The organism is [Mycobacterium] manitobense (genome assembly GCF_025821665.1).
Taxonomy (GTDB): Bacteria; Actinomycetota; Actinomycetes; order Mycobacteriales; family Mycobacteriaceae; genus Mycobacterium; species Mycobacterium arseniciresistens.
In genome coordinates, this window is sequence record NZ_JACKSJ010000062.1 from 227086 (window position 1) to 342428 (window position 115343).

Here is a 115343-nt window from a genome sequence, read left to right on the forward strand (position 1 = left end):
GCCCGGTCGGCCACGCGAAGCACAGCCGCATCAACGCAAAGGCGGTGATGACAAAGGTCGCGGCGCTGATACTCACCCCGAAGTGGCGGGCGTAGGCCGGCAGCACCGGTGCGACGACGCCGTAACCCAGTGCGATCACCGCGTTCGACACGATCAGCACCCAGACTTCGCCGGGCAACTTCTCCTTGGCGACGGCTTGCGAACAGTCGCCCTCCGCAGAGGCACTCACGAGATGACTGTATTCACCACCTCGCGCGCGGCCTCCTGCACCTCCGCCAGATGCTCGGGCCCCTTGAACGACTCGGCGTAGATCTTGTAGACGTCCTCGGTGCCCGACGGCCGCGCGGCGAACCAGGCGTTCTCCGTGGTCACCTTGAGGCCACCGAGCGCGGCGCCGTTCCCGGGAGCAGACGTCAGCTTCGCGGTGATCGGCTCCCCCGCCAGTTCGGTGGCGGTCACCTGTTCGGCCGACAACTTCGCCAGCCGGGCCTTCTGCTCGCGGTCGGCGGGCGCGTCGATGCGGGCATACGTCGGGGCGCCGTACTTCTCGGCCAGCGCCTGGTAGCGCTGCGACGGTGAAGATCCGGTCTTGGCGAGGATCTCCGATGCCAGCAGCGCCAGGATGATGCCGTCCTTATCGGTGGACCACACCGTGCCGTCGTGCCGCAGGAAGGACGCACCGGCGCTCTCCTCGCCGCCGAAACCAATTGTCCCGCCGAGCAAGCCGTCGACGAACCACTTGAACCCGACCGGGACCTCGAGCAGCTCGCGACCCAGCCCGGCCACCACCCGGTCGATGATCGACGAGCTGACAGCGGTCTTGCCGACGGCCGTCGAACCGGGCCAGTCCGGGCGGTTGGTGTAGAGGTACTCGATGGCCACCGCGAGGTAGTGGTTCGGGTTGAGGAGGCCGCCGTCGGGGGTGACGACGCCGTGCCGGTCGGAGTCGGCGTCGTTGCCGGTGGCGATCTGGTAGTCGCCGATCTTGGAGATGAGCGACGCCATCGCGTTGGGCGAGCTGCAGTCCATCCGGATCTTGCCGTCGGTGTCGAGCGTCATGAACCGCCACGTCGCGTCGACGAGTGGATTGACCACCGTCAGGTTCAGGTCGTGACGTTCGGCGATCGCCGCCCAGTAGTCGACGCTGGCGCCGCCGAGCGGGTCGGCGCCGATCCGGATGCCCTCGGCGCGGATGGCGTGCAGGTCGACGACGTTCGGCAGGTCGCTGACGTAGGCGTCGAGGTAGTCGTGTCGCTGCGCGGTCTGCAGTGCCCGGGTCAACGGGATCCTCTTCACCGCCCGCAGGCCGTCGCGCAGGATCTCGTTCGCGCGCTTGGCGATCGCTCCGGTGGCGTCGGTGTCGGCGGGGCCGCCGTTGGGCGGGTTGTACTTGAAGCCGCCGTCGCGCGGCGGGTTGTGCGACGGCGTGACGACGATCCCGTCAGCGAGGTCGGCGTCCCGGCCGCGGTTGAACGCCAGGATCGCGTGGCTGACCGCAGGGGTCGGGGTGTAGCGGTCGGCCGAGTCGATCATCGCGACGACCTCGTTGGCGGCGAGGACCTCGATCGCCGACGCCCACGCCGGTTCGGAGAGTGCGTGGGTGTCACGGCCGATGAACAGCGGTCCGGTGGTGCCCTGGGCCGCCCGGTACTCGACGATGGCCTGCGTGGTGGCCAGGATGTGCGCCTCGTTGAAGGCCGTGTCCAGGCTCGAACCGCGGTGCCCGGAGGTGCCGAACACCACCTGCTGGGCCACGTCGTCGGGATCGGGTTGCTTCGTGTAGTACGCCGTGACCACCTGGGCCACGTCGATGAGATCTTCGGGTTGCGCCGGTTGACCGGCACGAGGGTTGGCCGCCATGGGTCGATTCTGCTCCCGGTGCGCGCGGCGTTGACGGGCGGCCGGGTGAACAGCCGCGATACTTTGCATCGTGCCCGGATTCGACCGTCGCGAACTGGTCGCCGTCTTCGTCGGCGGCGCGCTGGGCACGCTGGCCCGCGCGGGGCTGGAGACCCTCGCGCCCGCCGATCCGGGCCGGTGGCCGTGGCCGACGTTCACCGTCAACATCGTCGGCGCGTTCCTGCTCGGCTACTTCACCACCCGGCTCCTTGAACGCCTTCCGGTCTCGGCCTACCGTCGCCCACTGCTGGGCACCGGCCTGTGCGGCGGCCTGACGACGTTCTCGACCATGCAGCTCGAGACGTTGCGGATGCTCGAACACGGTCATTTCGTCCTGGCCGCCGGCTACCTGGCCGTCAGCATCGCCGCTGGGCTGGTGGCGGTGTACGTCGCCACAGCGCTGGTCCGCCGGGCGCGGCTGCGGTGACGACCGTCGCGCTGTGGGCGGGCGTGATGCTGCTGGGCGGCATGGGCGCGGTGCTGCGCTTCACGGTGGACCGCACGGTCTCGGCCCGGGTCGGACGCCCGTTCCCGTACGGCACCCTGGCGGTCAACCTGACCGGCGCCTTCCTGCTGGGCCTTCTCGGCGGGCTGGCGCTGGCCCCCCATCACGCCCTGCTCGCGGGCACCGCGTTCGTCGGCTCGTACACCACGTTCTCCACGTGGATGCTCGAGACGCAGCGACTCGGCGAGGAACGGCGGGCGTGGCCCGCGGTCGCCAACATCGTCGTCAGTCTGGTGCTGGGCCTCGCCGCGGTGTGGTCCGGGCACTGGCTCGGGGGGCGTCTGTGACCGAATTGCACAGGCTGACCGCCTACTTCGGCGAACGCGCCCGCCACCACGGCCGGTTCGTCGCCGACGCCCTGCTCGAGCCCGGCGACGCAGAAGCCGTGGTCGTCCTGCGCGGCGCGGCTGGATTCGGTCCGCGCCACGACATCCGGACCGATCTGACCCTGAGCCAGTCCGAGGATCTGCCCATCGCGCTCGTGGCCGTTGACACCGCCGAACGCATCGCCGCTTTCGCCGCACGGGCGACCGAGGCGCTGTCTCGGGGCACCCTCGCCGTGGAGCGGGTGCGGCACGGCGATGACACCGTGACGGCGGAACATGTGGAGCTGAGAGTGCTCACCGGGCGCGCGGACCGCCTGAACGGGCGACCCGCCCACGTTGCGATGTGCGACACGCTGTACCGACTCAAATTCGATTCGGCGGCAACATTTCTCGGTGTCGACGGCATCACCGCGGGCCAGCGTCACCGCGCCGCCTTCTTCGGCCGCAACATCGCCGTTCCGGTGATGACGGTCGCCGTCGGAAGCGCACCGGCCGCCGAAGAGGCGATCCGGCTGCTCCGGCCGCTGCTGCCGTCCGCCCTGATGACGGTTGCGCCGATCCAGCTGCGCAAGGGGCGCGGTGTGCCGGTGAACCGTCCGGCGCCTGTGCCGCCGACCGACGACCGGGGACCGGCGCACTGGCTGAAGGTGACGGTGCACACCTGCGAGGCGGATCTGCACCGCGGCCTTCCCGTGCACCGGACTCTCGTGCGCCGTCTGCGGGAATCGCCCACGACGGCCGGGGTGACCGTCCTTCGTGGCGTGTGGGGGTTCGCGGGTGACGCAGAGCCCAGCGGGGACAGGATGTTTCAGATCGGTCGCCATGTGCCGGTGACGACGGAGTACATCGACACACCGGACCGGATAGCTGCCTGCTTCGATCTCGTCGACGAGGTCACCGAAGGACATGGCGTGGTGACCTGTGCGGCGATTCCCGCGGTCGTTTCGATCGACGGCGGCAGACGCCGCGGCAGCATCCCACCGGCCTCCGCGCCCGAGATGTAAGCCTAGCCTAAGTTTAGTAGGCCGTGTACCGTCCCACGTCATGCAGTCGACTACCCCTGACGCGGTGAGCGCCGCTCTGACCGAGATCCTGCGTGACGACATGAACGTCGACATCCGTCGTGTCACCCGCGATTCACGCCTCATCGACGACGTCGGTCTCGATTCCGTGGCGTTCGCGGTCGGGATGGTGGCGATCGAGGACAAGCTCGGGGTCGCGCTGACCGAAGAAGACCTGCTGAGCTGCGACACCGTGGGTGACCTGGAAGCCGCGATCCTGGCGAAAGTCCCGGCGGCACAGAGCAACCAGTGAACTCTCTGGCGGCGGCCCTCTCCGAAGTCCTGACCTCCGCCGGGCATCGACTGGTCGTCTTCGACCATCCCAGCCAGACCTGGAGCCCGCATCCGTGGGCCGAGGTCCATGCCCGCGCGGAGAACATCGCAACCCGCATCGTCGACGACGACGCCGCGGCCGTCGGCCTCGTCGGTGACCCCACCGTCGAGCTCGTCGCCGCCATCTTCGGCGGGGTGATCTCCGGCGCCGCCGTGTCCCTTCTGCCGGGCCCGGTCCGTGGCGCCGACACCGCGCAGTGGGCGCGGGCCACGCTGCGACGGTTCACCGCCATCGGCGTGAGCACGGTGTTCAGCCATGGCGAACAGCTGCAACTGCTGCGCGCGGTGGACAGTACGGTCACCGTTCACGACGTTGCCGCCGTCGGCCACGCCCGTCGTTCCGTCACGTTCGTCGCACCGGGCGGCCGCGGCGAGGTGGCGGTGCTGCAGGGGACGGCCGGATCGACCGGTTCGCCGCGGACGGCACAACTGTCGCCGCAGGCGGTGCTGGCCAACCTGAGCGGCCTGGTCACCCGTGTCGGCGTCACCCGTGCCGACGTCGGCTGCTCCTGGCTGCCGCTCTACCACGACATGGGACTGACGTTCCTGTTCACGATGGCTCTCGGCGGTGGCGATCTCTGGCAGGCGCCGACCACCTCGTTCTCGGCGTCGCCTTTCAGCTGGGTGCAGTGGCTCAGCGAGAGCCGTTCGTCGATGACCGCGGCGCCCAACATGGCCTTCAACCTCGTCGGCAAGTACGCCCGGCTGATCGACGACGTCGACCTGGGGACACTGCGGTTCGCGCTCAACGGCGGTGAACCCGTCGACTGCGACGGCACGCGGCGGTTCGCCGACGAGATGGCCCGCTTCGGCTTCGACAGCGCGGCGCTGTGCCCCTCGTACGGCCTGGCCGAATCCAACTGTGCTGTCTCGGTTCCGGTGCCCGGGACGGGGCTGCTCGTCGACGAGATCCACGTCCGGACCGAGGACAACACGGTCGTGCGTAAGCAGGCCGTGCTCGGTGAGGCCATCCCGGGCGTGCAGATCCGGATCGCCCCGCGCGAGCAGCGCAGCGACGGCATCGAGGGCCGCGAGGTCGGCGAGGTCGAGGTCCGCGGATCGTCGATGATGGACGGCTACCTTGGTGAAACGCCTCTGGCGGCCGACAGCTGGTTCCCCACCGGTGATCTCGGCTACTTCGTCGACGGTGGCCTCGTGGTGTGCGGTCGCGCCAAGGAGCTCATCACCGTCGCCGGGCGCAACATCTTCCCCACCGAGATCGAGCGGGTGGCCGCCCAGGTCGACGGCGTACGCGAAGGTGCCGTCGTGGCGGTGGGCACCGACGAGAAGTCCGTCCGGCCCGGTCTGGTCATCGCGGCGGAGTACAAGGGAACCGACGAAGCGGACGCCCGCAGCGCCCTCGTGCAGCGGGTGGCCACCGAGTGCGGCGTCGTGCCGTCCGACGTCGTGTTCATGGCGCCGGGTTCGCTGCCGAGGACCTCGTCGGGCAAGCTGCGCCGTCTGGAAGTCAAACGGAATCTGGAAGCGGTGACACCATGACCCTGTCCCTGACGACCGTCGAGGACTACCGCACGCTGCTCGACCGCGTCTTCGACGACCAGGTCACGGCGTGGACCGCCGAGGCGGAGGAGACCGAGCGCTTCCCGCGTCAGCTCATCGAGCACCTGGGCCGTTCCGGAGTGTTCGCCGAGAAGTGGGGCGACGCAGCGCAACCCGACGTCGCCAAGCTGGTCGCACTGGCGACCGCACTCGGTGGGCTCGGCTCTGCCGGTATCGGCGTGGGGGTCAGCCTGCACGACTCGGCCATCGCGCTGCTGCGCCGGTTCGGCCGTTCGGACTATCTGCGTGCCATCTGCGAGCAGGCCATCCGCGGCGAAGCGGTGCTCTGCATCGGCGCGTCAGAGGAGTCCGGCGGTTCCGACCTGCAGATCGTGCAGACCGAAGTGCGTTCCGCCCGGGATGGTTTCGAGGTCCGCGGCGTCAAGAAGTTCGTGTCGCTGTCCCCCATCGCCGACCACATCATGGTGGTGGCGCGAAGCATGGATCAGGATCCGACCAGCAGGCACGGCAACGTCGTGGTGATCGCCGTACCCACCAGCCAGGTCGAGGTGCAGACGCCCTACCGCAAGGTCGGTGCCGGCCCGCTGGACACCGCCGCCGTGCACATCGACACCTGGGTGCCCACCGATGCGCTGGTGGCCAGGGCAGGCACCGGACTGGCGGCCATCTCCTGGGGACTGGCGCACGAGCGGTTGTCGATCGCCGGCCAGGTCGCCGCCGGATGCCAGCGCATCATCGGGATCACGCTGGCCCGCATGATGAAACGGCGCCAGTTCGGGCAGACGCTCTACCAGCACCAGGCACTGCGGATGCGGATCGCCGACCTGCAGGCCCGCGTCGACATGCTGCGCTACTCGCTCGCCGGGATCGCCGCGGAAGGACGACTCGACCTGCGCGCTGCCGCCGCGATCAAGGTGAGCGCCGCCCGCCTCGGCGAAGAGGTGTTCTCCGAGTGCATGCACATCTTCGGCGGCGCAGGCTATCTCGTCGACGAGACGCCGCTGGGGCGGTGGTGGCGGGACATGAAGCTGGCCCGGGTCGGCGGCGGCACCGACGAGGTGCTGTGGGAGCTCGTCGCCGCCGCGATGAAGCCCGACTACGACGGCTACGCCGAGCTGATCAACTCGCCCGACTGGGACTACTGACCCGGCGCGTCTTCGGGCGTGCGGGGCAGGGCGTAGAGCGCCATCCGGCGGTTCGACATCTGGTGCTCACCGAGGAAGGCGCAGCCGGCGTATTCGCACAGCCGCCGGGCGCCGGAGTTGCGGTGGTCCGGGTCGAACATGATGCGCCGGCACCGGGGTTCGATCTCGAAGATGCTGGCGACCAGGCGCGGCAGCAGGATCGGGGCGAAACCGCGGTTGACGAAGCGCAGGTCGGCGATCGCCGCATGCAGTCCGAGGTCGTAGGGATCGGCGGCGTACCGCGGCGCGATGGAGTCCTTCGCCGCGCGGTACACCTCGACGTAGGCGAGTTCGGTGCCACGGAAGCTGCCGATCAGCGGTCGGGAGTATTCACCGTCCAGCTGCGCTTGCAGGTAACGCCGCCACCGCTCGGGCGGCCACGGGTACTCCCAGGCCTCGACCAGATGCGGCCGGTTCATCCACTCCGAGATCATTTCGGCGTCCTGGTCGGCGTCCACGAGGCGGATGGAATACGGCTCGGCGAGCGTCGGCATCGGTGGCGCGGGCACCGCGCGGACCTCGTCGGCGATCGACGTCAGCTCGCGGGGCAGGACGGGCTTGATCGCCTCATCGGTGTCGGTCATCGAGCGACGAGCCTACCGCAGCAGATGAGGGTAGGTTTACCTACCTAACCCGTCCGGCGGAATTCACGCCAGCAGTGTCACGCCCGCGGTGAGCAGCGCCGCGACCTTGCCGATCTCCAGGCCGATGTAGAACCAGTGCGCCTGAGAACGCGGTCCGTCCCGGCCCGCCAGCACGGCGTCGGAGCGCCGGGTCAGCGCCGGCCGGACCACCCGCACCTGCGCCAGCAGTGCCACCACCGCCAGCGCGACCGCGAACGCCGGGACGATCGGCGGGCGGTCGAACGCGAACGACGCGGTGACGACCGTGGCGAGCGCGAGTTCGCACACGTTGAGCGCCCGGAACACCAGCCGGCCGATGCCCAGCCCGACCTGCAGTGTGACGCCGGGCGCGCGGAACTTCAGCGGCGCCTCGAGGAACGAGATCGCCAGCACCATGCCGAGCCACACGAAGACCGCGGCCGCCGCGACCGCTTGCGCTGCACCCACGACAGCACACTATGACAGCGTGTCATCGTGGAGAGATGGCCCGCACATCCGACGACCGTGACCGCGTCGCAGAACTCCAGCGGTGGCAGGAGTCCGGCGCGGTCTGGCGGGTCGACTCCCGAACCCCGGACGCGGTGACGATCGCGTTGTTGCGGTGCGACGGTGGCGAAGAGGTCGAGCGGTTCCGGTCCGACGACCCGATGCTCCTCGCGTTCATCGGAAACCGCCGCAGCAGCGACGAGGAGACCTGACCGTCAGTCGAACAGGTCGTCGAGCGCGTTGCGCTCCAACTCCTGCCACCGGCCGACATGACGGCGTACCGCGACGACCTCGTCATCGTCGAGATGGTGGGCGCCGTCGGGGGTGATACGGCACAGGTCCATCGGGCCGCCCACGCTGGGAGAGGACAGGTCGAGCGCGTCGAGTACGCGCAACGCGGCCACCACCCCGTAGTCCACGCCGCGTTCGGTCATCCGGAAGTTGGCCAGCAGCGCGTAGGCCTGCTGGGCCATCGGTGCGCCGCTGCCGACCGCCTGGAATCCGATGTCCTCGTAGTGGCCGACGAGCCCGTGCGGGTCGACGTCGACGATGAACGGCACCTCACCGGCATACCCCGCCGCCAGGACATAGGTCGCCGGGGTCGCGCCGGGTTTGGCCTCGGGGACGTCGGAGATGAAGTTGGCGTAGTGGTGCTTGAAGATCGGCAGCACCCGTTCCTGCACGGCCCGGCCGACGTCCTGCGCCTCGACGACCGCGTCGGGTTCGGCGTCGAACAGCCGCTGGATGTCGTGCAGCACCGCGCGCGAGCCGCTGCCGCCCCAGGCGGCATGCGAACCGAGCGGGTGGAGTTTCTGTGCCGGGTAGGACAGTCCGCGGCCGGGATCGGTGATCTGGGAGTCGGAAGCGAGCACCAGCCCGTCGGCGCAGCGCAGGGCGAGGACGACGGTCATCGCACCACGATAGAGACTCAGCCGAGCCGTACGGGCTCGTCGCGGCGATCTCCGCTGGGGCCGGTGAAGAGATCGCCGCTGACCAGCGCCATCAGGGCGTCGGTCTGCGCGCGGCGGCGACCGTCGGCGACGGCACCGCCGCGGAATGCCATGCCGCTCAGCACCGCGTGCAGCGCGTCGACCACCGACGGGAGGTCGACGCCGGCGTGTAGTTCGCCGGTCTCCCGCGCGGCGGCCACTGACGTGCGCAGGAAATCACGCAGCGCCGAGGCGACGTCCCAACCGTCCGCCCGCAGTTCGGGGTGCCGCTGGCAGTCCAGTTCGGCGACCGTGAGGAACCCGGTGGCGGCGCGCACCTCGGGGTCGGTGTCGGCGGCGAGCATGAGCGCCCGCAGCCGGTCGCGCAGGGTCACCTGGTCGGCTGCCGCGCCGATGGCCTGGGCGAGTATCGCGAGGTTGGCTTCCACGACGGTGCGGAACAGCTCCCGCTTGCTGGTGAAGTGGTAGTTGATCGCGGGGCGGGTGAGGCCCGCGTGCGTCGCGATCTTCATGTTCGTGGTGCCCTCGTAGCCCAGCTCGCGGAAGACCTCGCGTGCGGAACGCAGGATGCCCGCGCGGGTGTCGGTGTTCTCCGAGGCCCGGGGCCGGCCGCGGAGACGTGGCGGTCTTGCTTCGGTGTACACATCAGTTCTTCGTCACCGGATGCCTGATGGACGTTGTGATCTGGCTCACATACCGACGACCGACCGTGCGGCGTGTCGGCGTCGTGACAGTAGATGTTCGACGCCTTCGCCCACGCTCGGCGTCAGCGTCAGCGGCCGTCCGCCCCGGCCCTCTCGTCATGTCGCAGCGGTCCGCATCGGACGTCGAAGCGTTCGCGGATGGTGTCGAGGGTCCGCCGCTGATGCTCGCGCGCCCGGCGGTGGGTCATGACGAACTTGGCCATCGCGAACGTGCGGCGCGGAAGCGGATACCACCGATCGAAGTCGAGCCCGCACTGGGTGAACACCTTCGTCGGCAGCGCGTCGTACATCAGGCTGAGGTTGTACTGCGCGACGGTGAGCAGCGCGTAGGGGAAGGCGCCCCGCGACGCGCGGAACATCTCCTGGAGGTCGATCTCGTAGAGCGGCGTGTCCCGGAGTTTTCCGAGCATCAGCATGTGGGTCATGAAGTAACCCATGAACGTACTCAGATGCAGTGTGGCCGAACGTGTCTGGATCGACAGCACCTTCCCGCCCGCAGAGAGGTACGGCTCGTAGGGAACGTCGTCCTTGCCGACGTAGCCCGTGCAGTTCACGATCCAGCTCCCGGACGGGATCGTCGTGGTGTCGCCGCTGCGGAACTGCAGGTCCACGGCGCCGTGCCGGTCGACCGCGTCGACCAGATAGTCCATCACCACCGAATGCAGGCCGCGCTTGATCGTGCGGACCTCATCGTCCGACAGCACACCCAGCAGGAAATTGGCGGTCCGTGGGGTGACCGCGGTGCCGACCGCTTCGCATTGCCACTCCCGCACGGCCGCCTCGTTGGTACCGTCGAACCTGCGCGCCGCCTCGGCGCCGAACGAACTGGTCACCATCCCCGAATACCACCGGCGCAGTCCGGCGGGGAATGCCCGGTCGCGGCGCGAGAACAGGGTGCCCGCTCCGGCCACCATGTTGACCTCACGCCCGGGACAGCCGGTGATCAGCGCGTGGGCGGTGTCCATCGCCGTCTTGCCGCCACCGATGATCCACACCGGCCGGTCGTCGGCCGCGATGTCCCCCGTCCGTACGTCGCAGGAGTCCGGCGACACGGAGTGCGCCTGGCTGCTCGACAACAGGAGCGGATCGTTCGGCGTGATGCGGAACCCATAGGCCTTGATCACGGTGTCGGCGTCGATGGTGAGGAGTTCACCGGTCGCCGATCGGCACGTCACGCGGCACCGCTCGGAACCTTCGTCGACCGCTTCCAGGGTGTGGCCGAAGAAGGTGTCGACGCGGACCGATCGGCGGATCTCTTCGAGGCAGTGCTGGAGGTGGTCGAGCACCTCGTCCTTGGACGCCAGATATGAACGCTCGCGGCCGAGTGTCCATGAGATGTCGCCTGCGGTGAACAACCCGTGCGGCTGGTGCAATCGGACGTAGGGATAGGTGTCGACCCACATGCCGCCGGCCCGTTCGCGCCGGTCGACGAGGATGATCCGCTGGTCGCGGGACATGTGCCGGCTGGCCGCGAACGCGGCGTTGAGTCCGGCGACCCCCGCTCCGACGATGCAGACGTCGCAGCGCTGCATCGATGCCGCGTCCGCCGGTCCGGTCACTTCTGAAGCGGTCATGCGCATCCCCCTCGTGCCCTCCCATTATCGGCCGGGGCTCGACCAAGATCACGCTTTTTCGCGCTACGCCGCGACCGGCGGTTGCAGCCGCAAGAATCCGGCCGGCGAGTTCAGCGTGGCGGCGCCGTCGTGCCGCGGACGACCAGCCGTGGCGGACACACGTCGTCGGTGACATCCGGTTGCTCGGCGTCCAGTCGCCCGATCAGTCGGGTCACCGCGAGGTCCGCAAGCCGGACCGTGTCCTGACCGACCGTGGTCAGATCGACGTGCGCGAGACCGGCCAGCGGGCTGTCGTCGAATCCGACGACCGACACGTCCGCGGGCACCGCGACGCCCGCCCGGATGAGCACATCGAGCACCCCCAGCGCGCAGCGGTCGTTGAACGCGAAGACCGCTGTGGGCAGGGTTCCCGAGGCCAGGAGCGCCGAAGCGGCCGCCGCGCCCTCGCGCTCGGTCAGCCCACCCGGCTGGACGGTCGCCGACATGTTCCGACGCCGCGCGGCCCTGCCGAATCCCCTCCGCCGCTCGGCAGCTCCCGGCGCCCGGCCGCCGTCGACATGGACGGCGCCCGTGTGCCCGAGATCGGCGAGATGGTGCACGGCGATCCGGGCTCCCCCGGCGTCGTCGCTGCGGACCGAGGCGACGCCGCGCACCCGGCGAGCCACCGCCACCACCGGGGTGTCGAGTGCGGTGAGCGCAGCTGCTGTCATCCCGGTGCCGATGAGCAACAGACCCTCACAGCGGTCGTCGAGCAGCGTCTGCACCGCCCGCGCCTCGTCGCGGTGCGGCGTCACACAGCTGAGCACCACGTCGTACCCGTGCTGCTCGGCGGCCCGGTACACACCGTCGACGAGGCCGGCGTGGAACTCCTGACCGACGGTGAAGACGACGCCGAGCAGCCTGGTGCGCTGCGAACGCAGCAGCCGCGCGCGGGAATCCGGCCGGTAGCCGATGTCTTCGGCCGCCCTGCGTACTCGCGCCCGCGTGGCCTCACTCGCACCCGGCACGTCGCGCATGACGATCGAGACGAGCGCCCGTGACACCCCGGCACGGTCGGCGACGTCCTGCAGGGTCGTTCTGCGCTGCATGCCGGACAGCCTAGAACGTTCTAGCCCTGCTCTTGACCGGCGCGCGGGCGAGGCGCTTTACTGGTGCCGTCTAGAACGTTCTAGTGAGGAGCCGGATGACCAGCCCGCCGCTGTTCGACCTCGCCGTCTGCGCGGAGATGGTCTTCGATGACCTCGACATCGCCGACCGTGCCCGCCGCATCGACGAGCTGGGCTTCGCCGTCGAGATCTGGAGCTTCCACGACAAGGACCTCGACGCGCTGGCGGCCACGGGCGCGCGGTTCTCCTCGATGACGGGTTATCTGGCCGGCGACCTGTGGGATGGCGACGGGGCGGCAGAGGTGGTGCGCACGGCCGAGCAGGCCGTGAAAGCCGCAGCGGTGCTGGGTGTCCCGCGCCTGGTGGTCCACCCCGGCCAGCTCGTCGACGGTCGGGCCGCCCGTCCGCGGTACCGCGCCGACGGCACCATGTGGACGTCTGCGCTGCGCGGCCTCGAGGGCCTTGGCGAACTCGGTGCCGCCGCCGGTGTGACCTTCTGCCTGGAGAACCTGAACACGATCGTCGACCACCCCGGAGTGCCGCTGGCACGCGCGAAGGACACCTTGGCCCTGGTCGAGGCCGTCGGCCATCCGAACGTGAAGATGATGCTCGACCTCTACCATGCGCAGATCGGCGAGGGGAATCTCATCGAACTGGTGCGCCGGTGCGGCGATGCCATCGGCGAGATCCAGGTGGCCGACGTGCCCGGTCGCTGCGAACCCGGAACCGGTGAGATCAACTATCGTGCAGTCGCGAACGCGTTGCGCGACAACGGGTATCACGGAACCATCGGCATGGAGGCGTACGCCGCAGGCGACAGTGTCACCGCCCTCGAGTCGTTCCGCTCGGCGTTCACGATCGACTAGGCGCCGGACTCTCCTGTCAGACGCCGGAGGTCTGCCGCCGCATCGCCTCGAGCCGTCGCCTCGACGCGGGCGTCTGCACCAGTTGGGGCCACCAGAACCACCGGCCGAGCAGGGCGGCGATGGACGGCGTCATGAACGACCGCACGATCAGCGTGTCGAACAGCAGTCCGAGCGCGATGGTGCTGCCGACCTGCGCGATGCTGAGCAGGTCTCCGAACACGAACGACGCCATGGTGGCGGCGAAGACCAACCCCGCCGACGTCACCACCGATCCGGAACCTGCCATCGCCCGGATGATCGCTACGTTGAATCCGTGGTGCAACTCTTCCTTGAAACGGGAGACGAGTAACAGGTTGTAGTCAGAACCCACCGCCAGCAACAGGATCACCGACATCACCAGCACGATCCAGTGCAGGTGGATACCGAGGATGTGCTGCCACACCAGGACGGACAGCCCGAACGAGGTGCCGAGCGAGAGCAGCACCGTGCCCACGATGACGGCCGACGCGACCACGCTGCGGGTGATGATCAGCATGATGATGAAGATCAGGGCGACAGCAGACAATCCGGCGATGAGCAGGTCGTAGTTCGAGCCGTCGCGCATGTCTTTGTAGGTGGCCGCGGTGCCGCCGAGGTAGACCCGGGAACCCTCCAGCGGGGTGCCCTTGATGGCCTCCTTGGCCGCCAGCTTGATGGCATCGATGTGCGCGATGCCCTCCGGCGTGGCCGGATCGCCCTCGTGCTCGATGGTGAAGCGCACCGACTTCCCGTCGGGGGAGATGAAGTTCTCCATCCCCTTCTTGAAGTCGGCGTTCTCGAAAACCTCTGGCGGCAGGTAGAAGGAGTCGTCGTTGCGCGACTTGTCGAACGCATCGCCCATCGCGTTCGACTTGTCCTGCATCGCCGACTGCTGGTCCTGCTGACCTTTCTGCGACGCATGCATCGTCAGCATCATGGTCTTCATCGACTTCATGGTCTCGATCTGCTGGGGCATCAGCGAGATGAGCTGAGGCATCAGCGAATCGAGCCGCTCCAGTTCGGGCACCAGCTCACCGATGTCGTCGGTCAGCGTGTCGATGCCGTCGAGGGTGTCGAAGATCGACCGCATCGACCAGCACAGCGGGATGTCGTAGCAGTGCGGTTCCCAGTACAGGTAATTGCGCAGCGGCCGGAAGAAGTCGTCGAAATCGGCGATGTGGTCGCGGAGTTCGGCGACGTCGACGGCCATGTTCTTGGTCTTGGCCACCATCGAGTGGGTGACCTCGGACATCTGACCCATCAGAGCCGACATCCGCTCCATGGTGTCGATCGTGCTCTGCATCTCGTCGGCCTGCACCAGCATGTCGGACATCCGGTCCTGCATGTACTTCTCGTTCATCTGCTGGTTCGTGCCCTGCATGCTGAGCAGGAACGGAATCGTCGAGTGCTCGATCGGCTTCCCGTCGGGGCGGGTGATGGCCTGCACCCGGGCAACGCCCGGCACGCGGAAGATGCCCTTGGCGATCTTGTCGATGACGAGGAAGTCGGCGGAGTTCCGCAGATCGTGGTCGGTCTCGACCATCAGCAGTTCCGGATTCATCCGGGCTGCGTCGAAATGCCGGTCGGCGACGTCGTAGCCGATGTTGGCGGGCGTGTCGGCCGGCAGGAAATGGCGTCCGTCGTAGTCGACCTTGTAGCCGCCCAGTGCCAGAAGTCCGATCAGCGACAGGGCGATCGTCGCGGCCAGAACCGGTTTCGGCCAGCGCACCACCACGACGCCCACCCGGCGCCAGCCGCGGGAGTTGATCGCGCGTTTCGGTTCGAACAGTCCGAACCGGCTGCCCACCACGATCACCGCGGGCCCCAGCGTCAGCGCGGCGATGACGGCCACCATGATGCCGACCGCGCACGGCACCGCCATCGTCTGGAACCACGGCAGTCGGGTGAACCTCAGGCACAGCAGGGCACCGGCAATGGTGAGACCCGAGCCGAGCACCACGTGGGCGGTGCCGTGGAACATCGTGTAGTACGCGGTCTCCCGGTCTTCGCCGTCTCCCCGGGCCTCCTGATAGCGGCCGATCAGGAAGATCGCATAGTCCGTGCCCGCGGCGATGGCGATCAGCGTCAGCAGGCTGGTGGCGAACGTCGACAGGCCGATGACCCCGGTGTTGCCGAGGAAGGCGACGATCCCGCGGGAGGCGCCGAGTTCGACGAACACCATGAACAGGATCAGCACCATGGTGGCGATCGACCGGTAGACGATGAGCAGCATCACGGCGATGACCACGAGCGTGACCACCGTCGCCTTCATCGCACCCTTGTCGCCCGCGACGCGCTGGTCGGCGTTGAGCGCCGCCCCACCTGTGGCGTAGGCCTTCACACCGGGCGGAGCGGGTGTCTCGGCGATGATGTCGCGCACGGCGGTGACCGATTCGTTGGACAGCGTCTCGCCCATGTTGCCGCGCAGGTAGAGCTGGACGTACGCGGATTTGCCGTCGGCGCTCTGCGCGCCCGAGGCGGTCAGCGGATCGCTCCAGAAGTCCGCGACGTGTTCGATGTGCGCGGGGTCGGACCGGAACTTCTCGACCAGTTCGTCGTAGTAGTGATGCGCGTCGGCGCCGAGGGGCTGCTCGCCCTCGAGGATCACCATCGCGTTGCTGTCGGAGTCGAACTCCTCGAAGTTCGCCCCGACCCGCTGCATGGCGATGAACGCCGGTGCATCGTGGGCGTTCATCGAGACGGTGTGGGCCTCACCCACCTTCTCCAGCGACGGCACGAAGACGTTGGTGACGACGGTGAGCGCGATCCAGCCCAGCAGGATCGGCACCGCAAGGACCCGGATCGCGTGGGCGATCTTGGATCGTCGCTGCATCCCGCCCCCTCGACCCAGGCCACACTCGGCCCGCCTTCGCGTGACACAGACCGTCACCCGTGTCATATATCTAGCCCGTCAAACTGATCGCTGTCAATCTGAGAGTTTCCAGCGTATGCACAGGTAGATGCCCGCGAGGATTCTCAGGAACCGAAGTCGACGATGTTCTGGTCGAGGATCAGCTGATCGGTGTGCTCGGCGCGATCCACGCCCGGCACGGTGACCAGGGGAACGCCCTCGCCTTCGGAGGCGTCGAAGTCGGCTGTGCTGGCCACCTGCCCGGTCAGGGTGAACCGGTCGTAGAGATAGGGCAGACCCTGCGCCGCGAGCGGCGACGGCCCGTCCATGACGTGCAGATGCAGGTGTGGCGCGACCGAGTTGCCGGTGTTCCCGACGAGCCCGATGACGTCGCCGCGGGTCACCCTGTCCCCGACCTTCGGCCGGACGCTGCCCGGTTGCATGTGCGCGTAGTTCACGAAGAAGCCCTCGCCGATGTCGAGCACCACGAAGTTGCCGTCGGCCTCGTCGATCGGGATGCCGGCCGGATACACGCCGGGCGTCTGTTCCGGCAGGTCGCTGCGGGCGCCGACCACTGTGCCGTCCGCGACAGCCAGCACCTCTTCGCCGTAGATCTGGTAGCCGGTGGCATCGCGTGGGTTCCCCGTGAAGATCCGGTTCTGCGCGTCGGCCTGCTCGAAGTCGATGGCGTAACGCTGCGCGAGGAACGGCCGCCCGTTGACGGGCAGGACTGCACGGGTGTGCCGGGCCGCGTCGCAGCAGGCGTCGGCGGCGATGTAGCGCTCGCCGCGCAACGGCGCGGACACCACCGGCAGCGTCCGCTCGTCTACCTTCGTCGTCGCGATCCGCTCGGTGAGCCGGTTCCGCTCGGTCGGAATCGCGGCGCCGGTGACCGCCACCTCGTGCACGAGGGTGGTGTGGTCGGCGGCGCCATCGAGGATCAGGTGGATGAAGATGGTCGCGGCCTGACCGGGTTCGAGCTGCTCGGCGCCCTCGCGGCTGCCCGCCGGTTGCAACCGGTCCCGCAGTGCCGCGGCGTCGAGTTCGCCCAGCACCGCGCTCGTGCTGTCGTCGAGCACCTTCAGCTCGTCCACCGTCAGCGGCGCGCCGGTGAAGTTCGTGACGGCCAGCTCGTAGACCATGTGTGTCCTGCCATCCGACCCGGCGAAGGGAACGGGCGCGAAGGGTACCGATCCCACCAACGGCGTGATCGCATCGGGACGCTGTGCCGCAGCCGTGGTCTCCTGTGGGCTCTGGGACTCGGCGGCCGGGGTATCACCATCGGCACACCCGGCGGCGGCCACGATCAGGACGGCGCCCACCGCAGGCGCCAGCGACCGGCGGAAGAGACTGCGCACGCTGTCCATGCAGACACCCTTGCAGACGCCGGCCGGACGTGATGCGGAACGCGCGGGGCATCAGGCGATTTCGTCAGCCGTCACAGCGAGAAGTGGTCCTCGATGACGCCGAGCCACACCTGGGCCGCGTCGATCGCCACCTTCTCGCTGATGAAGGCGTGCTGCGTGCCGGTGTAGATGTCGCGGAACCCGCGTTCCAGCCGGCTGCCCTCCCGGATCGAGGTGGTGCCCGCGGCAAGGTGCGCCCACTCCGCGGCGGCCCTGGCCACGCCGGTGGCGTACACCGCCGCCACCCGCATGTCCGCGCGATGCGTCGGTGTCAACTCCCCGCCCGCGTCGACGGCGGCCTCCGCCGCGCCGAAGGTGTCGAGCACGAGAAGGCGGGCCGCCCGCCACGCCGCGACGTGGTGGGCGAGGTCCTTCTGGAAGGTGGGGCGGCTGGCCAGCGACGCCATGTCCGACATCCGGAACTTGGTGGCCGCCAGCGACTCGACGTCGTCTAGCGTGCTCTTCGCGACACCGAGCGCCCACGCCGCATGGCCGGCCGCCGTCACCGGCATCATCCCCATCCGGCCTGCGGCGTAACCGCCCCGCAACGGTTCCCGGGTGAACAGCCGGAATGTCCTCCACGACGGCACGAACAGGTCGGTCACGTTGTAGTCGTAGGAGCCGGTGCCCTTGAGGCCCTGCACGTGCCAGCCGTCGGTGAAGGTCACCTCGTCGCGGGGCACGACGGCCACCATGAGTTCGGGCTCGCCCTCGCGGATCCACCGCATCTCGCCGTCCTCCATCGGGATGAAGCCAGCGGCGATGTAGGCGGAATGCCCGGTGCCGGAACCGAAGTTCCACGATCCGGTCAGCCGGTAGCCTCCTTCGGTGACGATGCCCTGGCCGTTGGGCGCGAACTGCCCGCCCATCGTGACGCGGTTGGCGTTCGCCGTGAAGACCTCGGCGAAGCCCTCGTCGGGCAGATAGGCCGCGGCGGCGAACGACGACGGCAGGTTGGCGATCCCGATCCAGCCGAATGACCCGTCCTGCCAGGCCATCTCGATCCAGGTCTCGATCATCTCGGCGATTGACGGCTCGGCGCCGCCCGCGGCCGCCGGATTGAACGCCGTCATCAACCCGCTGTCCCACATCGCCTCGACGACGGGGGGTGAGAGCGTGCGTCCCCGCTCGGAGGCGGCGGCTTCCCCGGCGACGAGGTCTCTCATGCCCCTGGCCAGATCCACGGGGCTGACCCGCACAGGTGTGGTCGTCATCGGAACTCCTCTACCTCGTCAGCGATCGCGAGCGCACGGTTGTCGTACGCGTCCGTCGGGAAACTGCGCGAACAAGCGTGCGCTCGCCGCTATGTTGGCCGTTGTGAACAGATTCGAGTCCAAGGGTGTCCTCGTCACCGGCGCAGCATCGGGCATCGGGAGGGCGACCGTCGAACGACTGCTCGCCGAGGGCGCCACCGTCGTCGGTGTCGACGTCGCCGAGCGGACCGATGTCGCGAACGACCGGTACGCCTACCGGCAGGCCGATGTGCGTGACGGCGATGCGATCGGTGCGGCGGTGAGCGCGGTGGTGGACGCGGCCGGCCGCCTCGACGGTGTGGTGCACGCGGCGGGCGTGGCCGGAGGCGGCCCTGTCCATCTGCTGCCCGACGAGGAGTGGGACCGGGTGGTCGACGTCAACCTCAAGGGCACGTTCGTCGTCACCCGCGCCGCGCTGCTGCAGATGATCGAGCAGGACCGGGTCGGCGGCGAACGCGGTGCACTCGTGCACCTGTCCAGCGTGGAGGGGCTCGAGGGCACCGCGGGTGGCAGCTCGTACAACGCCGCCAAGGGTGGAGTCGTGCTGCTCACCAAGAACGTCGCCATCGACTACGGGCCCAGCGGGATCCGGGCCAACGCCATCTGCCCCGGGTTCATCGAGACGCCGCTGTTCGACTCGGTGGTGGGGATGCCCGGCATGGAGCAGGCCCGCGACGGGCTTCGCCATGAGCACAAGCTGCGCCGATTCGGGCAGCCAGGCGAAATCGCATCGGTGGCAGCGTTTCTGCTGTCGCCCGATGCGAGTTTCGTGAGCGGACAGGCGATCGCCGTGGACGGCGGCTACACCGCGGGGCGTGACCACGGCGTCACCGACCTGATGGGGCTGGGAGAGCATTAGCGCGCGACGTGCCTCACCTGATCCACTCGGGCTGCGGCTCGGTCTCCACCGTCGAGAAGTCCTTGTGGCCCAGGCCCGCGATGCATCCTCCGTCGACGACGAATTCCGAGCCGGTCGAGTAACTCGACTCGTCGCTGGCGAGATAGACGACGAGGTTGGACACCTCCACGGGCTCCGCGGCGCGCCCCAGTGCCGTCTGGAAGATGTCGTCGGGCACCCAGTCGGTCATCGGCGTCTTGATCAGGCCGGGGTGGATCGAGTTCACCCGGATCCCGCTGGGCCCCAGTTCCAGTGCGCACGACTTGGTCAGCCCACGGACCGCGAACTTCGTGGCGGTGTACCCATGGCAGGCGCTGGTGCCCGCCATCCCCTCGATGGAGGAGATGTTGATGATCGAGCCCCGGCCCGCACGCTTCATCGCCGGGGTGACGGCGCGGATCCCGAGGAACACGCCGGTCAGGTTCACGTCGATGATCCGCTGCCATTCCGACAGCGGATAGTCCTCGATGAGTCCGATGTTCAGGATGCCCGCGTTGTTGACCAGAATGTCGACCGAGCCGAAGCGCTCGACCGCGGCGGCCACGACGGCGTCCCAGTCCTCGGGCCGGGTGACGTCGAGGTGGACGTAGCGGGCGTCGTCGCCGACATCGCGGGCGACCAGTTCGCCTTCGTCGTCCAGGATGTCGCCGAACACCACCTTGGCGCCCTCGGCCACCAGTGCCCGCACGTGCGAGGCGCCCATCCCGCGGGCTCCCCCGCTGACCACCGCCACCTTGCCGGCCAGACGTCCTGCCATCGATTCCTCCTGTTTCTCCAGTGGTTCTCAGCGAGCTCCGCGTACCAGCCGGCCCGGGCGGGCGCCGGTGTCGACACCATCCCGGCGGGTCACCACGCCACTGACGACGGTGGCGCGGTAACCGGACGCGCCCTGCACGAGTCGGTGCCCACCGGCGGGCAGGTCGTAGGCCATCCGCGGCGCGTGCAGCGTGAGCGCGTCCATGTCGATCACGTTCAGGTCGGCTTTCTTGCCCACCTCGATGACGCCGCGGTCGGTGAGCCCGAAAAGCGCTGCGGTGTCGTGTGACTGCTTGCGCACGACGTACTCCAGCGGCAGCTTGTCCCCGCGGTGCCGATCGCGCGCCCAGTGGGTCAGCAGGAAGGTCGGATACGACGCGTCGCAGATCATGCTGCAGTGCGCCCCGCCGTCGGACAGTCCCAGGACACCCGCCGGGTGGGTCATCATCTCGCGGATCGCGTCGTGGTTGCCGTCGGAGTAGTTGAACATCGGCAGCATCAGCATCGTGGCGGCGTCACCGTCGAGCATCAGGTCGTACATCGTCGTCAGGACGTCCTCACCGCGCTGGCGGGCGATCGCGGCGACCGTCCGGTCGGCGGTGGGCTCGTAGTCGGGTGGCTCGCCGATGGCGTACAGCCGGTCCGCCGAGTACTGCGCCAGGGCGAACATGCCGTCGAACAACACGTCCGGGTTGATCGGCAGGTCCTCCTCGGCCAGGATCGCCGCCCGCACAGCGGGTTCGGCCAGCCGGGCCGCCAACTCCTCGCGTGTGCACCGAGCCTTGAGCCGCCGGTAGGTAGGCCGGTGGGTGAAGGCGTGGTGGCCGGGGAAGCCGAGCAGCATGCCGAACGGCCGGGCGGCGACCTGGGGGTGCAGCCTGCTGCCCGCCTCGTGCGCGGCCGCCGACATGTCGAGTTGCTCGCGCCACAGGTTGGGGTCGGCGTCGACCTGGATGAGCGCGAAGCTCAGCGCGCAGTCGATCTCGCCGCCGAGGCGCCGCATCCACTCGAGTTCCTTCTTCGGTGCGACGATGTCCTCGCCCGCCGCCCCCTGCGGCGCAAGCTCGAACACCGCCCCGCCGCCTGCGGCCATCGCCCGGCCGAGCGCGAAGAGTTCGTCTTCGGCCGCGAACGTGCCGGGCACCGGTTCACCGTCCATCGCGCGGTGCGCCAGCGTCCGCGACGACGAGAAGCCGAGCGCGCCCGCCTCGGCCGCCTCGCGCACCAACCGGCTCATCGCCTCGATGTCCTCGGGGGTGGCGGCCTCGTTGCGGGCGCCGCGCTCGCCCATCGCGTAGGCACGCACGGTGCCGTGCGCGACCTGGCTGCCCACATCGACGGCCAGTTCGCGCATGCCGATGACGTCGAGGTACTCGGCGTAGCTCTCCCAGCCCCAGGTGATGCCCTCGGTGAGCGCGGTGCCCGGGATGTCCTCGACGCCCTCCATCAGTTCGATGAGCCACTGCTCCTGGCCGGGGCGCACCGGTGCGAACCCGACGCCGCAGTTGCCGGTGACCACCGTGGTCACACCGTGATTGCTCGACGGCTCCAGCAGGCTGTCCCAGCTGACCTGGCCGTCGTAGTGGGTGTGGATGTCCACGAACCCGGGGGCGACGACGGTGCCCGTGGCGTCGATGGTCTCGGCCGCCTCGCCCGCCAGCGTCGGGTCGTTGGGCCCGCGGCGGCGGACCTCGACGATCCTGCCGTCGCGGACGGCCACATCGGCCAGATAGCGGTCGGCGCCCGTGCCGTCCACGACGGTTCCACCGGTGATCTTGAGGTCGAACACGAATCACTCCCTCACGAGGCTGCCAGCCGTTACCGTGGCGAATGTAACACCGTTACAGAGAGCGGAGAGGCGAATCGTGGCGGACGGAAAACGGGAATCGGTCACCGCCGACACGATCCTCGACGCCGCCGCGCACCTCATCGAATTACACGGCGTCGGGGCGTTCACGATGCGCAGCCTCGCCGAGGCGCTCGGGGTCGCGGTCACGTCGATCTACTGGCACGTCGGCGGCCGGGACAAGGTGTTCGACAGCCTGGTCGAGGGACTGCTCGGCCAGATGGCGAACCTGCCCACCGAGGGCCGGGGTCCGGTCGATCGCATTGCCTCCCTTGCCCGTTCCCAACGCAGGGTGCTCATCGAGCGCCAGCACCTGCTCAGCATCGCCCACGAGCGCGACCGCACGCCCGCACTGTTCCTGCCGGTACAGCAGACGCTCGCGGCGCAGTTGGCCGAACTGGGCGTGACCGGCGATGAGGCCGCCCTGGTGCTGCGTGCCATACAGGTCCACGTCATCTCCTCGGCGGTCATGCAGTTCTCCGCGGTGCGCGGGGAGAAGCACGACGAGGAGGACCCTTCGCTGTGGACCGACGACTGGCCGGACCGGGCGCTCGTCGAGGCGCTGCAGTCGCCGACCGACTACGACGCGGTGTTCGAGTACGGGCTCGATGCGCTGCTGGCACCACTGCGCGCCGGCGCCGCGGCCACCGGTCGGTGAGCCGGCTCAGTTCGGGATCAGCGGTCCGACGGGTTGCGTGTCAGTGGCCGCCACCAGGAGTTGCGCCAGGTCGCCGGGCCTGCTGAGGAACGGCGAGTGCGACGCGTCGACGGTCAGCGGTTCGACGCCGAGGCGCTGCGCGACGGTGTCGGCCAGCCACCGTGGCATCGCCCGGTCCTGTTCGCAGCGAATGAAACTGCGGGGCAGATCCGCCGCCCAGAAGCCGGGCACCGACACCGGGGCGACCGTCGTCTCACCGAACCGCTCGGGGCCCAGCCGGTCGAAGGCCCAGCGCGCCGTCGGCTCTTCGCAGTCGTGGTAGAAGTACTTCCAGGCACCCTCGAAGTCCGCGAACGTCATCGCGCCGTCCTCGTCGAAGTGCAGATAGCTCAACATCTCTCCGACGTCGCCGTCGAGATCGCCGTCCTCGGCGTTGGTCATCGTCATGGCCTCGGTGTAACTGCGGCCCTCGCGCGGCAGGGCCGCAGCGAGATAGATGACATGGCTGACCATGTCAGGCACCGAGTCGACACCCAACGTGGCGTCGAATCCTCCGCCGGAGTGGCCGACCACGACGTCGCCGCTCTCGATGACCGTCGCGACCGCCTCGCGGCGATTCGCCAGGGTGGACTCCTCGTCGACGCGCGAGCCGTGGCCGGGCAGATCCACGGCCACCGCGTCATGGCCGAGGGCGCGGAGTTCGTCGATCGTGTGGGTCCAGCACCACGCGGCGTGAAATCCCCCGTGTACGAGTACGAAACGCACGTCGTCCTCCTTGCGTGCAGTGCGGCGGGGCCGAAGGTACGCGACGACGCCGGCCGGTGCTGAGCTTTCGGGTCAGGTCGCGACACGGTCACGGATACGCAACCATTGCCGCACGGACGACGGCAGTAGTCACTCCAGTCACTATCGTCACAGCTGTCTACTGCTGACGTCACCGCGGCGTCCCGCCCCTCCGAGAGGTGTGACATGTCGCTGCGTCGTCGATTGTCCACGGTGTCAACCGCTTCCATGGCCTCGGCGGTCGTCGTCGGGATGACGCTGGCGACGGGCATCGCACCGGTGGCGTCCGCCGAACCCTGCACCGGCGCGGCGGCGGCAGCCAAACCCCCTCCGACCCCGAGCGGCGCCGCGGCGCCCGCACTGCCCGGCACCGACATTCCGCCCCGTGGACACCGGCCCGCAGGCACGAACGAGAACGCCCCGCTGCCCAGGATGGGCCAGATGTCCAGGGCGATGCTCGACGCGCTGTCCCCACGACCCGCCCGACTGGAGCAGCAGGCGAGGGCGGTGCCCGCCCCGGCGCCCACGCCGGGCACAGCCAACCCGCCGTCGGCCCAGACAGACACACCGGCCCAGGCAGCTGCTCCCCAGACACCACCACCGACGCCGCCCGGGACGTCACTCGTGGGGTGGGTGACCGGACCGGACAGCCCGAACCAGACGATCAACAGGTTCGCCATCACCGGCACCGACCTCGGCATCATGTGGGACAACGGCGATTCCTCGAACCGCCAGGTGTTGATGGCGTTCGGCGACACCTACGGGTACTGCAGCGTCCGCGGTCAACAGTGGCGGTACAACACCCTGTTCCGCAGCCAGGACGGCGCATTGTCGAAGACGGTCGCCGTGCCCAACGCCGGCCTGTCCAACCGGTATTCGGGCGCACCGATCTGGCCGTCGGGCATGGCCAAGCAGGTCGTCAACAGCCCGAAGTGGGCGGCCACCGAGCGCGGCATCATCCCCACCGCCGGCGTCGCGATAGGCAACACCCAGGTGATGAACCTCATGTCGATCCGGAGCTGGGACAGCGACGGCCGCTGGACCACGAACTTCTCGGCGATCGCGGCGTCCTCGGACAACGGTGAGAACTGGACGGTGCACCCCGCGACGGTGAGAGCGGCGCGAGCCGACGGCGTGCCCGGCGCCCGATTCGCGCCGGGCAACGAGAACTTCCAGCAGGGCGCATTCCTCAAGCCCGGGCCCGGTGACCCGTACCTCTACTCCTTCGGCACCCCGGCCGGCCGGGGTGGCGCGGCATACATCTCCAGGGTGGGCCAGAACCAGGTGCTCGACCTCGCCAAGTACGAGTACTTCAACGCGGGGCAGAACGCCTGGGTGCCGGGCAATCCGGCGGCCGCCACGCCGGTGATCCCCGGCCCGGTCTCGGAGATGTCGGCGCAGTACAACACCTACCTCAAGCAGTACCTGGTGCTGTACGGCAACGGCGCCAACGACATCGTGGCGCGCACGGCGCCGGCACCGCAGGGCCCCTGGGGACCCGAACAGCTGCTCGTCCGGTCCGCCGACATCCCCGGGGGCATCTACGCCCCCTATCTGCATCCGTGGTCGGTCGGCAAGGAGTTGTACTTCACCCTGTCGCTGTGGTCGGCGTACAACGTGATGTTGATGCGCACCGTCCTGCCGTAACCGCGTCTCGAGGTCGCCAGCAATTTCCGCGACCTTCCGCCCACCGCGCGCTTATGCAGCTACAGTCGTTCCAAACGATGAGCTGCACCGGGCTGAGCAACGTCGCCGGAGGGTACGAGTGTCACGACTGAGGACGTGGTGGACCCAACCTGACCCGTTCGACTGGATCACCAACTTCCTCCGGCAGCGCAGACTCCTGCGATCGGCGCAGCTCATCATGGGCGTCGTCACGACGTCCTCGGCGCTGGTGCCGCTCAGCGTGCTCGTCAGCGGGCAGCGAACAATCAACGAGTCGCTGCTGTGGGGTGCCGTCACCGCGGTGTTCACCGCTGGGGTCACGGCGTTGTGGTTGACGCGCTGGCCGACCCGTAGGCAATCCGAGATCGTCTCGATCGTGGGCGCCCTGTCGACGGCCGGGTGGAGCCTGACGCAACCGAACCCCACCCTGACCGCTCTGGGCGGGGCAGGCATGGCCGTGATCGCCGGCTACATCGCGTTCTTCCACACCACGAAGCTGTTGCTGTTCAACTTCGCGCTGGCACTCGCGATCGCCGTCGCCGCAGCGCTGCGGCTGGGCCGGGACGCCGGCCTCGTCACCGCATTGGGAGCGTTCTGGCTGATCTGGTTCCTCAACGTCTCGGTGTCGATCGGCGTGTGGGCGATGTCGCGGGCGCTCGTCCGGTACGCGGCCCGCTCCGACGAAGACCCCCTGACCGGACTGCTGAACAGGCGCGGGTTCATCGACACCCTCGACCGCCAGCTCGCCACGACGCAGGTCACCGGCAACCATCTGTCGCTGCTGATGATCGACCTCGACGACTTCAAGCGGATCAACGACACCGACGGCCATGCAGCAGGCGACACCGTGCTGATCGCCGTCTCCGACCTGCTGCGCTCGCATGCTCCGCCCGGCGCCGCGATCTGCCGGGCCGGTGGCGAGGAATTCCTGATCGCCGACATCTCCAGCCGCAACGATGTCTGGAAGCTGGCCGGCGACCTGTGCGCGGCCATCGCCGCGCTGCCGCAACGGATCACCGCCAGCATCGGGGCCGCCACCGCTGAGATCACCGACGCGGACGCCTCGACGCGACACATCGAGCATCTCATCGCCGTGGCGGACGCGGCGATGTACGCCGCCAAACGCGACGGTGGGAACCGGCCGAGGCACACCTACGCGACCATCGGCTGACCGGCGGACAACAGGAGGAATCATGAGCGACTACAAGATCGTCGTCGTCGGCACCGACGGCTCGGAATCGTCACTGCGTGCAGTGGACAAAGCCGCGGCCATCGCCGTCGAGTCCGGCGCGAAACTCATCGTCGCCACCGCGTATCTGCCTGAGCAGGAACATCATTCCGGCGAACCCGATCAACCGACCGGCGAGGGCTACCGGACCCATGGCGGTGCACCGACCTACGCGATGCTGCGCGAGGCCAGCAATCGAGCGCGAGAGGCGGGGGTCAAGGACGTCGACGAACGGGCCATCGTCGGCGCGCCGATCGACGTGCTCGTCGACCTGGTCGCCGACGTGAACGCCGACCTCCTGGTGGTCGGCAGCGTCGGGCTCAAGTCGATCGCCGGCCGCCTGCTCGGATCCGTTCCGAGCGCGGTGCGCCGTCGCGCGAAGACCGAGGTTCTGGTCGTCGAGACCACGGACTGACCGAAGCCACGGCACGTTCGGACCGCCGACGACGATGACGAAGTTGGGATCGGTAGGGCACCGAACAGGTCTTCACTGATCGCAGGTGAGCCCGTCGGGGCGACCACGGTGTGAGGAGCGACCATGAACCGGATTGCGCGTCTCGCGATCACGACACTGGTCTGCGCCGGCGTGACGTCGGCCGGCGTGGGCGTGGGAGCGGGAACCCACCCCCGTACCCCTGGCAGCCACCGAACACGTGCTGGAGCCTGTTCATCCCGCGTCCGTGCTGATCCGTAACTCAACCCTGGGAGAAATGATGAGAACTGTCGTCCGTGCCGCAGCGACGGCCGTCGCGATGGCGGGTGCCGCGATCGCACTCGCGAACCCCGCACATGCCGACGATCTCAGCGGCACCTACACCCTGATCAGCGACCAGAGTCAACGGATGGTCAACGGCGCGCCGAATCCGTATCCGAATTCGTCGGCCACCTGGATCATCACGCCCTGTGGTCCCGGCTGTGCCCGGGTGGCGTCCACGACCGGGTGGACGGCCGACGCCCGGCTCGTCAACGGCCGATGGGAGTTCACCCGCGAGGCCACATGGTCGTGCCCCGACGGCAGGCAGCTGCCGAACACCATCGGGTACTCGTTCGACCCGGCGACCCTGACGGGCACGTCGACCGGCCGGATCCCCACCGGCTGCGAAGGATTCCCCGTGTCGGTGGACGGCATCCGGGTGTCGCTGACCCGCAGGTAGACGGCGCCATGCACGAACGGCCGGCTCGGTGGTGAGCCGGCCGTTGCCGTTGTCGCGCGGCCGAAGATTCTTGGGATCGGTAGCCCTTCGCGCCCGCTTGACTCATCGCATCGACGACGCCACCGAGGCGCGTACGAGCAAGCGACACGAAAGGAGCCGGCCATGAAGACGTCCGCCCCCACCCACACCCCCGCCGCGTCGACGCCCCGCCGGGCCCGCATGTCCGGCCTCTATGCGCTCAAGCCATGGTTCACCCGGCAGTTGACGCCGATCCTTGACGCCGCGGTCGCACGGCGGATCTCGCCCGACGCGTTCACCGCCGCAGGCGTGGCGGCCGCAGCGGCCGGCGGAATCGCCGTCGCCTACGGCTGCTGGCCGCTGGCGGCGCTGTTCATGGTGCTGCGGCTGGCCGGGGCGAACCTCGACGGCGCGGTGGCCCGCGCCCGCGGTGTGAGCCGGCCGTGGGGCTTCGTCGTCAACGAGATCGGCGACCGCGCCGCTGATCTGCTGGCCTTCGCCGGCCTGGCGGTGTGGGCGGCCCGTCAGGGCGGCCCCGGACTGGACTGGTTGTCCTGGCCGGTGCTCCAGGTGCTGCTGGCCGCACTCGCCGCGACGCTGCCGACGTTCGCGTCGCTGGCGGCGGCCGCAGCGGGCGGCACGCGCCGCAACGGCGGCCCCCTCGGCAAGACAGAACGGTGCCTGCTCGTGGTGCTGGCCACCGCATTCCCGGTCATCATGCCCGTGCTGCTGGCTCAGCTGGTGAACGGTTCGCTCATCACCACGGCGCTGCGGTTGCGGGCAGCGCACCGCGAGCTGAAGGCGCAGCGCAGGTCCGAGTCTGAGCCGGTGGCCGACGTCCTGCCGATCACCCGGCCCCTCACCCTGCCGCTGGAGGTGCTGACCGCAGCCTGACCATCGGGGACCGGCCCCTACAGCTGCTCGTACGGCGGCGACGAACCTCTCGGCGAGGTCGTCGCCGCCAGTCGGCGTTGCGGGATCGGCCGGTTTCTTGGGATCGGTAGCCCCCTGGCCCCGATGTACTCACACCATGAACTTCCACCGCACCGCCCACCCCCTCTCCCCGTCGAGCACGCCGCGACGCGCGGGCAGTGTCCTGCGGCACTGGCTCTGGCGGACCGTGTGCGGCGCCTCGGGCGGGCTGACCGTGACCGGCCGCTGGGAGACCCGGGGCGGCTGCGTGGTGGTCGCCAACCACGCCTCACACGCCGACACCGCGGCACTGCTCGCCGCGCTTCCACCGGCGGCCCGCCCGGTATTCGGTGCGGCCGCGGACTACTGGTTCGACGTCCCGGTGCGCCGCTTCGTCGCCACCTCGCTGGCCGGCATCCTCCCGGTCCGGCGAACCGGTGACGGCGGCTACGCCGCACTGCTTGCCGCGGCCGCGCCGGCTCTGCGGGCCGGCCGCACCGTCGTCCTCTACCCCGAGGGGACGCGGTCGACCGACGGCAGCATCGGCGAGTTCCGCTCCGGGGCGCTGCGATTGGCCCGCGAATGCGGCGTGCCGATCATCCCGGTCGCGATCGCCGGCACGGCTGACGTGCTACCCAAGGACGGCCGCTACTCCCCCGCTCCGATGAGGGTCCGTCTCGGCGCGCCGCTGGATCCGCACGACACGTCGGCGGCGCAACTGCGGGCGCATGTGTCGGCCCTGCGGGAAGATTTCGAAGGCCGGGCCGGTGACCGATACGCGCTCGCATCCTGAGACAGGCGCCTGAATGACGATCTTCGACCAGTACCTCGCGTTCCTCCACCTCGACCGGCGGATGGCGCTCGACATCGATCTGGGCCCGCTGCAGCTGCATCTCTTCGGCCGGTCGGTGTTCCTGATGTGGATCACGGTGGCCATCCTGGCGGTCGCCGGCATCGCGGTCCTGGTCTCGCGCAGGCCGGAGTTGATCCAGAAGTGGCGCACCTGGGTGCTGATCGCCCCCGCCGTCGGCCTGCCGGTGTGGATCGGCCACGGCACCACCGCCGTACTGGCCGCGGCGCTGGCCGTCGTCGCGGTCACCGAGTACGCGCGGCTGGTCCGGCTCGAGCGGGCAGACACGTGGGTGCTCCTGGCCCTCGCCGTGCTGTATCCCCTCGCCGCGTGGCTGCGGCCGTCACTGCTGCAACTCGCGCCCGTCGTCCTGCTGCTGTGCGCGCTGCCCTCGGTCCTCGGCGGCGATGTCGAGAACGGCGCCAGGCGAACCGCATTCACCGCCTTCGGTTCGGTGTGGATCTGCTGGTCCCTGTCACACCTGGTGATGGTGCTGCCGGACACCTACCTGCTGTGCTTCGCCGTCGCGGCCACCGACGTCGCCGCCTGGTGCGGCGGAAAGGGGCTGCGCCGCATGGCCTGGGCGCGCCGGCCGCTGTCGCCGTTGAGCCCCAACAAGACGGTCGGCGGCCTCGTCGGCGCGGTCATCGGCGCATTCGTCATCCTCACCCTGCTCGGCAGCATGTCAGTCGGCCTGCTCATCGCCGTCTCGATCGGCGGTGTCTTCGGCGACCTCCTCGAGTCGATGCTCAAGCGGCAGGCTCAGGTCAAGGACGCCGGCGACTGGCTGCCTGGGTTCGGCGGCCTTCTCGACCGCATCGATTCGCTGTTACTCGTCCTCCCACTCGCGTACTTCCTAGGATGAACGAACACATGAGCCACTCTTCGGTTCCCACGATGACGCCCACGATCACCGTCTGCTCGGCACGTGGGCGACACACGTTCGCGCCGGGTCGTGATGTCGTCATCGGACGCGACGTCCGCGCCGACGTCCGCATCCCGCATCCGAAGGTGTCGCGTTCGCACGTGATACTGCGCCATCTCGACGAGGGCTGGATCGCGGTCGACGACACGAGCCTGCACGGGATGTACGTCGACGGGCAACGGGTGCCTTCGGTCGATGTGCATGGCGGACTGACGATTCACCTCGTCGCGCCCGACGGTCCGCAGCTGAGATTCGAGCTCGGCACCGCGCCTCCTGCGGCCGACGCGGTGACCAAGAGGATGTCGCGGCAATCCGGCCGGGAGGATTCACTCACGATCGGACGCGCCGCCGACAACGACATCGTCGTGCCCGACGTGCTCGCCTCGCGCCATCACGCCACCCTCGTCACCACGGACCGGGGCGTGCAGCTGTCGAGCACCGACGCCCGCAACGGCACCTTCGTCAACGGAGTGCGCGTCACCGACGCTCCCCTCGCCGACGACGACGTCGTGACGATCGGCAACGTCGACTTCGTCTTCACCGCAGGTGCGCTGGTGCGCCGTACTCAGCCGGCCGTCACCACCGGCGGTCTCGAGGTGAACGAGGTGAGCCTGGCGATCGAGCGTGACGTCGTTCTGCTGGACCGGGTCTCGTTCACCGCCCGCCCGGGCACGCTGACGGCGGTGATCGGGCCCTCGGGCTCGGGCAAGTCCACGCTGGCGAGGATGATCGTCGGCGCCGGACGGCCGACCAGTGGTGCGGTCTCGTTCGAAGGGCGCGACCTCCACACCGGGTACGACGCATTGCGCAGCCGGATCGGCATGGTGCCGCAGGACGACATCGTGCACGGCCGGCTCACCATCGCCCAGGCACTGGAATTCGCCGCCGAACTTCGGATGCCCGCCGACACCGCCGCCGAGGACCGCAGGCAGGTGATCGCCGCGGTGCTCGAGGAACTCGAACTGAGCGGCCACGCCCAGACCCGCATCGACAAGCTGTCGGGCGGTCAGCGCAAGCGCGTCTCGGTGGCGCTCGAACTGCTGACCGGTCCCTCGCTGCTGGTGCTCGACGAGCCGACCACCGGACTGGATCCGGCGCTGGACCGGGCGGTGATGGGGATGCTGCGCAGGCTCGCCGACGCGGGCCGGGTGATCGTGGTGGTGACCCACTCACTGACGTTCCTGGATGTGTGCGATCAGGTGTTGCTGCTGGCGCCGGGCGGCAAGACCGCCTTCTGCGGCTCGCCCGGCGCGCTCGGCTCGGCGATGGGATCCACCGACTGGGCGGACATCTTCACCAGCGTCAGCGCCGACCCCGACGGTGTCCAACGCCGGTTCCTGGCGGGCAGAGAGCCATCGGCCGCACACAGCGTCGTCGACGACGCGTCCGCGCAGCCCGCGAGAGCGGCCGCACCGTCGTTCACCGGGCTGCGCCGTCAGGTCAGCACGATCGCCCGTCGTCAGGTACGACTGCTGGTGGCCAACCGCGGCTACCTCGTGTTCCTCGCGGTGCTTCCGTTCATCGTCGGCCTGCTGCCGCTGACGGTGGCAGGCGACGCCGGTCTCGGCGGACCCCCGCCGGACGGTGCGCCACCCTTCGAGGCGAAACACGTCATCGCGCTGACGAGCTTCGCCGCCATCCTGATGGGCGTCACGCTCACCGTGCGCGACCTGGTCGGTGAACGTGCCATCTTCCAGCGCGAGCAGGCGACCGGGATGTCCGCCTCGGCGTACCTGCTGGCGAAGATCGCGGTGTTCGGCGCGGTGGCGGTGATCCAGTCGGCGATCCTGGTCCTCGTCGTCACGGCGCCCGGGTTCGGCAAGCCCGCGCCCTCACGTGCGGTGGTGCTGGGCAGCCCGATGCTGGAGTTCTTCGCCGGCATCGCGGCGACGGCGGTCGCAGCCGCGGTGCTGGGACTGGCGGTGTCGGCCCTGGCACGGACCGGCGATCAGGTGATCGTGCTGCTGGCGGCGACGTTGATGGCGCAGCTGGTGCTCGCCGGCGGCTTCATACCGGTGACGGGCAGGCCACTGTTCGAGACGCTGGCATGGCTCACGCCTGGGCGATGGGGATTCGCCGCGACCGCGTCGACGGCCGACCTGGCCTCACTGGTCGCCGGGATCGCCGATGACAAGCACTGGCGACACTCCCCGTCGGCATGGCTGTTCGACATGGCCATGCTGGCGGTGCTCACCGTGCTCTTCGCCGGCATCGCCCGCTGGCGGATCCGGTTCAGGGCTTCCTGAGCGCCGCGGCGCGACGTTTGCGGCCCACATCCCCGGGTAAGGCTAAGGTGCCGGACGCTTTCTGCAACGTGTGAGCAGCCTCGCATCATCATCGGCAGCACCCTGCGCGATTCGGCTACGAATACAAGGCATCCGCTGCCGACACCTTCAGGAGACACCACATGCGCGTTGTCGTCACCGGCGCTTCGGGCAACGTCGGCGCCGGCGTGCTGCGGGCGTTGGCCGCACAGATGCCCGACGCCGAGGTGGTCGGCATCTGTCGGCGCCCACCCACGACGGGTGAGAAATACGAACGGGTGCAGTGGCATGCCGTGGATCTGTCGTCGCCCACCGCCGCAGCCGAACTCGAACCGGTGCTGCGACGCGCTGACGTGGTGATCCACCTGGCGCTGGCGATCCAGCCGGTGCGCGACACGGATTACCTCTACCGCGCCAATGTGCTTGGCACACAAGCTCTTCTTTCTGCAATGACGGCAGCGGGAATCCGACAACTCGTGTACGCCTCCAGCCTTGGCATCTACGCCCCCGGCCGCGGGGAACCCGTTTCGGAGGACTGGCCGGACACCGGCCAGCCCGCCTCGACGTACAGCCGGCACAAGGTGATGGTGGAGCGGATGCTCGACCGGTTCGTCGAAGAACATCCCGAGACGGTCGTGGCACGCTTCCGTCCCACCGTCGTGGTGCAGCGCGAAGCAGCCTGGCTGATTCGTTCGCTCTACCTCGGTCCCCTGGTGCCCCGCGCCGCCTTCGAACTCCTGCGTCGCGGTGCGGTGCGTCTTCTCCCCCTGCCCAGGGGCATCGCGCTGCAGTTCGTCCATGCCGATGACGTCGGCGATGCGGTGATCCGGATGATGCAGCACCGTGCCCACGGTTCGTACAACATCGCGGCGAACGTGCTGGACAGCACCGCGCTCGCCGCCCTGGTCGGGGCACAGGCCGTCGGCGTCGACCCGCGGATGATGCGGACGGTGGTCAGCGCGCTCAGCGCGAGCCGCGTGGTGGCGCTGACTCCGGGCTGGTACGACGTGGCCACCAATTCACCCGTCATGGACACGTCGAAGGCCCGCCGCGAACTCGGGTGGGCCCCCACGCGGACGTCGGCCGAGAGCGCGATGGAACTCCTCGACGGAATGGCTGAGGGCGCCGCGGGCACGAGCGCGGCGATGGGCTGGAGATCCGAGGAGCGACGCATGACACCACAGACGATCCGGCGGATACACGACGGCTCCCTGTTGCTGTGGACCACTCTGGCCGTCGCCCGTGCGCTCGGCTTCGGCGCTGCCAAAGTTCCGGAGGCCGCGGCCGTCGCCGTCAACCTGGCCGCCGGCACACCGATGGCGTTGGAACGTGTCGTCGAACGCCGCCGCGACCCCGTCGCGATACTGGCGCCGCTCGCCGTCGTCGCAGCGCTGACGACCACCGTCCGTGGCGGATGGGCGCCGGTCGCCGCCACCACGGCCCTCAGCCTGCTCGCCGCGGCCGAACGCCGCCGGGCCTCACGGATGGGAAAACATGAACACACAACACATTGACTCTCAAGTGGTCGTCGTCATCGGCGCTTCGAGCGGGATAGGGCGGGAGACCGCGTTGCACTACGCCAGACGCAATGCCGCCCTGGTGCTGGCGTCGCGCTCAGAGGACGCCCTACAGGACGTCGCAGACGAGTGCAGATCGGTCGGCGCCATCGACGTGGTGGTGCAGGCGACGGACATCGCCGCCGCCGACCAGGTACAGGAACTACTCGACGTCACGATCGAGCGATTCGGCCGGGCGGACATCGTGGCCCAATGCGCGGCCATCACCGCCTTCGGCCGCTTCGAGGACGTGCCGGCCGACGTCTTCGACGACGTGGTGAAGACGAATCTCCTCGGCGCCGCCAACGTGGCGCGCTCGGCACTGCGCCACTTCCAGGAGCGGCGCTCGGGGCACCTGGTTCTGGTCGGATCACTCCTGGGAACGATCGCGGTGCCATATCAATCTCCCTACGTACTCAGCAAATTCGCGTTGAGTGCGCTCGTTCGGGTGTTGCGACAGGAGAATCGTCATCTGCCGGAGGTCCGGATCCACGGCATCTACCCGGGACCGGTCGACACTCCGGTGTACGGGACGGCGGGGAATTACTCCGGCCTCACCCCGCGGGTGCCGCCGACCGCAGACGCCCCCGCCGTCGTCGCGGCCGCCATCGTGCGCGCCACTGACAGGCGGCGCTCCAGCGAGCGTCAAGTCGGTCTGCTGAACTGGCCGGCGATCGCCGCCTTCCGGTTGATGCCGGCGGTCTTCGATGCCCTGGTCGGGCCGTTCGTCCGTGCCGCCTCCTTCGATTCGGGCCCCAGCGACGCCAGCGCCGGGAACGTGCGGTACGCGCCGAGTGCCGTCAACCCGCGCGAATCGGCATGACCCTGATCTGAGGCCCCTTGCTCTCTGACGGCCGCAGAGGAACAGACGAAGCCGCCCGGACCGTGGTGTCACGGTCCGGGCGGATCTGAGTCGAACGACTCAGAAGTACGTCGTCGTCGTGGTGCTGGTGCCGTTGTCGCAGGCGATGGTCACCGTCCAGTTCCGGAACCGCGGAACCGCAGGCACGACCCTGAGGTCGTACTTCGAGTTGGCCGGCAGTGCGAAGGCGCGGTTGAAGTTCTCGGCCGTGTAGGTGCACTGCGACGAGACGCCACTGCGGTCGGTGATGTGAGCCACGAAGCCGCCCAGCACCGGGTCGAACGACACCGTCGGCCCCAGCTTCGGCGCGGGCGGAGGAGGCGGCGGATCGTTGGGCGGCGGCGGGGTGGATCCATTCGCGCAACCGGACACGATCACCTTGGCGCCCTGCTGATTCTGCAGCTTGGCCGTGGCCTTGCTTTGCGCGGCGGCAAGCGACGGGTCAGATGCCCCGGTCATCTCGCCGTAGTCGTTGGAGGCCGCCGCCGCACACTCGTTCGTCGCGATCACCTGCGCGACGCAGTGGCTGCCGCCGTTGCTCACACAGTTCGACAGCGCACCCTGGGCGGCCTGGTCCTGGCTGGCACCGATGGAAGAACCGCCGGCCATCGTGACGGGCGGATTCTCGCTGACGAAGCCGATGGCGAGCGCGATGTGCTGATCGGCGGCGCTCGCCGGAGCGGCGGCGCTGACCATGCCGACGCCAGATGCGAAGGCAGCCAGGAAGATCAGCGCTGCGGTACGGGTGCGGCGGCCGGCTGCGTCTCTTGAGATGGTCATGTTGTCCTCCGATGGAAGTGAGCCGATGTTCGGACCCTCTTGGGCTACTCGAATACTCGGCGTCACGACGCGGCGGGGTAATCGCCTCGAGGGCAGACTTCACCGGAGGGTGGGAAGGGTTTCCTATCCGCTGGGCAAGGGTCTCATCTGGGCAGACTCGCTCGAGGCGATGACGCCGTTCGTCGATAACGGTTGTCCAGCAACCATTTCGGCTTGCTGTCGGCCGGCGACTACCAGTTGCTCGGCGAGTAGTCCTTCAGGAAGCAGCCGTGCAGATCTTCGCCGGCCTCGCCGCGGACGATGGGGTCATACACACGGGCGGCGCCGTCGACGAGGTCGAGCGGGGCGTGGAAGCCCTCTTCGGCGAGCCGCAGTTTCGTCGGATGTGGCCGCTCGTCGGTGATCCATCCCGTGTCGACGGCGGTCATGAGAATGCCGTCCTGCTCCAGCATTTCGGCGGCGCTGGTGCGGGTGAGCATGTTCAGCGCGGCCTTCGCCATGTTGGTGTGCGGATGCCCCGGCCCCTTGTACGCGCGGCTGAACTGCCCCTCCATCGCGGACACGTTGACGACGTACGTGCGGCGCGCGGGTGAGGCGGCCATCGCCGGGCGCAGGCGGCTCACCAGGATGAACGGCGCAGTCTGGTTGCACAGCTGGACCTCGAGCAGTTCCATCGCGTCGACCTCGTGCACGCGTTGGGTCCAGCTGTTGACCGACGCTGTGTCGGGCAGCAGCCCACCCGCGTCGATGGCGGTGCCCGCGGCGATCCGCTCCGGGGACGCGCTGCGAGCGGCGAGAGCGAGTTCCGTGACCGGAGGGCAGGAGCGACGGGGGTACCGCCCAGCCGAAGGCGAGGGGGCCGACCCGGGATCTGACGGGGCATGGGGGGCCGGGTGCTCGGAGAGGCTCCCTGCGAGTGCGGCCGGATGGGCGTCGCTGACGCGGTCGAACGTGATGACGTCGACCAGTGAAGGCGCCGGGGTCCGCTCCGCCTCGACGAGTGCCGCATAGGAGCCGGGGGCGCGGCGCACCGTCTGGGCGGCGTTGTTGATCAGGATGTCCAGCGGGCCCTGCGCGGCGACGCTGTCCGCGAGCGCGACCACCTGCGCGGGGTCGCGGAGGTCGATGCCCACCACGCGGAGCCGGTGCAGCCAGTCGGCGCTGTCGGGCATCGCGGAGAAGCGGCGCACGGCGTCGTTCGGGAATCGGGTGGTGATCGTGGTGTGCGCCCCGTCGCGGAGCAGTCGCAACGCGATGTACATGCCGATCTTGGCGCGACCACCGGTGAGGAGTGCGGTCCTGCCGGTCAGGTCGGTGCGGGCGTCGCGCTTCGCGCGGTTGAGTGCGGCGCACGCCGGGCAGAGTTGGTGGTAGAACGCGTCGACCACCGTGTAGCGGATCTTGCACATGTAGCAGGCCCGCGGCCGGAGCAATGTGCCCGCGGTGGCGCCGACCGCAGCCGACACCAGCGGCAGACCCTGCGTCTCGTCGTCGATGCGGCCGGGCGCACCGGTGGCGGTGGCGGCGGTGACGGCCTCGTCGGCGGCCGCCACTGCATCGCGCTTGGCGTGCCGGCGGGCCTTCCGTACCGACTTGAAGATGCTCGCCGTCGCCCGGCGCACGGCCACGGCGTCGGGATGCTCGGGGGGCAACGACTCGATGTCGGCCAGCACCTGCAGGCACATGTCGAGCTTGTCCGGGTCGATCGCGTTCACCAACAAAGAGTACTGGTCGGAAACCGCGGGTCCCGCACACGCACGACGCGGCCGAATGGCCCGTCGCCCGTCAGGTCACATGGGCCGAGTAGATTCGGGCGTCCCATCCGGCGAGTTCGAGGCACGACGACAGCATGGTGACCGGGGTGTCCGGCATGTTGCCGAGCAGCAGTTCGGCCGCAGTCCATTCCCGACCGACATCGACGGTCCGCCGATCGCGCCCGCAGTTCGCGATCACGAGGATCCTCATCGCCGGGGTGGTTCTGGTGTAGGCCCAGATCTGCGGATCCTCCGCCATCAGCGGTGTGAAGTCGCCGTCGACCAGGACGGCCGACTCATGACGAAGCCGAATGAGAGCTCGGTAGTGCGCGAAGACCGAATCAGCCGAATCGACCTGGTTCTCGGCGTTGAGCCAGACGTGGTTGGGGTTGACCGGCAGCCAGGGATCACCGTCGCTGAATCCAGCGTTGCGATCTGCGTTCCACTGCATCGGCGTCCGGGCGTTGTCACGGCTGATCTCGGCCATACCGGCAAGCGCAACCGCCTCGTCGTTGCCGAGTTCGAGCACATTCCTCAGATAGTTGACCGCCTCGATGTCTTTGTGGTCCTCGGCCGTTCGGAACGGATAGTTGGTCATCCCGAGTTCCTCGCCCTGGTAGACGAAGGGGGTGCCCCGCATCCCGTGCAGAACCGTCGCGAGCGCCTTGGCCGATGCGGCCCAGTGGTCCGGGTGGTCGTCGCCGAACCGGGACACCACGCGCGGCTGGTCGTGGTTGTTCCAGTACAGACTGTTCCAGCCTGTTTCGGCCAAAGCCGCCTGCCATCGATGCAGCGATCGCTTCAGGACGACGAGGTCTAGCCCGATGTAGTCGAACTTGTCCGAGGGGCTCTGGTCAACCGACATGTGCTCGAACTGGAAGACCATGTCGAGCTCGCCGCGTGCCGGATCGGTGTACAGCCGTGCTTGTTCCGGCGTCACGGCGGGCATCTCTCCGACAGTGAGGAACTCGCCGTCGCGGCTTCCGAAGACCTCGCAGTTCATCTCGGCGAGATAGTCGTGGACGTGCGGCCCGTTGGCGAAGAGGTCGATCGCACTTGCGAATGTGCGCCCCGGCTGGGGTGCGGCGTCGGGCAGTCCGTCGGCCTTGGAGATGAAGTTGATCACATCCATGCGGAAGCCGTCGACTCCACGGTCGAGCCACCAGCCCATGACCTCGTGAACGGCACGCCGAACTTCGGGGTTCTCCCAGTTGAGGTCGGGTTGCCTTCGGTCGAACAGATGCAGGTAGTACTCGCCGGTGGCCTCGTCCAGCTCCCACGCCGAACCTCCGAAAACCGACGCCCAGTTGTTCGGTTCTCTTCCGTCGCGAGGCTCCCTCCACACGTACCAGTCCCGTTTCGGGTGGTTTCGTGACGACCGGGACTCGACGAACCAGGGGTGCTCGTCGGAGGTGTGGTTCACCACCAGATCCATCACCAGCTTCATGCCGCGTTCGTGCACCCCGGCCAGCAGGGTGTCGAAATCGGCGAGGGTGCCGAACATCGGATCGATGTCGAGGTAGTCGCTGATGTCGTAGCCGTTGTCCGCCTGCGGCGAACGGTATACCGGCGACAGCCAGATCACGTCCACCCCGAGCTTGCGCAGATAGTCGAGCCGCGCGAGGATGCCGACCAGATCGCCCATCCCGTCACCGTTGGAGTCGACGAAGCTGCGTGGGTAGATCTGGTAGACGACGGCGGACTTCCACCACGCGGCTGACGTCACGGTCGTTCGCCGATCACGTTGCGATACACCGATACATATTTGTCGACCATGGCTGTGACCGTGAACCGCTGCGCTGCGTGTCCGGCGATTCCGTGCCGGTCGAGCCCACCTGCGGCCGCCACCGCGGTCACCGCCGAATTAATGTCGTCGACCAGGAAGCCGGTGACGCCGTCGACGATCAGCTCGCCCATCGACCCCCGCGAGTTCGCGATGACCGGTGTGCCACAGGCCATCGACTCGACGACGCTGTAACCGAACGGCTCGTCGAAGTCGATCAGGTGGAGCAGGGCATGCGCCCCTCCCAGCACCTCGGCGCGCTCGGATGCAGCGACAGCGCCGAGGTAACGCACACGCTCACCGTCTATGTGCGGCGCGACCTCGTCGCGAAAATACCGTTCGTCCTGAATGATTCCGGCAATGTCGAGCCGACGCCCACACCGGCGGGCGACCTCGATCGCGTGCGCGGTGCCCTTGTCGGGGTGGATCCGCCCGAAGAACAGCAGGTGCTCACCGGGGCTCGGGTGCACCGCGAACGCGTCGATGTCGATGCCGTGATGGATGGTGGCGGCGTAGCGCAGATCCGGGTGTCGATCGGCGTCGCTGATCGACACGTAGGCGGTGGTGCGGTCGTAGCGCTCGTACACGGGGACGATGTGGTGCGAGGAGAACCCGTGGACGGTGGTGATCACCGGTGTCGCGACGAGCTCACTGTAGGTCAGCGGCAGGAAGTCGAACCCGTTGTGGATGATGTCGAACTGGCCCGCCCGCTCGAACACCGAGGCGATGTGCAGGCACTCTGCGACCTTGGGTTCGATCGTCGCGTCTTCGGACCAGCCTGATCGCGCGGTGGCATGCAGCTGCGCCGTCGTGATCGAGTCTGCGGTGGCGAACAGCGTCACCTCGTGGCCGGCCGCGACGAGGCCTTCGGTGAGCAGCGAGGCGAACTGCTCCCATGGCCCGTAGTGACGTGGGGGCGTCCGCCAGGCGATGGGCGAGAGCACAGCTATTCGCAGGGGACCGCCGGCACAGGTCTGGGTAGGAATGCGACCAGGCTACGCGGACTCCCGCCGGTGAGCCGCCACGTGCTGGTGGCGCCGCGTCACCGACTCCGTCGGCCCCGCGTGCGTTTGGCCTCATACATCGCCTGGTCGGCGTCGCGCAGAAGCTGGTCGGCCGTTCTCCGATCCGATCGGCCGACCTCGACCACTCCGATGCTGGCGCCGATCGGGCCCTGCGCGGTGGGGACGGCGAGCGCCGCGTGCAGACGGTTCACCAGGTCGTCGAGATCGGCGGACGTCGCAGCCCGACATACGAGGACCACGAATTCATCACCGCCCCAACGTCCGACGACGTCGTCGGGAGCGACGGTGCGCCGCAGCCGTTCTGCGGTGGTGCGCAGCACGTGATCTCCGGCCTCGTGACCGTGCGTGTCATTCGTCGTCTTGAGGTGATCGACGTCGATGAAGAGCACGGCCCGCAACCGGACGTCGCCCGAGTCCCCGCTCAGAGCGTCATTGATTCGCAGGAGCACCGCGGCGCGGTTGGGCAGGGACGTCAGACCGTCGTGAGTGGCGAGGAATTTCATCTCCTCGGCTTCGGCACGTTGCGCGGTGACATCGGTGAAGGTGATGAGCATGTCCGAGCGCCCCGGCTTGTCGGGATCGAGCAGCCGACAGCTCGACAGGATCCAACCCCTGCCCTGCGGGCGGTCCCACCCGTACACCAGGTTGTCGAACGACACACCTGTACGCAGTACCGCGAGAGCCGGACGGTCCTCTGGCGCGATGTTCACGCCGTTCTCGTCGTAGAACGGGCGTTTCTCGGTCGCCTCGAAGAAGTTGACACCCACGAGGTTCGCCCCTTCAGGGGCGCCCAGGATTCGCAGTCCGGCGGGGTTGATGGATTTGATGGTGCCGTCCTTGTCGGTGACGATCAACCCCTCGATCATCGACGTGACGACGGCTTCGAAGTGCTGTTCCGCGCGGTGCAGTGCCGTCAGGTCACAGCACACCAGGACGTATCCCTCGGCCATCGTCGCGGCGGAGACCCGCACATCGAGGATGTGGCCGTCGGCGGAGCAGTGTTGAGCCTGGACGACGCCGCCGGACGCGACGATCAAGGCAGGCCTGAGATCTGCGCCGACCGCGGCGGCGATGGGCAGTCCCACCGCGTCGGCCGCGCAGCGCCCGTAGATGGCCTCGGCCGCCGGGTTCCAGCTGGTCACGGTGCCGTCTGCGGTGGTGCCGATGATGGCGTCGCTGACGTGGTTGACGAGAGCGGCCTGGTTTCTGAGCGCCGCCTCGGCGGCGTGCCGCACACTCACGTCCCGGGTGATGATCTGCCATGCGTCGGTGTCATCCGACCCCAGTTTGACCGCGACGACCTCGACCGCGAGCGTGGTGCCGTCGCTGCGCTTCATCTCGGCCGGGAGGTGCGGCGAGCAGTCGCCGCGGTTCACGACGCCGACGAGATCGGCGAGCATCGGGACCAGCGACTCGGCCGTGACGAAGTCGCTGATCGGGCGGCCGACGAGCTCGGCGCTCGTATCGGCCCCCATCAGTCGCACGCCGGCCGCGTTGACGTAGATGACGCGCCCGGCTGCAGTCACGCAGATCCCGTCGGGGCTCTGTTCGACCAGTTGCCGGTACCAGTGCTCACCCGACCGCAGCAGCTTCCCGTCGGCCCCTGGCGCGAGCATCGACGGGGGCAGCGGGTCGGACATAGATCACCAACGTACCTGGCACCGCTTTGCCAGGATAGACACGCGCGAATATCGTCAGGATAATCTCCGCTGCTGGGCCGCGATTCCGCGGCCGTCACCGGCACCGAGGGGCAATTGCTCACACCCCTACGTCCGTCAGCCAGCGAAGAACAGGTGGCGCGACCCGGTCGACCGCCGACGCGGCCACGATCCAGTGCGGCAGATCAGGATGCACCTGATGCTCGGCGCTGTAGCGCTTCGCGATCCGGCGCGAGATCCACGACGCGACGTTGCGGTCGGCACCGCCGCTGACGCACAACACGGGACACGTGACATCCGCCGCCCTCACCCGGGTCGGGGCCGCCCCGAACGACATCTGACGGAAAACGCGTCCGGAGTCGCGAACCAGCTCGGGGATGAGCTGATCCTGCTCGGCCGGCGGAAGCGTCACCAGCGGCACGTTGCGCATCGTGCGCGGACTGGGCAGGAACGGGCGGCCACGCAGCAATGCGGGAAGGATCGGCAACAGATACGGCGTCATCCGCGGCTGAGTCCACAGGATCCCCGGCGGCACGGATGCAAGGAGCACGAGCGCGACGGGTTCGCGCGCCGCGGCGATCTTCTGAGCGAGGAGACCGCCCATGCTGTGACCGATGACGATGGCCGGTTCGCCGAGTGCGTCATAGGCCGCCGAAGCGACTGCGAAGCATTCCGGGATCCCCGTCCGCGTCAAGGTCGCGTCGTCGGAGGGGTCTCGTCCGGGCAGCGTCGGCGTGACCACGCGGTAACCGGCGGACTGCAGGACGTCGACCCACGGTCGCATGAGCGCCGGCTTGCCGAATACGCCGTGCAACAACAGAACCGGCGGCTTCGTGGTCATCGGCATGTCACCCTGGTGCTTCGCGTTCTCCTGCACAAAGGCAGTGTCGCGGATCGTGGTGCGCCGCGCCATTACATGAGAGGTAATGGCGGTCGGCCCCTGGGACGACGCCACCGCGGCTACTGCGCCAGGTATCCGCCGTCGACGGGCAGCACCGCGCCGGTGATGAACGAGGCGTCGTCGGAGGCGAGAAAGACGATGGCGCTTGCGACTTCGTCGGGTTCGCCGAGACGGCCCATCGGGTGCATGCGTTCGATCGCCGCCAGATACTCCGCGCCACCCGGCTCGTCCGGAATCCGCCTGACAGCGTCGGTCCGGATCGTTCCGGGGGCCACGGCGTTGACTCTGATTCCCCGGTCGGCCCATTCGACGGCCAGGTGTTTGGTCAGGCCGGTGGCGACGAACTTGGCGGGCCCGTAGGCCGCCTGCCGCTTCTGTCCGGCCAGTCCGGAGATCGAGGAGAGGCAGACGATGGCGCCGCCACCGGTCGGCAGCATCGCCTCGATCGCGAACTTGCAGGTGAGGAACATGCCGCGGCCGTCGATGGCCATCACGTCGTCCCAGTCGGCGGCCGTCATCTCCAGCACGTCGCCGAGCGGGATGACGCCGGCGTTCGCCACCAGAACGTCGAGCCGCCCGAAGCGCTCGACCGCCGCCTCGATCATCCGCCGGGCATCCTGCTCGATCGAGACGTCGCCGATGACCGTCTCGACCTCGGCGCCGGCGTGCCGCAATTCGTCGGCGAACGCCAGCAACGGCTCACCCTGAACGTCGGTCGCGACCAGACGCGCGCCCTCGCGTGCGAACAGCTCGGCGGTCGCCCGGCCGATGCCGAATGCCGCGCCGGTGATCACCGCGGACTTCCCGACGAGGCGTCCTCGTCCCTGGGCTGTATCCGGGTCACTGATGGTCACGCCCGAAGCGTACGGGTCTGTTCGGCGCCAAAGCCCGCGAATCTGCGTTGGGACCGTCACTATTCAGGGACGGCATCGGGTCCCGGCCGGTGCACCCGCGTCCGCGGAGAGGTTTGGTCGACATGCATGTTGTCGTCATCGGAGGTGGCCCCGCCGGTGTGTCCGCCGCACTGCACGCCGCCGGGCTGGGCGCGGAGGTCACGCTCATCGAGCGGGCGCGAGTCGGTGGAACCGCGCTCAACAGCGGTCCGGCACCCGTACGCACCCTGGCTCGCGCCGCGAGGCTGGTGCGGGACTGGAACTCCTGGGAGAGATTCGGTCTGCACGGGCCGCGACCCGAGGTCGACCTCGCCGCGACCCTCGGCAATGCGCAGCGGGTGGCCGACTATCTGTACGAGCGCAAACGGCTTGCAGACCACATCCGCTCCGCCGGAGTCGATCTCGTCGAGGAGGCCGGCGACGCCCGATTCGTCGACACCAACACCGTCGCCGCGGCCGACGGGCGCAGATGGACCGCCGATCGGGTGATCATCGCCGTCGGCGGCAGGGCCGGGCGACTGCCGATTCCCGGAGCCGAACTCGGCCTGACCTATGAGGACGTCCGCAGCCTGACCGCCCTGCCCGACCGGGTCTGCGTCATCGGAGCCGCGGACACGGGTTGCCAGCTCACGTCGATCCTCGCCGACTTCGGGTCCGACGTCACGCTCGTCGAGTACGCGCCCCGCATCGTGCCGCGAGCCGATGCCGACGTCTCGGCCGCGCTGGAGCACGCTTTTCGCGGCCGTGGGATCAGCGTCGTCACCGGCGCTGCCGTGCACCGGATCGAAGCGCTCGCCTCCGGTGTGCGCGTTCTCTACCGCGTCGGGGACGAGGAAGGCACGGTCGACGTGGACGCGGCGTTCTTCGCGGTGGGATGGCCCGGCAACGCGGATCTCGTCGACGCTGCCGCGGCCGGTCTGGTCACCGAGCGCGGCTACGTGGTGGTCGACGAACACACGGCCACGAATGTGCCGCACATCTTCGCCGCCGGTGATGTCGACGGGAACAGCATGGTCATCAGCAGCGCAACCCTCGAAGGCCGGGTCGCGGCCGAGAACGCGGTGCTCGGCCGGCATCGCAAGGTGGTGCATGAGATCGTCCCCGGCGGCAGTTTCACCGACCCCGAATACGGCAGCGTCGGGCTCACCGAGGAGCAGGCCCGCGCACGCTATGACTGCACTGTGGCCGTGGCCCGTTATGAGGACATGCTGCGGCCCGTCGCCGACGGACACCCGGAAGGGTTCTGCAAGTTGATCGTCGAGACCTCGCGTCGGCACATCGTCGGCGCGCACGTGCTCGGCGAGTACTCGGCCGAGGTCATCCAGATGGTGGCGGCCTGCATGGCGGCGGGGATGCGTGTCGAGGACGTCGCCGAGTTGCAGTTCGCCTTCCCCACGTTCACCGAAGGAGTCAGCCAGGCCGCGCAGATGGTGGTCAGCCGGCTCGGCGTCCGTCCGGTCCCCCATCTGTGGACCCGCCTGAGCTCCATGCCGTCGGACCTGGAGTAGCCGGATGGTCCGTCAAATGGTCAGCGTCGCGCTCTGGTGCTGCATACCGGCCAGGCACCCCAGCCCTGCTTCGCCCGAGTGATCTCGGCGATCGCGATCTGCTCTTCTCGAGTGGCCAGGTCGGCCCGCGGCGCATAGCGCAGTCCGCCGTGGCCCTCCCAGGTGCTCTGCGTGAACTGCACGCCGCCGTAGAAGCCGTTGCCGGTGTTGATGGCCCAGTTGCCGCTTGATTCGCACGAGGCGAGTGCGTCCCATGTCGCGCTGTTCCTCACCGGCGGCACCTGGGTGCCCGGCTTGGCACCGACCCGGTGTACCTGCGCCAGGGCGGGTGTCACGACATTGTGAGCGACCAGCCGTCGGCCGACCTCACGCCCGTTGACCGTCGAGACGGCAAAGGTGACGTCCTGGGTGCCCGGCCTTCCGCGGTCCTCGACGACGCGGCGGCTGAGGTTCATCGTCGGGTCGTGGATGCGCCGCAGCGGCGCATGCAGGGCTGTGCGTGCGGCGACCTCATGGGTCCTGATGCGGGTCACCACGATCCGCATGCCCGCGGCGACCGGCGTAGACGCCGGGGGCACGACCTTGTCGTCCTGCTGGAGCGGCGCGCCGGCCGCCGCCAGCAGATGCCCCACGGTGGTTGCCGCCAAGCGTCGATCGCTGGCCATGCCGCCGTCGATGATGTGCACCTGTTTCGGGCTCACCAACGGCAACGCCGCGCCGGCCAACGGCAGGCGGCTGGCGCGAGACATCGCAACGGGCGCATGGTCGCTCATCGACAGCCGGCCGAGTGCCTCGTCAACGGTCAAGGCAGTCGTCCACACCTGCTTGCCTGGTTGACCGTCGATCGAAACCTGCAGCGGGCGACCACGTCGCAGCACGATGGTGTCGGACTGACGGATCCGCTGATCGGTGCCTGGCTGGAGCTCGTCGTGCTCGCCCACGGCGTAGCCGTTTTCCCGCACCACGTCGATCACGCGCGACTTCATCGTCGATACCGTCATCGACGCGTCGTCGACCGACAGCGTGACGCGCTTGTGCACCGCCACGGCGTAGCCGCCGGCAAGCATCAAAGCCGACAAGAGTGCGCCGACCAGCGCACGTTGCACCGTCGATGTGGCGGTGGTCGTTCTAGCCTCGTCCTCGGCCGTATCGGTGCGTTCGGCGTCGTCCAGCAGGGTCACGGCCTTCTCGGCCAGGCTGTTCGTCGTCCCGCTCAGCGCGACCCGGCCCAGCCTCAGCACCCCCGCGGCCCGGCACAACACCAACGCCTGCACGAAAAGCGGTGTCAGCGCAGCCAAGTGCCGCCTACGGAACCGTGCGATCTCTCGATGGTCCGGGGCCTGCCCTGCGGCCAGCCACCGGAAACACGCATCGTCGACACACTTGCGTTCGATCTGCCGCGACGAGCGCACGCCGGTGGTGTAGCCGTACAACAGGACGCCCAACAGCAGACGCGGATCACATGGCGGCGTGTCGCGCCCGTCGGCGTAGGCGGCCCGAATGGGGGCGAGTTCCAAGTGCTCGTCGACCAAGTCCGCAATCAACCGGGCCAATTGCTCGGACGAGATCCCGCCGTTCAGCGACAGCGCCGATCTCCGAAGATGGGGGGATACCCGAAATAGTCTGTTCGACAGAATATTTCGACCCCGCGAGACGCGCATCTGCCCGCTCACCAAGATCTACCTCGAACAATCCACCGGCACGGAGTTCATCAGCCACCAATCATGCCCCCCAACCGATTCCCAGCCGATCACCCCGCCCGGCGTGTTGAGCGCCGAGACCGCAGGGTCGCCATGCCGATGGCGCCGGCGAGGATGGACAACGCGAACGCCAATACCCAGTTGCCGAACCGTTGGAACGGGGTGGTGTGCGAATCGAGCGGGACCTCCACCACGATCGTCCCGCGTTCGATGGCGGGGTACCAGGCGAGTTGTCGGCCTCGCGCGTCGAAGACAGTGCTGATTCCTGACAGCCCGGTGTGAACCGCTGGGTGCCCCACCTCCGCGGCGTGCACCGCGGCCTGGCTGGCCAACTGCGCCTGCGCCCAAGTTCCCTGGTACGTCGAGGTGGAGCTCTGATACACCAGCAGCTGCGCGCCGCGCTGCACCTCCCGGCGGGGAAGGTCGGAGAAGGTCGTCTCGAAACTGATCAGCGGTCCGATCGCGAGCCCCCCGACGGGCTTTTCCGGGTCAGCACCCGCCGGCCCTCCGGTGTGCAACACAACCTGTCCACTGCCGCGCCGTCGGTCCTCGGCCGCCGCCTCGGTGTGCCGGGTGGCCCAACCGAGCAGCGGCCGCAGCGGCACGTACTCGCCGAATGGCACCAGCCGCGTCTTCGAATACGCGCCGCGCGATCCGTCCGGTCCGATGAGGACCGACGACTTGGAGATTCCGCCCGCGCGGTCACGGGCGTCGACGTTGACGAGCAGATCCGCACCGACCCGTCGGGACAGGGCCGCCAGGCGCGCCATGGCCTCCGGCCGCCCGATGAGATCGACCCCGACGCTGCTCTCGCCCCAGACGACCACGTCGAGCCGCCGGCCCGCGAGAGCCGCGGTCAGCGCTTCACCGGCCGCCTGACGAGCGAAGGAGTCCTCGATGTCGCCCGGCTGAACAAGCGCCACCCGTACCGTCGACCCGGCCGCAGGAGCCGGTCCCAGCCAGAACCAGGCCGGACCGAGCGCCGCACATGCCACTGCCACCGCTGCCGCGTTGACGCGGACGGAGACGCGCCGATGCAGGATCGCACCGGCGATCGCGGTGTTCGCGCCGACGATAACGAAACTGGTGAGCCACACGCCGCCGAGTGAGGCCGAGGCGAGCGTGGCCGGCTGGTTCCACTGCGACGCGCCGAGCAATGCCCACGGACCACCCAGGCTCGGCCACGATCGCACCGCCTCGGCCACCACCCATGCACTGGGCGACACCACCATGGCCGCGAAAGTCCCGCGGGCCGTGATCGGTTCGCGCAGAAGCAGATACGCGGCCACACCCCACGGCATCCACAGCGCCCCGAGTCCGATGGCCAGGACGATCAGCAGCGGCCCGGCACTCGGCAGCAGCCAGTACTGGGTCGCGGATACGTAGCCGGCCATACCGCAGCACGCCCGCAGAGCGGCCGCGCGGGCGGTCGGCGCCGCACGCACCACCAACAGCAGCGGGACGATGCCGAACCACGCCAGCCACCACCACGACGGCGCGGGGAACGCAAGCGCCGGCAGCGCGCCAGCGAGCACTGCCGCCGCGAGGCCTGACCACGTTCGGCTCAAAACGCGCACCGCCTATGCGTCACTCGACGTGCCCGATCCCGTCGGCTGGTCGATCGCACAACCCCAGTCTGCCGGGCGCCGGGCGCGTTACGGTGGATCGACCATGCAGGTCTTGACCGCTCCTGCGAGTTTCGGTCACTCGGACTGCGAGCGCATCTTCGGCGCGGCGCTGGCGCAGCCCGTGCTGGCCGTCACCAGCCTGGCCTACGTTGCGGCCGGAATGGCCGTGCTGTGCTGGGCCAGGCGGTGGAGGGCACCACTTGCCGGTGCCGCCGGAGTGACCCTCGTGGCGGTCGGGGCAGGCAGCTTCGCCTTCCACGGGCCCCAGCCGTCCTGGGCCGAGCCCGCGCACGACTGGCCGATCGTCGCCGTGGGTGCGGTGTACGCCGCCGCGCTCGCCCGGAACCGGCGCCCGGGTTGGCGGTCGCTCGGGGCGAGAGCGGCCGGGGTCTTCGCCCTGGGACTGGCCGCCTACACCGCAGGACGCTCGGGATCACCGTTGTGCCGACCCGACAGCCTCTGGCAGTTCCACGGCGCCTGGCATGTCCTCTCTGCCGCTGCGGCCGTGCTGGCCGCCCGCGCCATGGCGCCGGGGCGGGCACCGTCGGACATGTCCTCGTGACGTCGAACCGGGCCCCGGCGGCGCTGCGCGGGACGAAGCAGCATGCCGGCCGGTCGCCGAAGTCTGAAACCCGCAATTTGCGAAATTGAGATCGTCAGCAACGTTGGCAGGGTCTAATTACAGAGCACGAACAGCACCAATTATCTGACGCGTCAAATATCAGCAAACGCTGGCGGACAGAGGAAGCGGCATGAACACCACCAAGATGATGACGCACACCGTCGCCGGGGCGTTGATCTCGGGCGCCATCGCGGCGGCTGGGTTGGGACTGGGCGCAGGTTCCGCCGCCGCCGAGAATCCCGCCGGCAGGTGGTGCCCAGGCCAACCGGTTCCGCTAGGGCCGTTGGCGGACTTCGGCTGGGACGACAACGTCTGCCACGACTTCTGGTACGTCCCCTTCGGGGAAGGCAACGTCCCCATCACGAACATCCCCACCGGCGAACCGGTGAAGAGCCATATTTGGATCGGTTCCCCACCCGGGCGGACGCCGCCTCCACCGCCCGCACCACCGGCACCGGGTTCTTACTGCGCGACCAACCCGGTTGGATGCCATTTCTTCGGCCCATATGGACCGGGCTCATAACCGCTTGAAGAGATGGCGCCGGGTCAGCGGCCCCATGAACGCCCGAAACGAAACCAGGTCAGAGACTGTGTCTCGGTCTCGGCGTTGCCGCAGCCTATACAGACGTCGGCGGTGGGCTGCACATCGCCCATTACAAGAACGGTAAGTACACGGGCACGGTTGAGTCGGGCGAAATCGCGATCAGCCCAACTCCACGGACCGGGCTAAGACTTGTACAGCGGGCCCGGTCTTTCGTCCTGGCCCGCGTCGTTTGTGGAGCTGCCGGGAATCGAACCAGACGCTGAAACGCGATGAGCTGGGCGAACGCCTCAGACCACCCGCCAAACGACGCAAACTGACTCGAAGCCCGGACAACGTCCCGATGACCGGAAGGCAACCGTCGGTGAAAGCGTCTCGCCCCTTAGCGTCAAGAGATCACCGCCGCCTCGAGGTGCGACACCACTGCGCGGCTGGAACGCCTCAAGCGAGGAGGAGTGTCGTCATTCCCAGGGAGCTTCGTCTGATCGACGGCCGCCGGCGATCGGTCGAGCCGATGACCGACCAGGTGGCAGTCAACCGGGAAGCGCTTCCGGCGGTGCCGCCGAAACGGGGACCCCGACGTGAGCGCATCGTCGCCTCGGCACTCGCGCTCGCCGCCGAGGGCTACGACGCCGTCCACATGCGAACGGTTGCCGAACACGCGAAGGTAGCGACCGACACGGTGTACCAGCACTTCACGTCGAAGGACGACCTACTGGTTGCGGCGCTCGATCGCTGGCTCACCACCTTCGAACCGGCATCCGAATCCGGATCGCAACCAGTCACCGATCCGTCACGTCAGCTGTCCCACGTGCTGGACGTGCTCACCCGGCGGCTGTGGGGTAACCCGCTCTGCGCGGATGCGGTGATGCGCGCGTACCTCTCGTCCGCCAATTCAGCAGCATCAAACGTGGATCAGGTTCGCGACACCTTGACGCGCATCTTCACCTCGGCCATCAGCCCTCGTCCGGCATCGGCGGAGCGGACCGAGATCGCCGGCCTGGTTGCCGACGTATGGGTATCGAACATGCTCGCCTTGGTGCAGGGCCGCGCGACGACGGCCGAAGCAGGGCAACGTCTACTACGAATCGCTAGAGCGCTCAGCCGATCTGACAGCGGCGACAGCTTTCCTCCTGTTCGGTTCCCGTGATCGGGTATCGAGATGCCGGCGCGGTGCAGCAACCTGTGCGCGGGCACCCGTAGCGCTCCGCGCGACGACCTCCTCGGCCGCGTCGGCGATGTCGAAGAAGTCGATCCGGTCTTCACGCCGATCTTGTCGAACACCCGATCAGCGCCTCGACCGGAGCGTTGCCCGCACCGGCGCCGGATCAATTCTCCCTTCCCGGTTGAACATTCCTGGCGCCCCGAGGTGCCGCCATCGTCTTGACATCCACATCTCCGAGCGAGCCCTGTCCTATTTCGGCATTGTGAGCGTGCGCGAAGTGGTGCAGCCCGAACACCGAGTCGATTCCGTTGCGCAGACCCATCTGGTCCTCACATTGGTTGACCGCCTTCTTGGTGAGGGCCAACCCGAACCGCGGCATCGTCGCAATCCGCGACGCGAGCTCGAACGTCGCGCCTTCTAGAGCGTTCCTCGCCACGATCCGATTGACCATGCCGACCTCGTAGGCACGTCGAGCATCGAATCGGTCACCGGTGTAGAGGAACTCCTTCGCGAACCGCGGTCCGAGCACCCATGGGTGTGCGAAGTACTCCACGCCGGGAATCCCCATGCGAACGACGGGATCGGAGAAGAAGGCATCGTCGGCGGCGATGATGAGGTCGCAGACCCAGGCGAGCATGAGTCCGCCGGCGATACACGCCCCGTGCACCATGGCGATCATGGGTTTCGGAATCTCCCGCCAGCGCCGGCACATTCCGACGTAGACCTCCATCTCGCGGGCGAAGCGCTGGTCTCCCCCGGGCTTGTCGACGTGGTCCCACCACAACACCGCCCGGTTGTCGTAGGTGACGTGGTGATCCCGCTCCGGTGTGCCGATGTCGTGTCCGGCGCTGAAGTGGTCGCCCGCGCCGCCCAGCACGATGACGGCGACGTCGTCGTCCTCGACGGCCCGCTGGAAGGCGGCGTCCAAGGCGTAGGTCATGACGGAGTTCTGTGCGTTGCGGTACCGCGGTCGGTTCATCGTGATGACAGCGATACGGTCACTCACCCGGTAAGTCACTACGTCCTGGTCATCGAGCACCATGTCATCGTGGACCGTCCCGAACCCGACGTCATACGCGGCGTCCGCTGACCGGAAGTCGCCTACCTCACATCAGCGGCCGATGAAAGGCTTGAGCCATGACCACCGATCTCGAGATCCCTCTTCAGGAAGTGTCGACGCCGGCCGGAACGCTGCGCTACTACGACTCCGGTACCGGCAGGCCACTGTTGTTCCTGCACGGTTCTGGGCCGGGCGTCACGGGGTGGCGCAACTTCCGCGGTATCCTTCCCGCATTCAGCAGCGAATTTCGTTGCCTCGTACTCGAATTCCCCGGCTTCGGCGTGAGCGATGACCAGGGCGGGCATCCGATGGTCACCGCACAGGGTGTCGTCGCGCCCTTCCTCGACGCACTCGAGGTGGACCACGTCGACATCGTGGGCAACTCGATGGGCGGCGGGGTTGGGATCAACTTCGCCATCCACCATCCGGACCGCCTTCGGCGCCTGGTCACGATCGGCGGTATCGGGACGAACGTCTTCAGCCCCGGCCCCAGTGAGGGCATCAGGCTGCTGCAGGAGTTCACCGAGGACCCCACTCGTCAACGGCTCGTCGACTGGCTGTATTCGATGGTGTACGACCCTGAATTGGTGACCGACGAACTGATCGAGGAGCGCTGGCAACTGGCGACCGATTCCGAAACGCTGGCCGCAGCACGACGGATGTACGGAAAGGCGGCGTTCGCCCAGATGATGACGTTCATGCGCAATTCCGATGTGCCGTTGCCGTGGGCGCAGATGCACAAGGTGGCTGCGCCCACGCTGCTGACGTGGGGCCGTGACGACCGGGTCAGCCCACTGGACATGGCGCTGATCCCGATGCGCACGATCCCGAACGCCGAACTGCATGTGTTTCCCAATTGCGGCCACTGGGCGATGATCGAGGCGAAGGCGGCGTTCGAGGCCACGGTCCGGTCGTTCCTGCTGCGCAAGTAGCACGATTTCCGCGCGCGGACCGGAAGTCCGACTCATCCGGACTTCAGCAGGGCGAATCCTTTGTAGCCGGCGTCGGCAACCTCCGCGCAGATATCGAGGTAGACACCGAATCCTCCGATGAACAGCATGAACACCCGCGGCTTGCCGGGCACGTTCGCACCCATGTACCAGGAGTTGGCCTTGGTGAACAGCGTCGCCTCGGCGCGCCGCGCCAGCTCGGCGCCCCACTCGTCGACGGCCTGCTCCGTCGCCTCGATGGCCGCGTACCCGTGGTCGTCGAGATAGCGGATGCAGTCGGCGATCCAGTTCACATGCGCTTCGGCGTGCAAGACCATGTTGGCCAGCACGGCCGGCGCCCCCGGCCCGGAGACGACGAACAGGTTCGGGTAGCCGTCGACCCCTAGCCCTAGATATGTGCGTGGCCCGTCGCGCCAGTCGTCATTGAGCTTCTCACCGCCGCGCCCCGCGATCTCCATCTTGCCGAGTGCACCGGTCATCGCGTCGAAACCGGTTGCCAGCACGATGGTGTCGACGTCGTAGTGCGCGTCAGAGGTGTTGATCCCGTCCGCGTCGATCGACGTGATCGGAGTTCTGCGGACACTGACCAGTTCCACGTCAGGGCGGTTGAAGGTTTGGAAATAGTTGGTATCGGTGCAGATGCGTTTGGTGCCGATCGGGTGATCAGAGGGGATGAGCAGCTCGGCAACGTCGGGGTCGTCGATGACGGCTCTGATCTTCTCCTCGTAGAACTTGCGAGCTTCCTCGTTGGCCCTCGAGTCGATCATCTGATCCCGGAACGTCTTGGAGAACAGCACCCCGCCGAGTTGCCAGCGTCTCTCGAACGCGGTCCTGCGCTCCTCGTCGGACACCTCCATGGTGAGTTTCGGGTGCGCAATGTGCGGAGAGCCGCCGCCGCTCTGCCAGGAGAGCCGGCGCCGCTCGGCGTAGGTGGCCTTGACCTGCGCGACGTCCTCGGCGCTGAGGGGGCGATTACCCGCCGGCACGCTGTAGTTGGGCGTCCGCTGGAACACGTAGAGCTGTTCGGCCTGCTCGGCGATGATCGGAATCGACTGCACCCCGGATGATCCCGTGCCGATGACCGCCACTCGCCGACCGGTGAAGTCGACGCCTTCATGCGGCCAGTCGGCGGTGTGATAGATCCTGCCGCCGAAGCCGTTCAGCCCGGAGAACTGCGGAGTGAGCGCCGCAGACAGCGGGCCGGTGGCCATGAGGCAGAACCGGGCGCAGACCACAGCGCCGGTGTCCGTCGTGACCGTCCAGCGCAGCGAGTCCTCGTCGAGGACGGCCGAGGTGACTCTTGTGTTGAACGTGATGCCTCGGCGCAGATCCAGCTTGTCGGCGACCCAGTTGATGTAGCGCAGGATTTCGGCCTGGGTCGCGTACTTCTCAGTCCACGTCCACTCCTGCTGGAGATCATCGGAGAACGAGTAGCAATAGTCGACGCTTTCGACGTCGCATCGCGCACCGGGATAGCGGTTGTAGTACCAGGTGCCCCCGACGTCGGGCGCCGCCTCGAACACCCGAACCGTCAGACCCTGTTGCCGCAGCTTGTGGAGAGCGTAGAGGCCGGCGAAGCCGGCGCCGACGACCACGGCATCGACGGCTTCGGGCAGCAGGTCAGCGGTGGTGGCCACGAGAGTCGAAGGTAGGCGTCCGGCACGCGCGGAGGGTGAGCCCGTCCCGGTCACCGGACGTCGCGTTCATGGCGTCCCGGCCATCGGACTCGGGAGTCGCGAACCGCATGAACCGCCAGCAGCATCAGCGTTGTGTCTTCGCCACCCGAGTCTCGCAGCGTGAAGCTCACCGTGACCGATGTCATCGAAGAGAGCCACGACGCCCGCTCCCTGGTCTTCACCGTCGCAGAACACGAACAGCGTCGGCTGAACTACCGGCCCGGCCAATTCCTGACCCTGCGGGTGCCCGGCCGAGGCAGTACGTCGGTGGCCCGCTGCTATTCGCTGTCGAGTTCACCCCACACCGATCAGGTGCCCAAGGTGACGATCAAGCGGGTTGACGGCGGCTACGCATCGAACTGGTTGTGCGACAACGTCAATCCCGGTGACATCATCGAGGCGCTGCCCCCGTCTGGGGTCTTCACGCCAGCGGACCTCGACGCGGATCTGCTGCTGTGGGCGGCCGGCAGCGGTATCACCCCGGTGATATCGATACTGAAATCGGCGCTGGCTGAGGGCACCGGCCGGGTGACGCTGATCTATGCCAACCGCGACGAGCGTTCGGTCATCTTCGCCGAAGAGTTGGCTGACCTCGCTATCCGCCATCCCGACCGGTTGACGGTGATGCACTGGCTGGAATCCGTGCAGGGGTTGCCACAGCAGCCGCAACTCACCGGCCTCGCGCGCCGTCTCGGAAACGCCGAGTCCTACATCTGCGGCCCCACGCCGTTCATGGCCGCCGTTGCGGCCGCGCTCACGAACGCCGGTGTCCCACGCAGCGCCGTGCACACCGAGGTCTTCCTGTCGCTGACCGGCGATCCCTTCGCGATCGCAGAACCACCGGTCGTCGACCCCGCCGTCGATCGTGAGGCGGTCACCGTCCGGGTCGACCTCGACGGACAGCAGCACACGTTGCGTTGGCCTGCCAGGTCGACCCTGGTGGCCGCGATGTTGGCGGCGAATATCGATGTGCCGTACTCCTGCCGGGAGGGCCAATGCGGCTCCTGCGCCGCGACCCTGCTACGCGGCGAGGTCGACATGCCGACCAGTGACATCCTCGAGTCCGACGACGTCGAGGCCGGAACCATCCTCGGCTGCCAGGCGCGGCCGGTGTCAGACGACATACACGTCGAATTCTGACGCGCCGTCCATTCACCGGGATCAGCCCACACGTCGGTGCCCTTCGCGGTAGACCATCCAAGAGAGCCTCACGAGAGAAGGACACCTCATGACCGAGCGGGTAATCGACCGGGTGATGGAACTGGCCGACCAGTTCAAGGAGCAGGCCGTCGAGGCCGAGAAGCTCGGCCAGCTGTCGGAAGCCACCGTCAAGAACATGAAGGCAGCCGGATCGATCCGCCTGCTGCAGCCGGCCGAATACGCCGGGTTCGAGGTGCACCCCCGCGAGTTCGCCGAGACCGTGATGGCCACCGCGGCGCTCGACCCGGCGGCGGGGTGGGTCAACGGCGTGGTCGGCGTGCACCCCTACCAGCTCGCGTACGCAGATCCTCGAGTCGCACAGGAAGTCTGGGCCACCGATGTCGACACCTGGATCGCCTCACCCTATGCCCCACAGGGGGTGGCCAAGCCGGTCGACGACGGCTACTTGTTCAACGGCCGCTGGCAGTTCAGCTCCGGCACCGACGCGTGCGACTGGATCATCCTCGGCGCGATGGTCGGTGACGCCGACGGCAAACCGGTGATGCCGCCGCAGATCCTGCACATGATCCTGCCGCGTAGCGACTACGAGATCGTCGACGACTCGTGGGACGTGGTCGGTCTGCGCGGCACGGGGTCGAAGGACGTGATTGTTCGCGATGCGTTCGTGCCGGCATACCGCACGATGGACGGCTTGAAGGTGATGGACGGCACCGCGCAGATCGAAGCCGGCATGACGAAGACGCTCTACAAGATGCCGTGGTCGACGATGTTCCCCCTGGGGATCAGTGCCGCCACGATCGGCATCTGCGAGGGTGCGCTGGCGGCGCACCTGGACTACCAGCGCGAACGTGTTGGCGCCAACGGCACCGCGATCAAGGACGACCCCTACGTCATGTTCGCCATCGGCGACGCTGCAGCCGACATCGAGGCATCCCGCCAGGCGCTGCTGGCCAACGTCGACCGCGTCTATGACATGGTCGACGCAGGCAAGGAAGTCAGCTTCGCCGACCGTGCGGCTGTGCGGCGCAGCCAGGTGAAGGCGGTCTGGCGGGCAGTCGCCGCGGTCGACCAGATCTTCTCTCGCTCGGGCGGCAACGCACTGCGCATGGACAAGCCGCTGCAGCGGTACTGGCGTGATGCGCACGCCGGCGTCGCCCATGCCATCCATGTCCCCGGAACCATCTACCACGCCTCGGCGCTGAGCTCCCTAGGGGTCGACCCGCAGGGGCCGCTGCGGGCGATGATCTGACCTCTAGGACACAACATGTCAGCACTCAAGAGCCTCGGATACGTCACCGTTCAAACCGCCGACATCGATCGCTGGCGCCACTTCGCCTTCCAGGTGCTGGGTTTCGCAGCAGGACGCGGATCCGACGAGTCGGCGCTGTACCTGCGGATGGACGAGCGAGCAGCACGCATCATCGTCACCCCGGGAGACACCGACCGCATCATGACCGTCGGCTGGGAGGTCCGTGACCGTGCCGGCCTGGAGGACGTCAAAGCCGCCCTCGACGGCGCGGGCGTGCCCTTCAAACAGTTGCCGCTGGAAGAGGCGGACGCACGCCGCGTCGAAGAGGTCATCGCCTTCGACGACCCGGCCGGCACCGCGATCGAGGTCTTCCACGGACCGGTCCTCGACCACAGTCCGGTGATCACGCCGTTCGGGGCACGGTTCGTCACCGGAGCACAAGGGCTGGGACACGTGGTCCTGCCCGCACTGGACGCCAACGGCCTGTTCGAGTTCTACACCGGTGTACTCGGGTTCCGGTCCCGCGGCGCGTTCCGCGTGCCGGTGCCACCGGAGTACGGGCCGGTGCGTGTGCGCTTCCTCGGCATCAACGAGCGCCACCACAGCCTGGCGATCTGTCCGGCGACAACCCTTCGCGATCCCGGTCTGGTCCACCTCATGGTCGAGGTCGACAGCCTCGACACGGTCGGGCAGGCGCTGGACCGCGTCGGCGCCGACGGGTACCCGTTGTCGTCCACGCTCGGCCGGCACACCAACGACAAGATGGTGTCCTTCTATGTTCGGGCACCGGGCGACTGGGACATCGAATTCGGCACCGACGGCATGCGCGTCGACGAAACCTACTACACTGCAGAGGAAATCACCGCCGACAGCTACTGGGGTCACCAGTGGGTGAGCGACCTGCCGGCAGCGATGCGGCCATGACGCCCGACGCCGACGTCAGCCCGGTCTCGGCGTCCACGATCGGCCATTGGGATCATGAGGCGGACGTGGTGATCGCCGGTTACGGCATCGCCGGCGCCGCCGCAGCGGTTGAGGCCGCCCGAGCGGGTGCGGATGTGCTCGTGCTCGAACGGACCGGCTCCTGGGGCGGGGCGGCCGCCATGGCCGGCGGCTTCATCTACCTCGGTGGCGGGACGGCGCTACAAAAGGCCTGCGGCTTCGACGATTCCGTCGAGAACATGGCGGCGTTCCTGAACGCGGCGATGGGTCCCGGCGCCGACGGCCGCCGCATCGCCGACTACTGCGAAGGCAGCGTCGCCCACTTCGACTGGCTCGTCGAAAGCGGTGTGCCGTTCAAGGCCGAGTTCTTCGGTGAGCCGGGCTGGGAGCCGATGGGCGACCAGGGTCTGATGTACAGCGGCGGGGAGAACTCCTACCCGTTCAACACCGTGGCCACGCCGGCACCCCGCGGACACGTCCCGCAGATGTCGGACAAGAAGCAGGGCGAGGCCAGCGCCGGGTACATGCTGATGAAGCCGCTGGTCGAGACCGCCACCGCGGCCGGGGCCCGGGCGCTCTACGACGTGCGGGTGCAAACCCTGGTAGTCGAAGCCGACGGCCGGGTGGCTGGAATCCGCGCCCGGCAGTACGGCACCGAGGTGACGATCCGCGCGCGCCGTGGCGTGGTGCTGGCCACTGGCAGCTTCGCCTACAACGACGCGATGGTGGCGCAGTACGCCCCGCGTATCGCCGGACGCCCGGCGGCGTCGATCGAACAGCACGACGGTCAGGCGATCCGGATGGCCCAGGCGCTCGGCGCCGACCTCGCCCACATGGACGCCACCGAGGTCGCGATCTTCATCGACCCGCAGCAGTTGGTCCGCGGTGTCCTCGTCAACGAACGCGGCCAGCGCTACGTCGCCGAAGACACCTACCCGGGCCGGGTGGGCCAACTGACGCTGTACCACCAGAACAACACCGCGTACCTGATCATCGACGGCGACGCCCAGGAAGAGGCGATGGCATCGCTGTCCCCACAGTTGATGATGCGTCCGCCGACGTGGGTGTGCGAGACCGTTGCCGAACTCGAAGGCGAGATCGGGTTGGCGCCCGGATCACTTCAGGCCACGATCGCCGCCTACAACGACGGGGCAGCGCGGGGTGAGGATCCGCTGTTGCACAAGAAGCCGCTGTGGCTGCGCCCGGTCGGCTCGCCGGTCGGGGCGATCGATCTGCGAGAGAGCACCGGAGGATTCACCCTGGGCGGCCTGCAGACTTCGCTGGACGGCGAGGTGCTGCACGTCAACGGAGAGCCCATCCCCGGCCTGTTAGCCGCCGGGCGCTCGACCGCGGGCGTTGCCGCGTGGGGTTACGCCAGCGGCATCTCGCTGGGCGACGGCAGCTTCTACGGGCGACGCGCCGGCCGTCGCGCTGCCAAAGGCTGAGCGCCAACCAGCCGGAACCAACCGTGGCGTCGTCCTCGTGAGCCGGGCAGACGACCGGTTGACCGGCGCTGCTTCCTGGTGCGCCCGGTCATATCGAAACTTGTGTGTGACACGGCCCACTCTCCTATGATACAAACAGGCATATTCCTATTAGGCATATGTGCTCTGTACCCTCAGCGAGGAGATGTCATGACTGCAGCCCCCGTCACTCAGGAATCAACTACGCCCAGCGCGGTCATTGACCGGGTGTCGCTGGTGCTCGATGCGTTCGACGGCCCGGGCAGGCTGACGCTGGCTCAGATCGTCCGCCGCACCGGGTTGCCCCGGTCGTCGGCGCACCGCATGCTCGAGCGGCTCGTACAGCTGCGGTGGCTGCGCCGCAGCGGTCGTGACTATGAACTGGGAATGCGGTTGGTCGAACTCGGCTCACTGGCCGTTCACCAGGACCGGCTGCACCGCGCCGCCGCCCCGCTGCTGCACGACCTGCACCGCGCCACCGGCCTGGTGGTGCACCTGGCCGTGTTGGACGGCGCCGACGTGGTGTACCTCGAGAAGATCGGCGATCGTATGGCCGCCGCACTGCCCAGCCGTGTCGGCGGGCGCCAGGCCGCGCACTGCACCGCGATCGGCAAGGCCATGCTGGCGTACAACGCCGACGCGAGCGACGAGGTCGACCTGTCGAATCGCCGCACCCGGTACTCCATCGGAAGCGCCGCCCAGCTCGCCGGCGATCTGGCCAAGGTCCGGGCGCACGGCGTCGCCTTCGACCGGGAAGAGGCGCTGAGCGGATTCGGCTGTGTCGCAGCGCCGATCGGTGCCCCCGGTGACGCCGTCGCTGCACTGTCGGTGTGCGGGCCGATGAGCCGGATGGCCTTCGACCAGCGCCTCGCCGCACCGGTGCGGATGACCGCCATGGGCATCTGGCGCAACGTGGAAGGTGGTCCGCAGCGCGTCGCTCCCACGCTGCAGCAGGTGCGCCCGCTGCGCGGCGGACCCGCGCACCGTCCGCTGCACGAGTCGGCCGCCCTGCAGCTCGCATGACGCTCGACCCTCAGATCGCCGAGATCATCGACGCTCTCGACGGCGGATTCCCGGCCGTCGAGACGATGACCGGTGAACAGGCGCGCGCAATCATCCGATCGCGTTTCGTCGCACCGGCCGAACCGGAACCGGTCGGCAGTGTCACCGATCGGGTCGTCGACGGTCCGGGTGGCAGCATCCCGGTTCGGGTGTACCACCCCACCGGAGCCGCGGCCGGATTGCTACCGGGCCTCGTCTACGCCCATGGTGGCGGATTCGTGTTCTGCGACCTCGACAGCCACGACGGGCTGTGCCGAGACCTGGCCAACCGACTCGGCGCGGTGGTGGTGGCGGTCGACTACCGCCTCGCACCCGAGCACCCGTGGCCGGCGGCGGCGGAAGACGTCTACGCCGTCACCCGGTGGATCACCGACAACTGCATCGAACTCGGCGTCGACACCGGCCGCATCGCGGTGGGCGGCGACAGCGCCGGCGGCAATCTGGCCGCGGTGACCGCCCTGATGTCTCGCGACCGCGGGGGGCCGGCGCTCTGCGCTCAACTGCTGATCTATCCGATGATCACGTCCGACTTCACCACAGAGTCCTACCAGCGCTACGGAAGCGGCTTCTACAATCCCGAGTCCGCGCTGCGCTGGTACTGGAACCAGTACGTCCCGGACGAGGCGAACCGCACCGACCCCTACGCCTCCCCGTTGCACGCCGATCTGCACGGGCTGCCGCGGGCCGTGGTCGTGATCGCGGGACACGATCCTCTGCGCGACGAGGGCGTTGCCTACAGCGCAGCGCTGACCGCTGCCGGAGTGCCCACCGTGATGGAGATGTTCGACGGCGGCATCCACGGGTTCATGACAATGCCCAAGTTCACGATCGCTCAGACAGCGCGAGCTCGATTGTGTGAGCAGGCAGCGAGTTTCATGGCCGGAGTAGCGGCGCGTGGGTGAGGGTGCGGTGTACGTCATCGACCGCGTGGTCACCCGGCCGGGATGCGCGCGGCGCTTCGTCGACGCCTACCTCGCCGGGTACGCACCGGGTGCTCGCAGCCGCGGTATGACTCTGGAGCATGTGTTGGTCAGTCCCCCCATCTGGTTCGAGGAACATCCGAATACGGTCACCGCGACGTGGTCACTGCCCAGCGCGCAGGCCTGGTGGGAGATGACGTGGCAGGGCCGCCCGGATCCGGCGATCGGTGAGTGGTGGGAGAGCATCGGCGACCTCGTTCTCGAGCGCAGCCGCAGCGTGGCCGCAGCCGCCGCTGACGTGGACGCCCTCTGCGATGTCTAGTGTCATCCGGCTGGTCGAGACGGCCGACGAGCATCGGGACCGGTTGCTCGACGAACTGCGCGACTTCGCCCGCGAAATCGATGCTGAACGGGCACTCGTGCAGCCCACGCTGCCGGGTGTGCGGAACGGCGGAGACATCCTCGTCCACCTCAGATTCTCGGGGACCGCTACCCGGGCGAAGGGTGTCAAGGCGATCGATGACCTGCTGAGCGAAACAGCGGTACGGCACTACAACGGCGCCAGCTACGACGGTGTGCCGGTCGCAGGCGCCGACGGGAGGGGCGCTGTGTACCGGACGCTGCTGCTGCGGGTGCGCCCCGGCACCGACGACATGGTCGTCCAGCAGTTCGAAGACGACCTACGCCTGCTCCCCCGCTACGTCCGCACCATCCAGTCATGGCAACTCAGCCGTGTCGAGGAGGCCGTCGGAGCCTCGCCGTGGACGCACGTGTTCGAGCAGGAATTCACCGACCTCGACGGCCTGATGGGCCCCTACCTGATGCACCCCGTCCACTGGGCGCGAGTCGATCGGTGGTTCGACCCGGAGTGCCCGGAAGTAATTGTCCGGGAACGCGTCTGCCACAGCTTCTGCCGGAACGTCGAGTTGACGGGCAGGATTGCCGAGTGACCACCGAAGGTATCAAGTCCCTGCTGGATGAACGCGAGATCGTGCGCGCTCTGTACACGGCAGCGCGCGCGATGGACGACCACGACTGGTCCACCCTGGCCGAGATCTTCGCCGAGGATGCCACCGGTGATCTCGGCACCGGCCGGCTCGACAGTGCCGCGGCCATCATCGAGGTGATCCGCAGCTACTTGGACTCGTGCGGACCCACTCAGCACATGCTCGGCAACGTCGTCGTCGACATCGACGGTGACACCGCGGCGTCTCGGGCATACGTCCATGACGTTCATCTCTCGAAGGACCGGATGCAGCGGTTCTACACGATGGGCGATTATCGCGACACGTGGGCGAGGCGCGGCGGCCGCTGGCGCATCACCGAAAGGTTCAAGGCGAACCGGTCACACGTCGGATCGCTCGACGCCGTGTTCGGTAGGTGACACGGACGATCAATGGGCAGGGATGTGGTCACCGGCTCGGCGTCGGCGATGGGTCGCGAGGCCGCGATACGTTTCTGGAACTAGACCCCGGCCGGGAGGATGTTCGGATTCGCCGTCGCCGGTGGCGTCAGCGGCGGCATGAGACCCGTCCCGTCGAGGCTGTGCACCGGCAGGTTCTGCGACCACGGGTAGTGCAGGCTGAACGCAACCAGTCCGGTGCGTTCCGCCGCCGGCAGGTGGCTCATGGCCAGCACCGTCTCCGCCAGGTACTCGACGGGCTCGGTCGGGAAGGTCTCGGGAATGAGGTCGGATGCACCCGGCGTGCGCACGGCCGTCGACGGGCCGACGCAGTTGACGGCGATGTTGTCGTCGACCAGTTCGGCCGCAAGGCCCTGGGTGAACCGGTGCAGTGCCGCTTTCAGCGAGGCGTACACCACGTCTCCGGAATTCTTGTTGTACTCGCGAAAGGGGCGCACCGGCGCCATGCCGGTGACCGAGCCGATGTTGACGATCCACCCGCCACCGCGGCTGCGCATGTGCGGAATCGCGGCCTGCGACAGGACGAAGGGCGTGCGCAGGTAGTGCTCGACAGTGCGGTCGAACGTGTTCATCGCCATCTTTTCGATGACCGAGTAGTCGGCATAGCCGGCGTTGTTGACCAGGATGTCGAGTCGGCCGGTGTGTTCGATGACGTTCGGTATCAGTGCTTCACGCTGCACGGTGTCTTCGAGGTCGGCCGCCAGGCCGATGGCCGTGCCACCTGCCGCCTCGATGAGTGCAATCGTCTCGCCGATCGTCCCGGGCAGCGCGATCGCCCCTCCCGCGCGCACCGAGGGCGACGGCGTGTGGGAACGCGCAGTCACCACCACGGTGGCGCCCTCGGCCGCCAGTCGCTGGGCGATCGCCCGTCCGATCCCCCGGCTGCTTCCGGTGACCAGTGCGGTCTTATCCCGCAGCAGATCCGCCACCGGATTCTCCTTGTCGGCCGTCCAATACGAAATGCTCCTCGATCGGCGCCCGGTGCTGATGCCAGACGTCGACCAGCCGCCACGGGGTGGCCACCACCACCCGTCCCGAGCCCGACCGGTAGTAGGTGTGCGCGTTGGGGGTGTGGCACCACACCGTGCGCGACATGGCGTCGTCGATCTGCGCCACGTAATCGTCGTAGGCCTGCCGTGTCACTTCCATCGTCGTCGCGCCGCGCATCGCCATCAACTGCAGGCACTCCGCGATGTAGTGCGCGAGCACCTCCATCGAGAAATTCGCGCCGGCACCGTGGCCCGGGCTGTAGTTCGGCGCCGAGGTGATGAACAGGTTCGGGAAGCCGGGCACGGTGCCGCCCCGGTACGCACGAGGGCTGTCGCCCCACTCTGCGCGCAATGTGCGCCCGTCGCGTCCGCGGATGTCCACCGTCGACAGGAAGTCGAGGTGATAGCCCGTGGCGTAGATGATCACATCGAGGTCGATCTGTCGACCGTCCTGCGTGACGATTCCTTGTGCGTTGACCGCTGCGGGCTCACTGGCCTCCACGTCGACGTGGTCGCGGGTCAGCGCGGCGTAGTAGCCGCCGGGATCGCGGATGATGCGCTTGCCGTACGGCGCGAAATCCGGCGTGACCTTCTCCGCCAGTTCTGTTCCCTCGCCGAACATCCGGTCGATGTACTCCGTGCACATCTGCAACAGCACGTCGTTCGCCGGAGAGATCGACAGATGCTCGGCGGCCCACTCCGGGTCTCGCAGGATCACGGGATAATTGTTGTCCGCGGTACCCCAGTACGACTTGAGCCGATGCCAATTGGCGTAGTACGGCAGGTGTCGTCCGAGAAAACGGCGGAAGTCCGGGACGTCGTCGGAGAGCCGTTTGCGCGGTGCAACCCAGTGCGGCTGCCGTTGGAACACGGTCAGATGGTCGACCTGATCGACACAGGCATCGACGATCTGCACCGCTGTGCAACCGGCGCCGATGATCGCCACCCGCTTGCCGGTCAGATCCAAGGTCGAATCCCACCGCGCGGAATGCACGCTGACACCGGTGAAGCTCTCGCGGCCGGGAAGGTCCGGCCAGCGGGGTCGGTTCAGGTAGCCCGCAGCGGTGATCACCACCCGGGCGTGACTCACCTCGCGGTGACCCTCGCGAGTCACCGAGTGGATCTGCCACTGCCGGCGGTCCTCGTCCCACCACAGCGCCTCGACTTCGGTACCGAACCGCGTGTGCTCACGAAGCCCGTACCTGTCGGCGAGTGACACGAGATAGGCCTGATATTCCGCGCCCTGCGGGTAGTAGTTCGACCAATCCGGATTGACCTCGCGTGACAACGAGTAGTACACCGACGGGGTGTCCACCCCGATGCCCGGATAGGTCGTCGTCAACCAGGTACCGCCGACCTCGTGGTTGCGATCGTAGATCTCGTAGGTCACACCCGCGTCCTCGGCGGCCAGCGCATTCACGATGCCGGCGATACCGGCGCCGATGATCGCGACCGTCGTGGTGGACGGAATCGGCACATCACGCGGGAGCGCAGGTTGCGACAGCTGGAAGCCGCCCTGCTCGAGCAGCAGTGGGACGAACTCGTCGTCGACATCGGAACCGAGGGCGAGCGGGAGCAGGCGGCTGAAGAGCACCTCGTCGACGGGCACCGGTGCCGCTTGAGCTTCGACGGCGCTCACCAGTGCCGCCACGATCGCCTCCATGGTGTCGGAGTCGGTGACACCCCTCTTCTCCGGAGGGTCGGGTTCGTGCGAGATCTTCGGCGCGAACCGGTCGAGCACCGACGCGTCATCGGTCATCTGTGCCAGCACCGCCACCAGTACGCCCGGATCCGCCTGCCGCAGGTGGGTCCTCAGCGCCTCGAGGTCGACCTGGGAGGCGTCGTGCGTCGTCGGGGTTGCGGCGTCAATCGTCACGTCACCGAGTATCGAACCGCTCCCCGGTGACAGCACCGTATGTGCCTACTGAGCGGGACAGCGATCGGTGAGCGGGGGTGGTTCGTGTTTGGCTGCCCTCATGCAAGGCGACCTCGACACCGACAGCCTGGTCGCACGGGCTCGCAGCCACGCACTCGGTGACATCCCGCGGCGGTCGGCCCGCCGGCAACCCGACAAGACCGCGATCGTCGACGGCGAGGTCACACTGACGTTCGCAGAGTTCGATCGGCTTGTCGACCGCGCCGCAGCAGCGCTGCGCGACAACGGCTTCGATGTCGGTGACCGGATTGCGCTGCTGTCCCACAACTGCTGGCAGTACGCCGTGCTGACGTTCGCCACCGCGCGTGCGGGCGTGGTGCTGGTGCCGGTGAACTTCATGCTCACCGCCGAGGAGATCGCCTATCTGCTCGGCCACAGCCGGGTCACCGGCTTCATCGTCGAAGCCGAGCTGACGCCCACCGCCGAGGACGCCGTGCGGCGCGGCGGCGCGGTCACCACCACGGTGGCGCTGACCCCCGACGGGGCCACCCCGCCGCCGGGATGGCAGGACTTCGCCACGTGGCTCGACACCGACAGCCCGGCCCCGCGCCCGCATATCGACGACGAGCAGCTACTGCGCCTGATGTACACCAGCGGCACCGAATCGCGGCCCAAGGCGGTGATGCACACCAGTCGCAGCCTGATGTCGCAGTACGTCAGCACCATCCTGGCCGGAGCCATGTCCGGTAGCGACGTCGAGATCCACTCCCTGCCGCTGTACCACTGCGCGCAGTTGGACAACTTCCTGGCCACCGACATCTACCTGGGAGCCACCAGCATCATCCTGGCACTCCCTGATCCCGAGACGGTTCTGCGCACCATCGAGCGGTACCGGGTGACGAACTACTTTGCGCCTCCGACGGTGTGGATCAGCCTGCTGCGCTGTCCGGTCTTCGATCAGGTCGATCTGTCCAGTCTGCGCAAGGGCTACTACGGTGCGTCGGCGATGCCGACGGAGATCCTCGCCGAGATGCGGGAACGCCTCCCCGACCTGCGGCTGTGGAACTTCTACGGACAGACCGAGATGGCGCCGCTGGCCTCGGCGCTCGGCCCCGACGAGCAGGACGCGCACGCCGGCTCCGCCGGGCGCCCGGTGCTCAACGTGGAGACCACCATCCTCGACGCCGCCGACTCGCCGGTGCCCACCGGCGTCATCGGCGAGATCGCCCACCGCAGCCCCCATCTCATGCTCGGCTATCTCGACGACCCGGCCAAGACGGCGGAAGCCTTCCGTGCCGGCTGGTTCCACTCCGGTGACCTCGGCTACTACGACGAGCACGGGCTACTCCACGTCGTCGACCGCAAGAAGGACATGATCAAGACGGGCGGGGAGAACGTGGCCAGTCGTGAGGTCGAAGAAGTCCTCTATCGCCACAACGGAATACAAGAAGTTGCGGTCTTCGGGTTGGCTCACCCGGTATGGGTGGAAGCCGTTGTCGCCGCTGTGGTGCTGCGCGAGGGGGCCGACATCACCGAACACGACGTGATCGCGCACTGCCGAGCGCACCTGGCCGGGTTCAAGGCTCCCAAGCAGGTGTTCTTCGTCGAGGCGCTGCCGAAGAACCCCAGCGGCAAGCTGCTCAAGCGCGATCTGCGCCAGCGGTTCAGCCTCGAGCACAGTCACTGAGAACGATGCCGGACTGTGGAACCTCATCGCCGGCTGATGGTGTTCCGCTCACCGGTCACGCCCCTGTTTCCGATTCCTCAAGGGGGCTTGACTGGCCGACATGAGCAACGACATCACCCTGGCGGAACTTCAGGATTTCGTCTCCGGCTACTGGTACGCCTACGACGAGGCGCTGTACGACGACATGGCGGCGGCGAAAGCCGAAGACATCCGCTTCATCACTCGCAGCGATTCCGGGGCCAGCCCGTTCGAGGAGCTGATGTCGCCCGATCTGCACGGCCGCGACGCCGTGATGGAATGGCTCACCGACCATCGCCGCCAGAGCCCCTACCCGCTGCGCCACCACGCCACCAACATCCACCGCACGGGCACCCACGATGGCACCGTCCGTGCCCGCTTCTACATTTTCGTCAACCAGATCACGAATTTTGTGCCGTTCGCGGTGTCCAGCGGCGTCGCCAACGTCGCGGTGCGCCGCGGCGCGAGCGGGCTCGAGTTCACCGAGATGGAAATGGTCCTCGACACCACGAATTCGGTGCTGCTGGCAGAGATGTCCGCCGACGCGGGCGCGGGCGCCTGAGCGGCGTGGACGCCCGCGAGACCTTCTCCGGCGGTGTCGCCGTCATCACCGGCGCCGGTGCCGGCATCGGCGCCGGGCTCGCACGTCACGCTGCCCGGCTCGGGATGACGGTGATCCTGGCCGACATCGACGGCGACGCCATCGCCGCGCTGCGCGACGAACTGACTGCGCAGAGCGTTCATGCACTTGCTGTCGTCTGCGATGTCACTGATTTCGACGCGGTGCAGGAACTCGCCGCCCGGACCTACCGCGACGCCGGGCGGGTCCGTCTCCTCGTCAACAACGCCGGTGTCGAACAGTTCGGCTTCCTGTGGGACACCCCAGTCGCCAATTGGCGGCGGCTGGTGGACATCAACATCTCAGGCGTCTTCAACGGCATACGTGCGTTCCTTCCGCACATGATCGCCGCCGGATCGCCGGCGTGGGTGTGGAACCTGTCCTCGATCGGCGGTGTCGCGGTGGTGCCGCTTCAGGCGCCCTACATCATGAGCAAGCACGCGGTGCTGGCCCTCACCGAATGCCTGGCGTTGGAGACGCAACTGGCGAGGCACGACCACATCCACGTGCAGGCGGTGTTGCCGGGTGCGGTGGTGTCGAACATCTTCGAGTCCGCAGGCGGCGTCTCCGACGGCGACATCGGGGCTGCCGAAGCGCAACGCAGCGCCATGCTCGACATCAAAGCCGAGGCGATGGATCCCGTGGCGGCGGCCGAGGTGGTCTTCGAGCAATCCGCCGAGGGCCGTTTCTATCTGCTCACCCAGCCGGAGTACGTCGGGTCGGCGATGGCCGAGCGCGCCGACGTGCTCACCTCGCAGCGCGCACCGGTACTGAAGACCAAGCAGCGCTTCGACTCCGCGAAGCACTGACGGGATGTCCAGGTACGTCTTGGATCCCGACGCCGCCGCGCGCGTCGCAGCGTTCGGAGTGATCCCCCCTATGCGGCAGCGTGGCCTGACCGAGGTCCGCCGAACCGTCGAGGCGGCAGCGCATCCTGATGCGATGCCGGAGATGTCCAGTGTCGAGGACCGGCTCGCTCCGGGCCCGGCTGGGCCCATTCCGCTGAGGATCTACCGACCCGCGGGCGACGCCGACGCTCCCGTGCTCGTCTACTTCCACGGCGGCGGCATGGTGCTCGGATCCAACCACTCGTTCGAGCCGCTGGCCCGGGAACTGGCCGCGGCCAGTGGGGCGACGGTGGTGTCCGTGGACTACCGACTCGCTCCCGAGGCCCCGGCGCCGGCGCAGTTCGACGACGCCTACGCCGCCACCGCACACGTCGCAGTCAACGCGGAGTCACTACGCGTCGACGCCGATCGGCTCGCCGTGATCGGGGACAGCGCAGGCGGCTCACTGGCGGCGGCGGTGTCGCTGGCCGCACGCGACCGTGGCGGGCCGGCTATCCGGTGCCAGGTGCTGATGTACCCGGGCCTCGACCGCGACATGACGTGTTCGTCGATCGTGAGCATGCCCGACGCACCGATGCTCAGCCGCGACGACATCGACTACATGCACGAGCTCGCGGACAGCGGCGTGACCACGCCGCCTGCCCCTTACCGGTTCCCGGCAATGGCCACCGAGCTGGTCGGACTTCCGCCGGCGATCGTGGTGACCGCGGCCTGCGATCCGATTCGGGATTGGGGAGAGCGCTATGCGCTGCGTCTTCGTGATGCAGGTGTGCAGACCACCCTGACCAGATATCCCGGTGTCTATCACGGTTTCCTGATGCGATCGGACGCCACCGCCCGCGGCCGGTTGGCCATCGCCGAGACCGGAGCGTTGCTGCGCGCGAAGTTCGCCCATCCCCTGTAGGCGTGAGCCGGTGTTCACCTCCCGATCACCGGACAGTCGAGCTCACCGGAGGCCTTTTCCGCCCCAGTATTGACGTTATGGCGGCGCTGCCGAGCGCCCGATGGAACTAGAGGAGATCCGATGCTGACTGATGATCGGCGCATGGAGCTGTCGGACGTGCTGCGCCCGGCCTCGCCGCCGCGGGAGATCGACAATGTCTACAGCGACGACCAGCGGGAGCGTCTGCTCGACGTCGTGCGGACCCAGGGCCCGTGGAAGTTGATCATCGCGCAGCATTTCGCTTCGGCCGACGAACTGATGGCCACCATGAGTGGCGCCTTCCCCGAAGGCTTCGAGCCGTCACTCGACCTGTTCCTCACCCCGACATTCCGTGGCTACCTGGCGAACTACGGCGCCGTGCTCTACCCGGAACTGCACGATTGCTTCTACAACGAGACGTTCCTGAACCAGGCCAAGAGCTACTGGAACGCCCAATACGCCAAGCCCGAGCTGATGCTCTTCAACATCAACGGACCTTGCGCAAACCGCGACCCCGGCCACCTGGACTCCCCCAGCTTTCGCGGTGTGCGTCACGAGAACGCACCGACGTGGCTCTGCAGTGTGATGGGGAAATCTGGTTTGTTCCAGGACTACTTGATCAAGATGGCACAGGTGATCACCTGGTTCTCACTAGACGAGAGCAGCGGGTTCACCTACTGGCCCGACGGTCCACTCAAGGCCCCGCAGCGTCTGTTGCCGCCGGTCTACAACCGTGGAGTGGTCGTGCAGAACGAGATGATGGTGCACCGCGGTGAAGCCAACGGCCCGCTACAGCAGCAGGTCCCGGCCGGTCTGGCATTCGATACGGTCTTCACCGGAGACTCGAACGACCGCGACCAATGGTTGTTGAAAAACGGCGACGATGTGATCGCGCGGCACCACACCGACGAACTACGCTTCCTGGTGCACTGGTCGGCCGAGGTGTTCTCCGACTTCGACGAGCTCAAGAAGAACATGGACCACTCCGACGACCTGACCATCGACCGCGCGATCGGCATGATGGTCGACGACCTGCGCGCCAAGGGCATCAAACTGGACGTGCCCGGTGAGCCGCTGCACGACCCGCAGTTCATCGGTGCGCTGAATGCCGCCTACGACCTCGGCGGGCCGGCGATCTACCCCGACGAAGCGCCGTTGTCGGCGTTCCAGATGGCCTGACCGATGGACCGATTCAACGATCGCCGAGTCATCGTCACCGGTGCAGGATCGGGTATCGGTCAGGCGACCGTCGCTCGTCTACTCGACGAGGGAGCGACCGTCGTCGCCTTCGACATCTCGGAGGACGGCTTGGCGCAGACAGTGTCGGCCGCTGCCGACGCCGGCACCGACAAGCGGCTGACCACTGCGGTCCTCGACATCTCGGACGAACACTCGGTGACCGACGCGGTCACCGGCGCGGTCGACGACCTGGGCGGACTGGATGTCCTCGTCAACGCAGCGGCGATCCAACGGTGCGCCCACACCCACGAGCACACGCTCGACGACTGGAACGCCACCTTGGCGGTGAATCTGACCGGCACTTTCCTGATGACCCGCCAGGCGTTACCGGCGCTGTGCGAATCCGGCCGAGGCGTGGTCGTGAACTTCACGTCCACCTCGGCGTCCTTCGCTCACCCGTACATGGCGGCCTACGCGGCCAGCAAGGGCGGGATCCTGGCGTTCACGCACTGCCTCGCACTCGAATACGCGAAGCAGGGATTGCGCGCGGTCAACATCCAGCCCGGTGGCGTGTCCACGGCGCTGGCGCTGAGCACCCTGGACAAGATGCCCGAGGGCTATGACCTCGGCCTGTGGGCCAAGCAGACACCGATCCTGCCGCAGGACGACGGCGGCATCCTGGGCGAGCCCGCCAAGGTCGCCTCCGTCATCGCGATGGTGGCCTCTGATGACGGAGCTTTCATCACCGGCACCGAGATCCGCATCGACGGCGGCGCCCACGCCTGATCGTCAGCGCACGACGACCTCGCTCGGTGTCCGTGGCGCGCCCAACATCTCGCGGTGTGACGGCGGAGTTCGTCCTCCCTCGTCCGTGACTCCATAGCGCTGCGCCAGCTCGGCACTGATCAGGGTATGGCCGCTGAGCGCCGCCCGGTCCGGGTCGCGGAAGAGGGCGTCCACGACCCAGCCGGTGAACTCCGGCGTCTCGGCGTGCTGCGCGAAATCACGCAGGCCTACTGGATCGCCGCCGAACACTTCTCGCATCTTCTCGGTGAGCAGGATCCCCATCCAGAGAGACACGACGTCGACCGGCGTATCGCGGAAGTCGACTCCCATGTCGGCCGCCATCTTGTCTATCCCGGCTTTCTGCGCGCCGTACGCCGGGCCGTGCATGTAACAGACAGAGCCCGGGGATGACGTGAACACGATCAAGCCCGCTCTGCTTCGCAACAGAAGCGGGGCCGCATGCCAGGACGCGACGTAGGCCGATCGCAACCCGACATCGAGGATGTCGACCAAGTCGATCGGCTTCTGCCAGAACGGGTTCGGTCCGGTCAATTCATCGTGCACTGCGGCGGCGTTGTTGACCAGCAGGTCGAGCCGGCCGTTTTCCCGCTCGACCCGGGCGAACAGTGCAGCGACCGCCGCGTCGTCACGATGGTCGAGCGGTACCGCGATCGCCTCGTCGCCGGTCTCGACCACGGTTCGGCCGGTTGCGTACACCCGCCATCCGCAGTTCGACAGAGCTCGCGCAATTCCGCGGCCGGCACCGCGGCTGGCGCCCGTCACCACTGCGACGGTTGTGTCAGAAGAGTGAGTCACACAGCGAGGTTAAGGCGCGACCGGCGCCTCGTCGACGATCTGCAACCGGCCCCCGCGCACCGCGTCCACGATCGAATGGGTCAGCTCGGAGCAGGAGAGAAATACTGGGGGGCGACCGTGTGCAGCCAGCTCCTCGGCGGCGCGGCGCTGCGGACATGTACGCACCGCCTCAGCGTTCCACTGCACACTCGTCTGCTCCCAGGTGCTCTTGCGTGCCAACACGCCCGCCCCGCAGGCCCGGCAGGTCACCGGAACCATCGGCGCGTCGTCCAGCCGGTTGTCCGGCCGAATGCTCATCCGGCGCTCGACGCCGAGAGTCTGGCCGCCAGGTTGTCCTCGACGACCTTCATCCACTCCTCCCGGGGGCGGGTGGTGTCGATCTCGTACTCGAAGCGGTCGACCATGTCCGGGGTGACATCTGCGGCGTCGACATAGAACTGCTCGTACCACCGGCGCAGCTGGTAGACCGGGCCGTCCTCTTCGCACAGCAGCGGGTTGTCGATGCGCGCCTTATTCTTCCAGATGTCGACATCCTGCTCGAAGCCCATCTTCACGAAATCTCCAAGGCCGATCGCGGTCTGCATCGCCAGCTCGTCGGTCAACGCCTCCGACTTCTTCACGATGATGCCGTACTGCAGCACGAACGATTCGGCGTCGATGGGATAGTGGCAGTTGATCAGAACCGTACGGTGATCGACGTTCTCGTAGTGGTACGTGAGGTCATCGATCATGAACGAAGGACCGTGATACCCGGCTACCGAGGTGGTGCCGAGCATCTTCGGCCCCTCGAGTGGCTGCATGTCGGGACGGCCGGCACTGTTCATGTACTGGATCGCCACGTGACCTTCGAACACGTTCTTGAAATGCGTGGGCAGCGATCCGTGGATGTAGAAGAAGTGCGCCATATCGACCACGTTGTCGATGACTTCACGGCAATTGGTGCCGACCACGGTGGTGTACCAGTGCCAGTCGGTCCACTCGTCGCTGGTGGCTCCTTCGATCCGCGGGATCGTCACGCCATCCGGCGGCGGTTTGCGCTCAGGATCGTTCCACACGAACAGCATTCCGTCCTGCTCGAGTGTCGTCCACGTCGCCGTGCGCGCCAGTCGCGGAGCCCGCTTGCTGTACGGCACCTTCTTGCAGCGGCCGTCACCGCCCCAACGCCAGTCGTGGAACGGGCAGGCGATCTCGTCGCCTTTGACCTCGCCCTGGCTCAGGTCCCCACCCATATGCCGGCAGTACCCGTCCAGGACGTTGATCTTGCCGTCGCCGCCACGGAACACCACCAACTTGTTGCCGAAGGCGTTGACTGAATGAGGTTGACCATCACCGAAATTTTTCGTCAGACCGAGGCAGTGCCATCCGCGGGCGAAGCGTGTCGGCGCCGCATCGGCTTCGATGTGCCGCACCTCGACATCGGGCTGTAGCGTCATGGCACTGTTCTACCGCCGTTGGCCGCAGCGAGAAACCTGCTGTTCCGCTCATCAGGACAGGCAATGCCTTCCTCCGCCCGAGCCACCTAACGTCGGTTCGTGACCACTGCGCCGCACAGCACCATCCCGACGGGCCTGCCCGTCAACGACACCATCATCGACTTGTTGGTGGTTGGGTCGGGCACCGGTATGGCTGCGGCCCTGGCCGCAAGCGATCACGGGCTGTCGGTGCTGATCGTCGAGAAGTCCGAATACATCGGTGGGTCGACGGCACGTTCCGGTGGAGCGCTCTGGCTGCCCGCCAGCCAGGTGATCGACGGCGACGGGGGCGGCGACACCCAGCAGAGGGCCCGGACCTACCTCGATGCGGTGGTGGACGGCACCGCGCCCTCGTCACGTTCCACCGCATTCCTCGCACACATCGACGCGACCGTCGACCTACTGCGCCGCACCACACCGATGCGCTTCTTCTGGGCGAAGGAGTACTCCGACTACCACCCCGAGCAGCCGGGAGGCAGCGCGACGGGTCGGACCTGCGAGTGCCGGCCGCTGGACACTGCGGTGCTCGGCGGGCATCGCTCGCGGCTGCGTCCCGGGGTCATGGAGGTCAAGATCCCCATGCCGACCACCGGTGCGGACTACCGCTGGCTGAACTTGATGTCACGGGTGCCCCGCAAGGGTTTACCGGTGGTGCTCAAGCGGCTCGGCCAAGGCGTCGGTGGCCTACTGCTGGGCCGGCGGTACGCCGCCGGCGGTCAAGCGCTGGCGGCGGGACTGTTCGCCGGGGTCTTGCGGGCCGGTATCCCGGTATGGACCGAGACATCGCTACAGCGCCTCACCACTGACGACGACGGCCAGGTGAGGGGTGCGGTGGTCGTCGACCAACAGGGCAGGGAGATCAACGTGACAGCGCGGCGCGGCGTCGTGCTTGCGGCCGGCGGATTCGACCACCGCATGGACATGCGCTGGAAGTTCCAGTCCGAGTCGCTGGGTGAACATGCCAGCCTGGGCGCGGAGACGAACACCGGCGATGCGATCCGCGTCGCTCAAGACATCGGCGCTGCAATCGATCTGATGGATCAGTCATGGTGGTTCCCCGCCGTGGCGGCCCTGCCCGACGCCGATCCGAAGGTGATGCTGGCAGAGCGGTCACTACCCGGATCACTCATCGTCGACCAGACCGGCAGCCGGTTCGTCAACGAGGCCACCGACTACATGTCCTTCGGACAGTGTGTGCTCGAACGTGAGCGGACGGGTGATCCGGTCGACTCCATGTGGATCGTGTTCGACCAGCAGTACCGCAACAGCTACGTCTTCGCGGCGGAACTGTTTCCTCGCATGGCGGTTCCGCCCTCGTGGTACGACGCCGGCATCGCGCACCGCGCCGGCGATCTGGGCGAACTCGGCCGCAGGATGGGGGTGCCCTCCGCCGACTTCCTCACCACCATCGCTCGTTTCAACGAGATGGCTCGAGCCGGACAGGATTCGGACTTCGGGCGCGGGCGCAGCGCCTATGACCGCTACTACGGCGATGTCACGGTGACGCCCAATCCGAATCTGCGGGCGCTCGACCGCGGGCCGTTCTACGCAGTGAAGATGGTGCTCAGCGACCTCGGCACCTGTGGCGGCCTACGCGCCGACGAGCGCGCCAGGGTGCTGCGGGAGGACGGCACCGCGATCACCGGTCTCTACGCGATCGGTAACACTGCCGCCAACGCGTTCGGGACGACTTATCCGGGCGCGGGCGCGACGATCGCGCAGGGACTGGTGTACGGATACATCGCCGCCCGAGACGCCGCACAACACGCGACGTAGAGCGGCCGATGCGTCAGAGACGCACCAACGTGAACGGACGGACTACTCCGGCTCTTCGGCCTGCACTCTGCGCTCGATCTCGTACCAGGAGTCGCGCAGCAAGGGCGGCGTCCCTTTGTCGCTAGCGGGTTGCGCCTTCGCGAAGGCTTCCTCGGCCTCGTCGAGGTCCTTGATCACTTTGAGCGCCAGTTCCCGTTCGGCGGCGTAGTAGCGCTCGGCCCATTGCAGTGCCACGCGTCCGTATGCCCAGGCGGGTTCCACCTCGGCCCACTTCGCCTCGACGGCGGCTTCGCGCTGCATCCGGTCGGCGAACGCCACGTGCTCCTGCATGATCTCTTTGAGTCGGGCCGGATTGGTCAGGTGCCCGAACGTCACTCTCAGCAGAGGATTGTGCTTGAGCTGCGGCGGGTCGACAGGCGCTTTTTCGGCCCATTCCCGCAACGCAGCCGATCCGGCTTCGGTGATCTTGTAGAGCCGCTTGCTACGTGCACCGCCGTCGTTCTCGACCCGCGAGGTGAGCAGATGCTGCTCTTCGAGCTTCTTGAGTTCGGTGTAGATCTGGCTGTAGGCCGGGCTACCGTAGAAGAACCGCAAGCTCCACTCGGTCCACTTCTTGATGTCGTAACCCGACAGCTCGTCCTCATACGACAGCACCCCGAGCAGGGCCCAGCCTGTCGCGGTCACCTTCGGCCTGTCGGCACTCGATGGCATTTGTCCAGGCTAACAACTCCTGGTCGCAGCGGTCGTCGCGTCATCCGCTGATCGGGAGCGCCACTTGCCAGTGCGTTGTGCGCCGCCGACAGTTGAGGTACTCCGAACCCGGCCCAGGATGGTGATGACGATCAGCGAGACCACCCAGACGAGCGTCGAGGACTGCTCTCCCGATCCCGCGGTGATGCGTCGCGTGTTGGGCCACTTCTGCACCGGCGTTGCCGTGGTGGCCGGATACGGCGGTGAAGGTTCGCTCGGCTTCACCTGCCAGTCGGTGACATCGGTGTCGCTCGACCCGCCCTACATCTCGTTCTGCCCGTCCAACGGCTCGAGCAGTTGGCCACGGATCCGCGAGACCGGTTCCTTGTGCGTCAATGTCCTCGCCGCCGACCAGCGGGAGGTCTGCTGGAGCTTCGCCAAGAGCGGTGGCGACAAGTTCGCCGGCGTCGCCTGGCGACCGGGGTCGAACGGCGCCCCGGTCCTCGACGGTGTGCTCGCCTCCATCGAAGCCGACATCGAGTTCGAACACGAGGCCGGCGACCACACCATCGTCGTGGCCCGGGTGACCGCACTCCGGGCTGACCCGCAGCGGGAGCCCCTGCTGTTCTTCCGGGGTGACTTCGGCGGCTTCGCCGGATGCTTGGAGGCGGCGGGCTCGGGCGATGCCTGACGACGCCGTGACCTTCGATGACGAGGTGGATGTCGTCGTCGTGGGGTCGGGCGGCGGGGTCGCGGGCGCATACACCGCGGCGCGGGAGGGCCTGTCGGTCGCTCTTGTGGAGGCGACTGACCAGTTCGGTGGCACCACCGCGTATTCCGGCGGTGGAGGCATGTGGTTCCCCGGCAATCCGGTGATCCACCGAGCGGGCGTCGACGACAGCCCGCAGCAGGCGCTCGAGTACTTCCACGCGGTGGTCGGCGATCGAACTCCGTACCAATTGCAGCAGACCTACGTGGCGGGCGGGTCGCGACTCATCGAATATCTCGAGTGCGACACGCATTTCGCTTTCGCCGAACTTCCGTGGCCGGACTACTACGGATCGGTGCCGGGTGCGCGCGCCGACGGGCGGCGGCACATCGTGCCGGTACCGGTGTCGGCGTCGGCGCTCGGAGCTCTGGCCGACGTCATCCGTGGTCCGCTCGACACCGAACGTCTAGGCCATCCGGCCCCGCCGATGCTCAGCGGGGGGCGGGCGCTCATCGGCCGGTTTCTGTGGGCGCTCAGCCGGTTTCCTCAGGCACGAACATATTTGAATTCGCCCCTCGTCGAGTTGATCACCACGGGCAACGGCGCGGTGACCGGAGCCGTCGTGGACCGCGGCGGCGAAGAAGTCAGGATTGGCGCGCGGCAGGGGGTGCTGCTGGCAGCCGGCGGCTTCGAACAGAACCCTTGGATGCGCCGGTACTGGGGTGTGCCGGGACGCGCCGACGACAGCATGGGGTGTCCCGGCAACACCGGGGCCGCACATCAGGCGGCGATCCGCGTCGGAGCCGACACCGACCTGATGGATCAGGCCTGGTGGTCGCCGGGACTGACCCACCCCGACGGCCGCTCGGCCTTCGCCCTCTGGTTCACCGGCGGCATATTCGTCGACGGGACCGGTGAGCGATTCGTCAACGAGTCCGCCCCCTATGACCGGCTCGGTCGTGCGGTACTGGATCAGATGAATTCGCGTGGCACGGCTTTGCCGTTCTGGATGATCTACGACGACCGTGAGGGCGAGACGCCGCCGGTGAAGGCGACCAACGTCTCGATGGTGGATCCCGCGCACTACCGGTCGGCTGGTCTGTGGCACACGGCCGAGACCCTCGACGACCTCGCGGCGCTGATCGACGTGCCGGCCGGCGCGCTGTGCGCCACCGTCGCCCGTTACAACGCCCTGGTCGCCAGTGGCCGCGACACCGACTTCGGACGCGGTGAAGAACCCTACGATCGAGCGTTCTCCGGCGGAGAGCTGCCCCTGGTCCCGATCGAGAAGCCGCCCTTCCACGCCGCGGTCTTCGGGCTTTCCGACCTCGGGACCAAGGGCGGTCTGCGGACCGACACCAACGCACGGGTACTCGACACGTCCGGTGCACCCATTCCTGGGCTCTACGCGGCCGGCAACACCATGGCGGCGGTCACCGGCACCACCTATCCGGGCGGCGGCAATCCGATCGGCGCGTCGCTGTTGTTCAGCCACCTCGCCGCTCTCGACATGGCCGGCCGGGCATCGCAGTGACCACCGACGGCGAACTCGGCGCCCATGAACCGCTGACAGAGTCGGTGCGGGCACTGATCGACAGGGTGATCCGCACCAAGGTCGACACGGCCACGCAAGAGGCTGCCCGAGCGCATGTGGCCGCCGCTCTTGGCCTGCTGGGGGAACGGCTGATGCCGGATTCGTTCGGCATGCATGCAATCGCCAACCGCGGCCCCACGACAGGCGGGAATGTGGTGATCGGGGAACGCAATGCCATCGCTCCCCCGCTCATCGTCGAGCGCGACGGCACCGGCCAGGTCAGTGCCGATGTCGACCTGGGTGCCGCATACGAGGGGCCCGTCGGCCACGTGCACGGCGGTGTCTGCTCACTGCTCCTCGACCACGTGCTCGGCGCCACCGCCCACCGGCCAGGACGTCCCGCCTACACCGGCACGCTGCAACTGCGTTACCTTCGCCCGACTCTGCTGGGTCGGCTCCGGGTGGAGGCGTGGGTGGAGCACGAGCAAGGACGCAAGACCTATGCGCGGGGTCGCATTCTGCGCGATGGCAACGTCACGGTCGACGCGCAGGGCATTTTCATCCGACCCCGAGACATTGACGCCGGTTGACGGCAGCTTCAGACTGTCCCGTCAGATGTGGTCGAAAGCCGATATGCGCCAGCGCCCGTCGTCGACCTCGGTGAGACTGGCATCAACACCACCTCGGCGTCCTACAGAACAGGCGCACCGGCCTGCGGCATCCTCCGCCGCGGTGACATCGGAAACACCTCTGCGCGCTAGACATTCATCATCGCCAGTGCAGATGAGGACGGGACCTCGGTCAAGGACGGGCGGGAATCCTCCTGCCCCGGCCCCCTTACCTCGGGGCAAGCCTGACCTACCCAAGTGGACTGAAAAACATGGCTCCCATAGGGATATCAGGCGCCACTGCAGCCTTCATACGATCTCCAGCAACCGGCTCACCTCAGGGCCAGGACAAGGAGAATCCCATGACTTCCACCATCGTGACTCGAATCGGTCTCGGCGTTGCCGCAGCCGCGTTCATGACGGGCGTCGCGCTCGGGGCAAGCCCCCTTGCCAACGCACTCCCCGAGGGCACGATCAAATCCGAATGCAAGTCCGCGGGAGGCAGGTACGAGACGGGTGTAGGACCGGACGGCAACAGGTACTCGGATTGCACCTATACAGACGTCGGCGGTGGGCTGCACGTCGACCATTACAAGAACGGTAAGTACACGGCCACGTCCGATTAGGGCGAAATCGCGATCAGCCGAACTCCACCGACCGGGCCAATGCTCCTACGGTGAGAAGCTCGCCATAGGAGAAAGCCCCATCCATGCGAGTTCGAGAAACGTCAGGGCAAGCCGGCCACGACCGAGGGGTCGTACCCCGGCACGGACGAGGTGTAGCCGGGTGACTGCTGGTAGCCCGGTGTCTGCGGGCCATACGCCGGCGTCTGCGCGACGTACCCCGGCGGCATGTGGTCGGTGCCCTGCGGCGGCGACGCGTAGACGGGCGCCTGCATGGCAGATCCCGGCAGCTGTCCATACCCTGTCGGCGGCCCGAAGCCGGGTACCGATTGGGTCATACCAGCCAGCAGTTTGGACGCCGCGAAAGTCGCGGCCTGCGTGGTGTACGCGGGGACGTAGCCGTCGGTGTGCCCGCTCCATGCGTTGCCTTGGCCTGCGTGACAGATCGGGTCGGCTGGGTTGCAGAGGTCGATCGCCTTGCCGGTGAACATGGCGGACTGGGATGGCAGCTTGGTACCGGAGCGGTTCGCGACGTTTCCGAAGGTGGCGATCGCCGCGATGTTTCCCGCCAGCGACGACGGCATCGACTCGCCCCATGCGATGCCGACGATGGGGTTACCTGCGACGATGTTGACGACGTTCGCGCCCTGCGAGTACCCGCCCAACACGATCTTGGTGTCGGGGCACGTGGCCGCCATGGATTTGATGTGCTTGATCGTGTCCTTGGCGCCGTCGCCACTGCCCAGCTGCAGCTTGCCCGCGTCATAGTCCACCGCGTAGGTCGCGATGTTCATGCCGACGGCCTGCTCGCGCAGCGAGTCGACGAAGGCAGCGCCGACGACGCCGATGCCTTCGGGCTCGTCCGTGCCCCTGGCGAACACGACCTCGGCGTCGGCGCAATCGGCGGCGGACGCAACCGGTAGAGCGCTCGGAATCCACTGCTGAACGGCGACGATGGCCAGCGCAACCGCGCCACGGCCGGCCCAGCGGCACACCAATCGCGCATTCGTCGCACGCGAGCTACGCCCGCAACGAGGTGGCATGGCGCGAATCTACCCTTAGCCAGCAGATACGCACTAGTCGTGCGCGTTAGAAGGTTCTCAGCGAATGTGAATGCGGCCCGTTGCGGTGAACACTGACACAAACCAGGCCAGGGCTTTTGCCCTGGCCTGGTTCCTTGTGGAGCTGCCGGGAATCGAACCCGGGTCCTACGGCACTTCCTCGAGGCTTCTCCGTGCGCAGTTCGCTATGCCTCTACTCGGATCTCCTGATCACGCGAACAAGTCAGGATGACGATCCCAGTCGCTGTTTGATGTCCCCATGGGTTCCGCGACCGAACCCATGGGTGGGTCCCTCTAGCTGATGCCAGGGTCCGGGCCGAGGGCGCTCCCGGTCTGACAGACACACCGTCGCTTAGGCAGCGAGGGCGTAGTCGCGCTGATTGGTATCGGCGCTTAATTGGTTGCAACGACGCTTACGGTGGTCAATTGCCTGCACCGGCACGCTTCCCTTGATTCGATGCGCGAAGTCGAAACCGTTCAGCCCCTCGCACACCCGCCGAAGTTCGGCAGGAAAATCAATGGTACGCCCACATCAACGAGCGATTCCAGTCGATTGTTCCGTGTCGCGGCACGCACCCTCGGCAGGGCGCGAGCGTGCGCCGATGCCCGCGATCTACGGCGTGTCGGCCGCCAGCCCCGCGCGCTCGCGGGATGTGGTGGAGGAAACGAGCTCGGCAGCGATCTCGTCGATCAGCATCGCCCGGCCGAACAGATGGCCCTGCGCCATCCGGCAACCCGCCCGGAACACGACGTCGGACTGTCCCTGCGATTCGATGCCTTCGGCGATCACCTGCAGACCCAGCGCGTCGGCCAGGCCGACCACCGAGCGATACACCGCCAGGTTGCCGTCGTGCTCGGCACCTGCGGACAGGCTGCGGTCCAATTTGAGGATCTGCACGGGCAGGGCGTGCAGGTACGTCAGCGAATTGAACCCCGCGCCGAAGTCGTCGAGGGCCACCCGCACTCCACCGGCACTCAACCGCCTGATCGCGGCGGCGCCGTCCGCGAGGTCCACGATCGGCACCGTCTCGGTGACCTCGAGCACCAGCCGCCTCGGTGCCACACCGTGGCGGCCCAATGTCCGATTCACCAGCTGCTCGAAGGCCCGGTTACCCAGTCGGGCCGCGCCGATGTTGACGTGGATGTCGAGGTCCAGCCCGGCGGCCTGCACCTGCCTGCAGGCCAGGTCGAGCACGAGAGCGTCGAGGGCAGCGCCCAGCCCGGCGCCCTCGGCCGCCGCGACGAACGTCTCCGGCGGGATCTGCATGCCGTTCGGCGCTGCCCATCGGGCGAGTGCCTCGACGGCGACGAATCCGCCGTGCGGGAGATCGACGACGGGCTGATAGGCGAGGCTGAAGCCCTCCGGCGTGTCGCCGTTCGCCCGCCGCAACGCGGTCGGGAAGTCGACCGATACGCCCGACGACGGCTGGTACACCACGGCGGTGTCCTTGCCGAGCCGCTTACCCGCGTACATCGAGATGTCCGCCTGCCGCAGCAGATCGTCGGAGGTCGGACGCGGTTCGTAGACTCCGGGCCGGACCAGACCCATGCTGGCGCGCACCCGGACCGACGAACCGTGCACGGCGAACGGATCACGCAGCGCGACCCGAAGCCGGTCGGCGACCACCTCGGGCGCCTCGTGCTCGTCGTCGATCAGGATCGCGAACTCGTCGCCGCCGATACGGGCCAGCGTGTCGGTGGCGCCGACGCACCCCCGGAGACGATCCCCCACGGCCCGCAGCAGCTCGTCCCCCGCCGCGTGGCCGAACCGGTCGTTGACCTCCTTGAAGTCGTCGAGGTCGACGAAGATCAGCACGAAGCCGCCGTCGGTCAACGCTGTGTCGAGCCGCTGGGCGAACAGCACCCGATTGGGTAGACCGGTCAGCGGATCGTGATGGACCTGGTGGGCGAGTCGGCGCTGCGCCTCGTACAGGCGAGCGGTCAGCTGTCGTTGTGCGCGCATCGTCGCGACCTGTCGTGCGGTGACCAGCAGGACGATCACCACCCCGAGAACCACCACCGCGGTGCTCAGACTGCGTCCGATCAACACGTGGTAGGCGGCAAGGACGACGATGCCGAGGAAACCGAGGTAGGGCACGACCGACCGGACCCAGTCCATCGCGTCCTGCGCACGGGCGCTCGACGGCTGTGGCCGGAGGTCGAGCACGGCGAACATGATGCTCAGCGGCCCGAGGATGGCGCCGATGCCGCCCCAGAGGTCCCAGTTGTCCGCGCCGACGGAACGGAAATAGGCGACCAGCCTGTCCGACGCCGCGATCATGACGACCCCGCCGGCGAGCAGGAGGTAGTTCGCGCGGTAGGGACGGTTGCGCTGGAAGGCCATCGCCATGAGGACGGCAAGCACGACGACGATCAGCTCCAGCGCGGAGTACGCGATCACGACGGCGGCGATCTGTGACCGGGGGGCCGCGGCGCCGGTCAACGCGCCGCTGCCGGCGATCACCACGAGGAACGCGAAGGACACTGCGGCGACCAGCCCGTCGAGCGCGGCGATGACGGGCGGATTGCCGGCCCGCCCGTCCTTGGCGGTGCGCAACCCCCCGGCGCGGGCCAGGATGATCATCGCTGCCAGGGACAGCACGGGCGGCAGGAAGTAGGCAACCACCGCAGCCGCCGGCGCGGCCTCACCGCGCTCGTCCGCGCCACTGAATTGCCAGATCAGCTCGCCGACGAGCCAGCTGACCATGGCGGCGATGACCAGCAACCGCCACCAGCGCGCGACACCGTCGACCCGGCGGGCGACCGTCACCGCACACACCATCGCACCTGCGCCCACGACCGATTGCAGGGCCACGCCGACCCAGCGGGCGACCTGGTCGCCGTAGGGAGCGACCGCGTTCACCGACGCCAGCACCAGCACGCCGGCGAACAGGGAGAGGCGAAGATGATTGGCGCTGACCGCGACCGCCCCCTCCCCTCATACAGGTCATGAAACCTATCTCGCCCCATGATGGCCTACCGGGCGTTGCGCCGTTCCACAACGCAGCTAACTGAAACGGCGACTGAAGGAATTCTCAGCCGCCGGCGATCATCGCGACCGCGGCCAGCGCCGCCACCATGCCGACCACCTGCCAGCGGGTGACGCGTTCCCGCAGCACGACGATGGCCAGAACCATCGTCGCCGCCGGATACAGCGACATCAGCACCCCGGCCAGTGACAGCAGCGAGGCCTGCAACGCCAGCAGCATCGCCACGTTGGCCCCGGTGTCGAGCACACCCGCCAGCAACGCCAGCCGCAGCGGAGTGCCCGTCGGGGCCCGCAGGTTCCTGCTCACCACCGCGATCACCAGCACCAGCACCGTCGCGGTGACCCGCGCGAACACCAACGGCCACAGTCCCGCTTCGGCGGGCGCCTGGTCGATCAGGACGAAGTTCAGGCCGAACGCGACGCCGGAACCGAGCGTCAGCCACGCGACCTTCGGGGTGAACGGCAGCGCCGCCGCGTCGGGGGAAGACGACTGCCTGCTCACCAGCACCACGGCCACCAGTGCGAGCGCGACACCCGCAGTCGCGACGGCACCGGGCCGCTCCCCCAGCGCGAGGCCGACACCGACCGGCACACCGGCGACGATCACCGCCGTCAGCGGGGAGACCACCGAGATGGGACCCGACCCGAGCGCGGCGTAGAACCACCACACCCCGAATGCCTGCGACACCCCGCAGAGCGCGCCCCAGACCACCGCTCCACGGGAGATGTCGCCGCCCACGACGAGCGCGAGCACCGCCAGCAGCACCATCGCGACGGGATAGGACACCAGCACCACCCGCAGCGCCGCGACCTTGCGCGAGGCGATGCCGCCGACGAAGTCGCTGACCCCATAGGCCAGACCCGATGCCAGTGCGAAAGACGGACCCTCGAGCGGCCCGGTCAGGACATGCCCTTGGCCCGCCGGCCCAGTTCGCGCACGACCTCGCGGGCGGCGTCGCGCTTGGCGATGTCCTGCCGCTTGTCGTGGGCCTGCTTGCCGCGTGCCAGCGCCAACTCCACCTTGACCTTGCCGTCGGTGAAGTACAGCGACAGCGGCACCAGCGTGAGGTTGCCGTCACGGATCTTGCCGATCAAGGTGTCGATCTGGCTGCGGTGCAACAGCAGCTTGCGGTTACGCCGCGGCGTGTGGTTGGTCCAGCTGCCGTGGTGATACTCCGGGATGTGCAGATTGCGCAGCCAGATCTCGCCGTCGTCGACGGTGGCGAACGCGTCGGCCAGCGATGCCGTGCCGTCGCGCAGGCTCTTGACCTCGGTGCCCATCAGGGCGACGCCTGCCTCGTACGTCTCCAGGATCGAGTAGTTGTGCCGCGCACGCCGATTCGTGGCGACCACCTTGTTGTTGGATTTCTCGGCCTGCTGAGCCTTTTTGGCCATCGCTACCTCCGCACGTACAGGCGCAGCGTGATGTAGGCGGTGATGCCCGACATGGTCAGACCGAGGCCGAGCATCCACGGCGCGCAGTAGTAGACGACGTCCTTGAAGTCGACCTTCGCGATGAGATTCGCCTGATAGAACTGGTCGAGCGCGTCCTCGAGGAACAGCGCGCGCACCAGGATGAGCCCGACGATCGCGAGCACCACGCCGATGAACGCGGCGAGCATGGCCTCCACGAGGAAGGGCAGCTGCGTGTACCAGCGGGTGGCGCCGACCAGTCGCATGATGCCGATCTCGGTGCGCCGCGTATAGGCGGCAACCTGAACCATGTTCGCGATCAGCAGCACCGCGCCGACGGCCTGCACCAGCGCGATCGCGAACGCGGCGTTGCTGATGCCGTCGAGGACGGCGAAGAGCCGGTCGATCAGATCCTTCTGGTTGAGCACGTTGAGCACGCCGGCCTGGCCCACCATGGACTCGTCGAAGCCTTGATGCTCCTCCGGGTTGGTCAGCTTGACGACGAACGACGCGGGGAACGCGTCCCGCCCCGCGACCTCCTTGTACTGCGGGAACTTCTTGATCGCGTCGTCGTAGGCCTGGTCGCGGTTGAGGAAGCGCACCGACGCGACGTCGTCGCGCTCCTCGATCTTCGCCCGCAGCGCCCGGCACGGGTCGGCGTCGCAACTGGGATCACCCGCCGACACCTCCGGCGTCAGGAAGACCTGGCTCTCCACCCGGTCGAGGTAGATCTCCCGGGACTGGTCGGCCAGCCGGATCACCAGCAGGCCGCCGCCGAACAGGCCGATCGAGATCGCCGTGGTGAGGATCATCGCCACCGTCATGGTGACGTTGCGACGAAGGCCGGTGAGGACCTCGTTGATGAGGAAGCCGAAGCGCACTTAGCGGTCCATTCCGTAGACGCCGCGCTGTTCGTCGCGAATCAGGCGGCCGAGTTCGAGTTCGATGACGCGCTGGCGCATCGAGTCGACGATGTGGTGGTCGTGGGTGGCCATCAGCACCGTCGTGCCCGTGCGGTTGATCCGCTCGAGCAGGTCCATGATGTCCTTGCTGGTGTCCGGGTCGAGGTTTCCGGTGGGCTCGTCGGCGAGCAGCACCAGCGGCCGGTTCACGAACGCGCGGGCGATCGCCACCCGCTGCTGCTCACCACCGGAGAGTTCGTTGGGAAGCCGGTTCGCCTTGCCCGACAACCCGACCATCTCGAGCACATCGGGCACGACACGGTTGATGACGTCGCCCCGCTTGCCGATGACCTCGAGCGCGAATGCGACGTTCTCGAACACCGTCTTCTGCTGCAGCAGCCGGAAGTCCTGGAAGACGCAGCCGAGCACCTGCCGCAGCCCCGGGATGTGGCGACCGGGCAATTTGTTCACATGGAACTTCGACACCCGGATGTCGCCGGTCGACGGTGACTCCTCGGCGAGCAGCAGCCGCATGAACGTCGACTTGCCCGAACCCGATGGCCCGATCAGGAAGACGAACTCACCCTTGTCGATCTTGAGAGAGACATTGTCCAGCGCCGGACGGGCCGAGGACTTGTACTGCTTGCTCACACGGTCGAGGGTGATCATCACGGCACGCCAGTGTAGCGGTGCGGCAGACCCGGCCGGGCTACCGCGGCGGCGCGGGCGTCGTCGGCACCGGTCCCGGCCCGTCCAACGGTGCGGTCGCCGTCGGCGTGAGGGGCGGGAACGACTGCACCGTCTGCGTCTGCGGCGGCAGCGGGCCCGGGCCGTCGGGGTCGACGACCGTGGTCTGCGGCGTCGTCGAGCTCGGCGAGGTGGGCGTCGTGGTGGTGGCGCTCGGGTCGGTGGTCGTCGTCTCGGTGGGCGTCGTCGGCGTGGTGGTGGTCGTGGTGGTGGTGCGGCGCGGGGTGGTCGGCTCCTGCACCTGGGTGCGCGGCACCCAGGTGTACTCCGGATCGGGGACGAAGCCCGGGGGCACGACGGCGGCGGGCGGTGGCGCCGGCTCCGGCTCGAAGCTCTGCTGCACCCAGGTCAGCGCGAAGAACGCCAGCAGCAACGCCGCTGTCGAGGTGCGCACGCGGCCGCCGAAGAGGTATCCCGGCCAGCCCTGACCGACCTTCCGCGCGGCCGCGCGGGGACGCAGCACCGCGCGGAAGAATTCGGCCGGCTTCACTTCTTCTGCTCCACGGGGCCCTGGCTCTCTTCGGCACCACCTGCCGTGGCGGGGTGCACGATCGCGCCGACGGTCGGGGTCGCGCCGCCGTCACCCGGAGTCACGACACCCGCGCGTCGTAGCGCGGCGATCACCAGGACCCGGAGCCGCCTGCCGACCTCGAACTGCTTGCCCGGCAGTGTGCGGGCCACCATCCGCAGGTTCACCGTGTCGAGTTCGATGCTCTCCACGCCCATCAGCTGCGGTGCGTCGAGCACCAACTGGCGCAGACCCTCGTCCTCCATCGCCTTCTGCGCCACCTCGTGCAGTAGGTCGTTGACCTTGTTCAGATCGGCCGCCGCAGGCACCGGCACGTCGATCACCGCGCGTGCCCAGTCCTTCGACAGGTTCACCGTCTTGACGATCTGGCCGTTGGGGATGGTGAGCATCTCGCCCTCGGCGGACCGCATCTTGGTGACGCGCAGCGTGACATCCTCGACGGTGCCCTCGGCGGGCATCGCGATACCGGCGACCGTCAGGGCGACGAGGTCACCGAAGCCGTACTGCTTCTCGGTGATGATGAAGAAGCCGGCCAGCAGATCCTGGACTATCCGCTGGGCGCCGAAACCCAGCGCGGCGCCGAGCACCGCCGCGGGGGCGACCAGGGACCCGACCGGGATCGCCAGCGCATCGGTGATCTCGACCGCGACCACCACAAACAGGATCGCGATCGAAACCCACGAAATCACCGAGGCGACGGCCTGGCGGTGTTTGGCGCTCTCCGAGCGCACCAGCTGGTCGCTCTCCTGATACTCGGCGTCGATGCGGCGGCTGATGCGCTGAGCGACCCAGTTGATGAAGCGCGCGGCCAGCAGTCCTGCTATCAGCAGCAGCGCGATGTGGATGCCGTTGGTGAGGATCCACCGACCGATATCGCCCTGCCAGAAGCCGGACCAGCGTTCTGACGTCGATACTGCGAGTAGCGAGTTAATCGTCATCTTTCCTGTTGCGCCAGCGGATTCCCGCCTCCAGGAACCCGTCGATGTCGCCGTCGAGCACGGTGGCCGGATTGCCGACCTCGAAGTCGGTGCGCAGATCCTTCACCATCTGGTACGGGTGCAGCACGTAGGAGCGCATCTGGTTGCCCCACGAACTTCCGCCGTCGCCCTTCAGCGCGTCCATCTCAGCACGTTCTTCGCGGCGTTTGCGTTCCAGCAGTTTCGCCTGGAGCACTCGCATCGCCGAAATCTTGTTCTGCAGCTGCGATTTCTCGTTCTGGCAGGTGACGACGATTCCGGTCGGGATGTGGGTGAGCCGGACGGCCGAGTCCGTCGTGTTCACCGACTGCCCGCCGGGACCGCTGGAGCGGTAGACGTCGACGCGCACGTCGCCCTCGGGGATGTCGATGTGGTCGGTGGTCTCGGTGACGGGCAGCACCTCGACCTCGGCAAAGGACGTCTGACGGCGGCCCTGGTTGTCGAACGGGCTGATCCGCACCAGCCGGTGGGTGCCCTGTTCGACCGACAACGTCCCGTATGCGAACGGCGCGTGCACGGCGAAGGTGGCGCTCTTGATGCCGGCCTCCTCGGCGTAGGAGGTGTCGAACACCTCGACGCCGTAGGAGTGCTGTTCGGCCCAGCGGATGTACATCCGCATCAGCATCTCGGCCCAGTCGGCGGCGTCGACGCCGCCCGCGCCGGACCTGATGGTCACCAGGGCCTCACGTTCGTCGTACTCGCCGGACAGCAGCGTGCGGACCTCCATCGCCGCGATGTCCTCGCGCAGCTTGGCGCGCTCGACATCGGCTTCGACCGCGGCCTCCGAACCGCTCGCCCCTTCTTCCTCCGATGCGAGTTCGTAGAGGATCGGCAGGTCGTCGAGGCGCTGGCGCAGTTCCTCGACCCGGCGCAGTTCGTTCTGGGCGTGCGACAGCTCGCTGGTCACCTGCTGGGCATGGGCCTGGTCGTCCCACAGGGTCGGGTCCGACGCCTCGTTCTCGAGCTTGTCGATCCGGGCACGCAGACCGTCGATGTCGAGCACCCGCTCCACCGTGGTCAGCGTGGTGTCGAGGGCGGCGAGGTCGGCTTGACGGTCGGGATCCACGAAAGTCGAGGGTACCGGTCAGCGGGCGGATTCCCGCCTGCCGCCCGCCGGGGACCGCCCCGCCGCCCGCCGCACCGGTTCTCCGCGACTTCCCGCGACGCGGCGGGTCACCCGGCTAGCATCGATGGCGGTTACCAGCCCGGCCGCGCCGTGACAGCCCCTCGCGGGTGACCGGGCAAGCGACAGAAGGCTGCCCATGCAGAAGCGCCCCTATCACGTGGCGATCGTCGGCTCCGGTCCATCCGGTTACTTCGCCGCCGCGTCACTGCTCAAAGCCGCCGATCTCGACGACGCCCCCGATGTGCGGGTCGACATGCTCGAGATGCTCCCGACACCGTGGGGACTGGTGCGGTCCGGCGTCGCGCCGGATCACCCGAAGATCAAGTCGATCAGCGCCCAGTTCGACAAGACCTCCGGCGATCCGCGGTTCCGGTTCTTCGGCAACATCGCCGTCGGTGAGCACGTGCAGGCCGACGAGCTGACCGAGCGGTACGACGCCGTGGTCTACGCCGTCGGCGCCCAGTCCGACCGGTCGCTCGGCATTCCCGGTGAGGACATCCCGGGAAGCGTCGCCGCGGTGGACTTCGTCGGCTGGTACAACGCCCACCCGCACTTCGAGCAGATGGGCCCTGACCTGTCGACGGGACGCGCGATCGTCGTGGGCAACGGCAACGTCGCCCTCGACGTGGCCCGCATCCTGGTCACCGACCCCGACGTGCTCGCCAACACCGACATCGCCGACCACGCGCTGGACTCGCTGCACGCCCGCGGTGTCGAGGAGGTCGTCGTCATCGGCAGGCGCGGGCCGCTGCAGGCCACGTTCACCACGCTGGAACTGCGCGAGCTCGGTGCGCTAGAGGGTCTCGGCGACGTCGACGTGATCGTCGACCCGGCCGATTTCGCCGGCATCACCGACGAGGACCTCGAAGCCGCGGGCAAGACCGTCAAACAGAACATCAAGGTGTTGCGCGGCTACGCCGACCGCGAGCCTGCCGGCGCCAAGCGTCGCATCGTGTTCCGGTTCGGCACCTCCCCGATCGAGATCAAAGGCGACGAGCACGTCGAGTCGATCGTGCTCGGACGCAACGAGCTGGTCGAGGAGAACGGCCGCATCGTGGCCAGGGACACCGGTGAACGCGAGGAACTGCCCGCCCAGCTGGTGGTGCGGGCGGTGGGTTACCGCGGGGTGGCCACCCCGGGCCTGCCGTTCGACGAGAAGACCGGCACCATCCCGCACACCGACGGCCGCGTCGACGGCAGGCGCAACGAGTACGTCGTCGGCTGGATCAAGCGGGGACCGTCGGGCGTCATCGGCAGCAACAAGAAGGACTCACAGGCGACGGTCGACACGCTGCTCGCCGACCTGTCCGGTGCGCAGCTCGCCGACTTCGACGCCGACCACTCCGAGCAGCTGGTCGAGTGGCTGCTGTCGCGGCAGCCGAAGCTGGTCACCGACGACCACTGGCGACTGATCGACGAACACGAGCGCACGACGGGCGAGTCGGCGGGCCGGCCGCGCAGGAAGCTCACCAGCGTGGCCGAACTGTTGCGTATCGGCCACGGCTGAGCGTTCAGGAGTAGGTCTGCGGCGGGGGCGGTGGCGGCGCCTCGTCCGAGCCGAAGCCCCACTTGTCCGGGTTCTTCGTCGAGTACACCACCGGGATGAGTTGACCCATCGCCGGCCACTGCTCGACGTCGACCGCCATCCGCTGGTAGACGACGTGCTCGTTGACCGTGGGCCCGTTGATCACGCCGGTGATCGTGACGAACTGCTCGCCCGTCGCGTCCGGGCGCGGGCTGACGCCCGTCACCAGCAGCGTGCCCTGAGCCAGTTCACCCTTCATCCCGCGCCGCCGCATGATCATCGGCCCGATCAACAACGCGAGCGCACCGACCATGAGCAACAGGATTCCGAATTCCCACACCCGGCCATGGTAGGACTGCTGCCATGACCGCGGCTCCTCCTGACGATCTGACGCTGGCTCTGCGGCTTGCCGACCAGGCCGACGCGGTGACCGTGGAGCGCTTCGGCGCGATGGACCTGCATGTCGACACCAAACCCGACCTGACCCCGGTGACCGACGCCGACCGCTCCGTGGAGGCGGCGCTGCGCGACACGTTGTCCGCCGAGCGGCCGGGCGATGCGGTGCTGGGCGAGGAGTTCGGCGGTTCGGCGGTCTTCACCGGACGGCAGTGGGTGATCGACCCCATCGACGGCACCAAGAACTTCGTCCGCGGCGTACCGGTGTGGGCCACGCTGATCTCCCTGTTGCACGACGGTGTGCCCGTCGTCGGCGTGGTGAGCGCACCGGCGCTGCAGCGCCGGTGGTGGGCGGCGGCGGGCGCGGGCGCCCACCTGTCGGTGGCGGGCGGACCGGCGCGCCGGTTGTCGGTGTCGTCGGTCGGTGACGTGGCGGCCGCCAGCCTGTCGTTCTCCAGCCTGTCCGGCTGGGCCGATCTCGGTCTGCGCGACCGGTTCATCGGCCTGACCGACGCCGTGTGGCGGGTGCGCGGCTACGGCGACTTCTTCTCGTACTGCCTGCTCGCCGAGGGCGCCGTCGACATCGCGGCGGAACCCGAGGTCTCGCTGTGGGACCTGGCCGCGCTCGACATCCTCGTGCGTGAGGCGGGCGGTTCGTTCACCGGTCTCGACGGCACCGCGGGACCACACGCGGGAAGCGCCGTGGCCACCAACGGCCTGCTGCACGGCGCGGTGCTGGCGGCACTGCGCGACTGACGGTCGCCGAGTGTGAAACCTCGGCGACTTTCGGGCCGGATTCTCGCCGTGGATTCACACTCGGCGTTCGTCGGCCAGGCCTCGGGCCATCAGGCGGGCGGTGTAGCGCACGGTCTCGTCCCAGGTGAACCGGTGCAGTTCGTGCCGGACGGTGGTGAACTGGTTGGCCAGCCCGGTGATCGTCGACCACAGCGCCGCCAGGGACAGATCCGGGTCCCGTGCGCCTGCGGCCTCGACGACGTCACGCAGCGCCGCCCACACGTCGCCGGCCGCGGTCAGGAGTTCCTCGTCGACGGGTGACTCGTCGCGGGTCAGCGAGAGGATGTCCAGGTCGCGACCGAATTCGACGTACATGTCGCGGTAACGCGACGCGACGGCGACGAAGATCGTCTCGAAGTCGTTCGTCGCGTCGAGCTCCGCGCGGACGTCGGAGAGGAAACCGGTCAACCGGTGCGTGTACATCGCCGAGTACAGCGACTCCTTGGTGGGGAAGTACGTGTAGACGGTGCCGAGCGCAATTCCCGCGCGCCGGGCCACTTCTCGCATCTGTAGCGCCTCGAGGCCCTGCTCCTCGAGCAGCATGAGGCCTGCGCGAACGATGTCGCTCCGCCGCGCCGTCCGGTCGCCCCATCGAGTCTGCACGTCGACCCCTCCTCGAGATCGGGGGATTTTCACCCACCCGGTCGCGGACGGTCAAGCGTGCGATCCCGCCCGTGTTGACGGAACCGTGTGGGCGACGGCAATATGAACATGGTTCATTTTACCGGAAGGCTGAGCCTGGATGTGGCGATCGACCATGGCGCACAGACGCTCCGAAGCCGTTGCGGGGTGGTTTCGGGGCAGTCCGGCGACGCGGATCGGCGGGCCGGTCGCCGCTGCACTGCTGGGTGTGTCGGGTCTCTTCGGCGGCCTGGATCACGTCCCGCTCGCCGAGCGGGTCGACGTCGTGAACCCGGGCAGCGAGGTGACCGTGCAGCCGTTCGCCCTGACATGGAAGCGGGCTGTCGCCGTCGACGAGATCGCCGGCGTCCTCCGGCCTCTCACCGCCGGGCACCACCTGATGGTCGTGTTGCTCGACGCGCGCAACCTCAGTGGGCGATCGGTCCGCAGTCTTCTGCTGCTTCCACTTTCCCGGGCGGAGTCGTTCCGGGACCGCAACGTCGTCGTGCTCGACGACCGGTTGGCCCCGCGCACCGCGACGCTGTATGACGCCGACACCGACACCGTGGTCAACGTGCTCAGTCCCGGGTTGACCTACCGTCTGGCGATCGTGTGGGAGTTCGGCGGAGCGGTGCCGGACCGCTTGCCGCTCGGACTGGCCGAGTTGACCCTGCGCGGTGGGTCCGTCTCGCCGGACGTGCTCGAGTGGGAGGACCCCGACGAGGCCGCGACGGTGACGCTGCCGGTGGTCGACGGCACGACGGAACCGGCGTGAGTCGCACGGCGCGAATCGGTGTCGGCGTCGCGGTCGTGGCGGCACTCGCACTCGGGCGCGCGATCGACACCGTGGTGCCTGCGGTCACCGACACCCGCCCGTTCGAGCATTCCGGCGGCGTCGGTGACCGGGTCCGGCTGGCATACGCCGACATCACGGTCGATGCCGTCCACATCGCCAGGCGGGTGGACAACGGTTCCCGCCGCCTGGGAAGTCCGGGCAGATGGTTGGTGGTGGATGCGACGGTGGTCGCCCGGGGGCGCCCGCTCGCCACCCCGGGCGTGTGGTTGCACGACGCCCGCGGCCGCACGTTCTCCGCCGACCCCCGGTCGGGTTACGCCTGGGTCCCCGCGCCGACAGGGGTGCGGTGGCGGGTGCGGATTCCGTTCGAGATCCCGGAGGACGCGCTGGCGGGAGCGATGCTCAGGTGGGCGCGAAACACCAAGGACGACAGGCGCGACGACGTGGCGGAGGTCGACCTCGGCATCGACCGCGACGAAGCGGCAGAACTGTGGCACACCGACGAGACGATGGAGATCACAGAGCCCGGGATCGTCGCGTCGTGACCGATTGGCTCAGGAGGAACCGATGGGGCCTGCTCGCGCTGCCCGCCGCCGCGGTACTCGCCGTCGGTGCGAATACACAACGCGTACAGAACTATTGGTGGGAGAACGACCTGCGCCGCGCGGCCGCGACCGGAGTGCCCGGTGAGTGGGTCACCTGGACCGACTCATTCGACGACTCCGCGGGCCGCGGAACCCGGACTCTCCGAGTCAAACTCACCGCCGTCGAACCGGCCGGCGATCCCGCGGACGCCGGCCTGCCGTCGGATCTCACCGCGTGGCAGGTCACTCTGCACTTCGAGGCCGCGCCCGATCAGGTGCTGCACGGCTGCCTGCTGGCGCTGCGCGACGAGGACGGCAACCGCTACGAATACCGATCCACCGCCGACTCCCTCGGTCAGGACGACTGGCCGTGCCTCCCCGGACAGCGTGTCGGACCGCGACCCGCGCTCACGCCGGGACGACCGCGGGCCGCCACACCCGGTGAGCACAGACCACCGGGCTGGACCACCCGGCCGGTCGTGCTGGTGCCGCGCTCGGCGAGGATCACCGAGGTCCTGATGTGGTGGGAAGAGCCGGATCATCTTGTGGTGCGGGTGAACTGACCGCGCCGAGCACCCGGTCGACGGCCGCGGCGAGCAGCACGGCCATCAGGACCAACATCGCGGCGTTCTCGATCGCTCCTTCGATCGGCGCCCACAGCACATAGGTGTCGCTGTCGACGGGCCCGACCACGATCCGCCAACCGGCACTGATGAGATACGGAGCGCGCATCGCGAGCATGGTCGCCAGGCCGAAGACCAGCATCGGCACCAGGCCGGCTCTTGCCATCATGCGCAGGCCGTGGAACAGCGCAGCGAACCGGGATGCGACGTCGTCGGTGAGCCCTCCGACGGCCTGCACGATCGGCGGCGGCACACGCTTGGCTCGCGAGAGCCACGGGTGTTCGAATTCCGGCGGTGGAGCCAGCTTATGACCCAGCACGACGGCACCGACTGCGAGCCAGGCGAGCGGCACGATCACCACCGCGTCGAACGAGTCGAGCACATCTCCCAGCCAGGTGGTGGTCGTCGTCAGCGGATGCCCCAGTGGTCCGAGACCCTCGACGACACGGTCGGACAATTCAGCCAGTTGCGCGACAGCCACCCGGTTGTGCAGCCACTCCTGCGCCGCGGCCTTCTCCCCCTCGATGTAGCCCGCGACATTGGCCGACCAATACACCTCGACCAGTGCGCCCATGATCGCCAATCCCAGGAATCGCCTGCGCTTCTCGAAGCTGCCGAGCAGGAAGCGCAGTACCCAGGCGGCGACGACGAGACCGGCCACGAGCCACCAGTCGTTGAGGAAGACGCGGCTGAAGTCCGCTCCTGCGCCCGTCCGATAGAAATCGGTCTGGCCGAGTTCCTCCACGCCTGCCTGGTTCGTGAAGTACGCGACGTCCTGGCTGAGCAATCCGTACGCCACGTATACGGCGAAGAACGGCACCACCATCGATGTTGCGACGTCGACCAATCGACGTTCGCGTCCCGTCGTGGCGTCGGCCGGCGCCGCACTCGCCAGTACCCGTTCGGAGTTCGGCAGGTCGTGGCGCAGCACGTGCAGCATGGCGATCATCGCGACGAGGAAGCCGAGTGGAGCGAAGACGACCAGGCCGTGTCCCAGCCAGTTGACCCGATCGCTGACCTCGACCGCCGCCCAGAGCGCTGCACCGCGAAAGGCGACGCCCACCAGCGCAATCGAGACGAGCACCGGCCAGTTCCGGCCGAGCAACCGCATCGCGTCGACCATCACGCTGACAGCGTCGCGCAGAAAACCCCCCGCAGTTCTCACGATCTCATGGTACTGACTCAGGCGATGCCGGGCCTTGCCTCGGCGGTGATGGCGGCGCATCATGATGAGCGCCGTCGATGAATCAGCGGTACGGGTTGAATCGGCGAAGGTCGGGGGATCGGCCGAATGCCTCGGGTATGTCGGTACCGCACCGGGTGACGCTCCCCCGGTGTGGGACCGCCGCTCATCACAGATCGACCACCACGGGCTCAACGGGTTGTGCGCAGCAGATGAGGACGTTGCCCTCGGCGGGCGGCTCCAGGGGTTCGGGGTCGTAGCTGACAGATCCCGAGAGCAGCGGCGTCTCGCAGTTGTGGCACACCCCCGTGCGACACGACCACCGGGTCGGGACGTCGCAGGCTTCGGCGAATTCGAGCAGGCTGGTACTCGGCGGACCCCACGGCGCCGAGATGCCGCTGCGGGCGAATTGGACAGCCGGGCCAGGCCCGCGCGGCCCCTCGGGCACATGGGGACGACGTGCGGCCGCCGCGACGATCCCGGGCGCGAGCGACACTGCGGCGCCGAATATCTCGGTCCGAACGCGGGCGGAACCGAGGCCTCTGGCGACGAGGTCGGCGCCCAACTCCGCCATGAAGCTCGCCGGCCCGCAGAGATACGCGTCGGCGTCGTTGGGCAGGTCGATCCGGCCGACGGCCTCGGATGAGAGGCGGCCCCGGACGTCGTAGTCGACGCCGGCCCGGTCGCCGGATGCCGGGCTGCTGAAGAACACCCGGGAGTGGCTGCCCGGCAACTGCTCGAGCAACGCGCGACTCTCCTGCGCGAACGGATGCTCAGATCCGTTGCGGGCTCCGTGCAGCCACCAGACAGGCCGCGCCGACTGCGCGTCCGCGAGCGCATGCAGCATGGAGAGCACCGGGGTGGCGCCCACTCCGGCTGACAGCAGGATGACCGGAGTGTCGCCCTCGGCGAGAACGAATGTTCCGCGGGGCGCGGCGACGTCGACCAGATCGCCGGTCGCGACGTGCGCGTGCAGGTGACCGCTCGCGACCCCGTGCGGCTCGCGCTTGACACTTATCCGGTACTCGCCGGAACCGGCTCGGTTCGACAGGGAATAGTTGCGGATCACGGAGCCGTCCGCGGTGGGCAGACGCAGCGTGATCGCCTGGCCGGGGAGCCATTCCGGTAATGGCGCACCATCGGGATCCGCGAGCGTGATGGAACGGACGAGGCGGCTCTCGTCGTGGACGGCGCGCACACTCAGCGGCCGGAAGCCGGCCCATGCCGGCGGCGGGCTGCCCGCTGCGGCCGTGAGGCCGACATTGCCCGCGGCGCCGCCCTGTTCGGCCAGGCTCTGCAGCGACGTCCGCCAACCCGGGCTCAGTGCTGGGATGCGCAGGGCGCGGTGCAGCTCGTCGCGCGGATGGCCCGGCAGGTACAGCAGTGCGTCGATCTCGGCGACCGTGACCTGCTCAGGGGCGGAGCCGACCTTCACGATCTCCTGGCCCGCCTCGACTTCGCCCTCGGTGATCACCCGGCAGTAGAAGCCGGGGCGACGGTGTGACACCAGGAGCGCGGCCATCCTCGGCTCGCCGATGCGCAGGCCGGCCCGGTAGCAGGTGACCCGTGGTTGGGTGACCTCGAAGACCGCATCGCCGATCGCGAAGCGGTCCCCGATGCACACCTCGTCGTCGGGTAGCCCGTCGACGGTGAGATTCTCACCGAGCATCCCAGGCACGAGGTCGTCTCGGCCGAACTCCTCGGCCCAGTGCCGGTACGCATCAAGTTGGTAGACCAGCACGGCGCGGTTCTCGCCGCCGTGCCCACCGAGGTCCCCCTGGCCGTCCCCGTCGACGTTCAGCCGCCGGACCATGCGCGGACCGGTGACGGGGTGCTTCCAGGCGCCGGTGTACACGGTTCGGTCGTTCCAGGCGACATTCCTGGGCAGACCGACGTTCACCGACATCAACGTCGCCATACCGACCACTCTCGACCATCGACCGCTCCTCGTCAGGGCAACGCCGTTAACATCGGGCGGTGGGGCTGAAGTACATCGATCCGGGCCGCCCGGCGACACGGCCGATTCGTCTGATGGTTCGGTTCGGCCGGTCCCCCGCGGGGCAGCTGTTCGCCCGTCACGTCGCGGCGCGGACGGATGTCTGGCTGAGCCGGGCGTCGCGGGGACGGCTGAATTCGGGGATGTTCAGCGTGCCGTCTGCGCCGCTGACGACGACGGGCGCCAGGACCGGGCTGCGACGGACGGTGCAGATCGCCTACTTCCACGACGGCGACGACGTCATCGCCATCGCCTCGAATTTCGGCGGCGAGCGCGACCCGGCCTGGTACCGGAATCTCGTCGCACACCCGCGCTGCACGCTCGGCGGGCAGCCCTTCACCGCCCGTGAGGTGACCGATGCGGCAGAGTACGACCGCCTCTTCGCCGTGGCCGAGCGGTACTACGGCGGATACGCCGACTACCGGGCCAGGACCGCGCTGATCGGTCGACGGATTCCGATCCTCAGATTGACGTCCGCGGAGAACGGCTGACAGGCAACGTGTTCATGAGGCGAGCGCACCTGCCTGCCGACGGGTGATGCGGCCGGTTCGGTGCAACCAGCGGATCGTATCGGCGTAACTGCTTCTCACGTCTCGAAGCGCGGGGCCAGGCGACCCGGTGCCCGGAGCGGAGGTGGCCGGCCATGCCGTTGCGAGTTCCATCGTCTCCGCCGACAGCGGCAGGTGCAGAGGCACCCGGTCGGCGGCGCGCCCGAGTGCCCGCAGGAAGGCGCCGTTGAGGCGCATTCGCCGGACGCGGCGTCCGGTGAGGTCGTCGAAGAGTGCGATGAGTTCGCACCAGCGCAGGAAGTGGCCGTTGACGACGCGGCGTCCGGGGCGGCCATCGAAGGCGGAGGCGCTGATGAGTGCGGCCAGGTCCCGGACGTCGATGACCTCGTATCCCGAAGTGGTGTCGGGCACGAGTTGGGACACGAACCCCCGGACCGCGCGGTTGCCCTCGGACAGGCCCGGGTCGTCCGGACCGATGACGCCGGGCGGATACAGGGTGGTGACGGGCGCGCCGTCATCCTGCAGCGCCCGCACGTAGCTGTCACCCGCGGCCTTCGACCGGGCATAGGCGCCGCGCGCCACTGCGGGTCCGGATCGCGCGTCGATCGGCGCTCCCGGCGTGAACAACGCTGTCTGACTGGACAAATACACAATCGCGTCAATACCCCGGTGCACCGCTCCCCCGATCACCAGTTCGGTCGAGCGCACGTTCACGGTGTGCATCTCGCGGCCCCGGTGGGTTCGCGGGGACACGTCCGTCGCGACGACGGCCGCACAGTGCACGACGGCCTCGACGCCGCTCAGCGCCGTGTCCACCGCGGCCGGATCCGTCGCATCGCCGATGATCACATCACCCGGACATCCTGTGCCGTAGACGCGTTCGGCCTTCGCACGGTCACGGACAAGCAGTCGCACATCGTGTCCATCCGCGCGCAGCGCGCGCACGGTGTGCGACCCGACGAAGCCGGTGCCGCCGGTGACCAGGCAGAGCATCAGCCGCGCCGGTAGGTGTCGTCGAGGCGATTCGGGAAGCCCGCGGCACACTGGAGCACACGGGTCGCCGTCACACCGACCATGATGACACTTCGCTTCGAAGCGGAATCGCGATCGCCGAATGTGCTTGTCCGTCAATTGATTGGCTCACGTAGGCTGCCGATGCGAATCGATGCGATGGCGCCGCGGGGGCAGCGCGGTCGTCCGGTCGCCGCTCGATCCGGTCTACGGGAGGGAACCTCGATGGCTCAGCCGGACGTCATCTTCGATCCGTTCTCGGCCGAGTACTTCGCCGATCCGCACAGCGTCTACCGGCGGCTGCGCGACGAGGCGCCGGTCTACTACAGCGCCGAGCACGACTTCTACGCTCTCACCAGGCACAGCGACGTCGCGGCGGCGTACCGCGACTTCCGGACGTTCTCGTCGACGGGAGGCATCGACCTGGCGATGGTGAAATCCGGCGAGCCGCCGCCCAGTTCCATCCTCTTCATGGACCCACCCGAACACCGGCGGATGCGCGGCCTGCTCGCCAAGGCGTTCACACCGAGCGCCGTACGACATCAGCGCTCGACGGTGACCGACCTGGTCCGAAAACATCTCGGCGCTGCGGATCCCCGCCGATTCGACGTGGTGCAGGACTTCGCGGCACTGTTCCCGGTCGAGGTGATCACCAGGATCACCGGTGTGCCCGAACAGTTCAGCCAACAGGTGCGGCACTGGATAGACGAGGCGCTGCACCACGACCCGGGGCAGCTCGAGCGCACCGAGACGAGCATGGCCGGATTCGTGAACGTCGCGATGTTCTACTTCAACCTGGTGCAGCAGCGGCGTGCAGAACCGCACCGGGACGACATGATCGGCACACTGATCGCCGCCGAGGTCGAGAGGGACAACGGCGAGCTGAGCAGTTTGGACGACCTGGAGATCGCCGGCTTCGCCACGCTGTTGGGCGGGGCAGGCGCGGAGACGGTGACCAAGCTGGTGGGCAACGCCGTCGCGGTGTTCGCCGATCATCCGGATCAGTGGCGCATGCTCGTCGAGGACCGGAGCAGGATCGGATCGGCCGTGGAAGAGGTGCTCAGATACGAGGGGCCCGTGCAGCACAACATCCGTTGCACATTGCGGGACATCACCCTGCACGGGGTGACCATTCCGGCGGGCAAACCCGTGCTGCTCTGCGGCGCCTCGGCGAACCGCGATCCGAGGGCGTTCTCCGATCCCGACACCTTCGACATCGACCGCGATCACTCCGAGGCTCAGCAACTCGGACTCGGATTCGGGGTGCACATCTGTCTGGGAGCCGCCCTCGCCCGGATGGAGACCGCGATCGCACTTGACCATCTGCTCGACTTCATGCCCCGCTACGACGTGCTCTGGGACGAGGCCAGACGGATCAGCTCACCGAACATGTCGGGATGGTCGCATCTGCCGGTCGCGGTACACCGCTGACCGCCCGCTGATGTTCATCGCACTCCGACCGCACGCGGAAAGGACTGGATGCTCGACGCCATAGCCCGGGCGGTCATCGCCGCACCCAGACGTGTGCTCGCGGTGGCCGTCACGGTGATGGCGTTCGCCGGCGTCCTCGGCGCACCGGTCGGCTCGATGCTGTCGGTCGTCGGATTCAGTGATCCCGGTGCGGAATCCAGCCGTGCCAACCGGATACTCGTCGACGATCTCGGCCAGGGTTACGTCCCGCTCTACCTCCTCGTCGAAGCCCCAGGACCGGTCTCGGCGCCGCAGGCACGGGCGGTGATCGACGATGTGGTCGCCGACCTGCGGCGGGCCGACGAGGTGGCGCGGGTGAACTCCCCCTTCGAGGTGCCCGATCCCGTCGCGGCCGGGCTCGTCAGCCGGGACGGCCGTTCGGCGCTGCTCGTCGCGTTCCTCGACGGAGACGAGAGCGAGGGACTCGCCAACGCACCGGCCGTGCAGGAGCGGTTCGCCGGGGATCTCGGCGCCGGGATCACGGTCTCGGTGGGCGGACCGGGCGCCGTGTCCGCGCAGATCGCCGAACAGAGCCGCAGCGACCTGACGCTCAGCGAGGCGATCGTGCTGCCGCTGAGCTTCCTGGTGTTGATCTGGGTTTTCGGTGGTGTGATCGCCGCACTGATCCCGCTCGCGGTGGGGGCGTTCGCGATCGTCGGAACGACTGCCGTGCTCCGCGGACTGGCCGAGATCACCGAGGTGTCGATCTTCGCCATGAATCTCGCGGTGGCACTGGGACTCGCCCTCGCGATCGACTACTCGCTGCTCCTCGTGAGCCGCTACCGGGAGGAGATAGCGTCCGGGCTCGAGCCACCCGAAGCCGTCCGGCGGACCCTGCGCACCGCGGGCCGTACGGTCGTCTTCTCCGCGGTCACCGTGGCGCTCGGGTTGGCGACGATGGCCGCTTTCCCCATGAGTTTCCTGAGGTCGTTCGCCTACGGGGCGGTCTCGGTGGTGGCGCTCGCGGCGGTGGCCGCACTGGTGCTGGCGCCTGCGGCGATCCTGTTGTCCGCAGGCCGGATCGGCAAGGCCGGCCGACGCGGCCCGCTCACCGAGAGCCGCTGGTATTCCTGGACGCTCGCGGTGATGCGCCGGCCGAGAACGGCTGCCGCCACGGCGGTGATCCCGTTGATCCTCGTCGGCTTACCGTTTCTCGGCGTCGAATTCGGTTTCCCCGACGATCGCATCCTGCCGACGTCGACCGAGGCGCGTCAGGTCGGCGATCGTATTCGCGCCGACTTCACGCAGGAGGCCGGGGCGGCGACCGCGATCGTGATCACCGGCGTCGACGGCGTCGACGCCGGACTGCTCGACGCCTATGCCGCCGAGCTGTCCCGGGTGCCGGGCGTGGCAACGGTTTCCGCGCCGCGGGCGATCTATGCACGCGGGGCACCGGTGGCGCCTCCTCTGAAGGCCGTCGAGCGTGCAGACGTCGCGCTGATCACCGTCAGCTCGGCGGCCTCGCCGTACTCCCCTGAATCGAAGGCGGTGCTCGAGGAGCTGCGGGCCGTGCCGAAACCGGCCGGCGCCGGCGTGCTGTTCACCGGCGCCGAGCAGTCCAACCACGATGCGGTGCAGTCGATCGAGTCGAAATTGCCGCTCATGCTGGCGCTCATCGCGGTGGTGATGTTCGTGCTGCTGTTCGCCCTCAGCGGGAGCCTGGTCATACCGCTGAAGGCGTTGGTGCTCAATGTGTTGTCGCTGACGGCAACCTTCGGAGCGATGGTGTGGATCTTCCAGGACGGACACCTGGGCGGCCTCGGAACGACGGCTACGGGGACGCTGCAGGCGAACATGCCGGTGCTGATGTTCTGCATCACCTTCGGTCTCTCGATGGACTACGAGGTGTTCCTGATCTCCCGGATCCGGGAGTTCTGGTTGGCCTCCGATCGTACGGACGCCGCGAACACCGAGTCGGTGGCGCTGGGGCTGGCGAGCACCGGGCGGATCGTCACCGCCGCGGCGTTGATCATGGCGATCACGTTCGCCGGCCTGATCGCGTCGCAGGTGGCGATGCTGCGCTTCTTCGGACTGGGACTGACGGTCGCGGTGCTGGTGGACGCGACGGTGATCAGATCGGTGCTGCTGCCGTCGGTGATGGTGCTCCTGGGTCGGTGGAACTGGTGGGCGCCAGCACCATTGGCACGTCTGCACACGAGACTCATCGGCGCCGACGACCGACTGTCCAGGAGCGGGTGATGCCTACCGGTTCACCGCCGGCTGCGGTAGATTTCAAGAGAGTGCCGTTCTCGTATCGGCAGAATCTCGTTCTTCACGGTGATCCGGGGGTGTCGACGTGACCATTCAACGACTCAGCGGTTTCGACACCAGCCTCTTGCGACTGGAGACCGCCGCCGAGCCCATGACGATCTCGGTGATCCTGGAGCTCGACACGTCGACCATGCCGCGCGGATACCGCTTCGAGACCTTCCGCGAAGACCTGCTCGAGCACATCGGAGCGGTGCCCGAGTTCCGGACGATGCTCTCCGACCGCCGAACGGACCTGGGCAACCCATTGTGGGTGCAGGACCGCGACTTCGACGTCGACCGGCACCTGCACCGCGTCGAACTGCCGGCGCCCGGCGGACGGCACGAGTTGTCGGAGCTGGTGTCACGGCTCGTCGCCGTGCCGCTCGACCGCACGAGGCCGCTGTGGGAGATGTGGATGATCGAGGGCCTGTCGGACTCGGCCTTCGGCACGGACGGGCGCATCGCCGTGCTGACGAAGATCCACCACAGCATGCTGGACGGTTCCGGTAGTCGCGATCTGTTCTCCCGGCTGCTCGGCACCGATCCCGATCCCTCGCCGCCCGCCCCGGTGCCGGATGCGGCTCCCCCGAGCCGCACGGCGATCGCCCGGGACGGCCTGGCGCGCATCGGCCGTCGCATCCGGCACTTCTTCACGGCGGTGCTGCCGGCGAGTGCGACGGCACTGGTCAAGGTGGTCCGCCGGACCGCCACCGGGCGCGGCACCACCGGCGTCCTCAGCGCGCCGCGAACGCCGTTCAACGGCGACATCACCACGCGCCGCGCCGTCGCGTACACCGGGCTGAGTCTCGATGACGTCAAGGCTGTGAAGAACGCGTTCGGAGTGAAGGTCAACGACGTGGTGCTCGCGGTGGTGTCGGGTGCGATCCGTCGCTATCTGGTGGATCGCGACGCGCTCCCGGAGGAGGCGCTGGTCGCGATGATCCCCATCGGGGTCGTCGACGAGTCGGACCTGTCGGGCGGCAACAACATGTCGGTGATGTTCTCCAGCCTGCACACCCACGTGGAGGACCCGGTGCAGCGGCTGCTGGCGGTCGCCGCGGCGACTGCGCGCGCCAAAGAGGCCAGTGCCGACATCGTCGGCACGCTGGTGCGGGACTGGGCCGAGTGCGCCCCGGGCCTCATGGGTGCGGTGACGTGGCTGTACGCCCGCTCGGGGCTCAGCGGCCGCCGGCCGTGGTTCAACCTGTCGCTGTCCAACGTCATCGGCGCGCTGGAGCAGTCCTACCTGCTTGGGGCGACGGTGCGCCGGATCTATCCACTCGGACCGGTCCTGAACGGAGTCGGCCTGAACGTCTCGGTGGGCACCTACTACGGACACTTCGACGTGGGACTGGTGGCGTGCGCCGACCTGCTGCCCGACGTCTGGGAGCTGGCTGACGGCCTCCCGGTTGCGCTCGCCGAACTACTATCTGCTGCCGACGAACTCACTGCGAAGAGCTCTTAGGCCGCGCGGCCTTCGGCGTCAGGCGGAAACGGAGGCGCTCGGCACCGAGCCGGCGCGCGCCTCGGCGAGGATCTCGTCGTAGTCCCATCGCGTCGGCTTGGGCATCCCGATCGGGGTCCACTTCGTGAACCACCAACCGTTCGGATGAGCCTCCTCGGCGGGTGCGATCCCCAGCTGCGCCCGCACCTCGTCGAGAGGCTTGTCGAGCAGCTCCTCCCACGGTGCCGCCACGATGAGGTCGGCGCGGCTTCCCCGCTCGAGTGCCTCCCGGTAGACGCGCACCTTGTGTCGCATCGACGCGCCGGGGATGGTGATGGCCATCAGATAGCCGAGCTTCTTCAGCGGGCCCGCGGGTTCCATTTGCCCGCAGTGCAACCCGATGGTGGCGACCTCGCCGGCCATGTCCGGCCCGTAACCGCCGAGAACGTGGTGGATGTCGTGCAGGGCGGTGGTCCGCACCATGAGGTAGTAGAAGTCCTCGGACCAGTTGTACTTCTCGGCGAGCGGACGAATCACCTTGTTCTCCTGGAACACCCCGGCATCGAGCCGGTTGGACCGGAGGAAGGTGCGGTATGCGTGACCGACAGTTCCGGGTGGCAGCGATGCCAGGTAGTCGTCGTCGCGCAGCACCGCAAGCAGGTCGGGCTTGTCCCGCAGCAGGATCCGGCCGGTGGGGTGCGAGCGCACCTGGTAGTACGACCGCGCGTACTGAGCCGCCTCCATGGCGAGGTAGGCGACGTAGACCTGGTCGATGTGATGACCGGTCAGGATGAAGCCGCGCCAGCACTTCAGGACTGTCAGCCAGCTCTTCTGGTCCGGCACGATCCCGTCGGGATTCGAATACTCGTCAGCGCGCGCAGCGGCCTCGGTCGACGACATCAAACGTCCCTCCCCGGATTTGCGATGTTCACCGACCCTACAGCGGTGACCACTCCCCCGCCAAGGTTTTGCCGGCGCGGAAGCCTGCGCGTAATTAATAGCCACACTGGTCAATTCGCGATTCTCGGGCCTGAACGATGCGGGGACGAGCGGATTCACGACAACGCTTACGGCAGGGGCTACCGTGAGACCGACGACGGCCTATGCCCACAGCGCCGCGGCCGCGGCCGGACCGGCTTCGGCAATTGCGTCGGTGGACCGCTCGCCCGGGGTGAACACCACCGGGATGCGGCGGTATCCGCGGGTGATCGAGTTCCCGTGGAAGTCGGCTGCGTCGCCGGGAGCGAGCGAGAGTTCGGGCATCCGTCGCAACGCCTGCTCGACGCCGATGCGGAACTCCAGCCGCGCGAGATTGGAGCCCAGACAACGGTGCACACCCGCACCGAAGCCGAGGTGCCGGTTCGCCGTGCGATCCAGCAGGCAGCGGTCCGGCTCCGGGAAGGCGTCGCCGTCCCGATTGGCTGACGCGTAATTGACCACAACCGACTCTCCGGGATGGAACGTGTGCCCGCTGACTTCGACTTCCTTCGTGACGGTCCGCGGGATGCCGTGGATGGAGCCGGCGAATCGGAGGAACTCCTCGATGGCCTTCGGCATCAGGTCGGGTTCGCCGATCAGCCGATCGCGATCCCCGTGATGCGCGGCGAGGTGATGGAACGCGTATGACATCGCGTTCGCCGTCGTCTCCAGCCCTGCCTGGACCAGCAACATCGCGTTGGAGACGACATCCTCGAAACGAAGTCTCTCGCCGTCGATCTCGGCGCTGAGGAGGACGTCGATCATGTCGTCCCGCGGTGTCTGGGTGGTGCGCAGCGACACCGCATCGTGGATGTGCTGATAGAGACCGCCCCACGCCGTCATCCGATCCTGCTCGGTCACACCGTTCAAGGCGCGGTCGGCCAGTTGCAGACACAGTGGGACATCGTCGACGGGCATGCCGAGTAGGTACTTGAAGAAGACGATCCCGGGCTGCCGCCAGGCGATCTGCGCCAGGTCGCCCTCCCCCGCCTCGATGAACTCGTCGATCAGCAGGTCGGTCTCGGCGCGGATCTGCGGGCTCAGCGCCTTCATCCGCGCCGGTGAGAAGTAGGGGTTCAGAACCCGGCGGAACTTCTGCTGCCGTGGCGGATCGAGGGTGATGACGAGGTCGCCGGCGAGATGCTCGGCGCCCTCCGGAGTCGGATTGCTCGAGAAGTGTTCCCAGTCCTGCAGGATCTGATGACATTCCCGGTAACGCACGGCGACCCAGGCGCCGCCCGGCGACGGCGCGAGGAACGGCGTGTCGGTGTGGGCGAAGGGGCCGTTGCGGCGCATGACGGCGTACACGTCGTAGAGGAACCCGTCGTCCTGGAAGTCGTCGTGCCGAAGGTCCCAGTCGGCGGCATGCGATTCCGGCGGCTTCGGCACGTTTGCAACTCCTACCTGTGTCCGGCCGTGCGGCATCGTCGTCGCCGTCTCCCGGCAAGTACGACAGAGCTACGGCTCCCTCTCACTGACTATAGTCATTGAAACAGCCGTCACGGAACCTCTCGTCACGGTCCGAGTTGCTGCCCAGCGCGATTCGGCCGTCCACCGCCGCGCTTTAGGTTTCGATGACCCCAGTCAGCAAAGTGCCTCCCTGCACGAATCCGGCGCCGGGACCAGCTGTGACGTTCACGACAGAACGGGCGTACCTTACTCTGGAGTAAGATACGGTCGCAGGTACCGCCCGACGAAGTGAGGCTGTCGTATGACCAACACCCTGCCGTCCAAGAACGGCTCAGAGCCGAAGCGTCCACGGCGCTCCGGACGTGAGAGCGCCATCGGCCTGCAACGCCCCAAGCGGACGGCGACCTCGGTCGGGTTGGCCCTGGTCACGCCCCTCGTCGGCCAGGAGTTCCTGGACCGGCACGGGCTGCGTGATCCGCTCAATCGCGGCCTGCGCTACGGCGTGCGGACGGCGTTCTCGGCACTCGGCGCCTCCACCCGCCAGTTCAACCGGGTGCAGGGTCTCGGCAAGCCGCCGACGCGACTGAAGCCGAGCGGCGCGGATTACTTCGACCTCACGCCCGACGACGACCAGAAGATGATCGTCGAGACCGTGGCGGAGTTCGCCGAGGAAATCCTCCGCCCGGCCGCGCACGACGCCGACGCCGACGCGGCGTACCCGGCGGATCTCATCGCCAAGGCCGCTGAACTCGGCATCACCGCCGTCAACGTGCCCGAGGATTTCGATGGCATCGCCGAGCACCGCGGCACCGTCACCAACGCGCTCGTCGCCGAAGCCCTCGCATACGGCGACATGGGACTGGCGCTGCCGATCCTGGCCCCCGGCGGAGTCGCGTCCGCACTGACCCACTGGGGCAGCGCCGACCAGCAGGCCACTTACCTCAAGGAGTTCGCCGGCGAGAACGTGCCGCAGGCGTGTGTCGCGATCGCCGAACCGCATGCGCTGTTCGACCCGACCGCCTTGAGGACCACCGCGGTGCGCACCCCGAGCGGCTACCGGCTGAACGGAGTGAAATCCCTGGTGCCTGCCGCGGCCGACGCCGAACTGTTCGTCATCGGTGCTCAACTCAACGGCAAGCCCGCCCTCTTCATCGTCGAGTCGGCCTCCGAAGGGCTGACGGTCAAGGCCGACCCGAGCATGGGCATCCGCGCCGCCGCGCTCGGCCGTGTCGAACTCGACAACGTCGCGGTCCCGCTTGGCAACCGTCTCGGCGAGGACCAGGCCACCGATGCGGACTACTCGGAGGCCATCGCTCTGGCCCGATTGGGCTGGGCCGCACTGGCCGTCGGCACATCGCACGCCGTGCTCGACTACGTCGTGCCCTACGTCAAAGAACGTGAGGCCTTCGGTGAGCCGATCGCGCACCGGCAGTCGGTGGCATTCATGTGCGCGAACATCGCCATCGAACTCGACGGGCTACGGCTCATCACCTGGCGCGGCGCCGCACGCGCCGAACAGGGCCTGTCCTTCGCCCGTGAGGCGGCACTGGCCAAGAAGTTCGGCACCGACAAGGGCATGCAGATCGGCCTCGACGGCGTCCAGCTGCTGGGCGGTCACGGATTCACCAAGGAGCATCCGGTGGAACGCTGGTATCGCGACCTTCGTGCGCTCGGCGTCGCCGAGGGCGTCGTCGTCCTGTAACGGCAACCTAGAGACCAGGAACGGAAACCCAGTCATGGCAATCAATCTGGAAATGCCGAAGAAGTTGCAGGCCGTCATCGACATGGCCCACGAGGGCGCCGCCGAGATGCTGAGGCCGATCTCGCGCAAGTACGATCTCGCCGAGCACGCCTACCCGGTGGAGCTGGACACCCTCGCCGACCTGTTCGAGGGCATCTCCGAGGCGAACACCATCTCCTTCGCCGGCGCCGAGGCGTTCCGCGATTCGAGCGGTGGCCCCAAGCAGAACGTCAACGGCGGGAACATGTCCGCGCTGGTGAACGCGCTGGAGGTCAGCTGGGGCGATGTGGCGTTGCTGCTGTCGGTGCCACGTCAGGGCCTGGGTAACGCCGCCATTTCCTCGGTGGCCTCGCCCGACCAGCTGGAGAAGCTGGGCAAGGACGTCTGGGCCGCGATGGCGATCACCGAGCCCGGCTTCGGATCGGACTCGGCGGCGGTGACCACCACCGCGGTGCTCGACGGCGACGAGTACGTGATCAACGGCGAGAAGATCTATGTCACCGCGGGTTCCCGCGCCACCCACATCGTGGTGTGGGCGACCCTGGACAAGTCACTGGGCCGGGCGGCGATCAAGTCGTTCATCGTCCCGCGTGAGCATCCGGGTGTCACGGTCGAGCGCCTCGAGCACAAGCTCGGCATCAAGGCCTCCGACACCGCGGCGATCCGCTTCGAGAACGCCCGGGTGCCGAAGGAGAACCTGCTCGGGGACCCCGAGATCCACGTCGACAAGGGGTTCGCGGGGGTGATGGAGACCTTCGACAACACCCGGCCGATCGTGGCCGCGATGGCCGTCGGAATCGCCCGCGCCGCGCTGGAGGATCTGCGCAAGATCCTCACCGACGCCGGGATCGAGATCTCTTACGACAAGCCCGCGCACGCACAGAGCGCCGCCGCCGCCGAGTTCCTGCGGATGGAGGCCGACTGGGAGGCCGGCTACCTGCTGACCGTGCGATCGGCGTGGCAGGCCGACAACGCCATCCCGAACTCGAAAGAGGCGTCGATGGGCAAGGCCAAGTCCGCCCGGGTGGCCAGCGACGTCACCCTCAAGGCCGTCGAGATGGCGGGCACCACGGGCTATTCCGAGGAGACACTGCTGGAGAAGTGGGCCCGCGACAGCAAGATTCTCGACATCTTCGAGGGCACCCAGCAGATCCAGCAGCTGGTCGTCGCGCGCCGGCTGCTCGGGCTGTCCTCCGCCGAGCTCAAGTAGTCCTGGACGGTCAGAACCCGCCGGCGACCGCGACGCGGGTGCGCCCGGTGACGCCGCCGCCGACGATGGTGCGCAGGGTGTGCGGCGCGTCGAGGATCGACACGTCGCTGGTGATGGCGTCGAGGTGGGCCGGCTTGAGGTCGCCCTCGATCGCCCGCCAGAGTTCGCGACGCCGCTCGATCGGCAGCTGTACCGAGTCGATCCCCGCCAGGGTGACGCCGCGGAGGATGAACGGCAGAACCGTGGTCGGAAGCTCCGGTGACCGGGCGAGGCCCGACACCGCCGCCACGCCGCCGTAGTTCAGGACGCTGAGCGCATACGCCAGGGTGTCCCCGCCGACACTGTCGACGACGGCGGCATAGCTGGACTTGCCCAGCGGGCGGAGCTTCTCGCCCTCGGCCGGCAGCCGGCCGATCACCTGGTAGGCGCCCAGCTCCATCAGGAAGTCGTGGGCATCGGCCTTGCCCGTCGATGCGATCACCTCGTAACCCAGCCCGGCCAGCAGGTCGACGCTGACACTGCCGACGCCTCCTGTGGCGCCCGTCACCAGGATGGGCCCGTCCTGCGGACGGATGCCGTTGACGCGCAACACGTCAACGCTCATCGCGGCGGTGAAGCCTGCGGTGCCGATCGCCGCAGCCTCGGCCGTGCTGAGCGCATCGAGCTTGACCAGGTAGTCGGCGGGGTAGCGGGCCCGGTCGGCGTAGCCGCCGTGTCGGCCGGTGCCGATGTCGTAGCCGTGCGCGACCACCCGGTCACCGGGCGCGAAACCGTCGGCCGAGCTGGCGACCACGGTCCCAGCGGCGTCGATGCCCGGGATCAGCGGGTACGACCGGGCCACGCCACCCTTGGGGGTGATGGCCAGTGCGTCCTTGTAGTTCACACCGGAGTATTCGACGGCGATGGTCACCTCACCGTCGGGCAGGAAGCTCTCGTCGACCACCTCTGGGTTCAGGGCGATCGATCCGTCGGAGTCCTGGTGCGCCACCAGAGCGTTGACTGCGGTCATGACGCCATCGTAGAGACGCGAAACCCCCGCGACGCACGAGGCGTGGCGGGGGTTCCAGCGATCTTCTCGTCGGGTCAGCCGATCAGCACCCGCTGCAGGTCGGGCTTCATCTGCTGCAGCTGCTGGCCCCAGTACATCCAGGTGTGGGTGCCGCTCGGCGGGAAGTTGAACACGCCGTTCTGGCCGCCCGCGGCGATGTAGCGCTCCTGGAAACTGATGTTGCTCTTCAGCGTCAGGCTCTCCAGGAATTCCTGCGGCAGGCCGCCGCCGCCCAGCTCGCCGGGCTTGCCGCTGCCGCAGTACACCCAGATGCGGGTGCCGTTGGCGACGATCCTGTCGATGTTGACCGTGGGGTCGTTGCGCCGCCACGCCTCGCTGCCGCCCGGGCCCCACATCGGTTCGGACTTGTAGCCGCCGGCGTCGCCCATCGCCAGGCCGACCAGGAACGGCCACGACCCCTCGGACAGGTTCAGGAAGCCCGACAGCGAGGCGGCATAGATGAACTGCTGCGGGTGGTAGGCCGACAGGATCAGCGAGGCGGATCCGGCCATGGAGAGACCGACCGCGGCGCTGCCGGTGGACTTGACGTCACGGTTGGCCGCCAGCCAGTTCGGCAGCTCGGAGGTCAGGAAGGTCTCCCACTTGTAGGTCTGGCAGCCGACCTTGCCGCACGCCGGCTGGTACCAGTCGGTGTAGAAGCTCGACTGTCCACCGACCGGGAGCACGAGTGACAGACCCGAATCGAGGTACCACTCGAACGCCTGGGTCTCGATGTCCCAGCCGTTGAAGTCGTCGCGGGCGCGCAGACCGTCCAGCAGGTAGACGATGGGCGATCCCGCGCCACCACTCTGGAACTGCACTTTGATGTCGCGGCCCATCGACGGGGACGGAACCATCAGGTACTCGACCGGCAGGCCAGGGCGGGAGAACGCCCCGGCGATCGCCGAGCCGCCCGTGAAACCGATCACGCCGGGGAGCAGCGCCGCGACGGCGGCGACCACCGCGAAGCGGCGGGCCCAACGGTTACGAATCTTGTCAACGAAGGTCATAGAGAGGAATCCATCCATCTACCGGTTACCGCGTCATTCGCCAATACCTCGCGATCACAGATCGCAAATACGGCACCGCAGCAATTTCTTCACTGCGCTGTCGCGCGCCCGCCCGGGCTGATCGTGAAAACGGCAGCAGAACGGACCGAGAGATTCAGTTGTCGCGCCTGAAGTAAAACATGAGGGTCAAGCTGAGAAAACCCCGTCAAGCCGGTCAGACCGCGTCACGAGGTCCCGGACGCGACGCCGCCCGGCCGCCGGAAGAGCTGCCCACACGCGTCCTACCAGGACAAACTGAGCCCGGCGGCCCTTTGCGCCTCCGCATCTGGGTCCGTCGGCGCGCCCCACACATCACGATGGCGCAGGCGCGTCTCGGCGAGGCGCAGGTACGGCTGCGGGCGCTACGTGGGCTGCTCACCGAGACCGTCACGGAGATCGACCTCCCGGTCCGCACCGGCGATCCGATCAGCCGACATACCCGAGGTCAGGGTCGGCTGGCCGCCGCGCACATCGTGCACGAGTCGCGCTCGGTGATCGAACTGCTGCTGAGCGCGTCGGGCGCCTCCGCCCACTTCGTGGACAATCCGCTGCAGCGAGCCAAGCGCGACGTCGACGTGCTGTCCGGTCACGTGATCTTCGACTACGACACCAGCCGGGAGGTGGCCGGTGCGCTGAGCGTCGGCCTGCGGATCTCACCGATCGCGATGGTCTGACCGGACGACGAGGAGGAGACGACGATGGCCGAGATGCGCGACGGCTTCACCCGCGTGTTCCAGAAGTACCTGGCGAATCCGGTGATGCGGCTGGTGCCGATGCAGACGCTGCTCGAGACCAGAGGACGCCCTCGACGACTGGATCCTCGCGGGCTATTCGATCCTCGCCGAAGACGGCCTGCCGTCGCTCAAGCTCGACCGGCTCACCGAACGTCTCGGCGTCACCAAGGGCAGCTTCTACTGGCACTTCGCCGACATGGCCGGCTACCGCGCCGCGCTGATCGAGAACTGGGGCGCACAGCGCGGCGCAGAGCACCGGGTATTCGCCGAGATCGCGGGAGGGCCACCGCGCCAACGGCTGTCGATGTTGATCTCGGCACTCGTCAGCCCGCGGCACTGGCGGCTCGAACGCACGATGCGGGAATGGGCACGCTCCGACAAAGCCGTCGCTGCCGGCGTCGACGCCGCGGATCGACGGGTGCTGCGCGCGGTGCGCCAGGCCTTCCTCGACCTCGGTTTCTCACCGGAGGAGACGGAGCTGCGGGCGGGTACGACGTTCGCCGCAGGTGTGGGGTTCCTGCACCTGGCCGGCTCGCGGCCCAGGCCGCTGACCGCGGCGCAGCGCGAGCACTTCGTGGAGTTCATGTTGCGGCCCTGAGCCGCCCGGTCATCCGCGGCGCGCCAATTCGGCGAGGTGGTCGAGCGAGTTCTGCAGGTGCTCGGGCTCGAAGGGCGGGAAGTCGATCTGCTCGCGTACGTGCGGCGGCACACTGGACCAGTCGTAGGTCAACGTGACTCGGGTCCGCGACGGGGCCTCGGCGGTCAGGTCGTAGCGCCAGATCCAGCCGCCGAACTCGATGTCGCCGCGCTCCGACGAGCGTTGGCCGGGTTCCCACGCGATCGCGTGCGGGCGGTCGAAATGGACCACCCTGTTCGCCACCTCGTAATGACCGTCGGAGAATTCGGCGTTGTCGTGATACATCGCGACGTCGAAAATCTGGCCGACCTGCGTCAGCGCCTTCGCGTCCAGTGGCTCGCGGACCCACCCGGTGCCGTCGATCGCGGCATGCTGCGCGGGGTCCGCGAGGATGGCGAACACGGTGTCGGCGGAGGCGTCGACGGTCGTGGTGGCGGTGATGACGTCGTTCGGCATGGCGGTGGCCCTCTCTCGGCGGATGTCAGCAGAACCGACCCCGGCCGCACGCCGGACTCATCGCAGTCCCTTGCGACGCTTCTGAGATAAAAGTAACGTCAGTTTCAGTTTCGCCGTCCTCGACCGCCACCACGTCATCGGAGCCGCTGATGGAATCGTTCGTTCACCTGCACAGAGGTAAGACACCGCGGCGCCCGCACGCGGACCTCGACGGCCAGAAGGACGACGAGCTCGGTCGCGGCGGGTTCACCGGACGCACTGCCAACCTGTACCGGCGCAACGACCCCACCGCGTTCCGCGCCGCGGGTCCACTGCGTCCCCTCGACGTCCTCGGCGACCAACTCAAGCCGTCCGACGCGACCGACGCCGCCGGGGCGCCGCTGCTGATGTTCTCGAACCCCGACTGCCAGGTGCTGCTGTCCCGGCGCACCGAGGAGATGCCCTTCTTCGCCCGCTACATCGACGGCGACCTGTTGTCGTTCGTCCACAAGGGAAGCGGGTTGCTCGAAACCGAATTCGGGCCGCTGCGCTACCGCGAAGGCGACTGGGTGTACATCCCCAAGGCGTGCAGCTGGCGCCAGATCCCCGATCACACGCCGGACGGTCCTGCCGGGTCCATGTGGCTGATGATCCAGGCCACCGACGATTTCCGGGTACCGCCGGCCGGCTCGCTGGGCAGGCACTTCCCGTTCGACCCGTCCCTGATCGTCGTTCCCGAACCGGCACCGATCGACGACGGTGTCGGCCCGCATACCGACGGTGAGTACGAAGTCCGGCTCTACCACGAGGGCGGACCGACCAGCCTGTACTACCGGCACCATCCGCTGGACGTCGAGGGATGGCGGGGTGACAACTTCCCCTTCACCTTCAACATCGCCGACTACAACGTCATCACCTCCGACAGCGTGCACCTGCCGCCGACGGTGCACCTGTTCATGCACGCGACCGGCGTCTACGTGATGAACTTCCTGCCCAAACCCGCCGAATCCGTGCCGGGCACCGAACGCACCCCCTGGTATCACCGCAACGTCGACTTCGACGAGATCGCGTTCTTCCACAGCGGCTCGCTCTACGGC

At 68.0% G+C, this 115343-nt stretch carries 107 protein-coding genes, 1 other RNA gene and 3 pseudogenes (2 of these 111 only partly in view); 59 read left to right on the plus strand and 52 right to left on the minus strand.

Annotated features, from left to right (window positions below; all coding sequences use genetic code 11):
* Together H7I41_RS08525 and pgm are read right to left on the minus strand one after the other, a co-directional pair.
* Window positions 1–229: the beginning of an MFS transporter gene (locus tag H7I41_RS08525; RefSeq protein ID WP_264012130.1), read on the minus strand. Its footprint begins 1040 nt before the window's first position; 229 of the gene's 1269 nt are visible here — the first part of the coding sequence; it begins with the start codon at window positions 227–229; its stop codon lies off the left edge, out of view.
* Entirely contained in the window at window positions 226–1860 is a 1635-nt protein-coding gene (pgm, locus tag H7I41_RS08530) for a phosphoglucomutase (alpha-D-glucose-1,6-bisphosphate-dependent) (RefSeq protein ID WP_264012131.1), read from the minus strand. The genes H7I41_RS08525 and pgm overlap by 4 nt, the downstream gene beginning before the upstream one ends.
* 70 nt (window positions 1861–1930) lie before the next feature.
* Here pgm and crcB (H7I41_RS08535) point away from each other — a divergent pair, with 70 nt between their 5' ends.
* The 6 genes from crcB (H7I41_RS08535) to mbtN are packed head-to-tail and all read left to right on the plus strand — an operon-like array spanning window position 1931 to window position 6790.
* Complete coding sequence (crcB, locus tag H7I41_RS08535) at window positions 1931–2326, plus strand: fluoride efflux transporter CrcB (protein WP_264012132.1); 396 nt, start codon at window positions 1931–1933, stop codon at window positions 2324–2326.
* Between the two features lie 26 nt (window positions 2327–2352).
* Window positions 2353–2691 (plus strand): fluoride efflux transporter CrcB, encoded by a 339-nt coding sequence (crcB, locus tag H7I41_RS08540; protein ID WP_372503715.1) that lies wholly within the window; start codon window positions 2353–2355, stop codon window positions 2689–2691.
* A complete protein-coding gene (locus H7I41_RS08545; RefSeq protein WP_264012134.1) occupies window positions 2688–3734 on the plus strand; it encodes a DUF190 domain-containing protein in 1047 nt (348 codons plus the stop codon). Before crcB (H7I41_RS08540) ends, H7I41_RS08545 begins: the two co-directional genes overlap by 4 nt.
* Window positions 3735–3774: 40 nt before the next feature.
* A complete protein-coding gene (gene mbtL / locus H7I41_RS08550) occupies window positions 3775–4044 on the plus strand; it encodes a mycobactin biosynthesis acyl carrier protein MbtL (protein WP_264012135.1) in 270 nt (89 codons plus the stop codon).
* Between the two features lie 5 nt (window positions 4045–4049).
* Window positions 4050–5624, plus strand: a complete 1575-nt coding sequence (gene mbtM / locus H7I41_RS08555; RefSeq protein ID WP_264012261.1) for a long-chain-fatty acid--ACP ligase MbtM — start codon at window positions 4050–4052, stop codon at window positions 5622–5624.
* A complete protein-coding gene (mbtN, locus tag H7I41_RS08560; protein WP_264012136.1) occupies window positions 5621–6790 on the plus strand; it encodes a mycobactin biosynthesis acyl-ACP dehydrogenase MbtN in 1170 nt (389 codons plus the stop codon). Before mbtM ends, mbtN begins: the two co-directional genes overlap by 4 nt.
* On the opposite strand, the gene H7I41_RS08565 is transcribed toward mbtN, so the two are convergent.
* Together H7I41_RS08565 and H7I41_RS08570 are read right to left on the minus strand one after the other, a co-directional pair.
* A complete protein-coding gene (locus H7I41_RS08565; protein WP_264012137.1) occupies window positions 6784–7413 on the minus strand; it encodes a GNAT family N-acetyltransferase in 630 nt (209 codons plus the stop codon). The genes mbtN and H7I41_RS08565 overlap by 7 nt on opposite strands.
* A 63-nt stretch (window positions 7414–7476) precedes the next feature.
* Window positions 7477–7899 (minus strand): hypothetical protein, encoded by a 423-nt coding sequence (locus H7I41_RS08570; RefSeq protein WP_264012138.1) that lies wholly within the window; start codon window positions 7897–7899, stop codon window positions 7477–7479.
* Between the two features lie 35 nt (window positions 7900–7934).
* Here H7I41_RS08570 and H7I41_RS08575 point away from each other — a divergent pair, with 35 nt between their 5' ends.
* Window positions 7935–8150 carry a hypothetical protein gene (locus H7I41_RS08575; protein WP_264012139.1) on the plus strand — a complete coding sequence of 72 codons (216 nt, stop codon included), beginning with the start codon at window positions 7935–7937 and terminating at the stop codon, window positions 8148–8150.
* A gap of 3 nt (window positions 8151–8153) precedes the next feature.
* Here the strand turns inward: H7I41_RS08575 and H7I41_RS08580 are convergent, their stop codons facing one another.
* The 4 genes from H7I41_RS08580 to H7I41_RS08595 all read right to left on the minus strand — a co-directional run bounded on the left by H7I41_RS08580 (window position 8154) and on the right by H7I41_RS08595 (window position 12254).
* Window positions 8154–8849 (minus strand): Ntn hydrolase family protein, encoded by a 696-nt coding sequence (locus tag H7I41_RS08580; RefSeq protein WP_264012140.1) that lies wholly within the window; start codon window positions 8847–8849, stop codon window positions 8154–8156.
* Window positions 8850–8866: 17 nt separating this feature from the next.
* Complete coding sequence (locus tag H7I41_RS08585; protein WP_264012141.1) at window positions 8867–9532, minus strand: TetR family transcriptional regulator; 666 nt, start codon at window positions 9530–9532, stop codon at window positions 8867–8869.
* A 128-nt stretch (window positions 9533–9660) separates the two neighbouring features.
* Window positions 9661–11166, minus strand: a complete 1506-nt coding sequence (locus H7I41_RS08590) for an FAD-dependent oxidoreductase (protein WP_308214596.1) — start codon at window positions 11164–11166, stop codon at window positions 9661–9663.
* Window positions 11167–11276: 110 nt separating this feature from the next.
* Window positions 11277–12254 (minus strand): LacI family DNA-binding transcriptional regulator, encoded by a 978-nt coding sequence (locus tag H7I41_RS08595; protein WP_264012143.1) that lies wholly within the window; start codon window positions 12252–12254, stop codon window positions 11277–11279.
* Between the two features lie 95 nt (window positions 12255–12349).
* On the opposite strand from H7I41_RS08595, the gene H7I41_RS08600 reads away from it, so the two are divergent.
* Window positions 12350–13138 (plus strand): TIM barrel protein, encoded by a 789-nt coding sequence (locus H7I41_RS08600; RefSeq protein ID WP_264012144.1) that lies wholly within the window; start codon window positions 12350–12352, stop codon window positions 13136–13138.
* 16 nt (window positions 13139–13154) lie between these two features.
* Here the strand turns inward: H7I41_RS08600 and H7I41_RS08605 are convergent, their stop codons facing one another.
* From H7I41_RS08605 to H7I41_RS08615, 3 genes are all read right to left on the minus strand, one after another.
* Window positions 13155–15989, minus strand: a complete 2835-nt coding sequence (locus H7I41_RS08605) for an MMPL/RND family transporter (protein WP_264012145.1) — start codon at window positions 15987–15989, stop codon at window positions 13155–13157.
* Window positions 15990–16132: 143 nt separating this feature from the next.
* Window positions 16133–17374 (minus strand): M23 family metallopeptidase, encoded by a 1242-nt coding sequence (locus H7I41_RS08610; RefSeq protein WP_264012146.1) that lies wholly within the window; start codon window positions 17372–17374, stop codon window positions 16133–16135.
* 71 nt (window positions 17375–17445) lie between these two features.
* On the minus strand, window positions 17446–18627 hold the full coding sequence (locus tag H7I41_RS08615; protein ID WP_264012147.1) for an acyl-CoA dehydrogenase family protein: 1182 nt from the start codon (window positions 18625–18627) through the stop codon (window positions 17446–17448).
* A 91-nt stretch (window positions 18628–18718) separates the two neighbouring features.
* On the opposite strand from H7I41_RS08615, the gene H7I41_RS08620 reads away from it, so the two are divergent.
* The gene (locus tag H7I41_RS08620) at window positions 18719–19525 is read left to right on the plus strand and encodes an SDR family NAD(P)-dependent oxidoreductase (RefSeq protein ID WP_264012148.1); all 807 of its coding nucleotides are present in this window, start codon (window positions 18719–18721) and stop codon (window positions 19523–19525) included.
* Window positions 19526–19538: 13 nt separating this feature from the next.
* On the opposite strand, the gene H7I41_RS08625 is transcribed toward H7I41_RS08620, so the two are convergent.
* Together H7I41_RS08625 and H7I41_RS08630 are read right to left on the minus strand one after the other, a co-directional pair.
* The gene (locus H7I41_RS08625) at window positions 19539–20321 is read right to left on the minus strand and encodes an SDR family oxidoreductase (protein ID WP_264012149.1); all 783 of its coding nucleotides are present in this window, start codon (window positions 20319–20321) and stop codon (window positions 19539–19541) included.
* Between the two features lie 27 nt (window positions 20322–20348).
* Window positions 20349–22109, minus strand: a complete 1761-nt coding sequence (locus H7I41_RS08630; RefSeq protein WP_264012150.1) for an N-acyl-D-amino-acid deacylase family protein — start codon at window positions 22107–22109, stop codon at window positions 20349–20351.
* A 76-nt stretch (window positions 22110–22185) separates the two neighbouring features.
* On the opposite strand from H7I41_RS08630, the gene H7I41_RS08635 reads away from it, so the two are divergent.
* Window positions 22186–22824 (plus strand): TetR/AcrR family transcriptional regulator, encoded by a 639-nt coding sequence (locus H7I41_RS08635; RefSeq protein ID WP_264012151.1) that lies wholly within the window; start codon window positions 22186–22188, stop codon window positions 22822–22824.
* A gap of 6 nt (window positions 22825–22830) precedes the next feature.
* Here H7I41_RS08635 and H7I41_RS08640 read toward each other — a convergent pair whose 3' ends face one another.
* Window positions 22831–23589: an alpha/beta fold hydrolase gene (locus H7I41_RS08640; RefSeq protein ID WP_264012152.1), complete on the minus strand. Its 759-nt coding sequence runs from the start codon at window positions 23587–23589 to the stop codon at window positions 22831–22833.
* Between the two features lie 204 nt (window positions 23590–23793).
* Between H7I41_RS08640 and H7I41_RS08645 the strand changes: the two genes are divergently transcribed.
* The 10 genes from H7I41_RS08645 to H7I41_RS08690 all read left to right on the plus strand — a co-directional run bounded on the left by H7I41_RS08645 (window position 23794) and on the right by H7I41_RS08690 (window position 35002).
* Window positions 23794–25254, plus strand: a complete 1461-nt coding sequence (locus H7I41_RS08645; RefSeq protein WP_264012153.1) for a glycoside hydrolase family 183 protein — start codon at window positions 23794–23796, stop codon at window positions 25252–25254.
* A 118-nt stretch (window positions 25255–25372) separates the two neighbouring features.
* Window positions 25373–26443, plus strand: coding sequence for a GGDEF domain-containing protein (locus tag H7I41_RS08650; RefSeq protein WP_264012154.1), 1071 nt, complete (start codon window positions 25373–25375; stop codon window positions 26441–26443).
* A 22-nt stretch (window positions 26444–26465) separates the two neighbouring features.
* On the plus strand, window positions 26466–26915 hold the full coding sequence (locus H7I41_RS08655; RefSeq protein ID WP_264012155.1) for a universal stress protein: 450 nt from the start codon (window positions 26466–26468) through the stop codon (window positions 26913–26915).
* 298 nt (window positions 26916–27213) lie between these two features.
* On the plus strand, window positions 27214–27654 hold the full coding sequence (locus H7I41_RS08660; RefSeq protein WP_264012156.1) for a hypothetical protein: 441 nt from the start codon (window positions 27214–27216) through the stop codon (window positions 27652–27654).
* Window positions 27655–27816: 162 nt separating this feature from the next.
* A complete protein-coding gene (locus H7I41_RS08665) occupies window positions 27817–28566 on the plus strand; it encodes a CDP-alcohol phosphatidyltransferase family protein (RefSeq protein ID WP_264012157.1) in 750 nt (249 codons plus the stop codon).
* Window positions 28567–28702: 136 nt separating this feature from the next.
* Window positions 28703–29377: a lysophospholipid acyltransferase family protein gene (locus H7I41_RS08670; protein ID WP_264012158.1), complete on the plus strand. Its 675-nt coding sequence runs from the start codon at window positions 28703–28705 to the stop codon at window positions 29375–29377.
* Between the two features lie 13 nt (window positions 29378–29390).
* Entirely contained in the window at window positions 29391–30299 is a 909-nt protein-coding gene (locus tag H7I41_RS08675) for a phosphatidate cytidylyltransferase (RefSeq protein WP_264012159.1), read from the plus strand.
* Window positions 30300–30307: 8 nt separating this feature from the next.
* Window positions 30308–32605, plus strand: a complete 2298-nt coding sequence (locus H7I41_RS08680; RefSeq protein WP_372503706.1) for an ATP-binding cassette domain-containing protein — start codon at window positions 30308–30310, stop codon at window positions 32603–32605.
* Between the two features lie 161 nt (window positions 32606–32766).
* Window positions 32767–34137, plus strand: a complete 1371-nt coding sequence (locus H7I41_RS08685) for an NAD-dependent epimerase/dehydratase family protein (RefSeq protein ID WP_264012160.1) — start codon at window positions 32767–32769, stop codon at window positions 34135–34137.
* Window positions 34118–35002 (plus strand): SDR family NAD(P)-dependent oxidoreductase, encoded by an 885-nt coding sequence (locus H7I41_RS08690; protein ID WP_264012161.1) that lies wholly within the window; start codon window positions 34118–34120, stop codon window positions 35000–35002. Before H7I41_RS08685 ends, H7I41_RS08690 begins: the two co-directional genes overlap by 20 nt.
* A gap of 99 nt (window positions 35003–35101) precedes the next feature.
* Here the strand turns inward: H7I41_RS08690 and H7I41_RS08695 are convergent, their stop codons facing one another.
* The 7 genes from H7I41_RS08695 to H7I41_RS08725 form a co-directional block, all read right to left on the minus strand.
* Window positions 35102–35821 (minus strand): DUF4189 domain-containing protein, encoded by a 720-nt coding sequence (locus tag H7I41_RS08695; protein WP_264012162.1) that lies wholly within the window; start codon window positions 35819–35821, stop codon window positions 35102–35104.
* Between the two features lie 230 nt (window positions 35822–36051).
* Window positions 36052–37536 carry an SDR family NAD(P)-dependent oxidoreductase gene (locus H7I41_RS08700; protein ID WP_264012163.1) on the minus strand — a complete coding sequence of 495 codons (1485 nt, stop codon included), beginning with the start codon at window positions 37534–37536 and terminating at the stop codon, window positions 36052–36054.
* 70 nt (window positions 37537–37606) lie between these two features.
* Window positions 37607–39301 carry a glycoside hydrolase family 13 protein gene (locus tag H7I41_RS08705; protein ID WP_264012164.1) on the minus strand — a complete coding sequence of 565 codons (1695 nt, stop codon included), beginning with the start codon at window positions 39299–39301 and terminating at the stop codon, window positions 37607–37609.
* A complete protein-coding gene (locus H7I41_RS08710) occupies window positions 39298–40302 on the minus strand; it encodes a glycosyltransferase family 4 protein (protein WP_264012165.1) in 1005 nt (334 codons plus the stop codon). Before H7I41_RS08710 ends, H7I41_RS08705 begins: the two co-directional genes overlap by 4 nt.
* Before the next feature lie 98 nt (window positions 40303–40400).
* A complete protein-coding gene (locus tag H7I41_RS08715; protein ID WP_264012166.1) occupies window positions 40401–42023 on the minus strand; it encodes a sensor domain-containing protein in 1623 nt (540 codons plus the stop codon).
* A 118-nt stretch (window positions 42024–42141) separates the two neighbouring features.
* The gene (locus H7I41_RS08720) at window positions 42142–42954 is read right to left on the minus strand and encodes an alpha/beta hydrolase (RefSeq protein ID WP_264012167.1); all 813 of its coding nucleotides are present in this window, start codon (window positions 42952–42954) and stop codon (window positions 42142–42144) included.
* Between the two features lie 47 nt (window positions 42955–43001).
* Entirely contained in the window at window positions 43002–43796 is a 795-nt protein-coding gene (locus H7I41_RS08725) for an SDR family NAD(P)-dependent oxidoreductase (protein WP_264012168.1), read from the minus strand.
* Between the two features lie 122 nt (window positions 43797–43918).
* On the opposite strand from H7I41_RS08725, the gene H7I41_RS08730 reads away from it, so the two are divergent.
* A complete protein-coding gene (locus tag H7I41_RS08730; RefSeq protein ID WP_264012169.1) occupies window positions 43919–45343 on the plus strand; it encodes a dihydrolipoyl dehydrogenase family protein in 1425 nt (474 codons plus the stop codon).
* Window positions 45344–45363: 20 nt separating this feature from the next.
* Here the strand turns inward: H7I41_RS08730 and H7I41_RS08735 are convergent, their stop codons facing one another.
* From H7I41_RS08735 to lnt, 3 genes and pseudogenes are all read right to left on the minus strand, one after another.
* A complete protein-coding gene (locus H7I41_RS08735; RefSeq protein WP_308214598.1) occupies window positions 45364–46449 on the minus strand; it encodes a resuscitation-promoting factor in 1086 nt (361 codons plus the stop codon).
* Between the two features lie 207 nt (window positions 46450–46656).
* Window positions 46657–47004, minus strand: a pseudogene (locus H7I41_RS08740) (transposase); the annotation flags it as partial.
* 89 nt (window positions 47005–47093) lie between these two features.
* Window positions 47094–48620 (minus strand): apolipoprotein N-acyltransferase, encoded by a 1527-nt coding sequence (lnt, locus tag H7I41_RS08745; protein ID WP_372503707.1) that lies wholly within the window; start codon window positions 48618–48620, stop codon window positions 47094–47096.
* A 94-nt stretch (window positions 48621–48714) separates the two neighbouring features.
* Between lnt and H7I41_RS08750 the strand changes: the two genes are divergently transcribed.
* Window positions 48715–49233, plus strand: a complete 519-nt coding sequence (locus H7I41_RS08750) for a hypothetical protein (RefSeq protein ID WP_264012171.1) — start codon at window positions 48715–48717, stop codon at window positions 49231–49233.
* A 1115-nt stretch (window positions 49234–50348) separates the two neighbouring features.
* Window positions 50349–50984, plus strand: a complete 636-nt coding sequence (locus H7I41_RS08755) for a TetR/AcrR family transcriptional regulator (RefSeq protein WP_264012172.1) — start codon at window positions 50349–50351, stop codon at window positions 50982–50984.
* 178 nt (window positions 50985–51162) lie between these two features.
* Here the strand turns inward: H7I41_RS08755 and H7I41_RS08765 are convergent, their stop codons facing one another.
* Complete coding sequence (locus H7I41_RS08765) at window positions 51163–52041, minus strand: enoyl-CoA hydratase (RefSeq protein ID WP_264012173.1); 879 nt, start codon at window positions 52039–52041, stop codon at window positions 51163–51165.
* Window positions 52042–52136: 95 nt separating this feature from the next.
* Between H7I41_RS08765 and H7I41_RS08770 the strand changes: the two genes are divergently transcribed.
* Entirely contained in the window at window positions 52137–52991 is an 855-nt protein-coding gene (locus tag H7I41_RS08770; RefSeq protein WP_264012174.1) for an alpha/beta fold hydrolase, read from the plus strand.
* A gap of 32 nt (window positions 52992–53023) precedes the next feature.
* Here the strand turns inward: H7I41_RS08770 and H7I41_RS08775 are convergent, their stop codons facing one another.
* A complete protein-coding gene (locus tag H7I41_RS08775; protein ID WP_264012175.1) occupies window positions 53024–54646 on the minus strand; it encodes a flavin-containing monooxygenase in 1623 nt (540 codons plus the stop codon).
* Window positions 54647–54769: 123 nt separating this feature from the next.
* Here H7I41_RS08775 and H7I41_RS08780 point away from each other — a divergent pair, with 123 nt between their 5' ends.
* The 9 genes from H7I41_RS08780 to H7I41_RS08820 all read left to right on the plus strand — a co-directional run bounded on the left by H7I41_RS08780 (window position 54770) and on the right by H7I41_RS08820 (window position 62866).
* Window positions 54770–55825 (plus strand): ferredoxin--NADP reductase, encoded by a 1056-nt coding sequence (locus H7I41_RS08780; RefSeq protein WP_264012264.1) that lies wholly within the window; start codon window positions 54770–54772, stop codon window positions 55823–55825.
* 88 nt (window positions 55826–55913) lie between these two features.
* On the plus strand, window positions 55914–57095 hold the full coding sequence (locus H7I41_RS08785) for an acyl-CoA dehydrogenase family protein (protein WP_264012176.1): 1182 nt from the start codon (window positions 55914–55916) through the stop codon (window positions 57093–57095).
* Between the two features lie 15 nt (window positions 57096–57110).
* The gene (locus H7I41_RS08790) at window positions 57111–58019 is read left to right on the plus strand and encodes a VOC family protein (protein WP_264012177.1); all 909 of its coding nucleotides are present in this window, start codon (window positions 57111–57113) and stop codon (window positions 58017–58019) included.
* Window positions 58016–59482, plus strand: a complete 1467-nt coding sequence (locus H7I41_RS08795) for an FAD-dependent oxidoreductase (RefSeq protein WP_264012178.1) — start codon at window positions 58016–58018, stop codon at window positions 59480–59482. Before H7I41_RS08790 ends, H7I41_RS08795 begins: the two co-directional genes overlap by 4 nt.
* Window positions 59483–59671: 189 nt before the next feature.
* On the plus strand, window positions 59672–60523 hold the full coding sequence (locus H7I41_RS08800; protein WP_264012179.1) for an IclR family transcriptional regulator: 852 nt from the start codon (window positions 59672–59674) through the stop codon (window positions 60521–60523).
* The gene (lipP1, locus tag H7I41_RS08805; RefSeq protein ID WP_264012180.1) at window positions 60520–61464 is read left to right on the plus strand and encodes a LipP1 family hormone-sensitive lipase; all 945 of its coding nucleotides are present in this window, start codon (window positions 60520–60522) and stop codon (window positions 61462–61464) included. The genes H7I41_RS08800 and lipP1 overlap by 4 nt, the downstream gene beginning before the upstream one ends.
* Window positions 61457–61804 carry a hypothetical protein gene (locus tag H7I41_RS08810; RefSeq protein WP_264012181.1) on the plus strand — a complete coding sequence of 116 codons (348 nt, stop codon included), beginning with the start codon at window positions 61457–61459 and terminating at the stop codon, window positions 61802–61804. Before lipP1 ends, H7I41_RS08810 begins: the two co-directional genes overlap by 8 nt.
* On the plus strand, window positions 61797–62432 hold the full coding sequence (locus tag H7I41_RS08815) for a Dabb family protein (protein WP_264012182.1): 636 nt from the start codon (window positions 61797–61799) through the stop codon (window positions 62430–62432). The genes H7I41_RS08810 and H7I41_RS08815 overlap by 8 nt, the downstream gene beginning before the upstream one ends.
* Window positions 62429–62866 carry a nuclear transport factor 2 family protein gene (locus H7I41_RS08820; protein WP_264012183.1) on the plus strand — a complete coding sequence of 146 codons (438 nt, stop codon included), beginning with the start codon at window positions 62429–62431 and terminating at the stop codon, window positions 62864–62866. Before H7I41_RS08815 ends, H7I41_RS08820 begins: the two co-directional genes overlap by 4 nt.
* An 80-nt stretch (window positions 62867–62946) precedes the next feature.
* On the opposite strand, the gene H7I41_RS08825 is transcribed toward H7I41_RS08820, so the two are convergent.
* Window positions 62947–63834 carry an SDR family NAD(P)-dependent oxidoreductase gene (locus tag H7I41_RS08825; protein WP_264012184.1) on the minus strand — a complete coding sequence of 296 codons (888 nt, stop codon included), beginning with the start codon at window positions 63832–63834 and terminating at the stop codon, window positions 62947–62949.
* The gene (locus H7I41_RS08830) at window positions 63812–65653 is read right to left on the minus strand and encodes a flavin-containing monooxygenase (protein ID WP_264012265.1); all 1842 of its coding nucleotides are present in this window, start codon (window positions 65651–65653) and stop codon (window positions 63812–63814) included. Before H7I41_RS08830 ends, H7I41_RS08825 begins: the two co-directional genes overlap by 23 nt.
* 217 nt (window positions 65654–65870) lie before the next feature.
* Between H7I41_RS08830 and H7I41_RS08835 the strand changes: the two genes are divergently transcribed.
* The 6 genes from H7I41_RS08835 to H7I41_RS08860 all read left to right on the plus strand — a co-directional run bounded on the left by H7I41_RS08835 (window position 65871) and on the right by H7I41_RS08860 (window position 71829).
* On the plus strand, window positions 65871–67457 hold the full coding sequence (locus H7I41_RS08835; protein WP_264012185.1) for an acyl-CoA synthetase: 1587 nt from the start codon (window positions 65871–65873) through the stop codon (window positions 67455–67457).
* Window positions 67458–67557: 100 nt separating this feature from the next.
* Entirely contained in the window at window positions 67558–68037 is a 480-nt protein-coding gene (locus H7I41_RS08840; RefSeq protein WP_264012186.1) for a nuclear transport factor 2 family protein, read from the plus strand.
* A 5-nt stretch (window positions 68038–68042) separates the two neighbouring features.
* Window positions 68043–68903: an SDR family oxidoreductase gene (locus H7I41_RS08845; RefSeq protein ID WP_264012187.1), complete on the plus strand. Its 861-nt coding sequence runs from the start codon at window positions 68043–68045 to the stop codon at window positions 68901–68903.
* Between the two features lie 4 nt (window positions 68904–68907).
* Window positions 68908–69846 (plus strand): alpha/beta hydrolase, encoded by a 939-nt coding sequence (locus H7I41_RS08850; RefSeq protein ID WP_264012188.1) that lies wholly within the window; start codon window positions 68908–68910, stop codon window positions 69844–69846.
* Window positions 69847–69966: 120 nt separating this feature from the next.
* Complete coding sequence (locus H7I41_RS08855) at window positions 69967–71043, plus strand: hypothetical protein (RefSeq protein ID WP_264012189.1); 1077 nt, start codon at window positions 69967–69969, stop codon at window positions 71041–71043.
* 3 nt (window positions 71044–71046) lie between these two features.
* Window positions 71047–71829, plus strand: a complete 783-nt coding sequence (locus H7I41_RS08860) for an SDR family NAD(P)-dependent oxidoreductase (protein WP_264012190.1) — start codon at window positions 71047–71049, stop codon at window positions 71827–71829.
* 3 nt (window positions 71830–71832) lie between these two features.
* Here H7I41_RS08860 and H7I41_RS08865 read toward each other — a convergent pair whose 3' ends face one another.
* Genes H7I41_RS08865 through H7I41_RS08875 form a run of 3 tightly spaced genes read right to left on the minus strand, consistent with a single transcriptional unit; the run spans window position 71833 to window position 74078 of the window.
* Window positions 71833–72612, minus strand: coding sequence for an SDR family NAD(P)-dependent oxidoreductase (locus H7I41_RS08865; RefSeq protein ID WP_372503708.1), 780 nt, complete (start codon window positions 72610–72612; stop codon window positions 71833–71835).
* A 42-nt stretch (window positions 72613–72654) separates the two neighbouring features.
* Window positions 72655–72942 (minus strand): ferredoxin, encoded by a 288-nt coding sequence (locus H7I41_RS08870; RefSeq protein WP_264012192.1) that lies wholly within the window; start codon window positions 72940–72942, stop codon window positions 72655–72657.
* Window positions 72939–74078, minus strand: a complete 1140-nt coding sequence (locus H7I41_RS08875; protein ID WP_264012193.1) for a 3-ketosteroid-9-alpha-monooxygenase, oxygenase component — start codon at window positions 74076–74078, stop codon at window positions 72939–72941. Before H7I41_RS08875 ends, H7I41_RS08870 begins: the two co-directional genes overlap by 4 nt.
* Window positions 74079–74177: 99 nt before the next feature.
* Here H7I41_RS08875 and H7I41_RS08880 point away from each other — a divergent pair, with 99 nt between their 5' ends.
* Window positions 74178–75893, plus strand: a complete 1716-nt coding sequence (locus H7I41_RS08880) for a 3-ketosteroid-delta-1-dehydrogenase (RefSeq protein ID WP_264012194.1) — start codon at window positions 74178–74180, stop codon at window positions 75891–75893.
* A gap of 42 nt (window positions 75894–75935) precedes the next feature.
* Here H7I41_RS08880 and H7I41_RS08885 read toward each other — a convergent pair whose 3' ends face one another.
* Complete coding sequence (locus H7I41_RS08885) at window positions 75936–76604, minus strand: PadR family transcriptional regulator (RefSeq protein WP_264012195.1); 669 nt, start codon at window positions 76602–76604, stop codon at window positions 75936–75938.
* Window positions 76605–76728: 124 nt separating this feature from the next.
* Between H7I41_RS08885 and H7I41_RS08890 the strand changes: the two genes are divergently transcribed.
* The 4 genes from H7I41_RS08890 to H7I41_RS08905 all read left to right on the plus strand — a co-directional run bounded on the left by H7I41_RS08890 (window position 76729) and on the right by H7I41_RS08905 (window position 80060).
* Window positions 76729–77274, plus strand: a complete 546-nt coding sequence (locus H7I41_RS08890) for a flavin reductase family protein (protein WP_264012196.1) — start codon at window positions 76729–76731, stop codon at window positions 77272–77274.
* Window positions 77267–78826, plus strand: a complete 1560-nt coding sequence (locus tag H7I41_RS08895) for an FAD-binding protein (protein WP_264012197.1) — start codon at window positions 77267–77269, stop codon at window positions 78824–78826. Before H7I41_RS08890 ends, H7I41_RS08895 begins: the two co-directional genes overlap by 8 nt.
* Entirely contained in the window at window positions 78823–79416 is a 594-nt protein-coding gene (locus H7I41_RS08900) for a PaaI family thioesterase (protein WP_264012198.1), read from the plus strand. The genes H7I41_RS08895 and H7I41_RS08900 overlap by 4 nt, the downstream gene beginning before the upstream one ends.
* 380 nt (window positions 79417–79796) lie before the next feature.
* Window positions 79797–80060 (plus strand): hypothetical protein, encoded by a 264-nt coding sequence (locus H7I41_RS08905; protein WP_264012199.1) that lies wholly within the window; start codon window positions 79797–79799, stop codon window positions 80058–80060.
* A 101-nt stretch (window positions 80061–80161) separates the two neighbouring features.
* On the opposite strand, the gene H7I41_RS08910 is transcribed toward H7I41_RS08905, so the two are convergent.
* The 10 genes from H7I41_RS08910 to prfB form a co-directional block, all read right to left on the minus strand.
* Window positions 80162–81100 carry a cutinase family protein gene (locus tag H7I41_RS08910; protein WP_372503709.1) on the minus strand — a complete coding sequence of 313 codons (939 nt, stop codon included), beginning with the start codon at window positions 81098–81100 and terminating at the stop codon, window positions 80162–80164.
* Between the two features lie 134 nt (window positions 81101–81234).
* Window positions 81235–81603, minus strand: a transfer-messenger RNA (tmRNA) gene (ssrA, locus tag H7I41_RS08915).
* A gap of 128 nt (window positions 81604–81731) precedes the next feature.
* Window positions 81732–83999, minus strand: a complete 2268-nt coding sequence (locus tag H7I41_RS08920) for a putative bifunctional diguanylate cyclase/phosphodiesterase (RefSeq protein ID WP_264012200.1) — start codon at window positions 83997–83999, stop codon at window positions 81732–81734.
* Window positions 84000–84153: 154 nt separating this feature from the next.
* Window positions 84154–85011 carry an EamA family transporter gene (locus H7I41_RS08925; protein ID WP_264012267.1) on the minus strand — a complete coding sequence of 286 codons (858 nt, stop codon included), beginning with the start codon at window positions 85009–85011 and terminating at the stop codon, window positions 84154–84156.
* Window positions 85008–85502, minus strand: coding sequence for an SsrA-binding protein SmpB (gene smpB / locus H7I41_RS08930; RefSeq protein ID WP_264012201.1), 495 nt, complete (start codon window positions 85500–85502; stop codon window positions 85008–85010). The genes H7I41_RS08925 and smpB overlap by 4 nt, the downstream gene beginning before the upstream one ends.
* Before the next feature lie 2 nt (window positions 85503–85504).
* Window positions 85505–86401, minus strand: a complete 897-nt coding sequence (ftsX, locus tag H7I41_RS08935) for a permease-like cell division protein FtsX (protein ID WP_264012202.1) — start codon at window positions 86399–86401, stop codon at window positions 85505–85507.
* Window positions 86402–87091, minus strand: coding sequence for a cell division ATP-binding protein FtsE (gene ftsE / locus H7I41_RS08940; RefSeq protein WP_264012268.1), 690 nt, complete (start codon window positions 87089–87091; stop codon window positions 86402–86404).
* Window positions 87092–87131: 40 nt separating this feature from the next.
* Entirely contained in the window at window positions 87132–87629 is a 498-nt protein-coding gene (locus tag H7I41_RS08945; RefSeq protein WP_264012269.1) for an Rv3103c family proline-rich protein, read from the minus strand.
* A gap of 26 nt (window positions 87630–87655) precedes the next feature.
* The gene (locus tag H7I41_RS08950; protein ID WP_264012203.1) at window positions 87656–88636 is read right to left on the minus strand and encodes a mechanosensitive ion channel family protein; all 981 of its coding nucleotides are present in this window, start codon (window positions 88634–88636) and stop codon (window positions 87656–87658) included.
* Window positions 88626–89741: a peptide chain release factor 2 gene (prfB, locus tag H7I41_RS08955; RefSeq protein WP_264012204.1), complete on the minus strand. Its 1116-nt coding sequence runs from the start codon at window positions 89739–89741 to the stop codon at window positions 88626–88628. The genes H7I41_RS08950 and prfB overlap by 11 nt, the downstream gene beginning before the upstream one ends.
* Before the next feature lie 196 nt (window positions 89742–89937).
* Between prfB and H7I41_RS08960 the strand changes: the two genes are divergently transcribed.
* The gene (locus tag H7I41_RS08960; RefSeq protein WP_264012205.1) at window positions 89938–91308 is read left to right on the plus strand and encodes an FAD-dependent oxidoreductase; all 1371 of its coding nucleotides are present in this window, start codon (window positions 89938–89940) and stop codon (window positions 91306–91308) included.
* 4 nt (window positions 91309–91312) lie between these two features.
* On the opposite strand, the gene H7I41_RS08965 is transcribed toward H7I41_RS08960, so the two are convergent.
* Complete coding sequence (locus tag H7I41_RS08965; protein WP_264012206.1) at window positions 91313–91666, minus strand: hypothetical protein; 354 nt, start codon at window positions 91664–91666, stop codon at window positions 91313–91315.
* Between the two features lie 23 nt (window positions 91667–91689).
* Here H7I41_RS08965 and hisN point away from each other — a divergent pair, with 23 nt between their 5' ends.
* Complete coding sequence (gene hisN, locus H7I41_RS08970; protein ID WP_264012207.1) at window positions 91690–92478, plus strand: histidinol-phosphatase; 789 nt, start codon at window positions 91690–91692, stop codon at window positions 92476–92478.
* Between the two features lie 54 nt (window positions 92479–92532).
* On the opposite strand, the gene H7I41_RS08975 is transcribed toward hisN, so the two are convergent.
* Window positions 92533–93120 carry a TetR/AcrR family transcriptional regulator gene (locus H7I41_RS08975; protein ID WP_264012208.1) on the minus strand — a complete coding sequence of 196 codons (588 nt, stop codon included), beginning with the start codon at window positions 93118–93120 and terminating at the stop codon, window positions 92533–92535.
* A 154-nt stretch (window positions 93121–93274) separates the two neighbouring features.
* Here H7I41_RS08975 and H7I41_RS08980 point away from each other — a divergent pair, with 154 nt between their 5' ends.
* From H7I41_RS08980 to H7I41_RS08990, 3 genes are read left to right on the plus strand one after another with little or no spacing between them, the layout of a single operon-like run.
* On the plus strand, window positions 93275–93913 hold the full coding sequence (locus tag H7I41_RS08980) for a hypothetical protein (protein WP_264012209.1): 639 nt from the start codon (window positions 93275–93277) through the stop codon (window positions 93911–93913).
* Window positions 93910–94479 (plus strand): hypothetical protein, encoded by a 570-nt coding sequence (locus H7I41_RS08985; protein WP_264012210.1) that lies wholly within the window; start codon window positions 93910–93912, stop codon window positions 94477–94479. Before H7I41_RS08980 ends, H7I41_RS08985 begins: the two co-directional genes overlap by 4 nt.
* The gene (locus H7I41_RS08990) at window positions 94476–95081 is read left to right on the plus strand and encodes a hypothetical protein (protein WP_264012211.1); all 606 of its coding nucleotides are present in this window, start codon (window positions 94476–94478) and stop codon (window positions 95079–95081) included. Before H7I41_RS08985 ends, H7I41_RS08990 begins: the two co-directional genes overlap by 4 nt.
* Here H7I41_RS08990 and H7I41_RS08995 read toward each other — a convergent pair.
* Complete coding sequence (locus H7I41_RS08995; RefSeq protein ID WP_264012212.1) at window positions 95023–96306, minus strand: hypothetical protein; 1284 nt, start codon at window positions 96304–96306, stop codon at window positions 95023–95025. The two genes, H7I41_RS08990 and H7I41_RS08995, sit on opposite strands and share 59 nt — an antisense overlap.
* A 187-nt stretch (window positions 96307–96493) precedes the next feature.
* Entirely contained in the window at window positions 96494–98242 is a 1749-nt protein-coding gene (locus H7I41_RS09000; RefSeq protein WP_264012213.1) for an MOSC and FAD-binding oxidoreductase domain-containing protein, read from the minus strand.
* A gap of 59 nt (window positions 98243–98301) precedes the next feature.
* On the opposite strand from H7I41_RS09000, the gene H7I41_RS09005 reads away from it, so the two are divergent.
* Window positions 98302–98811, plus strand: a complete 510-nt coding sequence (locus H7I41_RS09005; RefSeq protein WP_372503710.1) for a nitroreductase/quinone reductase family protein — start codon at window positions 98302–98304, stop codon at window positions 98809–98811.
* Between the two features lie 12 nt (window positions 98812–98823).
* Here H7I41_RS09005 and H7I41_RS09010 read toward each other — a convergent pair whose 3' ends face one another.
* Window positions 98824–99822, minus strand: coding sequence for an NAD-dependent epimerase/dehydratase family protein (locus H7I41_RS09010; protein ID WP_264012214.1), 999 nt, complete (start codon window positions 99820–99822; stop codon window positions 98824–98826).
* 243 nt (window positions 99823–100065) lie between these two features.
* Between H7I41_RS09010 and H7I41_RS09015 the strand changes: the two genes are divergently transcribed.
* The 3 genes from H7I41_RS09015 (at window position 100066) to H7I41_RS09025 (ending at window position 105025) form a co-directional block, all read left to right on the plus strand.
* The gene (locus tag H7I41_RS09015; RefSeq protein WP_264012215.1) at window positions 100066–101271 is read left to right on the plus strand and encodes a cytochrome P450; all 1206 of its coding nucleotides are present in this window, start codon (window positions 100066–100068) and stop codon (window positions 101269–101271) included.
* A 48-nt stretch (window positions 101272–101319) separates the two neighbouring features.
* A complete protein-coding gene (locus tag H7I41_RS09020; protein ID WP_264012216.1) occupies window positions 101320–103509 on the plus strand; it encodes an MMPL family transporter in 2190 nt (729 codons plus the stop codon).
* Window positions 103510–103606: 97 nt separating this feature from the next.
* Window positions 103607–105025, plus strand: coding sequence for a WS/DGAT/MGAT family O-acyltransferase (locus tag H7I41_RS09025; RefSeq protein WP_264012217.1), 1419 nt, complete (start codon window positions 103607–103609; stop codon window positions 105023–105025).
* Window positions 105026–105043: 18 nt separating this feature from the next.
* On the opposite strand, the gene H7I41_RS09030 is transcribed toward H7I41_RS09025, so the two are convergent.
* Both H7I41_RS09030 and H7I41_RS09035 read right to left on the minus strand, forming a co-directional pair.
* Window positions 105044–105904, minus strand: a complete 861-nt coding sequence (locus tag H7I41_RS09030; RefSeq protein ID WP_264012218.1) for a Coq4 family protein — start codon at window positions 105902–105904, stop codon at window positions 105044–105046.
* A 201-nt stretch (window positions 105905–106105) separates the two neighbouring features.
* Entirely contained in the window at window positions 106106–107371 is a 1266-nt protein-coding gene (locus H7I41_RS09035; protein WP_372503711.1) for a cytochrome P450, read from the minus strand.
* A gap of 322 nt (window positions 107372–107693) precedes the next feature.
* Here H7I41_RS09035 and H7I41_RS09040 point away from each other — a divergent pair, with 322 nt between their 5' ends.
* Both H7I41_RS09040 and H7I41_RS09045 read left to right on the plus strand, forming a co-directional pair.
* On the plus strand, window positions 107694–109094 hold the full coding sequence (locus tag H7I41_RS09040) for an acyl-CoA dehydrogenase family protein (protein WP_264012220.1): 1401 nt from the start codon (window positions 107694–107696) through the stop codon (window positions 109092–109094).
* A gap of 34 nt (window positions 109095–109128) precedes the next feature.
* A complete protein-coding gene (locus H7I41_RS09045; protein ID WP_264012221.1) occupies window positions 109129–110343 on the plus strand; it encodes an acyl-CoA dehydrogenase family protein in 1215 nt (404 codons plus the stop codon).
* A gap of 10 nt (window positions 110344–110353) precedes the next feature.
* Here H7I41_RS09045 and H7I41_RS09050 read toward each other — a convergent pair whose 3' ends face one another.
* Complete coding sequence (locus H7I41_RS09050; protein ID WP_264012222.1) at window positions 110354–111352, minus strand: acrylyl-CoA reductase family protein; 999 nt, start codon at window positions 111350–111352, stop codon at window positions 110354–110356.
* Window positions 111353–111426: 74 nt separating this feature from the next.
* Window positions 111427–112401: an esterase family protein gene (locus H7I41_RS09055; protein WP_264012223.1), complete on the minus strand. Its 975-nt coding sequence runs from the start codon at window positions 112399–112401 to the stop codon at window positions 111427–111429.
* 359 nt (window positions 112402–112760) lie between these two features.
* Here H7I41_RS09055 and H7I41_RS09060 point away from each other — a divergent pair.
* The 3 genes and pseudogenes from H7I41_RS09060 to H7I41_RS09070 form a co-directional block, all read left to right on the plus strand.
* Window positions 112761–113114 (plus strand): annotated as a pseudogene (locus H7I41_RS09060) (acyl-CoA dehydrogenase family protein); the annotation flags it as partial.
* 160 nt (window positions 113115–113274) lie between these two features.
* Window positions 113275–113364, plus strand: a pseudogene (locus H7I41_RS30410) (TetR/AcrR family transcriptional regulator); the annotation flags it as partial.
* Between the two features lie 6 nt (window positions 113365–113370).
* Window positions 113371–113772, plus strand: a complete 402-nt coding sequence (locus H7I41_RS09070; protein ID WP_308214597.1) for a TetR/AcrR family transcriptional regulator — start codon at window positions 113371–113373, stop codon at window positions 113770–113772.
* 9 nt (window positions 113773–113781) lie between these two features.
* Here the strand turns inward: H7I41_RS09070 and H7I41_RS09075 are convergent, their stop codons facing one another.
* Complete coding sequence (locus H7I41_RS09075) at window positions 113782–114267, minus strand: SRPBCC family protein (protein ID WP_264012224.1); 486 nt, start codon at window positions 114265–114267, stop codon at window positions 113782–113784.
* Window positions 114268–114416: 149 nt separating this feature from the next.
* Between H7I41_RS09075 and H7I41_RS09080 the strand changes: the two genes are divergently transcribed.
* On the plus strand, window positions 114417–115343 hold the 5' portion of the coding sequence (locus tag H7I41_RS09080) for a homogentisate 1,2-dioxygenase (RefSeq protein WP_264012225.1). Its footprint extends 195 nt past the window's final position; 927 of the gene's 1122 nt are visible here — the first part of the coding sequence; its start codon is at window positions 114417–114419; the stop codon falls past the right edge of the window.

Coding starts and splice junctions, on each gene's coding strand:
- hisN (WP_264012207.1), top strand. CDS start 91,690: ATGACCGCGGCTCCTCCTGACGATCTGACGCTGGCTCTGCGGCTTGCC.
- H7I41_RS08790 (WP_264012177.1), top strand. CDS start 57,111: ATGTCAGCACTCAAGAGCCTCGGATACGTCACCGTTCAAACCGCCGAC.
- H7I41_RS08600 (WP_264012144.1), top strand. CDS start 12,350: ATGACCAGCCCGCCGCTGTTCGACCTCGCCGTCTGCGCGGAGATGGTC.
- H7I41_RS08910 (WP_372503709.1), bottom strand. CDS start 81,100: ATGCCACCTCGTTGCGGGCGTAGCTCGCGTGCGACGAATGCGCGATTG.
- H7I41_RS08605 (WP_264012145.1), bottom strand. CDS start 15,989: ATGCAGCGACGATCCAAGATCGCCCACGCGATCCGGGTCCTTGCGGTG.
- H7I41_RS09075 (WP_264012224.1), bottom strand. CDS start 114,267: ATGCCGAACGACGTCATCACCGCCACCACGACCGTCGACGCCTCCGCC.
- H7I41_RS08580 (WP_264012140.1), bottom strand. CDS start 8,849: ATGACCGTCGTCCTCGCCCTGCGCTGCGCCGACGGGCTGGTGCTCGCT.
- H7I41_RS08610 (WP_264012146.1), bottom strand. CDS start 17,374: ATGGACAGCGTGCGCAGTCTCTTCCGCCGGTCGCTGGCGCCTGCGGTG.
- H7I41_RS08720 (WP_264012167.1), bottom strand. CDS start 42,954: ATGGCGCGGCGCACCACGATCCGCGACACTGCCTTTGTGCAGGAGAAC.
- H7I41_RS08830 (WP_264012265.1), bottom strand. CDS start 65,653: ATGACCGATGACGCGTCGGTGCTCGACCGGTTCGCGCCGAAGATCTCG.
- H7I41_RS09010 (WP_264012214.1), bottom strand. CDS start 99,822: ATGCTCTGCCTGGTCACCGGCGGCACCGGCTTCGTCGGGTCGCACACC.
- H7I41_RS08575 (WP_264012139.1), top strand. CDS start 7,935: ATGGCCCGCACATCCGACGACCGTGACCGCGTCGCAGAACTCCAGCGG.
- mbtN (WP_264012136.1), top strand. CDS start 5,621: ATGACCCTGTCCCTGACGACCGTCGAGGACTACCGCACGCTGCTCGAC.
- H7I41_RS08660 (WP_264012156.1), top strand. CDS start 27,214: ATGAGAACTGTCGTCCGTGCCGCAGCGACGGCCGTCGCGATGGCGGGT.
- H7I41_RS08620 (WP_264012148.1), top strand. CDS start 18,719: ATGTTGGCCGTTGTGAACAGATTCGAGTCCAAGGGTGTCCTCGTCACC.
- H7I41_RS09070 (WP_308214597.1), top strand. CDS start 113,371: ATGGCCGGCTACCGCGCCGCGCTGATCGAGAACTGGGGCGCACAGCGC.
- H7I41_RS09020 (WP_264012216.1), top strand. CDS start 101,320: ATGCTCGACGCCATAGCCCGGGCGGTCATCGCCGCACCCAGACGTGTG.
- H7I41_RS09015 (WP_264012215.1), top strand. CDS start 100,066: ATGGCTCAGCCGGACGTCATCTTCGATCCGTTCTCGGCCGAGTACTTC.
- H7I41_RS09030 (WP_264012218.1), bottom strand. CDS start 105,904: ATGTCGTCGACCGAGGCCGCTGCGCGCGCTGACGAGTATTCGAATCCC.
- H7I41_RS08895 (WP_264012197.1), top strand. CDS start 77,267: ATGCCTGACGACGCCGTGACCTTCGATGACGAGGTGGATGTCGTCGTC.
- H7I41_RS08645 (WP_264012153.1), top strand. CDS start 23,794: ATGTCGCTGCGTCGTCGATTGTCCACGGTGTCAACCGCTTCCATGGCC.
- H7I41_RS08785 (WP_264012176.1), top strand. CDS start 55,914: ATGACCGAGCGGGTAATCGACCGGGTGATGGAACTGGCCGACCAGTTC.
- H7I41_RS08770 (WP_264012174.1), top strand. CDS start 52,137: ATGACCACCGATCTCGAGATCCCTCTTCAGGAAGTGTCGACGCCGGCC.
- H7I41_RS08715 (WP_264012166.1), bottom strand. CDS start 42,023: ATGTCCGACCCGCTGCCCCCGTCGATGCTCGCGCCAGGGGCCGACGGG.
- H7I41_RS08815 (WP_264012182.1), top strand. CDS start 61,797: ATGTCTAGTGTCATCCGGCTGGTCGAGACGGCCGACGAGCATCGGGAC.
- H7I41_RS08565 (WP_264012137.1), bottom strand. CDS start 7,413: ATGACCGACACCGATGAGGCGATCAAGCCCGTCCTGCCCCGCGAGCTG.
- H7I41_RS08625 (WP_264012149.1), bottom strand. CDS start 20,321: ATGGCAGGACGTCTGGCCGGCAAGGTGGCGGTGGTCAGCGGGGGAGCC.
- H7I41_RS08885 (WP_264012195.1), bottom strand. CDS start 76,604: ATGCCATCGAGTGCCGACAGGCCGAAGGTGACCGCGACAGGCTGGGCC.
- H7I41_RS08655 (WP_264012155.1), top strand. CDS start 26,466: ATGAGCGACTACAAGATCGTCGTCGTCGGCACCGACGGCTCGGAATCG.
- H7I41_RS08690 (WP_264012161.1), top strand. CDS start 34,118: ATGAACACACAACACATTGACTCTCAAGTGGTCGTCGTCATCGGCGCT.
- pgm (WP_264012131.1), bottom strand. CDS start 1,860: ATGGCGGCCAACCCTCGTGCCGGTCAACCGGCGCAACCCGAAGATCTC.
- mbtL (WP_264012135.1), top strand. CDS start 3,775: ATGCAGTCGACTACCCCTGACGCGGTGAGCGCCGCTCTGACCGAGATC.
- H7I41_RS08665 (WP_264012157.1), top strand. CDS start 27,817: ATGAAGACGTCCGCCCCCACCCACACCCCCGCCGCGTCGACGCCCCGC.
- H7I41_RS08615 (WP_264012147.1), bottom strand. CDS start 18,627: ATGACGACCACACCTGTGCGGGTCAGCCCCGTGGATCTGGCCAGGGGC.
- H7I41_RS08795 (WP_264012178.1), top strand. CDS start 58,016: ATGACGCCCGACGCCGACGTCAGCCCGGTCTCGGCGTCCACGATCGGC.
- H7I41_RS08870 (WP_264012192.1), bottom strand. CDS start 72,942: ATGAGCATTCGGCCGGACAACCGGCTGGACGACGCGCCGATGGTTCCG.
- H7I41_RS08750 (WP_264012171.1), top strand. CDS start 48,715: ATGCAGGTCTTGACCGCTCCTGCGAGTTTCGGTCACTCGGACTGCGAG.
- H7I41_RS08800 (WP_264012179.1), top strand. CDS start 59,672: ATGACTGCAGCCCCCGTCACTCAGGAATCAACTACGCCCAGCGCGGTC.
- H7I41_RS08595 (WP_264012143.1), bottom strand. CDS start 12,254: ATGCAGCGCAGAACGACCCTGCAGGACGTCGCCGACCGTGCCGGGGTG.
- H7I41_RS08890 (WP_264012196.1), top strand. CDS start 76,729: ATGACGATCAGCGAGACCACCCAGACGAGCGTCGAGGACTGCTCTCCC.
- H7I41_RS09045 (WP_264012221.1), top strand. CDS start 109,129: ATGGCAATCAATCTGGAAATGCCGAAGAAGTTGCAGGCCGTCATCGAC.
- ftsE (WP_264012268.1), bottom strand. CDS start 87,091: ATGATCACCCTCGACCGTGTGAGCAAGCAGTACAAGTCCTCGGCCCGT.
- H7I41_RS08695 (WP_264012162.1), bottom strand. CDS start 35,821: ATGACCATCTCAAGAGACGCAGCCGGCCGCCGCACCCGTACCGCAGCG.
- H7I41_RS09050 (WP_264012222.1), bottom strand. CDS start 111,352: ATGACCGCAGTCAACGCTCTGGTGGCGCACCAGGACTCCGACGGATCG.
- H7I41_RS09040 (WP_264012220.1), top strand. CDS start 107,694: ATGACCAACACCCTGCCGTCCAAGAACGGCTCAGAGCCGAAGCGTCCA.
- crcB (WP_372503715.1), top strand. CDS start 2,353: ATGCTGCTGGGCGGCATGGGCGCGGTGCTGCGCTTCACGGTGGACCGC.
- H7I41_RS08980 (WP_264012209.1), top strand. CDS start 93,275: ATGGCGCACAGACGCTCCGAAGCCGTTGCGGGGTGGTTTCGGGGCAGT.
- H7I41_RS08840 (WP_264012186.1), top strand. CDS start 67,558: ATGAGCAACGACATCACCCTGGCGGAACTTCAGGATTTCGTCTCCGGC.
- H7I41_RS08590 (WP_308214596.1), bottom strand. CDS start 11,166: ATGACCGCTTCAGAAGTGACCGGACCGGCGGACGCGGCATCGATGCAG.
- H7I41_RS08680 (WP_372503706.1), top strand. CDS start 30,308: ATGAGCCACTCTTCGGTTCCCACGATGACGCCCACGATCACCGTCTGC.
- smpB (WP_264012201.1), bottom strand. CDS start 85,502: ATGGCCAAAAAGGCTCAGCAGGCCGAGAAATCCAACAACAAGGTGGTC.
- H7I41_RS08675 (WP_264012159.1), top strand. CDS start 29,391: ATGACGATCTTCGACCAGTACCTCGCGTTCCTCCACCTCGACCGGCGG.
- H7I41_RS08950 (WP_264012203.1), bottom strand. CDS start 88,636: ATGACGATTAACTCGCTACTCGCAGTATCGACGTCAGAACGCTGGTCC.
- H7I41_RS08905 (WP_264012199.1), top strand. CDS start 79,797: ATGACTTCCACCATCGTGACTCGAATCGGTCTCGGCGTTGCCGCAGCC.
- H7I41_RS08730 (WP_264012169.1), top strand. CDS start 43,919: ATGCATGTTGTCGTCATCGGAGGTGGCCCCGCCGGTGTGTCCGCCGCA.
- H7I41_RS09055 (WP_264012223.1), bottom strand. CDS start 112,401: ATGACCTTCGTTGACAAGATTCGTAACCGTTGGGCCCGCCGCTTCGCG.
- H7I41_RS08960 (WP_264012205.1), top strand. CDS start 89,938: ATGCAGAAGCGCCCCTATCACGTGGCGATCGTCGGCTCCGGTCCATCC.
- lipP1 (WP_264012180.1), top strand. CDS start 60,520: ATGACGCTCGACCCTCAGATCGCCGAGATCATCGACGCTCTCGACGGC.
- H7I41_RS08755 (WP_264012172.1), top strand. CDS start 50,349: ATGACCGACCAGGTGGCAGTCAACCGGGAAGCGCTTCCGGCGGTGCCG.
- H7I41_RS08875 (WP_264012193.1), bottom strand. CDS start 74,078: ATGACGCTACAGCCCGATGTCGAGGTGCGGCACATCGAAGCCGATGCG.
- H7I41_RS09000 (WP_264012213.1), bottom strand. CDS start 98,242: ATGGCGACGTTGATGTCGGTGAACGTCGGTCTGCCCAGGAATGTCGCC.
- H7I41_RS08855 (WP_264012189.1), top strand. CDS start 69,967: ATGCTGACTGATGATCGGCGCATGGAGCTGTCGGACGTGCTGCGCCCG.
- H7I41_RS08860 (WP_264012190.1), top strand. CDS start 71,047: ATGGACCGATTCAACGATCGCCGAGTCATCGTCACCGGTGCAGGATCG.
- H7I41_RS08850 (WP_264012188.1), top strand. CDS start 68,908: ATGTCCAGGTACGTCTTGGATCCCGACGCCGCCGCGCGCGTCGCAGCG.
- H7I41_RS08835 (WP_264012185.1), top strand. CDS start 65,871: ATGCAAGGCGACCTCGACACCGACAGCCTGGTCGCACGGGCTCGCAGC.
- H7I41_RS08765 (WP_264012173.1), bottom strand. CDS start 52,041: ATGGTGCTCGATGACCAGGACGTAGTGACTTACCGGGTGAGTGACCGT.
- H7I41_RS08670 (WP_264012158.1), top strand. CDS start 28,703: ATGAACTTCCACCGCACCGCCCACCCCCTCTCCCCGTCGAGCACGCCG.
- H7I41_RS08685 (WP_264012160.1), top strand. CDS start 32,767: ATGCGCGTTGTCGTCACCGGCGCTTCGGGCAACGTCGGCGCCGGCGTG.